106 protein-coding genes (3 of these 106 cut by a window edge) are annotated in these 113,584 nt (G+C 63.6%); 65 read left to right on the top strand and 41 right to left on the bottom strand.

All coding sequences use genetic code 11. The features are described 5' to 3' along the window. Positions 1 to 1,076 carry the 5' portion of an efflux transporter outer membrane subunit gene (locus tag PLO63_12830; GenBank protein HOI75021.1) on the bottom strand. The gene continues 400 nt to the left of window position 1, outside the view, so the window shows 1,076 of its 1,476 coding nt (coding positions 1-1,076); it begins with the start codon at positions 1,074 to 1,076; its stop codon lies off the left edge, out of view. 176 nt (positions 1,077 to 1,252) lie between these two features. On the opposite strand from PLO63_12830, the gene PLO63_12825 reads away from it, so the two are divergent. Next, positions 1,253 to 2,665 (top strand): ATP-binding protein, encoded by a 1,413-nt coding sequence (locus PLO63_12825; GenBank protein ID HOI75020.1) that lies wholly within the window; start codon positions 1,253 to 1,255, stop codon positions 2,663 to 2,665. Continuing rightward, positions 2,662 to 3,336: a response regulator gene (locus tag PLO63_12820; GenBank protein HOI75019.1), complete on the top strand. Its 675-nt coding sequence runs from the start codon at positions 2,662 to 2,664 to the stop codon at positions 3,334 to 3,336. Before PLO63_12825 ends, PLO63_12820 begins: the two co-directional genes overlap by 4 nt. A gap of 102 nt (positions 3,337 to 3,438) precedes the next feature. Here the strand turns inward: PLO63_12820 and PLO63_12815 are convergent, their stop codons facing one another. Beyond that, entirely contained in the window at positions 3,439 to 5,007 is a 1,569-nt protein-coding gene (locus tag PLO63_12815; GenBank protein HOI75018.1) for an acyl-CoA carboxylase subunit beta, read from the bottom strand. A 225-nt stretch (positions 5,008 to 5,232) separates the two neighbouring features. Between PLO63_12815 and PLO63_12810 the strand changes: the two genes are divergently transcribed. The 15 genes from PLO63_12810 (at position 5,233) to PLO63_12740 (ending at position 24,166) form a co-directional block, all read left to right on the top strand. Then, positions 5,233 to 6,432, top strand: coding sequence for a phosphoglycerate kinase (locus PLO63_12810; protein HOI75017.1), 1,200 nt, complete (start codon positions 5,233 to 5,235; stop codon positions 6,430 to 6,432). Positions 6,433 to 6,512: 80 nt separating this feature from the next. Further along, positions 6,513 to 7,238, top strand: a complete 726-nt coding sequence (gene truA, locus PLO63_12805; GenBank protein HOI75016.1) for a tRNA pseudouridine(38-40) synthase TruA — start codon at positions 6,513 to 6,515, stop codon at positions 7,236 to 7,238. Then, entirely contained in the window at positions 7,235 to 8,110 is an 876-nt protein-coding gene (gene rfbD, locus PLO63_12800; protein HOI75015.1) for a dTDP-4-dehydrorhamnose reductase, read from the top strand. Before truA ends, rfbD begins: the two co-directional genes overlap by 4 nt. Before the next feature lie 349 nt (positions 8,111 to 8,459). Beyond that, positions 8,460 to 9,227: an MBL fold metallo-hydrolase gene (locus PLO63_12795; GenBank protein HOI75014.1), complete on the top strand. Its 768-nt coding sequence runs from the start codon at positions 8,460 to 8,462 to the stop codon at positions 9,225 to 9,227. 103 nt (positions 9,228 to 9,330) lie between these two features. Further along, on the top strand, positions 9,331 to 12,102 hold the full coding sequence (locus PLO63_12790; protein HOI75013.1) for a DUF799 family lipoprotein: 2,772 nt from the start codon (positions 9,331 to 9,333) through the stop codon (positions 12,100 to 12,102). Between the two features lie 106 nt (positions 12,103 to 12,208). Continuing rightward, entirely contained in the window at positions 12,209 to 13,126 is a 918-nt protein-coding gene (locus PLO63_12785) for an LPP20 family lipoprotein (GenBank protein ID HOI75012.1), read from the top strand. 248 nt (positions 13,127 to 13,374) lie between these two features. Continuing rightward, positions 13,375 to 15,168 (top strand): DNA mismatch repair endonuclease MutL, encoded by a 1,794-nt coding sequence (gene mutL, locus PLO63_12780; GenBank protein ID HOI75011.1) that lies wholly within the window; start codon positions 13,375 to 13,377, stop codon positions 15,166 to 15,168. Between the two features lie 10 nt (positions 15,169 to 15,178). Beyond that, positions 15,179 to 16,114 (top strand): tRNA (adenosine(37)-N6)-dimethylallyltransferase MiaA, encoded by a 936-nt coding sequence (gene miaA, locus PLO63_12775; protein ID HOI75010.1) that lies wholly within the window; start codon positions 15,179 to 15,181, stop codon positions 16,112 to 16,114. A 123-nt stretch (positions 16,115 to 16,237) separates the two neighbouring features. Further along, a complete protein-coding gene (locus tag PLO63_12770; protein ID HOI75009.1) occupies positions 16,238 to 17,392 on the top strand; it encodes a hypothetical protein in 1,155 nt (384 codons plus the stop codon). A 250-nt stretch (positions 17,393 to 17,642) separates the two neighbouring features. Then, positions 17,643 to 20,300 (top strand): valine--tRNA ligase, encoded by a 2,658-nt coding sequence (locus tag PLO63_12765; GenBank protein HOI75008.1) that lies wholly within the window; start codon positions 17,643 to 17,645, stop codon positions 20,298 to 20,300. Positions 20,301 to 20,421: 121 nt separating this feature from the next. Next, positions 20,422 to 21,258 (top strand): carboxylating nicotinate-nucleotide diphosphorylase, encoded by an 837-nt coding sequence (nadC, locus tag PLO63_12760; GenBank protein ID HOI75007.1) that lies wholly within the window; start codon positions 20,422 to 20,424, stop codon positions 21,256 to 21,258. Between the two features lie 13 nt (positions 21,259 to 21,271). Continuing rightward, the gene (locus PLO63_12755; protein ID HOI75006.1) at positions 21,272 to 22,069 is read left to right on the top strand and encodes a biotin--[acetyl-CoA-carboxylase] ligase; all 798 of its coding nucleotides are present in this window, start codon (positions 21,272 to 21,274) and stop codon (positions 22,067 to 22,069) included. A 1-nt stretch (position 22,070) separates the two neighbouring features. Beyond that, complete coding sequence (locus PLO63_12750; protein ID HOI75005.1) at positions 22,071 to 22,835, top strand: type III pantothenate kinase; 765 nt, start codon at positions 22,071 to 22,073, stop codon at positions 22,833 to 22,835. A 35-nt stretch (positions 22,836 to 22,870) separates the two neighbouring features. Next, complete coding sequence (gene coaE, locus PLO63_12745; GenBank protein ID HOI75004.1) at positions 22,871 to 23,500, top strand: dephospho-CoA kinase; 630 nt, start codon at positions 22,871 to 22,873, stop codon at positions 23,498 to 23,500. Positions 23,501 to 23,551: 51 nt separating this feature from the next. After that, on the top strand, positions 23,552 to 24,166 hold the full coding sequence (locus PLO63_12740) for a carbonic anhydrase (GenBank protein ID HOI75003.1): 615 nt from the start codon (positions 23,552 to 23,554) through the stop codon (positions 24,164 to 24,166). Between the two features lie 108 nt (positions 24,167 to 24,274). Here the strand turns inward: PLO63_12740 and PLO63_12735 are convergent, their stop codons facing one another. Next, entirely contained in the window at positions 24,275 to 24,625 is a 351-nt protein-coding gene (locus tag PLO63_12735) for a zf-TFIIB domain-containing protein (protein ID HOI75002.1), read from the bottom strand. Between the two features lie 240 nt (positions 24,626 to 24,865). Between PLO63_12735 and bioB the strand changes: the two genes are divergently transcribed. From bioB to PLO63_12705, 6 genes are read left to right on the top strand one after another with little or no spacing between them, the layout of a single operon-like run. Further along, positions 24,866 to 25,948 carry a biotin synthase BioB gene (bioB, locus tag PLO63_12730; protein ID HOI75001.1) on the top strand — a complete coding sequence of 361 codons (1,083 nt, stop codon included), beginning with the start codon at positions 24,866 to 24,868 and terminating at the stop codon, positions 25,946 to 25,948. After that, the gene (locus PLO63_12725) at positions 25,945 to 26,964 is read left to right on the top strand and encodes a biotin--[acetyl-CoA-carboxylase] ligase (GenBank protein HOI75000.1); all 1,020 of its coding nucleotides are present in this window, start codon (positions 25,945 to 25,947) and stop codon (positions 26,962 to 26,964) included. Before bioB ends, PLO63_12725 begins: the two co-directional genes overlap by 4 nt. Before the next feature lie 7 nt (positions 26,965 to 26,971). Beyond that, positions 26,972 to 27,529: a biotin transporter BioY gene (locus tag PLO63_12720; GenBank protein ID HOI74999.1), complete on the top strand. Its 558-nt coding sequence runs from the start codon at positions 26,972 to 26,974 to the stop codon at positions 27,527 to 27,529. Continuing rightward, a complete protein-coding gene (locus PLO63_12715) occupies positions 27,526 to 28,368 on the top strand; it encodes an ATP-binding cassette domain-containing protein (protein ID HOI74998.1) in 843 nt (280 codons plus the stop codon). The genes PLO63_12720 and PLO63_12715 overlap by 4 nt, the downstream gene beginning before the upstream one ends. Beyond that, a complete protein-coding gene (locus tag PLO63_12710; GenBank protein ID HOI74997.1) occupies positions 28,368 to 29,162 on the top strand; it encodes an energy-coupling factor transporter transmembrane component T in 795 nt (264 codons plus the stop codon). Before PLO63_12715 ends, PLO63_12710 begins: the two co-directional genes overlap by 1 nt. Before the next feature lie 59 nt (positions 29,163 to 29,221). After that, positions 29,222 to 29,731 carry a hypothetical protein gene (locus PLO63_12705; protein ID HOI74996.1) on the top strand — a complete coding sequence of 170 codons (510 nt, stop codon included), beginning with the start codon at positions 29,222 to 29,224 and terminating at the stop codon, positions 29,729 to 29,731. Positions 29,732 to 29,780: 49 nt separating this feature from the next. Here the strand turns inward: PLO63_12705 and rdgC are convergent, their stop codons facing one another. Next, positions 29,781 to 30,854, bottom strand: a complete 1,074-nt coding sequence (rdgC, locus tag PLO63_12700; GenBank protein ID HOI74995.1) for a recombination-associated protein RdgC — start codon at positions 30,852 to 30,854, stop codon at positions 29,781 to 29,783. A gap of 205 nt (positions 30,855 to 31,059) precedes the next feature. Between rdgC and PLO63_12695 the strand changes: the two genes are divergently transcribed. From PLO63_12695 to PLO63_12675, 5 genes are all read left to right on the top strand, one after another. Continuing rightward, positions 31,060 to 31,947: an NAD(+)/NADH kinase gene (locus tag PLO63_12695; protein ID HOI74994.1), complete on the top strand. Its 888-nt coding sequence runs from the start codon at positions 31,060 to 31,062 to the stop codon at positions 31,945 to 31,947. A gap of 23 nt (positions 31,948 to 31,970) precedes the next feature. Continuing rightward, on the top strand, positions 31,971 to 33,659 hold the full coding sequence (gene recN / locus PLO63_12690; GenBank protein HOI74993.1) for a DNA repair protein RecN: 1,689 nt from the start codon (positions 31,971 to 31,973) through the stop codon (positions 33,657 to 33,659). A gap of 103 nt (positions 33,660 to 33,762) precedes the next feature. Beyond that, a complete protein-coding gene (locus tag PLO63_12685; GenBank protein HOI74992.1) occupies positions 33,763 to 33,894 on the top strand; it encodes a hypothetical protein in 132 nt (43 codons plus the stop codon). A gap of 37 nt (positions 33,895 to 33,931) precedes the next feature. After that, complete coding sequence (locus tag PLO63_12680) at positions 33,932 to 34,390, top strand: N-acetyltransferase (protein HOI74991.1); 459 nt, start codon at positions 33,932 to 33,934, stop codon at positions 34,388 to 34,390. After that, on the top strand, positions 34,380 to 35,597 hold the full coding sequence (locus PLO63_12675; protein ID HOI74990.1) for an MltA domain-containing protein: 1,218 nt from the start codon (positions 34,380 to 34,382) through the stop codon (positions 35,595 to 35,597). The genes PLO63_12680 and PLO63_12675 overlap by 11 nt, the downstream gene beginning before the upstream one ends. An 18-nt stretch (positions 35,598 to 35,615) precedes the next feature. On the opposite strand, the gene PLO63_12670 is transcribed toward PLO63_12675, so the two are convergent. Continuing rightward, positions 35,616 to 36,431, bottom strand: a complete 816-nt coding sequence (locus tag PLO63_12670; protein ID HOI74989.1) for an SDR family oxidoreductase — start codon at positions 36,429 to 36,431, stop codon at positions 35,616 to 35,618. 37 nt (positions 36,432 to 36,468) lie between these two features. Then, positions 36,469 to 38,274, bottom strand: a complete 1,806-nt coding sequence (locus PLO63_12665) for a long-chain fatty acid--CoA ligase (GenBank protein HOI74988.1) — start codon at positions 38,272 to 38,274, stop codon at positions 36,469 to 36,471. Between the two features lie 440 nt (positions 38,275 to 38,714). On the opposite strand from PLO63_12665, the gene PLO63_12660 reads away from it, so the two are divergent. After that, on the top strand, positions 38,715 to 39,734 hold the full coding sequence (locus tag PLO63_12660; GenBank protein HOI74987.1) for a heterodisulfide reductase-related iron-sulfur binding cluster: 1,020 nt from the start codon (positions 38,715 to 38,717) through the stop codon (positions 39,732 to 39,734). A 22-nt stretch (positions 39,735 to 39,756) separates the two neighbouring features. Continuing rightward, positions 39,757 to 40,458, top strand: coding sequence for an NAD-dependent deacylase (locus PLO63_12655; GenBank protein ID HOI74986.1), 702 nt, complete (start codon positions 39,757 to 39,759; stop codon positions 40,456 to 40,458). Positions 40,459 to 40,474: 16 nt separating this feature from the next. On the opposite strand, the gene PLO63_12650 is transcribed toward PLO63_12655, so the two are convergent. After that, positions 40,475 to 40,993, bottom strand: coding sequence for a GNAT family N-acetyltransferase (locus PLO63_12650; protein ID HOI74985.1), 519 nt, complete (start codon positions 40,991 to 40,993; stop codon positions 40,475 to 40,477). Positions 40,994 to 41,151: 158 nt separating this feature from the next. Between PLO63_12650 and PLO63_12645 the strand changes: the two genes are divergently transcribed. The 3 genes from PLO63_12645 (at position 41,152) to PLO63_12635 (ending at position 44,549) form a co-directional block, all read left to right on the top strand. Continuing rightward, entirely contained in the window at positions 41,152 to 42,333 is a 1,182-nt protein-coding gene (locus tag PLO63_12645; protein HOI74984.1) for a cysteine desulfurase family protein, read from the top strand. Positions 42,334 to 42,468: 135 nt separating this feature from the next. Then, positions 42,469 to 43,734 (top strand): Nramp family divalent metal transporter, encoded by a 1,266-nt coding sequence (locus PLO63_12640; protein HOI74983.1) that lies wholly within the window; start codon positions 42,469 to 42,471, stop codon positions 43,732 to 43,734. Positions 43,735 to 43,808: 74 nt separating this feature from the next. After that, positions 43,809 to 44,549: a J domain-containing protein gene (locus PLO63_12635; protein ID HOI74982.1), complete on the top strand. Its 741-nt coding sequence runs from the start codon at positions 43,809 to 43,811 to the stop codon at positions 44,547 to 44,549. 129 nt (positions 44,550 to 44,678) lie between these two features. Here the strand turns inward: PLO63_12635 and PLO63_12630 are convergent, their stop codons facing one another. The 3 genes from PLO63_12630 to PLO63_12620 form a co-directional block, all read right to left on the bottom strand. Further along, entirely contained in the window at positions 44,679 to 44,960 is a 282-nt protein-coding gene (locus PLO63_12630) for a hypothetical protein (protein ID HOI74981.1), read from the bottom strand. A 266-nt stretch (positions 44,961 to 45,226) separates the two neighbouring features. Continuing rightward, entirely contained in the window at positions 45,227 to 45,409 is a 183-nt protein-coding gene (locus PLO63_12625; protein ID HOI74980.1) for a hypothetical protein, read from the bottom strand. Between the two features lie 42 nt (positions 45,410 to 45,451). Beyond that, positions 45,452 to 45,709, bottom strand: a complete 258-nt coding sequence (locus PLO63_12620; GenBank protein HOI74979.1) for a hypothetical protein — start codon at positions 45,707 to 45,709, stop codon at positions 45,452 to 45,454. 548 nt (positions 45,710 to 46,257) lie between these two features. Between PLO63_12620 and PLO63_12615 the strand changes: the two genes are divergently transcribed. Together PLO63_12615 and PLO63_12610 are read left to right on the top strand one after the other, a co-directional pair. Next, positions 46,258 to 48,444 carry a DUF3141 domain-containing protein gene (locus PLO63_12615; GenBank protein HOI74978.1) on the top strand — a complete coding sequence of 729 codons (2,187 nt, stop codon included), beginning with the start codon at positions 46,258 to 46,260 and terminating at the stop codon, positions 48,442 to 48,444. Positions 48,445 to 48,622: 178 nt separating this feature from the next. Continuing rightward, positions 48,623 to 50,032, top strand: coding sequence for a DUF2254 family protein (locus tag PLO63_12610; protein ID HOI74977.1), 1,410 nt, complete (start codon positions 48,623 to 48,625; stop codon positions 50,030 to 50,032). Positions 50,033 to 50,131: 99 nt separating this feature from the next. On the opposite strand, the gene PLO63_12605 is transcribed toward PLO63_12610, so the two are convergent. The 7 genes from PLO63_12605 to PLO63_12575 form a co-directional block, all read right to left on the bottom strand. Continuing rightward, positions 50,132 to 51,208: a response regulator gene (locus PLO63_12605; protein ID HOI74976.1), complete on the bottom strand. Its 1,077-nt coding sequence runs from the start codon at positions 51,206 to 51,208 to the stop codon at positions 50,132 to 50,134. Next, positions 51,198 to 53,135, bottom strand: coding sequence for a sensor histidine kinase (locus PLO63_12600; protein ID HOI74975.1), 1,938 nt, complete (start codon positions 53,133 to 53,135; stop codon positions 51,198 to 51,200). The genes PLO63_12605 and PLO63_12600 overlap by 11 nt, the downstream gene beginning before the upstream one ends. Positions 53,136 to 53,173: 38 nt before the next feature. Beyond that, complete coding sequence (locus tag PLO63_12595; protein ID HOI74974.1) at positions 53,174 to 54,196, bottom strand: sugar ABC transporter substrate-binding protein; 1,023 nt, start codon at positions 54,194 to 54,196, stop codon at positions 53,174 to 53,176. 589 nt (positions 54,197 to 54,785) lie between these two features. Further along, entirely contained in the window at positions 54,786 to 57,476 is a 2,691-nt protein-coding gene (locus PLO63_12590) for a PKD domain-containing protein (protein HOI74973.1), read from the bottom strand. A 242-nt stretch (positions 57,477 to 57,718) separates the two neighbouring features. Further along, entirely contained in the window at positions 57,719 to 59,077 is a 1,359-nt protein-coding gene (locus PLO63_12585) for a biotin carboxylase N-terminal domain-containing protein (protein ID HOI74972.1), read from the bottom strand. Positions 59,078 to 59,335: 258 nt separating this feature from the next. Next, on the bottom strand, positions 59,336 to 59,953 hold the full coding sequence (locus PLO63_12580; protein HOI74971.1) for a metallophosphoesterase family protein: 618 nt from the start codon (positions 59,951 to 59,953) through the stop codon (positions 59,336 to 59,338). A 2-nt stretch (positions 59,954 to 59,955) separates the two neighbouring features. Continuing rightward, positions 59,956 to 61,527 carry an L-lactate permease gene (locus tag PLO63_12575; GenBank protein HOI74970.1) on the bottom strand — a complete coding sequence of 524 codons (1,572 nt, stop codon included), beginning with the start codon at positions 61,525 to 61,527 and terminating at the stop codon, positions 59,956 to 59,958. 339 nt (positions 61,528 to 61,866) lie between these two features. Between PLO63_12575 and PLO63_12570 the strand changes: the two genes are divergently transcribed. The 10 genes from PLO63_12570 (at position 61,867) to PLO63_12525 (ending at position 73,389) form a co-directional block, all read left to right on the top strand. Continuing rightward, positions 61,867 to 62,019 (top strand): hypothetical protein, encoded by a 153-nt coding sequence (locus PLO63_12570; GenBank protein HOI74969.1) that lies wholly within the window; start codon positions 61,867 to 61,869, stop codon positions 62,017 to 62,019. Between the two features lie 401 nt (positions 62,020 to 62,420). Next, a complete protein-coding gene (gene otsB, locus PLO63_12565) occupies positions 62,421 to 63,203 on the top strand; it encodes a trehalose-phosphatase (protein ID HOI74968.1) in 783 nt (260 codons plus the stop codon). Between the two features lie 14 nt (positions 63,204 to 63,217). Continuing rightward, entirely contained in the window at positions 63,218 to 63,877 is a 660-nt protein-coding gene (locus PLO63_12560) for a DUF5752 family protein (protein ID HOI74967.1), read from the top strand. Beyond that, positions 63,874 to 65,109: a glycosyltransferase gene (locus PLO63_12555; protein HOI74966.1), complete on the top strand. Its 1,236-nt coding sequence runs from the start codon at positions 63,874 to 63,876 to the stop codon at positions 65,107 to 65,109. The genes PLO63_12560 and PLO63_12555 overlap by 4 nt, the downstream gene beginning before the upstream one ends. Positions 65,110 to 65,529: 420 nt before the next feature. Beyond that, positions 65,530 to 67,029, top strand: a complete 1,500-nt coding sequence (locus tag PLO63_12550) for a trehalose-6-phosphate synthase (protein ID HOI74965.1) — start codon at positions 65,530 to 65,532, stop codon at positions 67,027 to 67,029. A gap of 81 nt (positions 67,030 to 67,110) precedes the next feature. After that, a complete protein-coding gene (locus PLO63_12545; GenBank protein ID HOI74964.1) occupies positions 67,111 to 68,148 on the top strand; it encodes a mechanosensitive ion channel family protein in 1,038 nt (345 codons plus the stop codon). 108 nt (positions 68,149 to 68,256) lie between these two features. Next, positions 68,257 to 68,706: a universal stress protein gene (locus tag PLO63_12540; GenBank protein ID HOI74963.1), complete on the top strand. Its 450-nt coding sequence runs from the start codon at positions 68,257 to 68,259 to the stop codon at positions 68,704 to 68,706. Positions 68,707 to 68,990: 284 nt separating this feature from the next. Beyond that, positions 68,991 to 69,737, top strand: coding sequence for an ABC transporter ATP-binding protein (locus PLO63_12535; GenBank protein HOI74962.1), 747 nt, complete (start codon positions 68,991 to 68,993; stop codon positions 69,735 to 69,737). Positions 69,738 to 69,741: 4 nt separating this feature from the next. After that, on the top strand, positions 69,742 to 72,105 hold the full coding sequence (locus PLO63_12530; protein ID HOI74961.1) for an ABC transporter permease: 2,364 nt from the start codon (positions 69,742 to 69,744) through the stop codon (positions 72,103 to 72,105). Positions 72,106 to 72,186: 81 nt separating this feature from the next. Next, positions 72,187 to 73,389, top strand: coding sequence for an HlyD family efflux transporter periplasmic adaptor subunit (locus PLO63_12525; protein HOI74960.1), 1,203 nt, complete (start codon positions 72,187 to 72,189; stop codon positions 73,387 to 73,389). Between the two features lie 141 nt (positions 73,390 to 73,530). Here PLO63_12525 and PLO63_12520 read toward each other — a convergent pair whose 3' ends face one another. Continuing rightward, complete coding sequence (locus PLO63_12520; GenBank protein HOI74959.1) at positions 73,531 to 74,460, bottom strand: AraC family transcriptional regulator; 930 nt, start codon at positions 74,458 to 74,460, stop codon at positions 73,531 to 73,533. Beyond that, complete coding sequence (locus PLO63_12515) at positions 74,457 to 75,569, bottom strand: GGDEF domain-containing protein (protein HOI74958.1); 1,113 nt, start codon at positions 75,567 to 75,569, stop codon at positions 74,457 to 74,459. Before PLO63_12515 ends, PLO63_12520 begins: the two co-directional genes overlap by 4 nt. A gap of 213 nt (positions 75,570 to 75,782) precedes the next feature. On the opposite strand from PLO63_12515, the gene PLO63_12510 reads away from it, so the two are divergent. Then, on the top strand, positions 75,783 to 75,980 hold the full coding sequence (locus PLO63_12510) for a YwbE family protein (GenBank protein ID HOI74957.1): 198 nt from the start codon (positions 75,783 to 75,785) through the stop codon (positions 75,978 to 75,980). Further along, on the top strand, positions 75,977 to 76,438 hold the full coding sequence (locus PLO63_12505) for a YaiI/YqxD family protein (GenBank protein ID HOI74956.1): 462 nt from the start codon (positions 75,977 to 75,979) through the stop codon (positions 76,436 to 76,438). Before PLO63_12510 ends, PLO63_12505 begins: the two co-directional genes overlap by 4 nt. A 138-nt stretch (positions 76,439 to 76,576) precedes the next feature. Here PLO63_12505 and PLO63_12500 read toward each other — a convergent pair whose 3' ends face one another. The 7 genes from PLO63_12500 to PLO63_12470 form a co-directional block, all read right to left on the bottom strand. After that, complete coding sequence (locus tag PLO63_12500) at positions 76,577 to 76,960, bottom strand: hypothetical protein (protein ID HOI74955.1); 384 nt, start codon at positions 76,958 to 76,960, stop codon at positions 76,577 to 76,579. Between the two features lie 164 nt (positions 76,961 to 77,124). After that, the gene (locus PLO63_12495) at positions 77,125 to 78,702 is read right to left on the bottom strand and encodes a diguanylate cyclase (protein HOI74954.1); all 1,578 of its coding nucleotides are present in this window, start codon (positions 78,700 to 78,702) and stop codon (positions 77,125 to 77,127) included. A 116-nt stretch (positions 78,703 to 78,818) separates the two neighbouring features. After that, positions 78,819 to 79,649, bottom strand: a complete 831-nt coding sequence (locus tag PLO63_12490; protein HOI74953.1) for a hypothetical protein — start codon at positions 79,647 to 79,649, stop codon at positions 78,819 to 78,821. Positions 79,650 to 79,736: 87 nt separating this feature from the next. Further along, positions 79,737 to 80,447, bottom strand: a complete 711-nt coding sequence (locus PLO63_12485; protein HOI74952.1) for a hypothetical protein — start codon at positions 80,445 to 80,447, stop codon at positions 79,737 to 79,739. Between the two features lie 51 nt (positions 80,448 to 80,498). Beyond that, the gene (locus PLO63_12480; GenBank protein ID HOI74951.1) at positions 80,499 to 80,945 is read right to left on the bottom strand and encodes a hypothetical protein; all 447 of its coding nucleotides are present in this window, start codon (positions 80,943 to 80,945) and stop codon (positions 80,499 to 80,501) included. Between the two features lie 35 nt (positions 80,946 to 80,980). Then, positions 80,981 to 81,646 carry a hypothetical protein gene (locus PLO63_12475; protein ID HOI74950.1) on the bottom strand — a complete coding sequence of 222 codons (666 nt, stop codon included), beginning with the start codon at positions 81,644 to 81,646 and terminating at the stop codon, positions 80,981 to 80,983. Between the two features lie 23 nt (positions 81,647 to 81,669). Continuing rightward, a complete protein-coding gene (locus PLO63_12470) occupies positions 81,670 to 82,098 on the bottom strand; it encodes a hypothetical protein (protein HOI74949.1) in 429 nt (142 codons plus the stop codon). Between the two features lie 484 nt (positions 82,099 to 82,582). On the opposite strand from PLO63_12470, the gene PLO63_12465 reads away from it, so the two are divergent. Both PLO63_12465 and PLO63_12460 read left to right on the top strand, forming a co-directional pair. After that, positions 82,583 to 83,497, top strand: a complete 915-nt coding sequence (locus tag PLO63_12465) for a hypothetical protein (protein ID HOI74948.1) — start codon at positions 82,583 to 82,585, stop codon at positions 83,495 to 83,497. 77 nt (positions 83,498 to 83,574) lie between these two features. Next, entirely contained in the window at positions 83,575 to 84,045 is a 471-nt protein-coding gene (locus tag PLO63_12460; protein HOI74947.1) for a hypothetical protein, read from the top strand. A 97-nt stretch (positions 84,046 to 84,142) separates the two neighbouring features. Here the strand turns inward: PLO63_12460 and PLO63_12455 are convergent, their stop codons facing one another. Genes PLO63_12455 through PLO63_12440 form a run of 4 tightly spaced genes read right to left on the bottom strand, consistent with a single transcriptional unit; the run spans position 84,143 to position 87,421 of the window. After that, entirely contained in the window at positions 84,143 to 84,832 is a 690-nt protein-coding gene (locus PLO63_12455) for an ATP-binding cassette domain-containing protein (GenBank protein HOI74946.1), read from the bottom strand. A gap of 20 nt (positions 84,833 to 84,852) precedes the next feature. Continuing rightward, a complete protein-coding gene (gene pstA / locus PLO63_12450) occupies positions 84,853 to 85,734 on the bottom strand; it encodes a phosphate ABC transporter permease PstA (protein ID HOI74945.1) in 882 nt (293 codons plus the stop codon). Continuing rightward, positions 85,731 to 86,594, bottom strand: a complete 864-nt coding sequence (locus PLO63_12445) for an ABC transporter permease subunit (GenBank protein ID HOI74944.1) — start codon at positions 86,592 to 86,594, stop codon at positions 85,731 to 85,733. Before PLO63_12445 ends, pstA (PLO63_12450) begins: the two co-directional genes overlap by 4 nt. Then, the gene (locus tag PLO63_12440; protein HOI74943.1) at positions 86,591 to 87,421 is read right to left on the bottom strand and encodes a phosphate ABC transporter substrate-binding protein; all 831 of its coding nucleotides are present in this window, start codon (positions 87,419 to 87,421) and stop codon (positions 86,591 to 86,593) included. The genes PLO63_12445 and PLO63_12440 overlap by 4 nt, the downstream gene beginning before the upstream one ends. Positions 87,422 to 87,719: 298 nt before the next feature. On the opposite strand from PLO63_12440, the gene PLO63_12435 reads away from it, so the two are divergent. Both PLO63_12435 and PLO63_12430 read left to right on the top strand, forming a co-directional pair. Next, entirely contained in the window at positions 87,720 to 88,340 is a 621-nt protein-coding gene (locus tag PLO63_12435; GenBank protein ID HOI74942.1) for a CGNR zinc finger domain-containing protein, read from the top strand. A 32-nt stretch (positions 88,341 to 88,372) separates the two neighbouring features. Next, on the top strand, positions 88,373 to 89,071 hold the full coding sequence (locus PLO63_12430) for a haloacid dehalogenase type II (GenBank protein HOI74941.1): 699 nt from the start codon (positions 88,373 to 88,375) through the stop codon (positions 89,069 to 89,071). Positions 89,072 to 89,102: 31 nt separating this feature from the next. Here PLO63_12430 and PLO63_12425 read toward each other — a convergent pair whose 3' ends face one another. From PLO63_12425 to PLO63_12385, 9 genes are all read right to left on the bottom strand, one after another. Beyond that, positions 89,103 to 89,396 (bottom strand): GYD domain-containing protein, encoded by a 294-nt coding sequence (locus tag PLO63_12425; GenBank protein ID HOI74940.1) that lies wholly within the window; start codon positions 89,394 to 89,396, stop codon positions 89,103 to 89,105. A 381-nt stretch (positions 89,397 to 89,777) separates the two neighbouring features. Continuing rightward, positions 89,778 to 90,779 (bottom strand): hypothetical protein, encoded by a 1,002-nt coding sequence (locus PLO63_12420; GenBank protein ID HOI74939.1) that lies wholly within the window; start codon positions 90,777 to 90,779, stop codon positions 89,778 to 89,780. A gap of 169 nt (positions 90,780 to 90,948) precedes the next feature. Beyond that, positions 90,949 to 92,700 (bottom strand): ATP-binding protein, encoded by a 1,752-nt coding sequence (locus PLO63_12415; protein HOI74938.1) that lies wholly within the window; start codon positions 92,698 to 92,700, stop codon positions 90,949 to 90,951. Next, a complete protein-coding gene (gene phoU / locus PLO63_12410) occupies positions 92,700 to 93,395 on the bottom strand; it encodes a phosphate signaling complex protein PhoU (GenBank protein HOI74937.1) in 696 nt (231 codons plus the stop codon). Before phoU ends, PLO63_12415 begins: the two co-directional genes overlap by 1 nt. A 16-nt stretch (positions 93,396 to 93,411) precedes the next feature. Beyond that, positions 93,412 to 94,182 (bottom strand): phosphate ABC transporter ATP-binding protein PstB, encoded by a 771-nt coding sequence (gene pstB, locus PLO63_12405; GenBank protein ID HOI74936.1) that lies wholly within the window; start codon positions 94,180 to 94,182, stop codon positions 93,412 to 93,414. Beyond that, entirely contained in the window at positions 94,176 to 95,045 is an 870-nt protein-coding gene (gene pstA, locus PLO63_12400; protein ID HOI74935.1) for a phosphate ABC transporter permease PstA, read from the bottom strand. Before pstA (PLO63_12400) ends, pstB begins: the two co-directional genes overlap by 7 nt. Beyond that, complete coding sequence (gene pstC / locus PLO63_12395; protein HOI74934.1) at positions 95,042 to 95,929, bottom strand: phosphate ABC transporter permease subunit PstC; 888 nt, start codon at positions 95,927 to 95,929, stop codon at positions 95,042 to 95,044. Before pstC ends, pstA (PLO63_12400) begins: the two co-directional genes overlap by 4 nt. Before the next feature lie 15 nt (positions 95,930 to 95,944). Then, entirely contained in the window at positions 95,945 to 96,793 is an 849-nt protein-coding gene (locus PLO63_12390; GenBank protein ID HOI74933.1) for a phosphate ABC transporter substrate-binding protein, read from the bottom strand. Between the two features lie 91 nt (positions 96,794 to 96,884). Next, on the bottom strand, positions 96,885 to 97,589 hold the full coding sequence (locus tag PLO63_12385) for a winged helix-turn-helix domain-containing protein (protein ID HOI74932.1): 705 nt from the start codon (positions 97,587 to 97,589) through the stop codon (positions 96,885 to 96,887). Positions 97,590 to 97,942: 353 nt separating this feature from the next. Between PLO63_12385 and phnC the strand changes: the two genes are divergently transcribed. The 12 genes from phnC to PLO63_12325 all read left to right on the top strand — a co-directional run bounded on the left by phnC (position 97,943) and on the right by PLO63_12325 (position 107,752). Further along, positions 97,943 to 98,761 (top strand): phosphonate ABC transporter ATP-binding protein, encoded by an 819-nt coding sequence (gene phnC / locus PLO63_12380; protein HOI74931.1) that lies wholly within the window; start codon positions 97,943 to 97,945, stop codon positions 98,759 to 98,761. A gap of 33 nt (positions 98,762 to 98,794) precedes the next feature. After that, entirely contained in the window at positions 98,795 to 99,664 is an 870-nt protein-coding gene (phnD, locus tag PLO63_12375; protein ID HOI74930.1) for a phosphonate ABC transporter substrate-binding protein, read from the top strand. A gap of 67 nt (positions 99,665 to 99,731) precedes the next feature. After that, entirely contained in the window at positions 99,732 to 100,589 is an 858-nt protein-coding gene (gene phnE / locus PLO63_12370) for a phosphonate ABC transporter, permease protein PhnE (protein HOI74929.1), read from the top strand. Positions 100,590 to 100,591: 2 nt separating this feature from the next. After that, the gene (locus tag PLO63_12365; protein ID HOI74928.1) at positions 100,592 to 101,056 is read left to right on the top strand and encodes a GNAT family N-acetyltransferase; all 465 of its coding nucleotides are present in this window, start codon (positions 100,592 to 100,594) and stop codon (positions 101,054 to 101,056) included. A 44-nt stretch (positions 101,057 to 101,100) separates the two neighbouring features. Next, positions 101,101 to 101,493 (top strand): phosphonate C-P lyase system protein PhnG, encoded by a 393-nt coding sequence (gene phnG / locus PLO63_12360; protein HOI74927.1) that lies wholly within the window; start codon positions 101,101 to 101,103, stop codon positions 101,491 to 101,493. A gap of 1 nt (position 101,494) precedes the next feature. Then, positions 101,495 to 102,091 carry a phosphonate C-P lyase system protein PhnH gene (phnH, locus tag PLO63_12355; GenBank protein ID HOI74926.1) on the top strand — a complete coding sequence of 199 codons (597 nt, stop codon included), beginning with the start codon at positions 101,495 to 101,497 and terminating at the stop codon, positions 102,089 to 102,091. Between the two features lies 1 nt (position 102,092). After that, positions 102,093 to 103,193, top strand: a complete 1,101-nt coding sequence (locus PLO63_12350; GenBank protein HOI74925.1) for a carbon-phosphorus lyase complex subunit PhnI — start codon at positions 102,093 to 102,095, stop codon at positions 103,191 to 103,193. Further along, complete coding sequence (locus PLO63_12345) at positions 103,165 to 104,046, top strand: alpha-D-ribose 1-methylphosphonate 5-phosphate C-P-lyase PhnJ (protein ID HOI74924.1); 882 nt, start codon at positions 103,165 to 103,167, stop codon at positions 104,044 to 104,046. The genes PLO63_12350 and PLO63_12345 overlap by 29 nt, the downstream gene beginning before the upstream one ends. Next, positions 104,043 to 104,879 carry an ATP-binding cassette domain-containing protein gene (locus PLO63_12340; protein HOI74923.1) on the top strand — a complete coding sequence of 279 codons (837 nt, stop codon included), beginning with the start codon at positions 104,043 to 104,045 and terminating at the stop codon, positions 104,877 to 104,879. The genes PLO63_12345 and PLO63_12340 overlap by 4 nt, the downstream gene beginning before the upstream one ends. Positions 104,880 to 104,893: 14 nt before the next feature. Beyond that, on the top strand, positions 104,894 to 105,682 hold the full coding sequence (gene phnL, locus PLO63_12335) for a phosphonate C-P lyase system protein PhnL (protein ID HOI74922.1): 789 nt from the start codon (positions 104,894 to 104,896) through the stop codon (positions 105,680 to 105,682). Next, entirely contained in the window at positions 105,679 to 106,836 is a 1,158-nt protein-coding gene (locus PLO63_12330; protein ID HOI74921.1) for an alpha-D-ribose 1-methylphosphonate 5-triphosphate diphosphatase, read from the top strand. Before phnL ends, PLO63_12330 begins: the two co-directional genes overlap by 4 nt. Then, on the top strand, positions 106,829 to 107,752 hold the full coding sequence (locus PLO63_12325) for a sugar phosphate isomerase/epimerase (protein HOI74920.1): 924 nt from the start codon (positions 106,829 to 106,831) through the stop codon (positions 107,750 to 107,752). Before PLO63_12330 ends, PLO63_12325 begins: the two co-directional genes overlap by 8 nt. Positions 107,753 to 107,896: 144 nt before the next feature. On the opposite strand, the gene PLO63_12320 is transcribed toward PLO63_12325, so the two are convergent. Together PLO63_12320 and PLO63_12315 are read right to left on the bottom strand one after the other, a co-directional pair. Beyond that, positions 107,897 to 109,201, bottom strand: coding sequence for a PhoH family protein (locus PLO63_12320; protein HOI74919.1), 1,305 nt, complete (start codon positions 109,199 to 109,201; stop codon positions 107,897 to 107,899). A 183-nt stretch (positions 109,202 to 109,384) separates the two neighbouring features. After that, positions 109,385 to 110,869: a hypothetical protein gene (locus tag PLO63_12315; protein ID HOI74918.1), complete on the bottom strand. Its 1,485-nt coding sequence runs from the start codon at positions 110,867 to 110,869 to the stop codon at positions 109,385 to 109,387. Positions 110,870 to 111,145: 276 nt separating this feature from the next. Between PLO63_12315 and PLO63_12310 the strand changes: the two genes are divergently transcribed. Next, on the top strand, positions 111,146 to 113,584 hold the 5' portion of the coding sequence (locus tag PLO63_12310; GenBank protein ID HOI74917.1) for a hypothetical protein. Its footprint extends 21 nt past the window's final position; only the first 2,439 of its 2,460 coding nucleotides appear in the window; the start codon lies at positions 111,146 to 111,148; the stop codon falls past the right edge of the window. Then, positions 113,529 to 113,584, top strand: the 5' end (the start) of a protein-coding gene (locus PLO63_12305; protein ID HOI74916.1) for a phosphatidylserine decarboxylase. The gene runs 1,030 nt beyond the window's last position; only the first 56 of its 1,086 coding nucleotides appear in the window; the start codon lies at positions 113,529 to 113,531; its stop codon lies off the right edge, out of view. Before PLO63_12310 ends, PLO63_12305 begins: the two co-directional genes overlap by 77 nt.

The raw sequence follows: 113,584 nt of genomic DNA, 5'->3' as shown, positions 1-113,584 counted from the left end.
AAGATTGTCCAGGTGATCTGCGGGCCGAAGCTCCAGCTGTAGGTGCCCGAGGTGAACAGCCGGCCGATGAGCGTAGAATCCACGCCGATGGAGCCATTCAGCCTGAACCTGGGGTAGAGGTCGGCCGTGGCCACCCCGATCTTTGCCGTCTGGGCCGCCAGTTCGCGCTCGGCTTTCCGGACGTCGGGACGGTTCCGCAGGGCCTCGGCGGGCACGCCCAGGGCGATCCCGGCGGAGGCGACGGGGATGGGCTTCCGCTCGCTCAGCTCTCCATGCACTTTCCCCGGCTGCTCCCCCAGGAGTACGGCGATGCGGTTCTGCGCCTCCTCCAGGCCGGTGCGGAGGACCGGGAGCTGGGAGCGGGTATTTTCGAGGTTGTAGCGGGCCTGCCGGACCGCCAGGTCGTCGCTGAGCCCCGCCTGCTGCCGCCAGGACGTCAATTGAAAGGTCTCTTCCTGGGTCTTCAGGTTGGCCTCCGCCGCGGCGATCCGGGCCTGCCAGGTCCGGACTTCCGTGTAGTTCAGGGCCACCTCGGCCAGCAGCGTGACGAGCACGTCGTGAAGGCTTTCCTGCGTTGCCTGCAGGGTCGCGTCCGACGCCTCCACGGAGCGCCGGACGCCGCCGAAGACGTCCAGCTCCCAGCCGGCGTCGAAGCCGGTGGAGTAAAGGACGCCGGTTTCCCCGGTACCGGTCTCTTCGCTGCTGCGGCTCCGGGTGGCCGTGCCCGTGGCGCCGAGGGTCGGGAAGTAGCCCGCCTGGGCGACGCCCCGCTGCGCCCGGGCCTCGCGGACCCGCGCCCGGGCTTTCCTGAGGTCGAGATTGCCCGCGACGGCCCGTTCCATCAGACTGGAGAGTGTCGCGTCGTTCAGGGTGTTCCACCACGGGTCCGCTGTCCCGGAACCGTTTTCCGCGGTGCCGTTTCCTTCCCGGACTTCATTGTTCCAGGCCGCAGGCGTGGACAGGTCGGGCGGCCTGTAGTCGGGCCCCACGGTAACGCAACCGGCCGTCATCGCGAGCACAAAGGCCAGGATGCCGGGGAGCGCCACCCGCCGGCCAAGATGTCTGATCCATTTCATTCGAAACATGGTTCCTCCGTCCCGGTTGCGCGAAATGCATCCCGGGACATCCGTCTTTGGAAGGCAACCTAACACACGAATGTGCAGGAAATGAGGAAATCCGGCCGGGAGTCGGTCTGATTCTTGACGGCCAGCCGCAATACCAATACAAGGACACGAAAGGAGGCGGAAAACGAATGAAGATCGGCATCACGCAGCGCCTTTTCTTTACGATTCTTGCCGCCACGGGCCTCGCCATCCTGATCCTGTACGGGATCATGCGCTGGAACATCGACCGGGGCTTCTACCAGTACCTCGGCACGCTGGACCAGGGCAGGGCGGAGCAGATGGCCGTCAGCCTGGGACAGGCCTATGCCGGGCACGGGAGCTGGGATTTCCTGAAGGACAGCCGGGGTGTCCGGGCGGGACTCACCCTGCACACCGCATCCGGGGACAGGATCACGCTGACCGAGGAGAAGATGAGGCCGTGGGGGAAGGAGGGGGAGGACAAAGACCCTTCCTCCGGCCCCCTCGTCATCCTGGACACCGAGCGGAAACCGGTCTTCGGATCGCCCGCCGGGGAGGGGGAGATCAGCTACCGGCCCGTCGCGCAAGACGGCCGGACCGTGGGCTATGTTGGCCTGCACGCCCCCCAGCGATTCCTGCACCCGATCCAGGCACGGTTTCTCAGCCGGCAGCGGCTGGCCCTGGCCCTCGCCGCGGCGGGCATCCTCTTCGCCGTCGCCCTGGTCGCCCTTCCCCTGGCGAGCCGCCTGGTCCGGCCGGTCCGGGCCATGGCCGCGGCCACCCATGACCTGGCCTCGGGCAACTATACCGCCCGGGTGCCCGTGTCTTCCTCGGACGAGCTGGGACGCCTTGCCGGCGACTTCAACGCCATGGCCCTGGCGCTCGATATGAACGAGAAGGCCCGCCGCCAGTGGCTGGCCGACATCTCCCACGAACTCAGGACCCCGCTGACGGTCCTGCAGGGGGAGATCGAAGCGCTCCTGGACGGAATCCGCACCGTCACCCCGGAGACGATCCGCTCCCTCCACGCGGAGACGCTGCGGCTGAACCGCCTCGTGAACGACCTGTACCAGCTTTCCCTCTCCGACCTCGGCACGCTCAGCTACCACAAGGAGGACCTGGACCCGGCCGCCGTCCTCAAAGATTCCGTTGATTCCTTCCGTTCGGAATTCAACCGCAAGTCCATCCTCATCGAGACGGATATCCCGGACCGGACGAACATGACCGTGTTCGCCGACCCGGAGCGCCTGGGCCAGCTCTTTGCCAACCTGCTGGACAACTCCCTGAAATACACCAACGAGGGGGGAACGCTGGCCGTCCGGCTGAGCGGTGGAAGCGGGGAGGCGATCCTCGAGTTCGAGGACTCCGCTCCGGGGGTTCCAGGGGAGGCCCTGGACCGCCTCTTCGACCGCCTCTACCGCGTGGAGGGCTCCCGGGCCCGGGAAACGGGCGGCGCCGGGCTGGGGCTGGCGATCTGCAAGAACATCGTGGAGGCCCACGCGGGAACGGTTGCGGCGCAGGCGTCCCCCCTGGGGGGGATCCTCATCCGGATCGTCCTGCCGGCCGCGGGGAGAGTCTCATGAGCGGGAGGATTCTCATCGTCGAGGATGAGCCGAAGCTGGCAAGCCTGCTGGCCGACTACCTCCGGGCGGCGGGTTTCGAGCCGTCCTGCCTCGGAAACGGCCTGGAGGTCGTGCCCCGGGTCAGGGAGCGGGAGCCGGACCTGATCCTCCTCGACCTGATGCTCCCGGGCCGCGGCGGCCTGGAGATCTGCCGGGAGATCCGCACGTTTTCCTCCGTGCCGGTCATCATGGTGACGGCCCGGGTCGAGGAGGTCGACCGACTGCTGGGGCTGGATCTCGGGGCGGACGACTATGTCTGCAAGCCCTTCAGTCCGAGGGAGGTTGTGGCGAGAGTCAAAGCGGTCCTCCGCCGCACCCGCGACGGGCAGGCTGATGAGGCGGCGGCAGGACTCGTCCTGGACGGCCTCCGCTGCCGGGCGGTCCTGAACGGCCGCGACCTGGATCTGACCGCCGTGGAGTTCAAGCTGCTGCAACTCCTGGCCGCCCACCCGGGGCGGATCTACCGGCGCGGGCAGCTCATGGACCGGATCTACCCCGACGAGCGCAGCGTCAGCGACCGGACCATCGACAGCCACGTCAAGAAGCTCCGGAGAAAGATCGAGGCGGCGGACCCGGAGGCCCGGATCATCCATTCGGTGTACGGCCTCGGCTACAAGTTCGAGGCCGAGTGAGGGCGGTCTCCGCAGACGGACGCCTCCGGATCAGAAAAGCAAAGGGCGGAGACCGACCGGCCTCCGCCCTTCGTTTGTCCTGCTTTCCCCGGATCTCGCGGATTACAGGGGAATGTTGTTGTGCTTCTTCTCCAGCCGGCTCTGGGTCTTGTCCTTGTAGGCATCCAGAAGCAGGGCCACGCGCTGCCGGGTCTCCCGGGGGGCGATGACCTCTTCGATGATCCCCATGCTGGCGGCGAAGTAGGGATTGTTGAACTGGGTTTCGTAGGCCTGGACGAGCTCCTTCCGCTTGGCCGCTGGATCCTCGGCTGCGGAGATCTCCCGGCGGTAAATGATGTTGCAGGCCCCCTCGGCGCCCATGACGGCGATCTCCGCGGAGGGCCAGGCCATGACGTAGTCGGCGCCCAGGAGCTTGCTGCACATGCCGATGTAGGCTCCGCCGTAGTCCTTCCGGGTCACGACGGTGAGCTTGGGCACCGTCGCTTCTGAATAGGCGTGGAGCAGCTTCGCCCCGTGGCTGATGATGCCGGCCCACTCCTGGTTCGTTCCGGGCATGTAGCCGGGGACGTCGGCGAAGGTCAGAAGCGGGATGTTGAAGGCGTCGCAGAAGCGGATGAACCGGGAGGCCTTGTCGGAGGCGTTGACGTCCAGCACGCCGGCGCCGAAGCCGGGGTTGTTGGCGATGACGCCGACGGGCCTGCCCATGATGCGGATGAAGGCGACGAGCATGTTTTTGGCCCACATCTCATGGGGCTCGAAGACGACGCCGTTGTCCGCCACGGCCTCGACGACCTTGCGCATGTTGTAGCCGCGGGTGGCCCGGTCGGGGACGATCGCGTCCAGTTCGGGGCAGAGGCGGTCCGGCGTGTCGGTGCAGGAAACCGTCGGCAGCGGGCTGTGGCAGCTGTCGGGGAGGAAGGACAGGAGGAACTTCACCTTGTCGATGCAGTCCTCGTCGTTCTCCGTGGCGAAATGGCAGACACCGCTCTTGGTGGCGTGTGCGACGGCGCCGCCCAGGTCGTCATGGCTGACTTCCTCGCCGATGACGGCCTTGATGACGTCAGGACCCGTAATGTACATGTAGCTCGACTTCTTGACCATGAAGACCCAGTCGGTGAGGGCCGGCGAATAGACGGCGCCGCCTGCCGTGGGGCCCATGATGGCCGTGATCTGGGGGATGTAGCCAGAGGCGATGGTGTTGCGGTAGAAGATTCCACCGTAGCCGTCCAGGGCGGGGACGCCTTCCTGGATCCGGGCGCCGCCTGAGTCGTTCAGAGCCACGAAGGGTTTCCGGGCGTCGACGGCCATGTCCATGACCTTCCAGATCTTCTTGGCGTGCATCTCCCCGAGGCTGCCGCCGGAGCTGGTGAAGTCCTGGGCGGCCACGAAAACGGTGCGGCCGTTCACCTGGCCCAGGCCGGTGACGACGCCGTCGGCATTGATCTCCTTCTTGTCCAGGCCGAACAGGGTGGAGCGGTGCTTTACGAAAAGCTGGACCTCCTGGAAGGTCCCCTTGTCGAAAAACCGGTCCAGCCGTTCCCGGGCCGTCAGTTTTCCCAGCTCGTGCTGCTTCTTGACAAGCGCCTCGCCGCCCATGGTCAGGAGGGCGCTGCGCCTGGCCTCGAAGGCCTCGATCTTCTGCTGCGTCAGGCTCTTCTTTTCTGTTGTCATTGCAGTCTCCTTCTCTCTCGTATTGGATCGGTGACAGACACCAATGTCCGTGCAGAGGGTCCGGGCGACTTCCGCCTTGACCTGGGGAGGGTTCGAGGTATATATATGTCCCGGTCAATCGGCGGGAGCGCGTCCAACTAGCTGATTTTTAATGGAGAATAAGCGATTCTCCGCGGAAGTCGGCTGTCTTTTATCACGTCTGCGTGAAATGGGCAAGGAGGAGCTGTGAAATTCATCGACACACTGGATCTCAAAGGGAAAAGGGTCCTCTTCCGGTTCGATTACAACGTACCCCTCGACGGGTCGGGCAACATCACCGACGACATCCGGATCCGGTCGACCCTTCCCACCATCAACTACGCCCTTGACGAGGGCGCGAAGGTTGTCATCATGTCCCACCTGGGACGCCCCAAGGGAAAGCATGCCCCCCAGTACAGCCTGGCCCCGGTGGCCAAGCGCCTGTCCCGGCTCCTGGAAAAGCAGGTGAAGATGGCCGGCGACTGCATCGGCGATGACGTCCGGCAGCTGGTTGCCGGCATGAACCCGGGAGACGTCATCCTCCTGGAAAACCTCCGCTTTCACCCGGAGGAGGAGAAGAACGACGAGGCCTTCGCCCGCGAGCTGGCCGCCCTGGCGGACGTCTACATCGACGACGCCTTCGGGAACGCCCACCGGAGCCATGCCTCCAACGTGGCCATCACGCGCTTCGTCCCCGAGTGCGGGGCCGGATTCCTCATCAAGAAGGAGATGAACTACTTCCAGAAGGTCATCGACAACCCGCCGCGGCCCTTCGTCTTCATCGTCGGCGGCTCCAAGGTCTCCGACAAACTGGCGGCGCTGAGCAACCTCGCAACGAAGGTCGACAAGATGATCGTCGGCGGCGGTATGGCCTTCACGTTCCTCAAGGCCCTCGGCTACCACGTCGGCAAGTCCATCGTGGAGGATGAGCTCATCCCGAAAGCCGAGGAGATCCTGGCCGCGGCGAAAGAGCGCGGCGTCAAGTTCTACCTGCCCATCGACGTCGTCATTGCCGAGGAGAAAAGCGCCGAGGCCGAGACGAAGATCGTTCCGGTGCAGGAGATGAACGCCCACTGGATGGGCCTCGACATCGGGCCGGCGACGATCACCCTCTTCTCGGAGGCCCTGGCCAATGCCAAGACAATCGTCTGGAACGGCCCCATGGGGGTCTTCGAGATCGACGCATTCGGCCGGGGAACGGCGGCACTGGCACACAGCGTGGCCAACTCCTACGCCCTGACCATCGTCGGCGGGGGCGACACCGACGTCGCCATCCACAAGGCCGGCGAGAGCGACAAGATCACGTATATTTCAACCGGCGGCGGGGCCTCCCTGGAGCTCCTGGAGGGGAAGGTCCTCCCGGGGATCGCAGCTCTGGAGGAGTGCGGGACGGCGGTCCGTTCATAGGAGGACCGGGAACCGTCGAATCAGAACCAGCAAGGGGAAGGAATCCTTCCCCTTTTTTTGTCCCCATGCGAAACATCCGGATGATCCTCGAATACGACGGAACGGCCTACGCCGGCTGGCAGCGCCAGAAGAACGGCCTGTCGATCCAGCAGGTCCTGGAGGAGAAGGTCGCCGTCATGACCGGCGAGACCGTGAAAGTGATCGGCTCCGGCCGGACCGACGCGGGTGTCCACGCCCTGGCCCAGGTGGCCCATTTCCGGACGGCCTCGGCGATCCCGGTGCGCAATTTTCTCCTGGGCCTCAACAGCCTTCTGCCCGGGGACATCGCGGTGATCCGGCTCGACGAGGCCCCGGATGATTTCCATGCCCGCCACAGCGCCACCGGCAAGGTCTACCTTTACCGGATCCTGAACCGTCCCGTCCGCTCCGCCCTGTACCGGAGCTACGCCTGGGAGATCTTTCAGCCCCTCGATGTGGCGGCCATGCAGGAGGCGGCGGCGCACCTGGTCGGCACCCACGACTTCACGTCCTTCAGCACGATTCACTCCGACGCCCCCCACCGGGTCCGCACGATCCGTGAAATCTCCGTTGCCCGGAACCGGGAGGATTTCATCGGCATCACCGTGGAGGCGGAAGGATTTCTGCGCTACATGGTCCGGATTATCGCCGGCACGCTGGTCGAGGTCGGCAAGGGACGCAGACAACCCGGCGACATCCCGGCCGTCCTGTCGGCAAGGGACCGGGCCGCCGCCGGCATCACCGCCCCCGCCCGGGGGCTGTTTCTCAAGGAGGTCCGGTACGAATGAACATCCTGGTCATCGGCCACAAGGGGATGCTCGGCAGCGACCTGATGAACCGCTTCACCATGGCGGGCCATGACGCGACCGGCAAGGACGTCGACGAACTGGACATCACGTCCCGGGAGGCCTGCCGCGAGGCCGTCGTGGAGGCGGCCCCGGATGCCGTCGTCAATGCCGCCGCCTATACCAACGTGGACGGATGCGAATCCGACCGGGAGGGCTGCTTTGCCGTCAACGCGCGGGGGATCGAGAACATCGCCCTGGCGTGCCGGGAACGGGGGATCCGGGTCGTCCACTTCAGCACGGACTACATTTTCGACGGCCGGAAAGGCTCGCCCTACGTGGAGGACGATCCCGGCGCACCCCTGAACGTTTACGGTGAATCCAAGCTCGAGGGGGAGCGCCTGCTGATGGAGACGACGGAAAACGCCCTTCTGATCCGGACCTCCTGGCTTTACGGGCGGCGCGGAAAGAACTTCGTCCGCACCATCCTGGAGAAGGCGGCCGTTACGAGCCAACTGGATGTGGTGGACGACCAGGTGGGCTGCCCGACCTATTCCTGGGACCTGGCCGGGGCGGTCAACCTGCTCTTGGAAGGGGGGTACCGGGGGGTCTTTCACGTAACGAACCGGGGGTCCGTGAGCTGGTATGGATTCGCCTGCAAGATCCTGGAGATGGCCGGGAAAACGGGGGTGTCCGTGTCGCCGGTGCCCACGGAGCGCTTTCCCCGGCCGGCGGTCCGTCCGCGGTACAGCATTCTCTCCGGCAGGAAATTCCTGGATGCGACGGGCAAGACCCTCCGCTTCTGGCACCTGGCCCTTGCGGAGTACCTGTCCCATACCGGCTATCCGGCCGATCCCAACGTGCCCCGGCACTGACCCGGCGGATCATCCTGCGATCCTGACCGGTGAGGACATTCGCCTTGACACCCCGGGGGAACCTTCGTATATTTTCGCCCTCGTCGGGTCATCCAATCCAAACCCAGCGCCATGGCTCTTTTCCCAAGGCACGGAGCGCATGCCATGAACCGTAAGGTCCGGGCGGTCCTGACGACCGCCCCTCTCGCATTTTATCCCGCATCCACCCTGTTTTGCCGGCGATCATTCCGTACCGGTCTCCCCGCCCCGCAGGAACCGCTTTCCCTGTGCCGCATGGAACGGGACCCCGCCGGACTCCGCCCTGTATCCATGAAGGCTGCGGTGAATCCAGAATCCCCGATGGAGTGACATGGTCCATTGCCTTCCCCCCTGCGGGTTCGCCCGCTGTTATGTCCTGTCGGACCGTGAAGGCCTGGCGGTGGTCGATGTCGGCAGCGTCGGCGCGGCGGACGACGCGGTCCGCTTCATCACCGATCTGCCGGGGGTGTCCCTGGCCCAGGTGCGCATGGTCCTGGCCACCCACTTTCATGTCGACCACATCGGGGGGGTGGCCCGTTTCCTGGAATTCTGTCCCCCCGGCACGAAGGTTTGTCTCCACCCCCTGGCGGTGCAGTACCTGAAGGGACAGCGGAAACTCTGCCGTCTTGGGGGATGGGGTACGGGGTTTCTCTCCGCCGCCGCCGGATCGCTGTCCTATGTACGCCGCACATCCCACCTGAACTTCGGTCCCCTGGCGGGGATCCCGCTGCCGTTCCTGCGGGACCACCACGACATCGGGGTGGATCCGGACAGGATTTTTCCGCTGGACGGGGCTGGGCGGAAGCGGTATCCACTCGGATTCGGAGGATGGGAGGTCCTGGAGACCCCGGGACACACGGAAGATTCCATCTGCCTGTACCACGAGGAGGAGAGGCGGCTGCTTACGGGCGACACGATCCTGCATCTCGACGGGGCACGGGGCCCCCGACTGAATCGCTTCTGCTGGCAGAGAGAGGAAATCGTGCGCTCTTTCCATTGGTTGAAAGCGGAATTGTCCCCAGGCGTCCTCTACCCGGGGCACGGGGAGGCATACCCGGGAAACGGGGGGAATGTCCTGTCCCTCGTCCGGGAGGAATGAAGGGAAGAGGGATTCTTCCGGCGCGGAAAGCGACATGGGGGCGGCACCGAATCCCCGGATGCAACAGGCCGGAGCCAAAGACACGGTTCTTCAAGGAGGAGACATGAATGCGAGGCATCCTGTACCGTGGAAGATCCTGACGGTCGCTCTGCTGTTGCTGGTCGGCCAGGGATGCGCCGTCGTCACCGAGAGCACGGTGATCACCCCGCCGATCCGGAGCCTGTTCGAGGGCACCTACAAGACCGATCCGTTCATGGCCAAAAACATGCCCAGGACGGTGGCCGTCCTTCCCTTCGTCAACGAGGCTGACAGCCAGAAGGGGTCCGAGGAGGTCCGCCGGGGGTTCTACAACCACTTCAGTTCCCTGCCGTTTGCAGACATGCAGATTCAGCGGGTCGACAGCCTCCTCCGCAAGGCGGACCTGATGGGAGACCCGAAGGAACTGGCGAAGAAGACCCCCCAGGAGCTGGGAAAGATCCTCGGCGTCGACGCGGTCGTCTACGGAACCGTCTCCAACTTCGACAAGCTTTTCCTGGCCCTCTACTCCCAGGTCTCCGTGGGGGCCGAGGTAAAGATGTACGACACGAAGACGGGGCATTTCCTCTGGAGCGGCAAGCATACCGCCCGGATCCATGAGGGCGGCATCTCCACGACCCCCGTGGGGATCGTGGCCGTCGTCATCGCCACGTCCCTCAACATGCGAGACATCCAGCTGCTTCGAGCCTGCGACGACCTCTTCCGCGACATGGTGAAGACCATCCCGGTGCCGAGCCTGGCGGAGGCGCTCCGGCCGCCCTCCATCACGCTCCTGACCCAGGACACGAAAAACCTGCCGAAGAAGGCGGGCGACGAGATCAAGGTGGTCCTCCAGGGAGCGCCGAAGATGCTGGCCTCCTTCTCCATCGGGGATTACCGGAAGCACATCGACATGCAGGAGACCGAGCCGGGGTGGTACCTGGGGACCTACCGGGTGGTTCCGGGGGACAATGTCCGACAGGCCATCATCACCGGAAGGCTGGCCCTGGCGAACGATCCGGGCAACTTCTCCGAGTGGGTCGACGCCGTCGGGACCGTGACCCTCAAGACGACGCCGCCCGATGCCCCGGCGAACGTGGTCGCCGTGGGGAAGGACCGCATCGTCCAGCTCCGCTGGAACAAGTCCGCCGATCCGGACCTGGCGGGGTACCGCGTCTACCGGAGCGCCACCCCCCTGAGCGGCTTCGTCGAGGTGGCGAAGACCGAGTTCACCGAGTTCACGGATCGGGATCCCTCCCTCCAGAACGGGACATCCTATTATTACCAGGTAACGGCCATGGACCTGGCGGGGAACGAGAGCCTGCGGAAGGACGCCGTCGCCGGGATGCCCGTGGCTCCGGGGCCCACGCCGGTCAAGGGGGTCATCGACGCCGACACGACCTGGCACGCCGGCGCCAGTCCCTACGTCATGACGGGGCCGGTGACGGTCCGGGACCAGGCGGTTCTGACCATCCAGCCCGGCACGGAGATCCGCTCCGAGGATGCGCCACTCCTCGTGGAGGGGCGGTTGTTGGCCCGGGGCGACTCGGAACGGATCATCGTCTTCGACTCCGCCCGGGAAGGGAATACCTGGCCTGGCATCCGCTTCCGGAACGTGAAGGACAAGGTGAATGACCTGGGTTACGTCCGGATCCGGAACGCCCGGCGGGCAATCGACTGCGAGGCGTCGTCGCCCGTTGTGGAGTCGTCGGAGCTGACGGAGAACACCACGGCCTTCCGGGCCTCCGGGGTCTTCTCCAAGCCGCGCCTGCTGAAATCCCGGATATCCCGGAACCTGCAGTCGGCCGTCGTCGCCATCGACGGAGCGGCCCCCCTGGTGGCGGACAACGCCATCGAGGACAACCTGAACGCGGGTATCCTCGTGGAGAGGGCGGCCCCGGCGATCCTGAGGAACAGCGTTTCCCGGAACCGCGGGTCCGGAATCGTCCTGGCGGGGGGAAATCCGGCCATCTCGGAAAACAACGTCACGGACAACCTGCCCTTCAATATCCAGGCTCCCGCCACGGGCGATTCCGTAAAGGCTCATGGCAACTGGTGGGGAAGCACCCGGGGACCGGACGTGCTGGCGGGGGTCCAGGGGAAAGTGGACGTTCAGAGCATCCTGAACGCCCCCTGGCCGGGTGGAAAATCCCTGGAGCTTCCGATCCTGTCCTCCCGGATCGGCGGGCGTATCACGGCGAATGGCTTCCTGATCCAGTCGAACAGCCCCTACACCGTCACCAGCGACGTGATCCTCGACGGGGGCGCCGTCCTGACCATCGAGCGGGGCGTCACGGTCCTGTTCGACCGGAACACGGCCATCGTGGCCGAGAACGGGGGAGTGATCGCCCGGGGGACCCGGGATCTGCCGATCCTGTTCACTGCTTCCGGGACGTCCCCTTCGCCGGGGTTCTATTCCAGCGCCTTCCGGCTGGCGAAATCCACGGCGGTCAACAGCACCTTCTCCTGGTGCATCGTGAAGTACGCCGAGACGGCCTTCGACATCCACTTCGGCAGTCCCGAGATCAGCCACTGCCACGTGGCCGACAGCAGCCAGTGCGGGGTCTTCTGCCGGAACGACGCCTCCCCGACCATTTCCTTCAGCACCTTCACGGGAAACCGGGGGGAGGGCGCCGTCAAGTGCGTCGGGACGTCGCGTCCCCTGATCCAGCGGAACAATTTTGAAAAGAACGAGGTGGCCATCCAGAGCTTCTCGTCCCTGTACATCGATGCCCGGAACAACTGGTGGGGAAAGAGCCCGCCGGACATGCGCATGATCTTCGGCGACCCGGAAAAGAACGTAAATATCAGCCCCTGGCTCGTAAAACCGGAGCCGGAGGCCTTCCGGGAGCGGAAATAGAGCGGGGGGAGGGTGCCTTTTTCCTCCTTGAATTGGGAAAAAGCTTTGTGTTACCCTCCCACCCCGACGTGAACAAAATCGATTTGACCATCATCAGGAGGTTGACATGAGATCGAAGGTTCTGGTTTTCGCGGGTGTCCTCGCGGCTGCGATGTTCGTACTGGCCGGTGCCGGTTTCTGCCAGCAGGGGCAGGCGGCGGGGGACGGCAAGGTAACCCTGGACAAGTGGAACAAGATCATCGAGGCCAAGGTGGCGGAAACCACGCCGGACGGGAAGGGGCTCATCAACTATGAGGAAGGCTACATCGAGGCCGTGGGGATCGGCGCTCCTCCCGAGAAATACTACGGCAAGCCGCAGGCGCGGCCGATGGCTCTCCGGGCCGCCCAGGTGGACGCCTACCGGAACCTCCTGGAGGTGACCAAGGGGGTCCAGATCGACTCTCAGACCACCGTGAAGGATTTCGTCACCGAGAGCGACGTCATTCAGGCGAGCGTCTCCGGCCTCGTGAAGAACGCCAAGGTGACCAACCGGGAGTACATGTCCGACGGGACCGTGGAAGTGACCGTTCGGATGTCCATGTCCGGTACCTTCGTCCGGACGATCCTGCCGAAGGCGATCACCGACGACAAGAAGACCGATCCGCCGCCCCCGCCCGTGAGGCCGAAACCCGGAAAGTCGGATGACATTTTCACGGGACTGGTCATTGACGCCCGGGGCCTCGGCGCCCGTCCCGCCATGTCCCCCAAGGTCTTCGACGAGAACGGGAAGGAAGTGTACGGGACCCTCGTGGTGAACAAGGAATTCGCCATTCAGCAGGGAATCAGCGGCTACGCCAGGGATCTCTCCGCCGCCCAGGGAAACCCCCGGGTGACGAACAATCCGCTCACCGTCAAGGCCCTGAGTGCCGAGGGGGCGGGCAAATCGGACCTGAAGATCGCCGGCGACGATGCGCAGAAGCTCCGCTCCGTCAAGGAGAACGTGGCGTTCATGCAGAAGTGCCGCGTCATGATCGTGCTGGATTGATCCCGGACCAGCCGAATCCCGAGGACGGGCTTGAGCATGCCCGAAAATCAATAGGATAAAAAAGGAAACCGCAGTCCGACTGGCTGCGGTTTCCTTTTGAGGGCAGGCGGTTGAAAAGGGGCTGTCTGCGGCGTTCCCCTCGTCCCTCACCGCTCGATGTACCCCAGAGTACACCTCGCGGTTCGGGACTTCGGGAGCCTTGCATCCAACCCCTTTTGAACCGCCTGCCGTCCAGATTCGAGGTCCTTGTGTCGGGGAAAATCCACCTGCTGCCGGAAGACCTTACGTCCCGCATTGCCGCGGGGGAGGTCGTCGAGCGTCCCGCTTCGATCGTCAAGGAACTCCTGGAGAATGCCCTGGATGCGGGGGCGACGGACGTGCTCGTGGTGCTGGAGGGGGGCGGAACCGTCTCCATCCGCGTGGTGGACAACGGAACCGGCATCGATCCCGGCGAGGCGCCGCTCGCCTTTCAGCGGTACGCCACCAGCAAGATCGACCGGTTCGAGGACCTCTGGTCGGTCCGCTCCTTCGGGTTCCGCGGCGAGGCCCTTCCCAGCATCGCCTCCATCGCCCGCGTCGAGATGACGACCCGGACGCGGTCGCAGCCCGCGGGAACCCGGATCGTTGTCCAGGACGGTGAAATTCTTGAGGTGTCCGAAGCGGGAGGGGCACCGGGAACGACCCTCTTCGTCAGCCGGATCTTCGAGGCTGTCCCCGTCCGGAAGAAGTTCCTCCGGTCGGAGAAGGCGGAGCAGGGGGCCTGTCTCGACGTGGTCCTCCGGATCGCCCTGGCCCATCCCAGGGTCCGGATCCGGGTGACGGCGTCGGGCAGGGATCTCCTGAACCTCCCCGCCACGGAGGACCCGGCGGAGCGAAGCGTCCTGGTCCTGGGTCCCGATTTCGCCGGGGAGTGCGTCGCCCTGTCGGGCGCGGCGGGCGGCCTGTCGCTCTCGGGATTCATCTCCCGTCCCGAGAGGACGCGGTCCTCGACCCGGCAGATGCTCTTCTTCGTCAACGGCCGATACGTGCGTGACGCCCTGATCCACCGGGCCGTCATGACGGCCTGCCGGCGCCGGATCGAGGCGCGCCGGTATCCTTCCTCCCTTCTCTTCCTGGAAATGGCTCCCGCCGAAGTAGACGTGAACGTCCATCCCGCCAAGATGGAAGTGCGCTTCCGCAGGCCCGGGGAGGTCTTCCAGCATGTCCATGACGCGGTCGAGCGGGCGCTGTCCGGTGATTCCCCAGTCATTTCATCCGGCTTTGCTCCGTCCGATGGAGCCGTTCGTCCTTTCCCCGGTTCCGGTCGCGTGGAGGAGGCCCTGCGACGCTACATGATCCGCACGGAGGAGGGTGATGCCCCGGAAGGGGGCACCCGGAGCGTTCCAGCAGCCGGTTCCCCGTACTACCGCCCGGCGGAATACGCCCCTCTCGTTCCGGAGGTCCCGGCCGGCCGGGAACCCGGGGCGGCATATGACTACCTCGGCCAGGCCGCGGGGACATACCTCCTGTTCGGAACGGCCGACGGCCTGATGATCATCGACCAGCACGCCGCCCACGAGCGGATCCTCTACGAGCGGCTCCGGCGCCGGGAGCGGGATCGTCCCCCGGAGAGCCAGCAGCTCCTGATCCCGGAGGTCGTCGCCCTGCCCCGGAAGGAGCTCCGGTTTCTCGTGGAAAACGCCTCCATCCTGGAAGAAACGGGTGTTTTCCTGGAGCCCTTCGGCGGCGATGCCCTGGTTGTCAAGTCTCTCCCGGCCTTCCTGGAGACCGGGGACATCCGGTCGTTCCTGCTGGACCTGGCGGAGGAGGTTGGCGGCGACGATCCTTCCGGTAAGGGGATTTCCGCCCTGCGGGACCGGATGCTGGTGTTCATGTCCTGCCGGGGAGCCGTCAAGGCCCGGCAGGACATGAGCCGCGAGGAGGCGCTCGCACTCCTTATGGCCCTGGGTGACGAGCCGCAGGCCGCCACCTGTCCCCATGGCCGTCCGGTGGTCGTCCGTTTCGGAGCGGCGGACCTGGAGAAGCTGTTCCACCGCCGTTGAGGACGGATCCATGCCCCCTCCCCCCTGCAAGCCGCGCGTGGTCGTCATCGTCGGTCCGACGGGCGTCGGAAAATCCGCCCTGGCCCTCCGCCTGGCCTCCCGCCGGGACGCCGAGATCGTCAGCGCCGATTCCATGCAGGTCTACCGCCACATGGACATCGGCACGGCCAAGCCCACCGCGGCGGACCGCGCCGCCGTTCCCCACCACCTGATCGACCTGGTCGATCCCGACGAGCCGTTCAATGCCGCCCTCTACCGGGAACGGGCCGCTGAGGTCATCGGGGACCTGCACCGCCGGGGGAAACCGGTCCTGGTGGTGGGCGGGACGGGCCTGTATGTGAAGGTCCTCCTGGGGGGGCTTGTGGATGGACCGGGGCCGGACGAGACGCTGCGGCGCCGTTACCGCGATCTGCTGGAGAGCCGGGGCCGGGAGCACCTTCATGAACTCCTGGTCCGGCGGGATCCCAGGGCCGCCGCCGCCATCCCTCCGTCCGACGCGGTCCGCACGATCCGCGCCCTGGAGGTCCTCGACCGGACGGGCCGGTCCATCGTGGATATCCGGGCCGGTCACCGGTTTGCCGACCGGCCCTACGATGCCCTCCTGATCGGCCTGACGATGGAGCGCGCCGAGCTCTTCACCGCCATCGACCGCCGCGTGGACGCCATGCTCGGGCAGGGGCTCGTGGAGGAGGTGGAGCGGCTCCTGGCGAGGGGATTCGGAGAGAACCTGAAGCCCATGCAGTCCCTGGGATACCGTCAGATCGTCGATTTCCTTCAGGGCCGTTCCGGCCTGGCGGAGGCCGTGGAGAAGATGAGGCGGGCGACGAAGGCCTTTGCCAAGAGACAGGGGACCTGGTTCCGGGCGGACGACGCCATCCGCTGGTTCACCCCCGGGCAGGAGGCTGCTGTCGAGACGGAAGTCTTGCGATTCTGGCATGTCCCGTAGGGTGCAGCCGCCATTCCCCTTGACTTCGGGCGGGGTTCTATGTAGAAACAACCCCTGTTTGTTCGGCCGTACCGGGGGTCCCCGGTCCATACGAATCCTTTGTGCTGGAAAGGAGCAGGAGTCATGAACCGCCTGAGTTTGGAAAGATGGATGACGGCCCTTTTGATCGTGCTGCTGGTGGCCGGAATCGCCGCCTGCGTTCCCAAGCCGGTCAAGCCGGTCAGTGAGATGGACACGCCGCAGCACCATTTTTTCCTTGGACAGAAAGCCCTGGACGAAGGGCGGATTCAGGATGCCGGAACCCATTTCGACCGCTCCCTCCAGTTGGACCCGAAATTTTCCAAGGCCCATGCCGGCAAGGGGATCGTGGCGGCTTATCTGAAAGACCCGAAGGGCGCCCTGGCGCATGTGGACACGGCCTGGAGACATGCCGGTACGAACGACGAGAAGGCTTATGCCGACATCGCCTACATCCGGGTCTATACGCTTAACCAGTCCCCGGTGAACTGGCTTGACCTGGCCCGGGAAAAGTTTGATTTTGCCCTGCAGTATGATCCCCGCTCCTCCGGCGCTTACTATTTCATGGGAATGGCCTACCGGCAGGCCCTGGAGTTCGAGAAGGCCCGGGGCATGTTCGCCAAAGTGGCCGAGCTGAAGGGCGACTATACGGCTCAGGCGTCGGCCCAGTGGGAGTTGATGGACAAGATCCAGCGGGCCATGCCGGGTACGGCGACGGGCAAGAAGATCGCCCTCCTGGAGCAGATCAGCCGGGCCGACGCGGCGGCCCTGTTCATGGAGGAGTTGAAGATCGACAAGCTCTATGAGCGGCGCACCGTCAAGACCTTCGACACCTCCTTCCGGGAACCCGGGAAGCGGGCGGCAAAGGGCTCCGTGGCCCCCAGGGACATCGCCAACCATCCCCTGAAGGCCGACGTCGACGGCCTCCTGAAATACGGCGTCCGCGGCCTTGAAGTGTATCCGGACGGGTCGTTCGATCCCGCTGGCCTCGTGAACCGGGCGGCCTATGCCATGATGATCGAGGACATCCTCATCAAGGTGACCGGGGACGAGAAACTGGCGACCAAATTCATCGGCAGCACGTCCACCTTCGGCGATCTGCGGTCCGATCTGCCCTATTTCAACGCCGTCATGGTGGTGACGAGCCGGGGGATCATGAAGGGCAACCTCGCAACGGGGCAGTTCAGTCCGGAAGGCGCTGTGTCCGGCGTGGATGCGCTCCTGATCATCAAGGAGTTCAAGGAACAGTTGAAGATATAGCCATCGGGGCCGTCGAAGAAAGCCGCCCGCGGAATCTTTCCGGGCGATGAACCAGGGGCCGGTGGCCGATCCGCCCCTGTGCCCTGCCTCACGGCGGACGATCTGGGGAGCTCGCCGTCAGGCGATTTCGACCTTCCCATAACCGTAATTGTTTCGGCAACCTGCGAAATTCCATTTCATAAAATGAGCAGGGGGCGGCGGGTTCGCAAAAGAACCGCCGCCCCCTCGCATTGCCTGGGAGAACGGAGCCATGGAAGAAAAAACCATCGGGAAGGTGTTTGAACCGCATGCCGCAGAAGAGAAATGGTACCGGCACTGGCTGGACCAGAATTACTTTCACGCCAAGGACGCGAGCGACCGGCCCCCGTTTTCCATCGTCATTCCCCCGCCCAACGTCACGGGCATGCTCCACATGGGGCACGCCCTGAACAACACCCTCCAGGACATCATGATCCGGTACCGCCGGATGCAGGGATACAACGCCATGTGGATGCCCGGAACGGACCATGCCGGCATCGCCACCCAGAACGTGGTCGAGCAGGAGCTGGCCCGGGAGGGGAAAAACCGCCACGACCTGGGGCGGGAAAAATTCATCGAGCGCGTCTGGGAGTGGAAGCACAAATACGGCGGCGTCATCACCAACCAGCTCAAGCGGATCGGCTGCTCCTGCGACTGGCCCCGGGAGCGGTTCACCATGGACGAGGGACTTTCCCGGGCGGTCCGGGAGGCCTTTGTCAGGCTCTACAACGACGGGCTCATCTACCAGGGGGACTACATCGTCAACTGGTGTCCCCGCTGCCACACGGCCATCTCCGACCTCGAAGTGGAATACAAGGAGGAACCGGGCCACCTCTGGCACATCCGCTATCCCTATGCCGACGGCAGCGGCGACATCGTCGTCGCCACCACCCGCCCGGAAACGATGCTGGGCGACACTGCCGTGGCGGTCAACCCCCAGGATACCCGTTACACCGACAAGGTCGGGAAAGAGGTCATCCTGCCCCTGGTAAACAAGAAGATCCCCGTCATCGCCGACGACTATGTGACGATGGACTTCGGCTCCGGCGCCGTGAAGATCACACCCGCCTGCGACCCTGCCGACTTTGCCATCGCCCAGCGGCATCCCATCGGGCTGGTCATGATCATGGACGGCAGCGCCGTCATGAACGAGAACTGCGGCGTCTACCAGGGACAGGACCGCTACGAGTGCCGGAAGAACGTCATCGCGGACCTGGAAAAGGGAGGCTACCTCCTGGAAACGGAGTCCTACACCCACAACGTGGGCAAGTGCTACCGGTGCAAGACGGACATCGAGCCCTACGTCTCGAAGCAGTGGTTCGTGAAGGTCAAGCCCCTCGCGAAGGCGGCGACGGCGGCGGTCATCAAGGGAAAAACCAGGATCATCCCCTCCATGTGGGAGGCCACCTACTTCGACTGGATGGACAACATCCGCGACTGGTGCATCTCCCGGCAGATCTGGTGGGGCCACCGGATCCCCGTCTGGTACTGCGACAACTGCTCGGGGATGATCGTCTCCACCGAGGATCCCACGTCCTGCCCCACCTGCAAAAACACGGGCCTCCGCCAGGAGGAGGACGTCCTCGACACCTGGTTCAGCTCCGCCCTCTGGCCCTTCTCGACCCTCGGCTGGCCCGACCAGACGCCGACGCTGAAGACCTTCTATCCCACGTCCCTGCTCATCACGGGGTTCGACATCCTGTTCTTCTGGGTGGCCCGCATGATGATGATGGGCATCTACATCATGAAGGACGTGCCGTTCAAGGACGTGTACCTGCACGCGCTGGTCCGGGACGAGCACGGCGACAAGATGAGCAAGTCCAAGGGCAACATCATCGACCCCCTGGAGATGGTGGACAAGTTCGGGGCCGACGCGTTCCGCTTCACCCTGGCGGCCTTCACGGCCCAGGGACGGGACGTGCGGATGTCGGAGGAGCGGATCCTGGGCTACAAGTTCTTTGTCAACAAGCTCTGGAACGCCGCCCGGTTCTCCCTGATGAATCTGGAGGACGCCCCCAATGGGGAGCAGCGGCGCAACCGGGCCGCCGAGTCGCTGGCGGACCGCTGGATCCAGGCGCGCCTGAACCGGGCCGTGGCGGAGGTCATCCGGACCCTCGACGAGTACAAGTTCAACGAGGCGGCGGCGGCCGTGTACCAGTTCGTCTGGCATGAGTTCTGCGACTGGTACCTGGAAATGGGCAAGCCCGTTCTCTACGGCAAGGACGCCCCGGAGAAGCGGCGCGAGGCCCAGAGGACGCTCTGCGCGGTGCTGAAGGCTTCGCTGCAGCTCCTGCACCCCTTCATGCCCTTCGTGACGGAAGAGCTCTGGCAGTCCTTCGTGGGCAACGGAAGCTCCATCATGGTGAGCCGCTTCCCGGAGACCAGTGCCACCCTGGAGGATCCCGAGGCGGAAGAGCAGATGGGACTGGTCATGGACATCATCGGTCGCATCCGGAACATCCGCGGCGAGATGAACGTCCCGCCTTCCAGGAAGCTCAAGGCCATCGTCTCCACCGCCGACGCGGCACAGCGGGCCGTGGTGGAGCGGGAGCAGAGCCTGATCGTCCACCTGGCCAACCTGGAGAGCCTCGAGACCGCCGGCGCCATGGACGAGCCGAAGGGAGCCGCCACGGGCGTGATCGGCGCCGTCCGGGTCTTTGTGCCCCTGGAAGGCGCGGTGGACTGGGCGGCGGAAAAGGCGCGCCTCGAGAAGGAGGCCGCCCGGGTTCAGAAGGATCTGGCGCAGGCGCAGCGCAAGCTCGCCAGCAGCGATTTCCGGGAGCGCGCCGCCGAGGCGGTTGTGCAGAAGGAAGAACAGAAGCAGAAGGACCTGTCGGAAAAACTGGCGGCGCTCGAGCGGGCCCTGAAGAAAATCCAGGCCCTGGTGTAAACACCGGCGTCCGGTCCCGGACCGGAGCGGCTGGAAACGCATCCGGCCGGGTGGGGCGGCCCCAAACCCCACCCGGTTTTTCGTCATCACTCGATCCATGCAGGAATCCCTCCCCGGCCACGTGCTGGAACCCCTCATCCGCGAGGCCCTTGCCGAGGACATCGGCCCGGGCGACCTGACGACATCCTCCATCCTCACCGGAGAGGAAAGGGGGGCGGGGTGCGCCCTGGCCAAATCGGACCTGGTCGTGGCGGGGATCGACGTCTTCATCGCGTCGTTCCGCTTCCTGGATCCGCAGGCCGAGCTCCGGGAGTCCCTGACGGATGGAACGGCGGTCGGGACGGGACAGGTGATCGCCGTCGTTGGCGGATCCCTTTCCGCCCTGCTCATGGCGGAGCGAACAGCCCTGAACTTCCTCCAGCGCATGAGTGGCATCGCCACGATGACCCGACAGTTCGTCGAAGCCGTCGCCGGGACGGGGGCGAGGATCCTCGACACACGCAAGACCGTTCCGGGGCTCCGGGTCCTCGACAAGTACGCCGTCCGGGCCGGGGGCGGCACGAACCACCGGTTTGCCCTCTACGACGGCGTCCTCGTCAAGGAGAACCATGTCGCCGCCGCCGGTGGTATCGGGAGCGCCGTTCGGCGGGTCCGCCAGCGAGCGCCCCACACCGTCCGCGTGGAGGTGGAGGTGCGGAACCTGGCGGAACTGGGAGAGGCCCTTGAGGCCGGCGCAGACATGGTCATGCTGGACAACATGGACGTGGAGGCGATGCGGGAGGCCGTCCGCAGGGTCGGCGGCCGGATCCCCCTGGAGGCCTCGGGAAACGTCTCGCTGGCCAATGTCCGGACCATCGCGGAAACGGGCGTGGACTACATCTCCGTGGGCTCCCTGACCCACTCGGTCCGGGCGGCGGACGTCTCTCTGCTCATCTCCCCGGAGCCGCCCGAAGGATGACAGGGTCCCGGTCATGATGCCGCTGAACGAAGGAACCAGCAAAAACCTGCAGGCCGGCGGAAGATTCGGCCGCCCGCTTCACCGGCTTGGGTCGGTGGCGTCCACGAACCTGGAGGCGCTGAAACTGGCGGCAGCGGGGGCCCCGGAAGGGACCGCCGTGATCGCCGAGGAGCAGACGGCGGGGCGGGGGCGTCTCAACCGGACCTGGCAGTCCCCCCCGGGCTGCAACCTGTACCTTTCGCTGGTCCTGAGGCCCAACGTGGATCCGGCGGAGGCCCCGCAGATCACAATGCTGGCGGGAGTGGCTGTGGCGAAGATTCTGGACCGCCGCTGTCCGGGTGCCGTCGGCATAAAATGGCCGAACGACGTGATGATCCGGGACCGCAAGGTCTGCGGCATCCTCACGGAGCTCAGGCTCTCCGGCGGAGGGATCTCCTCGGTGATCGTGGGAATCGGCATCAACGTGAACATCCGGCGGGAAGAGCTGGATCCGTCGTTCCGGGATACTGCCACGTCGCTCCTGGAGGAGACCGGCGCGGAATCGGACCGGACGGTCCTGGCCGTCGACCTCCTGGAAGAGTTGGAGATCCTCTACGATCTCTGGATCCGGGACGGATTCGAAGCGGTCCGGCCGCACTGGCTCCCCTATTCCATCCTGACGGGAAAGCGGATCCGGGTTGCATTCCAGGACGAGGTGGAGGAAGGCACGGCGGTGGGGCTGGACGAGGACGGAGCGCTGCTCCTGGAAGAGCCCGGGGGCGTTCGGAAGCGCATCCTGGCGGGAGATGCAACCATCTTGAAGGAGTCCTGACATGCTTTTGGTCATCGATGTTGGAAACACGAACACGGTACTGGGGGTCTTCGACGGCGACGAACTGGTCCACGACTGGCGGATCCGGACCGTGACGGACCATACGGTGGACGAGTACGGGATGCTGATCTACAACCTGTACAAGTCGAGCCGGATCAGCTCCAAGGCCATCTCGGCCATCATCATCTCCTGCGTGGTGCCCCCCATGCTGAACATCCTGGAGCCGCTGTGCCTGAAGTACTTCAACATCCGGCCCTTGATTGTCGGACCGGGAATCAAGACAGGGATGCCCATCTACTACGACAATCCCAAGGAGGTGGGGGCCGACCGGATCGTCAACGCCGTGGCGGCCTACGAGAAATACCGCCGCGACCTGATCATCGTCGACTTCGGCACGGCGACGACCTTTGACTACGTATCCAAAAAGGGCGAGTACATGGGCGGGTGCATCTCGCCGGGCCTCATGATCTCCAGCGAGGCCCTCTTCGAGCGGGCCGCCAAGCTCCCCCGGGTGGAGCTGAGCATGCCCCGGTCGGTCGTCGCGAAAGATACCGTCAGCAGCATGCAGGCGGGGATCGTGTACGGCTACGCGGGGCTTGTGGACGGCATCGTGAACCGCATGAAGGAGGAGGTGAAGTCGGATCCCTACGTCGTCGCCACGGGGGGGCTGGCCAAGGTCGTGTCCACGGAGGCGAAGTCCATCGACGAGGTGGACGACATGCTGACTCTCCAGGGACTCCGGCTCATCTTCGACCGGAACCGCTGAGGCGGGGCCGGGGCGGGGGAAAGGAACGTACGGACATGCTGAACGTTGGCCTGACGGGCGGAATCGGCTGCGGAAAGTCGACGGTGGCCCGGATGCTTGCCAGAAAAGGGGCCTTCGTGATCGACTTCGATCGGGTGGCCCACGAGGTCCAGGAGCCGGATGCCGTTGCCTGGAAGGCCGTGGTCGCCGAATTCGGCCCGGAGGTCCTCCGGCCGGACCGGACCCTCGACCGGGACAGGCTGGGTGCCATCGTCTTCAACGACGCGGCGAAACGGCACCGCCTCAACGAGATGGTCCATCCCGCCGTCTTTGAAGAGTGGAGGACCCGCCGGGATGCAATCTGCCGGGAAAAGCCCGACGCCGTGGTCATCGCCGACGTGCCCCTGCTGTTCGAGGTGGGGATGCAGGCGATGCTGGACCTGGTGCTTCTGGTCTACCTGGGTCCGGAGGGGCAGATCCGGCGCATCATGAAGCGCAACGGCTACTCCCGCGAGGAAGCGGTCCTCCGGCTGGCCTCCCAGATGCCCATCGACGAGAAGGTTCCTCTCGCCGATTTGGTCATCGACAACGAGGGAACCTTCGAGGAAACCGAGGCCCGGATTGAGGACATCTGGCGGAGGCTGACGGACACAGAAAGGGAAAAACGGCTGGGAAGCGCGGTATAGCGGCCGTTTCTGAACAGCCTGACAACCATCAACGGGGAGGAAGGATAAGGTATGATCGAGAAGAACGTGAAGACGGATTTCAGCGGCAAGGTGTCCGAGCCGGTCATCGACCCGACGGCATACGTGCATCCCCTGGCGGCCGTCATCGGGAACGTGACCCTGGGAAAGAACGTGATGGTCTCTCCCTGCGCGGCCGTCCGGGGCGATGAGGGACAGCCCCTGTACGTGGGCGATGATGCCAACGTTCAGGACGGCGTGGTCATTCACGCCCTTGAGACGGAGATGAACGGCCGGCCCGTCGAGAAGAACCTGGTCGAGGTGGATGGGAAAAAGTATGCCGTCTACGTCGGGAGCCGCGTGTCCCTGGCCCACCAGGTCCAGATCCACGGGCCCGCGGCGGTCCTGGAGGACACCTTCGTGGGGATGAAGACCCTGGTGTTCCGGGCGAAAGTCGGCCGGGGCTGCGTCGTCGAGCCCGGCTGCATCCTGATGGGTGTGACCGTTGCGGACCGGCGCGTGGTCCCCGCCGGATCCGTCGTTAAGACCCAGGCACAGGCGGACGCGCTGCCGGAGGTCACCGACGACTACCCCCTGAAGGACCTCAACAAGGGCGTGATCCACGTGAACAAGGGTCTGGCAAAGGGATATCTGGCGGCGAAGAAATAGCGGGCCGGGCAACAGGGAAAAAACGAAAGGCCGGCGGGAGAGGGGAACGGATCCTCTCTCCACCGGCCTTTTTCCATCTGTTTTGTGAAACGGTGCCGTCTATGTCCGTTATTTGAACAGCGAGGACAGGGCGCCGGTGATCTTGGAGAAGCCGCCGTCCTGCTTCTTCAGCTCCGCCTCGCAGGCCTCCAGCTCGCCCGGGTCCAGGTGTACGGCGCCGCAGCCCTCGTTGATGCAGACGTCGATGGTCACGCCTCCGCGCTTGATCTCCGCCAGGCTCTTCGTCCCGCAGCGGAAGCAGTGGCCCTTGTGGTCCTCCCGGTACTTGGCGTCGGCCTCCTTCGCCGCCTTCTCCCGCAGGGCCATGATCAGCTTCCTGTCGTTTTCCTTGAAGAACATGTCTTCCGAGTCCCCTTCCGGGGGAAGCAGTACCTTTACCTTTTCCTTGTCGTCCGCCATATCGTCCTCCTGATGGATTTCGGTTCGTATCGATGAGCCCCGAAGGGCACCCGTGCCTTATCATCTTTTTGACTGCTTTTCAACGGGATCGGATGGCCGGAGGATGCCCGCCGAGGGTGTGTTCCTGTCCGGACGGATCGGACTGCCGGGGCGATTATCAACCGGACGGAACGAATGGGTTGACAATAGGAGCGGATTCTCCTATGTAGCGGGCACATTCGCAATCGGAAGGAACCTCGCATGGACGTCATCGACAGGCTGCAGAAGCGGGCGATCGGAAAAGGGGACCTGGGGACCGAAGAGGGACTGGCCCTGTTCGAGGAGGGCATGGGGCGGCCTTTCCGCCTCATGGCGGCGGCCTCCGAGATCCGCCGGCACATCAAGGGCGACACCATCGGCCTCTGCGGCATCGTGAACGCAAAATCGGGCCGCTGTCCTGAAAACTGCGCCTTCTGCGCCCAGTCTTCCCATTATCCAACCGAGGCGGAGTCCTATCCGCTGAAGAAGGCGCCGGAGATCATCGCCGCGGCCGAGCAGGCCCGCCGGGCCGGAGCCGAGATGTTCGGCGTCGTCACGAGCGGCAAGCGGATCCAATCCGCCCGGGAGTGGGCAGAGATCCGGAAGGCCGTCGGCGGGATCCGCGATCTGGGCCTGATGCCCTGCGCGTCACTCGGCCTCCTCGATGCCGTGCAGGCAAACGCTCTCAGGGAGGCAGGGCTCTTCCGCTACCACCACAACCTGGAGACGTCCCGCAGTTTTTTCCCGCAGATCTGCACGACCCACGACTACGAAGAGGACGTGGAAACGATCCGGGAGGCGAAGCGCGCCGGCCTGTCCGTGTGCGCGGGCGGGCTGATCGGGCTGGGGGAGGGAATCACCCACCGGATCGAGCTGGCCCTCACCCTGCGGGAACTGGACGTGGATTCCGTCCCGATCAACATCCTCCACCCAATCAAGGGAACACCCCTCGGCGGCACTCGGCCGCTGCCGCCCCTGGAGATCCTGGTCTCCATCGCCGTGTTCCGATTCCTCCTGCCGGAACGGGACCTGAGGCTCTGCGGGGGGAAGGAGAGGAACCTCCGCCAGCTTCTCCCCATGGCCCTGGTGGCGGGCTGCAATGCGCTGATGACGGGAAACTACCTGACGACATCCGGCAGGGAGAGCTCCCTGGATCATGAGATGATCGCGGACCTCGGCCTTCTGCCGGTCCGGGAGCAGGATCTCTGCCGCTGCGGAATGGCGACGGCCGGCGGGATGCCCGGGTGCTGTGAAACCGATGTTCCCCGGCGGTCCCCGCAGAGGAAAAAGGAGCGGATCGCATGACGCCTGCCGATACAGGGTCCGCCCGGGGCCGGGAACTCTTGCTCCACCACCTCAAGGAGGGCCGGGGGGCCTGGGTTTCCGGACAGTTCCTGAGCGAGCGGATGGCCATGACCCGGTCCGCCGTCTGGAAACAGGTCGGCGCCCTGAAGGCGGACGGCTACGGGATCGAGTCGTCCACCCGCAAGGGGTACCGCCTTGTCGTCGTTCCCGACCTGCTCCGGATCGAGGAGGTGCGGGACGGGCTGCGGACGCGGGTCTTGGGACGGACGGAGGCCCGACATTACCGGGAGACCGATTCCACGAACTCCAGGGCCCGGGAACTGGCCGCCGGGGGAGCCCCGGAGGGGACGCTCGTGGTGGCCGAGGGGCAGAGACACGGGCGGGGGAGGAGGCAGCGGACCTGGTTTTCGCCCCCCTTCCTGGGGATTTACGTCTCCCTGGTCCTGCGGCCCGCCATTCCGCCCGGCGAGGCGCCCCGCATGGCCATCCTGGCGGCGGTGGCCGTGGCCGAGGCGATCCGCTCCGAGACGGGTCTCCCGGTGACCATCAAGTGGCCCAACGACATCCTGGCGGGGGGCCGGAAAATTGCCGGCATCCTCATGGAGCTGGCCACGGACATGGGGGCCGTGGACTACCTGGTGATCGGCGTGGGGATCAACGTCAACGTCCCATCCGGGTCGTTCCCTCCGGAGATCCGCCCCCTGGCGACGAGCGTTCTCGTCGAGACCGGGAGAGCGTTCCCGCGCGTCGGGCTGCTACGCTGCTGCCTCGAGTCCCTGGAATCCTGGTACGACCGATTCGCGGCCGAGGGGTTCGTCCCCGTCCTGGAGCGCTGGAAGACCATGAGCCGGATGATCGGGCAGCGGGTCGTCGTCCAGGTCCCCGGCCGGGACCTGGCGGGCATCGTGACCGATGTGGATCAGGACGGTTTTCTACTGCTCCGGGACGACGGCGGCCGGGACCACCGGATCTTTTCCGGCGATGTGAGCCTCCCGCCCGAGACGGAGAAAGGATAACGATTTCATGAAAAAACAGGAAACGTCACTTCGCGGCATGGCCTATGCCGCCATGTTCGGAGCCCTGACGGCCCTGGGGGCCTACATCATGGTCCCCGTTCCGCCTGTCCCGGTGACGATGCAGACCCTGTTCGTCTTTTTGGCGGGATCGCTCCTGGGGGGGTACCTGGGGGCCATGAGCCAGGTGGTCTACATCCTCCTCGGCGTCATCGGCCTGCCCGTCTTCGCCGGGGGCAAGGCCGGGGCGGGGGTCCTCCTCGGTCCGACGGGAGGATACCTGATCGGGTTCGTGATCGGAGCGTACGTCCTGGGCCGCCTGGCGGATCCCCGGGGCAAGCCGGGGTTCTTCGTCCTGCTGGTCTGCATGTTCACGAGCCTGGTGGTGATCTATGCGTGCGGTGTCGCCCAGTTGATGTACGTGGCGAAGCTCAGTCTGCGCAAGGCCCTGATTGTCGGTGTCCTGCCGCCCCTGCCGGGAGACGCCGTGAAGATGGTCGTGGCGGCCCTGATCTGCATCAAGGTCCGGGACCGCCTGAAGCTTGTGAAGGGTCCGGGAAGGCGATGATCGTTCTCGATGGTGTGTCATTCCGCTACGGCGAGGAGGGGCCGGACGTCCTCCGGGGGGTCGATCTCCGCCTCCGGGAGGGGGAATACGTCGCCCTGGCCGGGCACAACGGCTGCGGCAAGAGCACGCTCCTGAAACACCTCAATGCCCTCCTCGTCCCGACCGCGGGGACGGTGACCGTGGACGGCCTCGACACGCAGGATCCTTCCACGCAGCGGCAGATCCGCCGGGCCGTGGGCATGGTGTTCCAGAATCCGGACCACCAGATCGTGGGCATGACCGTGGAGGAGGACGTGGCCTTCGGACCGGGCAACATGGCCCTGCCGCCCCGGGAGATCCGGGAGTGCGTGCGGGAGGCCCTGACCCGGGTGGGCCTCGAAGGGTACGAATCGCGTGCCCCCCACACCCTGTCCGGGGGGGAGAAGCGGCTCGTCTCCATCGCCGGGGTCCTGGCCATGAAGCCCCGGTTCATCGCCCTCGACGAGCCGACGGCCTATCTCGACCCCGTATCGCGGCGGCGTGTCCTCGACCTGATCGCCGGGCTGCACCGCCAGGGGATGGGCATCCTGCACGTCACCCATAGCATCGGCAACGTCGTGGACGCGGATCGGCTCGTGGTCATGGAGGGCGGAGCGATCGCCCTGGACGACCGGCCGGAGACAGCCTGTGCCGCCCTGGCCTCGGGGCGCTTCCCGGGGTTGGAGATCCCTCCCGTGGCGGCCCTGATGGCCGAACTGAGCAGTCTCGGATGGGGCGTGAACCCGAACATCCTGTCCGTCCGGGACGCCTGCCGGGAGATCGACGCCTGTCTGAACCGCCTTCCGGGAGGACGCCCGTGATGAAGTCGTTCCGGTTCGGCCTCTTCGTGGCCGGAGACTCGCCCCTCCACCGGCTCGACCCGCGGGTCAAGATCCTCTCCGTCGTTGTCCTCGGCGTTCTCACGTTCCAGGCTTCCGCGGAGGCGGCGATCCTGATCAGCCTCCTGCTCGCGGCCCTGACGGCGCTTTCCCGCCTGCGGCCACGCAGGCTCTGGGAGGCCCTGAAGCCCCTGTCGGTATTTGCCGCGCTTCTGTTCCTCATCCACCTCTTCTCCACGGACGGCCAGGCCATGGCGTCCCTTTCCGCGGGACCGCTGCGGGTCACCCGGGAAGGGTTGTCTCAGGGCGGATTCGTCGTCTGGCAGTTCTTCGCCCTGGTCTCCCTGGGTGTTCTCCTGACCATGACCACCGGGCCGACCGACCTGGTCGCCGCCCTGGAGAAGCTCCTGGGTCCGCTGAGGGTCCTCCGCGTTCCCGCCCAGGACCTGGCGGTCATGGTCTCCCTGGCCCTGCGCTTCCTACCGACTTTCCAGGAGGAGCTGGAGAAGCTGAAGACGGCCCGCCTCGCCCGGGGGGCAGACTGGCGGCGGGACGGCGCCATCCACAGGCTGAAGGCCGCATCGTCCCTGGTGGTGCCTCTTCTCTTGGGAACCGTACGGAGGGCCGACGATCTCGCCGAGGCCATGGAGGCCCGGGGGTACGCCCGGGGGCCCCGGACGGGTCTCCGAGAGCTGCGCCTGGCCCGGGCGGATTACGCCGCCCTGGCGTTCGTGACGGCGTTCACGGGCGTGGTCCTGGCGGCGGGAATGCTCTGAATCCCCGCCGACGGCGGGTAACACAACGGGATCACACGGGAGAGAAGGGAGGGTACAACATGAAAACGCTGAGGCTTTGCATGGGGATCGCCGCGGCAATCCTTTTTGCCCTCTGCGGCGCAACGGTTCTGGCGGAGGGCGAACTGTCGCAGAAATCACGGCCGGCCCTGGGCCCGGACATGCCGGGAACGTGGGAGATGGTCTACCAGAGACACGGAAAGGTGCCGGCAGCGGATTCCCTGTTCTTCGCCCGGCACCAGCGGTTTCAGTTCACCGCCGACGGCCGGGTCCGGAACCTGGCCTCGGCCAGGCCTTTCGACGCCGTCATCCTGTCCGTCTGGGAGAAGGCGCCCCTGTCGACGCGTTACCGGTTTGCCAAACCGGGTGTCATGAATGTCGTCCGCTCCCCCCGGGACCAGGACTGGATCGTCATCTCCGTCATCACGGCGGACCTGAAGAAAGCGCTGGTCCCCGATGCGCCGCTCCTGAAAAAGGGGGACCTGATCCTGGCCTACATGACGCCGGAAAAGCGGGTGTACATGCATCGATACCTGAGGCGCATCCCGTAGCGGGATGCCCGGGCCGGACGGGCGGTGCCGAACGGGCCGTGTACGATTCCTATTCCGGCTTCAACCAGCGGGTCATCCGGGGAATCTCCTCGGCCGTCCAGGCAGGGGTTTTCCGGATGGCGAAGAACAGGGCGAACAGCCGCTCCATGACGGACACGGCCCGCTCCGCCAGGTGGATCCGCTCCAGGAGCCGCCCCGCCTCGTCTTTCTCATTCGCGTCCTCATCCGCGTCCGCGGGCAGCTTCATGGACTGAAAGCGGAACCGGTCGGCCTTGAAGGTGAACTCCCAGGCATCCGCGTCCTGCTTGAGGGACAGACGGGCCTCGCGGATCTTCTTCCCCCGCCGGAGGGCCTCCCGCCCCTCCTTCAGCTCCGCGTTCAGGCCGTGGCAGACCACCGTTTCCGCGTAGTCTCCCTGGCCGCCTTCAAGGACGACGCGCCGGATGAACGCCAGCTCCACCTCCTCCTTCCGGTCGAGCGTGATCGATCCGGCCCGCTCCTCGCTCTTGAACCACAGCCACGTCAGGAATTCCCGGCCCAGGGTGAAGGGGGCCGGCCCCTCGGGGCCGAGGGCGGCCGCGGCCTCGTCCCAGGGGCTGTAGGGCTCGAGGACCGTGGAGAAGGTGTCCCGGAAGAGCAGGGTGAAGTCGTCGCAGATCTTGTCGGTGTGGGTACAGAAGAGGACACGCTTCTCCGGGAGAAACCAGCAGGCCTCGTAGAGGGCGGGAACCGCCGGGGCGCCGGCCAGGAGTTCCTCCCGGACCGTCTCCTTGAGCAGGCCCTGCTGATGACGGCTGAGGCGCTCCTGCAGCTTTTCTTCCCTGAATCGCCGCTGGGCTTCGAGGGTCCGGAAGCGGAGCAGGGCCGGGGAGACCTGTTTCCGGTCGATCCGCAGGCAGAAGAGGGCCAGGTGCCCCCGCATGGGCGGGTACCGGCTGAAATCCCGGTCCAGGATGTCCTCCAGGCCGGTCCAGCCGATCGTCTTTTCCTCCGAGCGGGAGAGGGCCTCCCGGAAGGAGAAGGACCGCAGCCGGTCCGTCAGGACCTCCGGGTCCGGGGGCGCCGGGGCCTCGCGGGCCGGCCGGAACAGGGAAAAGGTGAGGGGACCTTTCTGGATGGGCATGGAGACCTCCGGTGCGGATTGATCGGGACGCATGCGGGAAGGCCAGGTCGTCCCGTCGGCCGGACGGACCGGCCGGCCGCCTCTGTAGCGCACCCGCCGGGGCCTGTCAAGGCGCGGGCGGCCGGTGAATTGCCCGTGGACAACCGCACGCTTTTGTGATAGCCATTCATCCAATCTTTCCGATAGGATCGGAGTTCAGACCCCCATGTCCATCCGTAAAATCGGCATCATCGCCAACACCGACAAGGAACGCTCCCCCGAGTATGTCTCCGGGCTTCGGGACTGGCTCCGGGAGCGGGGTCTCGATGTGCTCCTGGACGAGGGCATCGCCGAAAAGATCAGCGGCGTGAGCGGCTTTTCGCGCAAGGAACTGGCCGCCCGGGCGGACCTCCTCGTGGTGTTCGGCGGTGACGGGACCATGCTGCGGACGGCCCGCTCGGTGGCGGAGTTCGACATCCCCATCGTCGGTATCAACACGGGCGGGCTGGGCTACTTGACGGAGGTGAACCTCAACGAGATGACCGAGGCCCTGGATAGGATCCTCCGGGGCGATTTCTCCACGGAGAAGCGGATGATGCTCGACGCCCTCATCCGCCGCCAGGGGCGGGATCCCGTCCGGGAAAGCCACATCCTCAACGACGTGGTCATCAACCGGGCCGACCTGTCCCGCATCATCGAGCTGGAGACGGCGGTGGACGACCGGTTTCTCACGACCTTCAAGGCCGACGGCCTCATCATCGCCACGCCGACGGGCTCCACGGCCTATTCCCTCTCGGCGGGAGGGCCCATCGTCTTCCCCGAGCAGGACTCGATCATCCTCAACCCGATCTGCCCGCACACCCTGTCCAACCGTCCCATCGTCCTTCCCGACTCGGCGGTGATGAAGGTCACCCTGTGGTCGAAGGAGGCCGGGGCCACCGTCAGCCTGGACGGCCAGACCACGTTCACCCTGAGGGCCGGGGATTCCATCACGGTCCAGAAGTCGCCCTTCGTGACGACCCTTGTCGCCTCCCCCCACCGGGATTACCTGGAGATCCTCCGGACAAAGCTGGGGTGGGGGGTGGGGCCGGGGCGCGAAAAACCCCTTCCATAGCCGGGAGAGCCCGAAACGGGATCATGCTTGCCGAGCTCTGCATCCAGAACTTCGCCATCATCGATACGCTGAAGATCTCCTTTCACCCGGGCCTGAACGTCCTGTCCGGCGAGACCGGGGCCGGGAAATCCATCATCGTGGGGGCTCTAAGCCTTCTCCTGGGGGACCGGGCCTCCTCCGAGATGATCCGGACCTCCGCGGAGGAGGCCGTCGTGGAGGCGGTCTTCCATGTCACCGGCAACGGGGATCTGGCAACGCGGATGGCCGGGATGGGGATGGAAACGACGGACGAGCTGGTGATCCGGCGGAGCGTCTCCCGCGGGGGGAAGAACCGCATCCACATCAACGGCCACCCGGTGAACCTGTCCATGCTGGCGGCCCTGGGCGAGTGCCTGGTGGACATCTGCAGCCAGCACGAGCACCAGGTGCTCCTGAACCCGGAGCGTCACCTGGATCTGCTGGACGCCTACGCCGGCCTGGCGCAGGAGCGGGAGGCCTTCGGGTTCCTGTACGACGAGCACCAGGCCGTCCTGGCGCGGCTCCGGGAGATCGAGGGGATCCGCCGGCGGCGGCGGGAGCGGGAGGAGTGGCTCCGCTTTTCGATCCGGGAGATCCGGGAGGCGGCGCCGCTGCCGGGGGAGGAGGACGTCCTCCGGAACGAGCGGCAGGTCCTCGGAAACGTCCGGAAGCTGCAGGAGCTGGCGGGGCGGGCCCACGAGACCCTGCACGGGCGGGACGGAGCCGTTCTCGATTCCCTCCGCGGGATCATGGCGGACATCCGGGAGATCCGCCGGATCGACGGGACCTTCGGCCTCTCCGGGGCGGACCTGGAGGAGCTGTACTACGGGCTTGAGGATGCGGCGGCAACCCTCCGGTCCTACCGCGACGGCCTGTCCGTCGATCCGGGGCGCCTCGAGGCCCTGGAGGAGCGCCTGGAGCTGCTCCGCAGGCTCAAGCGCAAGTACGACGGGGACGAGACGGCAGTCCTGGCCCGCGTGGAGGAGATGGAGCGGGAGCTGGAAGGCATCTCCCGGATCGAGGAGGACGCGGAGCAGAAGGCCCGCGAGGAGGAGCGCCTGCGCGGGGCCCTGGATGAGCGGGCCCGGGTGCTCTCGGAGCGTCGCCTCCGGGCGGCCCCCGGCCTCCGGGAGTGCTTGGAAGAGGAGATCCGCGCCCTGCGGATGGAACCCGCACGGTTCGAGATCCTGTTCCGGGGACCGGAAAATCCAGAGGAGCGGACCGTCGGCCGGCGGGGCTGGGACGACGTGGAGTTCCTCCTGTCCACGAATGTCGGGGAGGAGCCGAAGCCGCTCCACCGGATCGCGTCGGGCGGGGAGTTGTCCCGCATCATCCTGGCGATGAAGAAGGTCCTGGTCCGCGGCGGGTCCGTGGGGACGATCGTCTTCGACGAGGTGGACAGCGGCATCGGCGGGGCGACGGCGGAGGTGGTGGGGGAGCGGATCCGCGATGTCTCCGGGGTCCACCAGGTTGTCTGCATCACCCACCTTCCCCAGATCGCCTGCTTCGCCCAGCGCCATTTCCGGGTCTCCAAGGCCCTGGCGGAGGAGCGGACGGCCTCCCGGGTGGAGGTCCTTTCCGAGGAGGAACGCCTCGAGGAGGTGGCTCGGATGCTGGGCGGCGTCCGGATCACCGAGAAGACCCGGGCCCATGCCCGCGAAATGCTGGGCCGTGCGGCCGGAAAGGCCGGATGAGGGGCCGCGGTCGGAGGTTTACAACGGCGGTCCCGCGTGGTAGAAGGGCACACAAAATTTTCCGCTCCGGCAGGCCGGGGCGGTCCTTTCGAGAGGGGAATCCATGGGAAGACACAAGAAGAGCGAGCGCAAGAAAGAGCTGGACCGGCAGCGGAAACGGCGAAAAGAGAACCTGAGGCTCCGCCGCAAGGAGGCGCTCAAGAACCAGGACGGAACCCTGAAAAAGACGAAATAGCGGCCCCCGTTCGCACCGCCGGGCCGGGAGGGCGGACATGTTGAGAAAGGCCCGCATCAGCGACGTCCGGACGATTCACCGCATGATCAACACCTCGTCCGGCCAGGGAGAAATGCTCCCCCGGTCGCTCATGGACATCTACGGGAACATCCGGGATTTCTTCGTCTATGTCGATGACGACGGGGAGACCCTGGCGGGCATCTGCGCCATGAACATCATCTGGGAGAACCTGGCGGAGATCCGTTCCCTCTACGTGGAAGAGCCGCTCCGCAAGCGCGGCATCGGGCGGATGCTGGTGGAGGCGTGCATCTCCGAGGCCATCACCCTCGAGCTTTTCCGCATCTTCACCCTGACCTACAGGCCGGGATTCTTCCGAACCCTCGGTTTCCGGGAAGTCGATCGGATGAGCCTCTCCGAGAAGATCTGGTCGGACTGCTTCCGCTGTCCGAAATACCCGGACTACTGCGACGAAGTGGCGATGATCATTGAACTCTGATCGCCGCCGGGGCGCCCGGCCCGTCCTTTTGATCCTGCTTCTCTGCATTGCCCTTACCGCCTGCAGCGTCCGCAGGGAAGCGCAGGCGCTTTCCCCCCCGGCGTTCGTTCCACCCCCGCCCGCCCAGGCCTGCGCCTCCCCGGCGCTGGAGCCGGTATCCTGGGACTTCATCCCCATCCTCGAAGACGACCTGGATCTTCCTTCCCTGAAGCTTGCCATCGAGAGAAGCCAGGCCTATTACGGCCGCACCGGCATCGGCCCCGTCCGCATCGGCGCGGAAAGCCGCTCCCCCGCGGATATGGGGGAAGCCCTGCGGGAGCTGCTCTCGATTCTGGAAGGGAGTGGATCTCCGGAGGAGAAGCGTGGCCGGATCGCCGAACGATTCGACCTGTACCGGGCGGCCGGCTCGGACGGCCGCGGGGCCGTCCTTTTCACGGGCTACTATGTTCCTATGATGGAGGGGTCCCTTGAGCCGACGGAGCGTTTCCGGTATCCCGTTTACGGGGTGCCGCCGGAGTCCAGGGCGGCCGCATCCGCCGCCGGGAAAAACGGCAGCCGGAAGGCGTTCCCGCTCTGGAGCCGGAAGGAGATCGACGGCGACGGCGTGCTGAAGGGGCGGGGGCTCGAGATCGCCTGGGTCGACGACCCCACGGAGCTCTTCTTCCTCCACATCCAGGGCTCCGGCCGGATCCGTCTTCCCGACGGCGCCATCGTGACGGTGGGATACGCCGGGTCCAACGGACGGCCCTTCCGGAGCATCGCCCCGTACATGGCCGAGCAGGGCATCATGCCCACGGGAAGCCTTTCCTACTGGAGCATCCGGGAGTATCTGAACAGCCACCCGGAGGAGCGGCAGGGAGTTCTCAACTGGAACGAGCGGTACATTTTCTTTCGGATCCTGGAGGGAGAGCCGGTGGGGTCCCTGGGGGTGCCCGTCACGGCGGGCCGGTCCATTGCCGTGGACCCGGGGTGCTTTCCTTCCGGGGCGGCGGCGTTCATCCGCGCCCGCAAGCCCGTGGCGGACGAGACGGGGAAAACGCGATGGACGCCCTTTTCCCGGTTCGTCCTCGCCCAGGACGCCGGGGCGGCCATCAAGGGTCCCGGGAGGCTGGACCTTTTCTGCGGGGCCGGGTACGAGGCGGAGCGGAAGGCGGGGAGCCTCAAGGAGAAGGGCGAGCTGTATTTCCTCTTTCCCCGGCCGCGCTGAACAAGGACTGCCCGGTCCTCAGCGCCGGGAACGCCCTGTCCAGGTGTCGTTGGCGTCGGCCATCCCCAGCGCCGCGTTCAGCCAGTCCATGGCCTTGATCGGCAGAAGCACCTTCATCAGCGGCGTCACGAACTTCACCGGTACGGAAGGGACAGCCACCATGGCCCGGTTCCGCCGGATCGCCTCCACCACCCGGGACGTCACGTCTCCGGGCTTCAGCATCTGCGTTCCCGCCACCATCTTCGAACCCTCGAACATACCCGTGTTGACCGTGTTCGGGCAGACCACCGTGACGCCCACGTTGGCCCGCAGCTTCCGCATCTCCTGCCGCAGGCTGTCGGTGAAGCCGATGACGCCGAACTTGCTGGCGCAGTAGGCCGAGAGGTTCGGGATCGCCAGGATGCCCCCGGCCGAGGCGAAATTGACGATATGCCCCTCGCCCCGGCGGAGCATGGCCGGCAGGAAGGCCTTGCAGGTCCAGAACAGCGCCGTCAGGTTGACCCGGATCATCCGCTCGATGGCGGTATCGTCCAGGCTCATGAGCGGCGCGGCCGTGACGATCCCGGCGTTGTTCACCAGGATGGCCGGGGGCTCCATGTCCGCCCCGATCTTTTCGGCCAGTTCGTAGACCGCGGCCCGGTCGGAGATGTCGCAGACGTAGCCCCGGCAGGGTCCGATCCGGCGGAGCTCCTCCTCCGCGGCCTGCAGGCTTTCGGGTTTGACATCCACCAGGGCCACGGAGCAGCCCTCCCGGAGGAGCTTCTCCGAAAGGTCCCGGCCCATGCCCATGCCGGCGCCCGTCACGACGGCGGTCTTTCCCTTCAGGTTCTTCATGGCAGCCTCCCTGTGCTCCCCCGGATCGAGGCCCGAATCACTCGGCCTCGGCGGGATACATTGCTTCGATCACGTCCCGGTACTTCTCCTGGATCACCTTCCGCTTGATCTTGAGCGAGGGCGTCAACTCGCCCGTCTGTTCCGAGAAGGAGGTGCGGAGGATGCGGTAATACTTGATCGTCTCGACCCTTGCCAGGTGCTTGTTCACCTCCTGGACGTGGCGGTCCACGATCGGGCCGAATTCCGCCTTTTCGTACAGGTCCTCCGGATGGGTGAAGGCCACCCCCTCTTCTTTCGCCAGGCGGGCCGCCTCGGCCAGGTTGAGCGTGATCAGGGCCGTCAGGTATTTCCGGCGGTCGCCGATGGTCACGACGTGCTCGAAGAGGGGGTCCTTCATGAAGAGCCCCTCGATGTTCTGCGGGGCGATGTTCTTTCCGCCGGCGGTAATGATCAGGTCCTTTTTCCGGTCCGTGATGACGAGGAACCCGTCCTCGTCGAGCCGGCCGATGTCCCCGGTCATGAGCCAGCCGTCTTCCGTGAAGGCCTCGCTGGTCTGTTTCGGCATCCGCCAGTATCCCCGGATGATGTTTCCGCCCTTCGCCAGGATCTCGCCGTCCGCGGCGATCTTGACCTGGTTGCAGGGAAGGGGGCGGCCCGTTGTGCCGTGGCGGTAGCTGCCGATAACGTTCAGGCTGATGGGCGCAGTGCTCTCCGTCATGCCGTATCCCTCGATGACGAAGATGCCGGCGGAGTTGAAGAAATCGGCGATCTCCCGGGACAGGGGCGCGCCGGCGGCGGTCATCCAGCGGACCCGGCCGCCCAGCCGCTCGTTCAGGTTCCGGTAGACGAGCCGGTAGGCGAGGCGATACTGGAGGTCCAGGGCCTTGGGAATGGGCTTTTCGCGCTCTTTCAGGACACTGACCTGCCCGCCGACCTTCGTCGCCCACTGGAACACCTTCTGCTTCCAGGGGGGCTGTTCGTTGACCTGGGCCAGGATCCGGGCGTAGATCTTCTCGCAGACCCGGGGCACCGCCAGGACGATGGTGGGGCGCTTGGCGGCGATGTCGTCGATGATCGTGTCGAAGCTCTGGGCATAGTGGGTCGTGATCCCCACCTTCATGCCGTAAAAGTGGCCGGCGATCCTCTCGAAGACGTGGGACAGGGGAAGGAACGGGACCGTTTCGTCCGTGTCGTAGGCCGGGACGCAGGTGTCCAGGGCGTCGAAGACCGCCAGGATGTTGCTGTGGCTGATCATGGCCCCCTTGGGATGCCCCGTCGTTCCGGACGTGTAGACGATGGTCGCCAGGTCCTCGACCTCGATGGCGTCGTTGAGCCGGTCGAAGAGATCCGGCTCGCGGCGGGCCAGGTCGCGGCCCTGCTCCTGGAGATCGCGGAAGGTCATGAGCAGGGGGTTGGACAGGTCGCACCCCTCCGGGTCGATGACGACGATCTTCTCCAGGGAGGGCAGATTCGGAACCTCCGGGAGGGTTTTGGCCACGACGGTCCCGTTTTCTGCGATGAAGATCCGGGACTCGGAATTGCCGATGATGTAGGCGATCTCGGGACCCGGAACGGTCGTGTAGAGGGGGACCATGCAGGCCCCGATGCCGAGGCTGCCCATGTCGGAGGCAACCCACTCGAGGCGGTTCTCGCTCAGGATAGCCACGCGGTCCCCCTTGCGGATCCCCAGGGAGTAGAGGCCGAGACCCACGGCCCGGGCGTTCTCGTAATACTCCTGCCAGCTCCACCCCTCCCACCGGCCGTTCCTGCGCTTCTCCATGGCAAGGCGGTCTCCGTATCGTTTTGCCTGGTTTCTGAAGATCTGGGCCAGATTGGCCTTCATGGCGCTCCTCCCTCCTTATTGTCTGCCGCCTGGGACGGCAATGGGTTCAGGGAAGTCCCGGGCATGCATCCGTTTCGGAAGGTACGGATCCGGCGGGACCATGGAAAAAGGTACGGCGATGGTGAATGTAAACTTGAGGCAAGAAATTGCCAGACGCTGATTGATTTGTCAATCAACATCTTCAACCGCGTGAAAATATCTTGAAGACGCCGCGAAACTCAATGAAAAAGCGCTTTTTGAACCGTCCGGGCAAGGACGTCGCCTCGCCGCGGCGGGGATAGGAATTGACGTTTCCGGCTGGAATGGGGTAGTTCAGGGGGCAGCATGGGGGCCGGCCTCGCGGCAGGTCCGAAGAAGCCTTCCGGGACGCTGGTCCCGGGGAGCCGTTTCCGCTCCGTTTTCCCGCGGGAAGGCGGAGTGCAAAAAAGAAGGGAGACAAGATGTTCGATCCTGCAAAATGCGACTTCTGTGGAGAGTGCCTCGGGCGTTGCGCCTACATCGACTTCGACGGCAAAGAGGGTGCCCGCCAGTTCGAGAAGCTGGTGAAGGGGGAGCCCGTGGACTGGCTCCGGAAATGCGTGACCTGCTTTGCCTGCAACGAATTCTGTCCCCGGGATGCCCGCCCCTTCGACCTGATCCTCCAGCGGATGGAGGCCCTGGGGGATTACGTGGACCCGAACCTGTTCCAGGCGATTCGGGACAAGTTCACCGCGCCGGCGGGCTTCGAGCCGCCGAAGGTAAAGTCGCCCGTGCTGTCGGTGTGCACCATCGAGCCCGTCGCTCCCTGGGCCTTCAAGGGCTCCCTCTTCCGCGGCCTGGATGTCCTCAAGGGCCGCTTCTGGTTCTGCAACGTCCTGTTCCCCCACCTGGGCAACGAGACCGTGCTGGTTGAGGGCATCAAGCCGCTTCTCGACCGCTATGCCTCCCTGGGGGTGGACGAGGTGATCTTCGCCCACGACGACTGCTATGCCCTGATGGCCGACTGGGTTCCCCAGCTGGGCCTGAGCCTTCCGTTCAAGGCAACCCACCTCTTCGAATACCTTGCCCGTACCCTGAAGGAGCGCCGGTCCGAGATCCGGCCGCTGGGGATGAAGGTCGCCTACCAGCGGCCCTGCGCCTCCCGGGGCACGCCCGGCAAGGAGGCCTTCCTGGACGATATCTTCGAGCTCATCGGCGTCGAGCGGGTCGACCGGAAGTACGACCGGGAAGAGGCGCTGTGCTGCGGGCAGTCGATGAAGGGATTCATGCAGAGGGGGGAGAAGTACCCCGCCTACCAGACCCTGAACATCGAGGATGCCAAGGCCCACGGGGCCTCGGCCATGGCTTTCCTGTGCCCCATGTGCCTCGATGCGCTGAAGAAGACCTGCCGGGAGGGAGGGCTCGACATGTACATGGTGAGCGACCTCTGCCACCTGGCCCTGGGGGAGGACCTGCGGAAGGAATTCCAGAAGGCGGGCTGACGCAGACCGGGGGAGGTTTTTCATGCCGAAGATTCGTCCGGAAGATTATCCACGGATCCTCTTCTTCACGGGGGCGGGGATGTCCGCGGAGAGCGGCGTCCCCACCTATCGCGGCGCCGGGGGCGTCTGGAGCTCCTACCGGTGGGAGGAATACGCCTGCCAGGAGGCCTTCGACGCCGACCCGGAGAAGGTGCTGCGCTTCCATGAGCTGCGCCGGAAATCGGTCCTGGCCTGTCCTCCCCATGCCGGCCACGAGGCCATCGCGCGCCTGGAGGGGGAGCATCCCCGCGTGACGGTGGTGACGCAGAACATCGACGGGATGCACCAGCGGGCGGGGAGCCGCAGCGTCCTGGAGCTGCACGGGAGCCTCTGGCGCCTGCGCTGTTCCGGGCACGGCGTCCGGGAAGACGTGGGGGAAGCTTACCAGCGATATCGCTGCGAGGAGTGCGGCGGCTGGCTTCGGCCGGACATCACCTGGTTCGGCGACATGCTCGATTCCTTCGTCATGTCCCGGGCCGCCCAGGCGATCCGGGCCTGCGATCTGTTCGTCAGCATCGGCACCTCCGGTGTCGTCTGGCCCGCCGCGGGCTTTCCCAAGGCCGCCCGGGACGCCGGGGCCCGGTGCATCGAGATCAACCCGGAAGCGAACGAGATGTCGTCCCTGTACCACGAGTCGATCCGGGGAAAGGCGGGAGACGTGCTGCCGGACCTGTTCGGGTCCTGAGAGGGAAAGAGGCGCGCTACAGGGGCTTCCTCCAGACCGGCGTCCGGGAGCCCTCCTCGAAGAAGTCCTCCAGAATCCCCACAGGGTCGCCCGCCAGGGCGGAGTAGAAACTCCAGGCCGTGGTCCGGTAGCGGGGATTGCTCGACCAGAGCATCTCCGTCCACCCGGCCTGCCCCGCGGCCCGGAAGAGGGCCTGAAGGAGCTCTTTCCCGAGGCCCCTGCCGCGGGCGTCCGGCGACAGGAAGGCCGTCTTCAGGCCCACCGCCCGGGCCTCCGGAGACGACCGGAAGGGGAGAAAACGGTCGTCGGGCGTTCCGCATCCCATGACCCCCGCCGGCCTGCTGTCGGGAGCCCGGGCCACCAGGTACAAATCTCCGTTCCCGGCGGCCGCCGCCTGCAGGACCGCCATGGTCCGCTCGATTTCCTCGTCGATGGTGCGGCCGTCCCTCCGGATCCAGGCCTCGACGATCCCCCGCAGGCCCGGGACGTCCCCGACCGTCAGGCGAGCAATCTGAAACGACGGTGCGTCTTCCATGCCCCCGACCTCCTGTCCTCCGAAGGACGGTCCATGCCGTCCGATGCCGTCGGAACGTGCCACAGGCCGGCCCGCCCGTCAAGACGGAGCTTTTTGGTGGATAAAAGGACTTCGATCCGTCTATAATCCTGGCCCTCATTTCCATGGAAGGAGACGTCATGGAACCTGTCTACCTGGACCACAGCGCCACCACCCCCGTCGATGCGGAAGTGCTGGCGGCGATGATGCGATTCTTTGCCAACCATTTCGGAAACCCGTCAAGCATCCACCGGTTCGGACGGGAGGCGCGGGAGGCCGTGGAGGACGCCCGGGGAAGGGTGGCCCGGCTGCTGGGCTCCGAACCCGGCGAGATCGTGTTTACCGGAGGGGGTACGGAGGCGGACAACCTCGCCATCATGGGAGCGGCATGGGCGAGGACGGACGGAAAAAATGAGATCGTCACCTCCGCCGTCGAGCACCCCGCCGTCCTGAACGCCTGCCGCTTTCTCGAGAGCCGGGGTTTCCGTGTGACATACGTTCCCGCGGACGGGCAGGGCCTCGTCGACCCGGACGAAGTGGGAAAGGCCATCACGGACCGGACCTTCCTCGTCTCCGTCATGCACGGCAACAACGAGACCGGTACGCTGGCGCCCATCGCCACAATCGGCGCCATGGCCCGGGAGCGGGGCATTCTCATGCACACCGACGCCGTCCAGACGGTCGGGAAGATCCCCTTCGACGTGGAGGATCTGGCCGTGGACCTTCTCTCCGTTGCCGGCCACAAGATCCACGCGCCCAAGGGAGTCGGTGCCCTCTACGTCCGTGACGGAACGCCCCTCCATGCCGTCCAGTTCGGCGGCCACCAGGAGGGGGAGCGCCGGGCGGGGACGGAGAACGTCCCGGGGATCGTGGGGCTCGGAAAGGCCTGCGAAATCGCCCTCCGCGACATGGCCGTCCACCTGGAGAGCCTGGGCACCCTGCGGGACCGGCTGGAACAGGCGGTCCTGAACTCCGTGGAGGACGTCCGCGTCAACACCCACCCGGTGCATCGGCTTCCGCACATCCTCAACGTCTCCTTCCGGGGGATCAAGGGGGATGAACTCGTCCGGGAGCTGGACGGCCGGGGAATCGCCGTCTCCGCGGGGGCTGCCTGCGGCGCCGGAACCGTGAAGATCTCCCATGTCATCGAAGCCCTCGGCATTCCGAGGGAGTGGGCGACCGGGACGGTCCGGTTCAGCCTGGGGAAGGGCAACACCGCCGAAGAGATCGACCGCGCTGCGGCGGCCGTTGTCGAAAGCGTCGACAAGCTCCGCCGGATCGCCGAGCTGGAGGCGAGCCTCGGCGGCCGGGGCTGCCGGTAGAACCGGGCAGCCATCGGGGCGGCGGCGTGCGAGGGGCTTCCCGTCCGGACCATGGCCGTCCCTGCATGCAGAGAGCGCCGGGCCGCAGCGGGCGGAAAGGGAAAAACTGGGAGCATAGACGCCGAGGAAGCCGCCATGTGGAAACGCCTCCAGACCCTTTTCCGCCGGGACCTTCACCGGCCGCGCCAGGGCGGGCTGGAGATCCTGAAGTACATCGGACCGGGCCTCCTGGTCACGGTGGGGTTCATCGATCCGGGCAACTGGGCATCCAATATCGCCGCCGGGGCGACGTACGGCTACACCCTCCTGTGGATGGTGACCCTCTCCACGGGGATGCTCATCCTCCTCCAGCACAATGCCGCTCACCTGGGGATCGCCACGGGCCTGTGCCTCTCGGAGGCGGCGACCCTCCACCTGAAGCCGGCCTGGTCCCGGGGCATCCTGGCCACGGCGGTTGCGGCGGCGGTATCCACGGCTCTGGCGGAGATTCTCGGCGGGGCCATTGCCCTGAACATGCTTTTCGGCCTCCCGATGCGGGCCGGCGCGGTTCTGACCTGCCTGGTCGTGGCCGTGCTCCTCTTCACGAACACCTACCGGCGCCTGGAGCGGATCATCATCGGATTCGTCTCCCTCATCGGGATTTCCTTCGTGTATGAGCTGACCCTCGTCCCGATCGAATGGGGAAAGGCCGCCGTGGGCTGGATCCGGCCGGAGATCCCCGACGGGTCCATGCTTATCGTCATGAGCGTCCTCGGGGCCGTCGTCATGCCCCACAATCTCTTCCTGCACTCCGAGGTGATCCAGAGCCGCCAGTGGAACCTGGAGGACGAGGCCGTCATCCGCCGCCAGCTCGACTACGAGTACTACGACACCCTCTTTTCAATGATCGTGGGATGGGCCATCAACAGCGCCATGATCCTCCTGGCGGCGGCCACGTTCTTCGGCCAGCGGACCCCCGTGGAGGAGCTGCAGCAGGCCAGATCGATGCTGGAGCCCCTGCTCGGCTCCGGAGCAGCGGTCGTTTTCGCCCTGGCCCTCCTCTTCGCCGGCGTAGCCTCGACCATCACCGCCGGCATGGCCGGCGGATCCATCGTGGCGGGGATCTCCGGGGAGCCCTACGACATCGGCGACAACCACTCCCGCCTGGGGGTCGGAATCACCCTCCTGGCGGCGCTCGTGCTCATCTTCTTCATCGGCGATGCCTTCCGGGGGCTGATCGTCTCGCAGGCGGTGCTCAGTGTCCAGCTTCCCTTCACGATTTTCCTCCTGATCCGCCTGACCGCCTCCCGGAAGGTCATGGGGACCCATGCGAACTCCTGGAAGACGACGCTGGGGTTGACGGCTGTCGGGCTCCTTGTGACGTATCTGAATGTGCGCCTTCTGATGTCCCTGTTTTCCTGATGGAAAAAATCCGTTCCGACGGGACTTTCCCCTGTGGAAAGGTTATGCTATAGGGGCGCCCGGAGAATCAAACCATGAATGCCCTGGTGCCGGTCAAAAAGAAGCCGAGCGAAAAGAAAATCAACCGCTGCCTGTCCTGCGGAACGACGGAAAACATGGGGCGGAAGCGGTACTGCTCCGCCGACTGCCGGCTGCGCCTGCGCCTGAAGCTGGACATGAGGACCGGCCTCATCCAGGCCCTGAACACCCGCTACGCGACGTTTTATTTTTCCGACCACCTCATCATCATGGACCTTCTGCCCTTCGGCTCCAACGAAGTCTTCAGCTTTTTCCACCCCCGGACGCCGGGGCAGAATCCCGCCGACGCCTTCAGCCGCATGGCGAACCTGCTGGGAGATGTCTGGTGGGCCGAGAAGCGACGGACAAACAAGCGCTACATGGCATCACGGATGGTTCTCGAACAGGCCATCCGCAACGACTGGACGGGGACGTTCCGGCCGGAGGAGATCCGGATCCCCGCCGTCCGCGGCATCTCCCTGATCCACCTGAGGCTGGACCGCTCCAGCCTCGAATCCGCCGACGTCCTGGACGTGATCAAGAGCGCCTATCGCAGGCAGGCCAAGACCCACCATCCCGACATGGGCGGGGACGCCGAGACCTTCCGCCGGATCCATGCGGCCTACGAGGAGTTGCTTACCTGGACGGAGAACCCGACCTTCCTGAAGAAACGGGGATTCCCGGACAAGTGGTTCTACGACGGCTACCGGAACAAGTGGCTCCAGCCTTCCCGGCTCCAGCGCACACGGGTGCTCTGAGGCGCAAATCATCCCCCTTTTCATTCATGATGTTGATCGATTTCCAGCAGCCGGGTGCGGAAGGCGGCCCGGGTCTGCTTCGATGAAGATTGCGATCTCCCGGGAGTGCGGCGGAGGATTGCAGGTCCGTCAGGAGCGGCGCCGGATCATCAGGACGGGAATCCACACGGCCAGCCAGGCCGCAAGGATCAACCCGGCAAAGCCGTAGGCAGCCATGTTGACCGGTTCGAAAGGGGACCACTGAAAGGCCAGGTACTCGCCGAAACCGCAGGCCCGGGCGCCTTCCTGTCCGCGGCAGACGCCATCATACCCGACGACGATCTTGAACAGGAAAGCGGCCATGACGAACAGCGGCGGACCGGCGACGAACCATGGCAAGTGGCGGGAAAATAAACGGTCGAAGTATGTCATGGCGATTCTCCTGCAATCGTGAATGTTCGATAAGAGATCCGGATCAATGCCGGGAGCGGTTCCGTCGATCCCGGAGAAGGCAATGGAACCCTCATACTGGAATCGGGCGGGCGGATCAAATATTTCGTGGATGGGACCGGATTCCGTCCGGTCGGGGGGAAGGATGTGCGGCCGGAGAAAAGTGAGGGAAGCAGCCGAGGCCGCTTCCCTCGTGTCTCGATTTGCGGGGTGGAGTTCTGGCGTTCTGCTCCCCATCCCCGCCCGCTTCAGGCCCCCGCGGCTTTCAGCCGGGTGATCATGTCCTTCATGAAGGCCTCTCTCGCTTTCAGTGCCCGTCGGAACTCCCGGTCGTCGGTGTTTACAACCTCGATCCGGAGGGACGGGTAGTAGCGTTCCAGAACTTCAAGAAGAAGTTTCGCCTCTTCCGGCGTCAATTCCACATTCGTCATGGCGCATTCCTCCTTTCCGGAGCGACGGGGTCTGCGACCGCCTTACCCGGACAGCCTCCCTTTTGTCTCCCCGATGGGATAAACGGGGAACGTCTCGAACTGGAGCAGATCGATCCATGCCGCCCGGGCGGCGATGAGCCCCTTGGCGTCCGTGTCGACCACATAGATCGTCCGCAGGCCCTGGAGATCATAAAACTCGTAGATGACCTTGACATCCGGAGGCCATTCCCAGGTGGCCCTCCTTGTCCGGACTTCCCGTTCATCCTGGGGATCCCAGGTACAGATCATCATGAAAAGCATGGTCTCACCCCCTTGGTTTCATGGAATGGATTCGGATGGAAAGGCGGATGCCTCCCTGCTGTTCACGCGTTGCGGGGTATGCCCGGGAAGGCGCACTCCCCCGGTTTCCCCCGGGGATGGATCCTCTCCCCCGGGGTCCGGCGAGGGCAGTTTCCGGTACCATCGGTTCATGGAAGGACTCCCGCGTTGACCCCGGCCGGTGGAATCGGGAGGACTTCCCCGGGCGGGTTCCAAACCGAAAGAGGAGAATCTTGCGTTTGCAGGGTGTCAGGAGGGACGAAAAACGGTTGCCGATAAAAGGGAAAAGACGGGAAACACCTTAACAGCATTCATCTTTAAAGGTAATGTAGCAAACGTACGATAGATAGTCAATGAATGCCTTGAACGGAATGCCGATCCATCTTTTTTCTCGCGGGCAGGTGGTTTCTTCTTTTTTTTCTTTACCGGGTAGTCCGATTCGTTGTTGTATAGGATATAGGAAGAGGAGAAAACGGAGTTCAACGGCGGGTTTACCCAAATCGTAAAGAAAGGTGCTGAAAGGTACATATATGGAAAAGTCATACCATCCCGAGGCCTTCACAGGCCAGACCGGTGCATTCAAGGATGCCTGGGAATATTGGACGGATGCATGGCAGCGGTCGGTCCTTTTCCTGGACGCGATGCGAAAGCGCGGCAACGCCTATGTCGACCACCTCAAGGAGGGGCAGCCGCCGGTTCTCACCTTCCGGTACGAGATGATCCTGGACGGCCGCTACTTCAAGAGGCCGGTGAATTATGCCCTGGTGCGCATCGTCGACCGGCGGGCGGAGGAACTGCAGCGAAAGCGAAGGGATGAGCGGCGGTCCGGAACGTATGTCAAAACCCTCCCCAAGCGGCCCATCATCATCATCGACCCCCGGGCCGGTCATGGGCCTGGAATCGGCGGATCCAAGAGGGATTCGGAGATCGGCATGGCCCTCACCAACGGCCACCCGGTGTACTTCATCCTGTTCTTCACGGAGCCGATGCCCGGACAGACGCTGGTCGATGTGGAGGACGCGGAGGTCAAATTCGTCGAGGAGGTGCTGGCGCGCCATCCGAACCTCGACAAGCCGGCCATCATGGGCAACTGCCAGGCGGGATGGGCGGCGGCGCTCCTGTGCGCCGACCGGCCGGACCTGGTGGGGCCTCTCGTTCTCAACGGCGCGCCCCTGTCCTACTGGGCCGGCGTCGAGGGGGCCAATCCCATGCGCTACCGGGGAGGTCTCGGCGGCGGGGTCTGGATGAATACCTTCCTCAGCGACCTGGGGAACGGCAAGTTTGACGGGGCCAACCTTGTGTCCAACTTCGAGTCCCTCAATCCGGCGAACACATACTGGAGCAAGCAGTACAACCTCTACTCCCAGATCGACACGGAGGAGGAGCGGTACCTCAAGTTCGAGCGCTGGTGGGGCGGCTTCTTCATGATGAACAGCGAGGAGATCCACTTCATCGTCAACAACCTCTTTGTGGGAAACAAACTGGAGCGAGGCGACCTGGAACTCCGGGAGGGGCAGAAGCTGAGCCTGAAACACATTCGCAGTCCCATCCTGGTCTTTGCCTCCCGGGGGGACAACATCACCCCGCCCCAGCAGGCACTGGGCTGGATCACGCGGGTGTATGAATCGGCGGACGACATCCGGCGGCACGGCCAGGTGATCGTCTACATCGTCCATTCCGACATTGGCCACCTGGGCATCTTCGTCTCCGGTGCCGTCGCCCAGAAGGAGCATAAGGAGATCATCGGGAACTTCGACATGATCGAATACCTCGCCCCGGGGCTGTACGAGATGGTCATCGACGAGGCCAGCGGCCCCATGGGCAATACGGACTTCAAGCCCCGGTTCGAGGAGCGGACGTTCGAGGATATTTACGCCCTGGGAACGGAAGGCGCCCAGGAGGAGGAAGACTTTCAGGTCGTCAAGGCCGTTTCCGAGTGGAATGACACCCTGTACCGGATGTGGGTCCGGCCGTGGCTCCAGATGACCGTCAACGACCTGTCCGCGGAAATCTTCAAGCAGATGCATCCGCTGCGGCTTCAGAGGTACGTCTTTTCGGACCTGAACCCGGCCGTCCGGCCCGTGAAGGCCCTTGCCGACATGGCCCGAAAGACGCGGCGCCCCGTTTCCGCCGAAAACCCGCTGGTGGACCTCGAAAAACAGATGAACAAGGTCATCGTGGATACCCTCAACCTCTACCGGGACACCCGGGACCGTCACCAGGAGACGCTCTTCCGCTCGATCTTCGGTCGGGAGATCCTCCACCGGGCGTTTGTTGAGGGGCGGAAAGAGATCTGTGATTCCGGAGGGGACCTTCCGGCGTCCTGCGTGCCCGAGGAGATCGAGAAGGCCTTCGAGAGCGGGGGCCAGGCCGAGGGGCTGATCCGGGTGATGATGGCCGTCACGATGGCCGACCGGATCTTCGATCGGTCCGAGTACGCCGCCGCTGAGAGGGTTGCCCTGTCCCATCCGATCTTCAGCGAAATCCGGCCGGCCGTATTCAAGGACATCGTGAAGCAGCAGGCCATGGTGATTCAAGCCGATGAAAAGAGGGCCCTCAAGGCCTTGGGAAAACTGATCCGGAAGCAGGAGGATCGACGGGAAGCCCTGGCGCTGGGCCGGCAGATCGCCGACGCGGACGGTCATTTTTCAGAAACGGAGAAGGTGGTCCTGGAAAAAATCCGGAAGGGACTGGGCATTTCCGAAAAAGAGGCATGACGCCGAAACAGCCGGCATCGCATCCCCCGGGATCGTCCGGGGTGGGACTCCCGAATGCAGCAGCGGCCGGGTTCCCGCCGGGATGGCCGATCGGATGGGGGTACACCGGCCTTGCCCGGTTTCCGCATGATCTCACGAGGCGCCTCCATCGATTCGCCGGGGGGCGGTCCGGGGAGCGATGATCGTCGATTACGCCTTTCTCTTCGAGAACCTGGGGAACCTCTCCCAGGTGTCCACAACCGCGCTCGCGGTGTCCATCACCGTGGTGGCCATCATCGTCGAGCTGGCCGCCACGCGCTACTCCCCCAAGATCAGCGACCTGTTCCTGAGAAACGGCGTGAACATCGCCGTCATGAGCTTCTTCATTTTCATCATCGTCTTCAACGTCTGGATCATGGTACCGAAACTGGTCCCGGCCTCAACGGCCATCAAGGCCGTTGTCTGGATCTACCTGGTCCTGCTCACCGTCAGCTTCGTCATCATCATTCCCTATCTGTTCTTCGTCTTCGATTTCCTGCGACCCGAAAGCATCATCCGCTCCCTGGAGAAATCCGCCCTCGGTCACCTTCGGGCCGCCCGGCGGAATCCGCTGCACCTGGCCGAGGCCCGGCGAAAGTTTCTGGGCACGGTGGAGCAGATCGGCGACATCGGCGTCAAGTCCATCGCCAGCATGGACCGCTCCCTGGGACTGTCCTGCATCAGTGCACTCCAGAGGATCCTGACCCACTACCTGAGCGTCAAGCGGGAGTACCCGCCCTACTGGCACGTCATCGAATCGGGAAGCTTTTATGGATTCTGCCACGATTCCATCGCCCGGATCGAGGCCACGAAGACCTGGACGGAGATGGCCGTCCTGAAACAGTATGAGTTCATCCTGACCACCGCGGTGGGATCCATCCGGGAAATGGTCCAGGAGGTCTCCAACGCCATGGGGGAGATCGCCGCATCCGCTGCGGTGGAGAACCTGGAGGAATCCGTCGAGCTGATCGTGGCCTATTTCAACACCTTTCTCCGCATCGGCCACAACGCCAGGGACCAGTACGGGATCTTCAACATTCTGAACCAGTACCGCCTGTTCGCCGAGCGCCTGATGGAGCGGGACGTGAAGCGCACCCTGGAGATCGCCGCCTACTTCCGCTATTACGGCCTTCTCGCGGTGACGGCGGGCCTTCCGTTCATCATGGTCACGGCCTCCAGCGATCTCCGGGTGCTCAATGAGAAGGCCTACGAGAGGGGATTTGCCGGCCGGCGTGAGCTTCTCGACATCTTCCTCACCCTGGACAAGGAGCCCGAAACGGCCGTTGACGAGATCGCGTTCCTGGGCGTCCGGAAGAGCCAGGCCATCCTGGCTGGTTTCTACCTGGGGCAAGGGGAAGAGGAACAGGCGAGGCATATCTGGCGGGACATGCTGAACGAGCCGCCGGAAAGGCTGGCGGCCATCCGGGACGAGATCCTCGCCCTGGAGAGGGAGCGCTACTGGGAAGTTACGGATCGCTGGGTCAATTTCGACTACGTTCCGCCGGACCAGAAGGACAAGATCCGTGAGTTTTTCAACTGGTTCGAGGATTCCGGATCCGTGACGACATGAGACCGGGACGTCGCCGGGCATGACGGGCGGGTTGATGGTTGCGCTTCGGCGGGCAAAGCCATACGGCTCCCGGGAATCGGGAATCGCCGGAGAGGACCCTTAGATCAGTTGATACCCGTTTTCCCGGAAAACCCGCAGGCAGGCATCGACAGCATAAGGATCGAAGCGGGACCCCCGGTACCGCGAGATCTCTTCCAGGGCCCGCTCGACGCCCAACGCCGGCCGGTAGGGGCGGTGGGAGGCGATGGCGTCGACCACGTCCGCCACGGCGATGATACGCGCCTCCAGCATGATGCCGTCTCCGGTCAATCCCCGGGGATACCCTGAGCCGTCCAGGCGCTCGTGGTGCTGGAGGATGATCTCGGCGATGGGCCAGGGGAAGTCGATTTCCTTCAGGATACAGTGGCCCGCCTCCGAATGGGTCTGGATCAGGCGCAGTTCGAGCTCGGACAGACCGGCGGGCTTGCTGAGGATTTCCGCCGGGACCGAGATCTTGCCGATGTCATGGACGACGCCGGCCATATGAATGCCGTCGATCCTGTCCGGATCAAGTCCCATTTCCCCCGCAATGGCGCGGGACAGGTTCGCCACCTTTCTCTGGTGTCCCGCCGTATAGGGATCCCTCGATTCAACCACCAGGGTCATCGCCTGGATGACCGCCTCCATTGCCTTTTTCAGCTTCTTCAGGCTGGCGTCCAGGGCCTCGCTTGCTTTCTGGAGTTCCGTTGTCCGGTCGTGGACGAGCTCCTCCAGCATCTCCTTTTTTTCCTTACCCATCCTCTCCAGGAAAATATTGTGGGCGCTGCGGTCGATGGCCGAGTAGAGGTGCTCCTTGGCGATGGGTTTCATCACGTACTGGGTGATGTTGAGGTCGATGGCGTCCAGGAGGAATCTCGTATCATCGTGTGCCGATGTGACAATGATTTCCGTGCGGGGAGACAGGGAGCGGATTTCCCTGGCCATCTCCAGGCCGCTCATGACAGGCATGCGAATGTCCGTAACAACGATATCGGGATGCCGCTCCTTGAAGAAGTGCAGGCCCTCCCTTCCATTTTTTGCGAGGTTGATTTCGGTGACCTTGTTCTTGAGGAGTTCGCCTACCGCTTCCAGGGTGTATTCCTCGTCTTCCACGTAAAGGAGGGAGATGTCGTTCAACGCTTTCTTCTCAGGATTCATAAGGCACCTCGATTCTGAATTCCGCCCCGTCAGGGGTGTTGTGGGCGGAGAGTTTCCCCGCCATGCTTTGTTCGATGATCGTCTTTGACATGTACAGGCCGATGCCGGTTCCTTTGCCTTCTTCCTTGGTCGAAAAATAGGGATCGAAGACCCGGTCCAGGTCTTCCTCGGCGATGCCGCCGCCGTTGTCACCGATGACGACCACGGCCTTCCCGTTCTCTGTAAAAGCGGAGACGGTGACCTCCGGATGTTCGATTTCCCGCTCAATCAGCACGTCCAGGGCATTCTGCAGGATGTTCAGGATGACCTGGGCGTATTCGTTCGGGAATCCGTACAGGGATGGATCATCCTGGACCTTTAGATTCAGGATGACTCCCCGGTTTTTTAAACTGCCTTCAAGGAAGGATATCGCGCTCGCGATGACCTCCTGCAGGCGGAAGGACTGCTTCTCCTTGCGGGGCCGGAAAAAGTTGCGAAAATCGTCGATCGTCCGGGACATGAACTGGATCAGGTCCATCGCCTTTTTGGTCTGAAAATCCAGGTAACGCGACGTGAGGGTCCCGTGGCTCATGGCCTCCGGCAGGAGCTGAATCAGCGCTCCCACGGCGTTGAGGGGCTGCCGCCACTGGTGGGCGATGTTTCCGATCATTTGTCCCATGGCGGCCTGCCTGGACTGGGTGATGAGGAGGGCATCCTTCTCCCGGTTTTTCTGCAACTCCTCCTGGACGCGCTCTTCGAGGGTCCGGTTGAGCTCCTCCAGCTCCTTCTGCTGAAGCTTCAGTTTCCGGTCGGCCTCTTTTTTCTCTTCCAGATTGCGGAGGAAGGTGTTGAACCAGAGGACGAGGTCGCCGATCTCATCACGGGACATTTCTTCCAGCCGGACACCAGGCCGGATCGTTCCGTCCTGAATTTTCCGGAACAGATCGGTCATCTTTTTCACGGGACGGACGATGTTTCGGTACAGCAGCAGGGAGAAGGCAAGGCACAGAACGAGGCAGGCCGCCGCGATGGCCAGGGTATTGTGGCGGATTCCGGCCAGCGCCGATGCGATTTCCCTTTGCGGCGTCAGGCTCAGGAGGAGCCAGCCGCTCTTTCCGGAGCGGCCGTACATGGCGGAGTAATCCTGGTCGCCGATGCGGTTGCGGAACGGGATCATCGGCTTCTGGATCAGGAGGTTCGCCGTGAAGTCCGGGTTCACAGTGGTCCCGATGAAGGACCGGTCGGGGTGGAACACGATCCGGGACTGACTGTCAATCACCATGTAGGTCTGGGAGCGCGGCGTATCCTGCATGAAGGTGTCATGGAAGTAACGGGCGTCGTAATTTACAATCAGGAGCCCCAGCGGTTCTTCAACGAGGCTCTGCATGTTCATGGTCTTCAGGATCCGGACCGCCGTGATGACGCGGGGATGGGCCGAATGGGCGTTCACGTTTTCCTCGATGCCCGCCCAGTATACCGGCCGGCTGGAGGCGCGGGCGGCTTCGAAGAGGGACTCCTTCCGATCCAGTTTCGTGTTTTCGACGTTCAGCGTGTCGCCGACGTGATAGTGCGTTCCGGACATGGAGAAGATATCAATGGAGACAAGGCCCCGGAGATTCAGGTAGCCGCTCAGGATGTAGCCGATTTTTGCCTGCGTGGAGAGCTTCTTGAACGGCGATTTTTCCTCCCGGTCCTCCTTCAGGACGGCCGTGATGTCGTCGTGGCCGGCCACGTTGGCCATCAGGCTCTCCACCTCGTCCATGACCAGCTCCAGGAAATTCATTTTTGCGCTCAACGTCATCCGGGTGAGATCATGAATGGACTCATTCATGGCATGAAGAGAAACGTTGTAGGAGATGATCCCGAACAGGATGAGCGGAATGATGCCGGTCAGGGTCAGGTAGGCGAAAACCTTGAGCAGAATGCAGGATGGAATGCAGCGCTTCATGCCGGATGTCCTTTTCAGATGTCGGGGACGACGGGGATTCAGATGTCTTTCCCCGTGATCAGCCGCACATCGACCAGTGTCTCCGCGGGAACGTCCTTTTTCCGGAGGAGGTCCACGGCGGCCCTGACCCCTTCGTAGCCCTGCACCGCCGCCTGCTGGTCGATCGTTACCCGCAGTTTTCCGGCCCGGAGAGCGTCCTGTACCTCGGACAGGTTGTCGAAGCCCGCGACAAGGACGTCTCTCCGCTTCTTTTCGTCCAGGTATTCGATCACCCCGAGGGCCATCATGTCATTGGAGCAGAAGACCACACCGATCCGGGGATGACTCCGGAAAATCTGCCCCGCCACTTTATAGGCCTCGTCAATCTTCCAGTTGGCTGTTTCGATGGCGACGACGGAGAGATTCGGATTTTCGCGGAATGCCCTCAAGGCGCCCTTCTTCCGCTGTACGGCGTTGTCCGCTTCCCGGATCCCTTCGAGAATCGCCGCCTCTGTCGGCCTTGTTATCTGATCACTCACATGCTTCGCCGAGATGTAGGCTCCTCGCTGGTTGTCCACGCTGATGAATGGAATGTTGTTCAGGCCGGCCTTGCGGGCATGCTCCCGGTCGAGGCGGTTGTCGATGTTGACGATAACGACACCTTTTCCCCAGGCCTTGCGGAGGGCGGGGATCAACCTGGTGGAATCGGCGGGGGCGATGACGATCGCTTCGATTTTCTGCTCCGTCAGCTCCTCGATGATGGCAATCTGCTGATCGACGGAAGTCTCCTTGGCACCGGTCTTGACGATCAGCTCGATATCCAGATCCTGCTCCGCCCGCCGGGCGCCCTTTTCCATCTCGATAAAGAAGGGATTCGTCAGGGTCTTCATCACCAGTGCGACCCGTGTCCGATGAGCGGACGGGGAAGGCTGTCCCTGCGGATCCTGAGCCTGCCTGCCGGCCATGTACAGGCGGTCCTGATGAGGGCCGGCGGATCGATCGTCATTGCACGCTTCAAAAGCGGCCAGGATGACCAGTATGGTCAGCAGGCACGTAGCGACGGTGATGGCGATTTTCTTCATGATTGTATTTCTCCTGCTTGATGGATCCGGGAATCGGGCTCCCGGGGATCGTTCCCGTCCCGGAGCCCCCGCCTCCAGTTCGGGGTTTCTCTGCCTGTCAACTCATAGAGCGGCCGTCGCGGTGTGATGGATCCGGCAATGTTCATTTGTGCCGGTGATCATTGAAACGTTGACGGCCGGTATTTCAGGAAAAGCCTTGTAACTTCGAGGATTGGATAGGATGGAACAGAGGGATAGACAATGCCGGTTGTGCTTATACGTAATGCATAAGCATGTTAGGTGTATTGAGTCGATGCTGTGAAATGATTGGAATTATGCAGCGTAAAAGCGGGCAGATCGAAGTCCGTCCCTTGTGCACGATTTCTGAATCCGCAGATCAGGCGGATTGAAATGAATGGATTGGGAAATGCAATCCCGCCCGGCTGCCCGGATCGCAGGGGGTTCCGGGTCTGCCTTGTGTTGCCGTGCCGGGCAAGGTCCATTGTCCGGTCAGGCCGGGGACGCACGGAGAGTCGGCGGGAAAAGGGATTTGCGCCCGGTCCATCGACAACCCTGCGTGCCCCTGCGTCCTGACCGGACGTATTTTTGATCAGCGCTTCTTGTGGTACGTCACGTTCCCTTTTTCGTCCCACTTGGTCTCTTCGACCGACCGCCCCTTCACGTAGACCTGCTCCCACTTCTTCCTGCCGTTTTCGTGGAACTGGGTGGAGAGCCCGTCCATCTGGCCGTTCTTGAAGTGATCCACCGACCAGACGGTCCCTTTCTCCGTCCAGCGGGTGATGACCCCGTCGACGTTTCCCGCCTTGAAGGGTGATTCACTGCTTTTCCGGCCGTTCTTGTGCCAGAAGGTCTCCGTCCCTTCCAGCTTGCCGTTCGAATAGGTGGCACGGGTGTAGATCTGCCCCGTGTCGTAGTAGCGCTCCAGCGTCCCGACCTGCTTGTCCTTCAGCCAGCTGGAGACATCCTTGAGCTTCCCGTTGTCGTAGTAGGACCAGTAGGTCCGGGCGGTGGTGTCGTGGTTTTCCACGTAGGTGGGATTGCCCTGCTCGTTCCAGCCTTTCCAGGTCCCGACCTTCTTCCCGTCCTGGTTGTAGGAACCCTGGTCGAGCACCCGGCCGTTCTGCGACCAGAAGGTCCGGAGGCCCGTCGTGATCTCGTTGATTGCATTGGCAGGCTTGCGGAACGAGTACTCCAGGGATCGCTTCCCATCTTCATAATATTCCTTGATGGTCCCGCTCTGGGACTTGTCCGCGGCGTACGTGACGGTCTTCACCATCCGGGGAGTCATGTCGCCCGGGTGATAGGACGTCTCCGTCCAGGTCCCGCCCCGGTAGCCTTCTTTGTACGTCCCGTCGTAGGTGATCCTGTCCTTCTGGTTGAAGGCCCGGTAGGTGCCCTGCTGGATCTTGCGGCCGTTCTTCTCGTAGTAGGTGTATTCGATCTTGACCCGGGTTTTGCCGGAATCCCAGTATTCCCGGTGCCACAGGAGGGCCTCCCCGGTTTCGATCTTCGCGGTGGCCGACGCCTCGTCCACGAGTTTTCCGCTCTTCCCGTCGTACAGCCGCACGGTCACCCGGTAGGAGCCGGTCTTTTCGTAGGCGTGGCTTGCCCGCGGGACGGCGGCCGTGGATGCGGCCTTGCCGTCGCCGAAGGTCCAGTCGTATCGCTGGACCGCCGGCGGGTGGCTCGATTTCGCGGCAAAGGAAAGGGCGGTCCCCGGGCTGCCGACGGCGATCGACGGATCCAGGAAAATCCCCGCCACCGTGACGGATGCTTCCCCGACAAGTTTCGGATCCTTCTTCGATCGGGCCGTCACGGCAAACGTCCCTCCGCCTTCGGGGGGCGAGTAGAGTCCCGCCTCCGTGATCGTTCCCCCTGCCGCGCCCTGCCGGATGCCCCAGAGGACGTCCCGGGTTTCCTTCCCCATGAGATACGCCTTGAAGATCTGCCGGTCTTTCTTCGTCAGCGAAGCACGAGCGGGGGTGATCGTCAGGGCCGGCTTCGGCTCCAGCGCCTTCTCGACCCTGGCATACAGAAGGTCGGGCGCGGCCGATGCCGCGGCGGCTTCCAGTTTCAGGCTGCAGGGTTTCTCCGTCGTCTTGACCTTCCATTCCGCCGCCGCCGATCGGGTCCCGGCGGCCAGGGTTCCCAGGGATTTGATCGCCTCGCCCGAATCCAGTCTGCAGTCCTGCGGGGTGAGGCGGAGCTCGACCTGCTCCAGTGCCCATCCTCCCCGGTTCCGGACCGATCCCTTGACGAGGAGAAGGCCCCCCTCTTCTTTCGTTTCGAGTGCCGGCTCCAGGGCGGAGAAGGACGCCCGCCACAGGGTGTAGACGCTTCGGACGGCCTGATTGATGGCGGGCTCGGGAATGTTGAAGAAATACTCCAGCTGTGACCGGGTGAGGCCCGCCGCCCACGCGGCGAGCTTTGCCGTGCCCTCGGCCCGGGCATCCACAGCACGGTCAAGGGTTTTCGTCCCCGCCGGCCATCCCGGGGCGTGTCCGGAAAGGTTATACGTGCCCGGGTTGACGGTCGATTCCCAGGCTATGTGGCTGGAGGTCTCGGACATCAGGGTCTCCGAGTCCCCGTTGTAGTACCAGGGATCGAACCAGTCTTCGCTCGTCTTGAGAAAGCGGGTCAGCTCCGTGCGGAAGTTGTTGCTGAGGGATTTTACGGGGGAGAGGTAGCTGAGGGTTACCCGTCCCTTGACATCGTCGCCCAGGGTAACGGGGGAGTCCCCGCCCCTGCTCCTGTCCGCCTCGGCCAGGATCTGCTCCGCCGTGGCGCGCGAGACGCCGTTGACGTGGTATGGGCAGTGCATGTCCGCCAGGAAGTGGGCGCCCCAGGCCGCCGACTTCGGGAGGGCCTCCCGTTTCCCCGTGAGCATGCCCTCCGCCAGGTAACGGAAGTAGCGCTTCACGGCGGCGGGTCCGCCTCCCTCGCCCCGGGCGGGATTGTAGTAGTGCATGGAAAACGGGGAGTTCCCCTTGCTGTCGGGGCCGGGGCCGGCGATCTTGCTCACGTCCAGGCCGGTCGTGCCCGCTCCGGTGAATTCCACATTGACCCACGAGACGCCCTCGTAGGCGAGGATCTGTTCGAGGGTGGGAAATGTCTTCGGATCGAAGGCGGGATCCGCCGCCAGGAGCCGGTAGGCCTCCCGGAGGATGTGCTGGTGGGTCTGGGCCGGGGCGAGGACGCCCCAGGCGAAGGCGCTGCGGGCGGCGAGCAGGACGAAAAGGCCCGCCAGGACAAGCAGAAATCCCAGGGAATGCCGCTTCATGAGGTTTATGCTCCTTGCAGGGGATCGATTGCGGGCCGGATGGATCCATCCGCCCGGACAATCGGGGGGCTGGAAAGGCCGCGTCTTCGGGCATCTTATAACCCATGGCGGGACCGGAATCCAGCGTGGAGTTTCATGGAGCGACGGTTCCGGATGTCCGGACCGAACGGAAGGAAAGGGGGACCCGCATCCGACTTCCGGGCGGAAATGGTTACGCGTCCCCGTTTGATGTAGAGGTCTGTCTATGCCGTCAGGCGCTTCACGAACCGGGTCGTGTAGGTTCCTTCAATGAATTTTTCGCTTTCCAGGGCATTCAGGTGGAAGGGAATCGTCGTGCGGACGCCTTCGACGACGGTTTCCCGGAGGGCGCGCTTCATGCGCATGACCGCCTCGTCGCGGGTTCGTCCCCATGTCAGGAGCTTGAACAGCATCGGGTCATAGAGGATCGACACCTCCGATCCCTCTACGATCCCTTCGTCGATGCGGACCCCCATCCCGTGGGGGAGATGAAGGCGGGTCACACGTCCCGGACTGGGGAGGAAACGGTTTGCCGGGTCTTCCGCCGTGATCCGGCATTCGATGGCGTGCTGCCGGGAGCGGATTTCCTCCTGCGAGAAGGGCAGCGATTCGCCCGCGGCGATGCGGATCTGCTCCTTCACGATGTCGATGCCCGTCGCCAGTTCCGTGATGCCGTGCTCCACCTGGAGGCGGCAGTTGACCTCGTTGAAAAAGAATTCCCGTGTGTCCTGGCAATAGAGAAACTCGACGGTCATCAGGCTGTCGCTTTGGAGGGCCATGGCGATCTCCACGGCGGCGACGCCCATCTTGGTTCGAAGGAGGCAGGGAAGGGCCGGGCAGGGCGTTTCCTCGATGAGCTTCTGGAATCTCCGCTGGATCGAGCAGTCCCGGTGGCCGATGTTGACGACGTGTCCCATCCGGTCGGCCAGGACCTGGAACTCCAGGTGTTTCACTCCCGGGAGGAACTTTTCGATGTAGAAGGAAGAGATGCCGAAGGCCCGCGTTCCCCGCACACAGGCATGACGAATGCACTTGAGAAGCTCTTCCCGGTCCCTGGCGATCCGCATGCCGATTCCGCCGCCGCCGCCGGAAGGCTTGACGATGACGGGATAACCGATCCCCTCGGCGGTCTCGATGGCCTTGTCCAGGTCATCGCCATCGGTGCAGCGGATGGCCTCCTCGGAGCCCGGGACAACGGGGATTCCGATCATCTTCATCAGGCTTCGCGCCTTGTTCTTGGGCTTGGCGTTCCCCATGGAGGCGCAGGACGGTCCGATGAAGGACAGGCCGCTCTCCTCGCACAGGCCGACGAACTGCGGGTTTTCGGCCAGGAAGCCGTATCCCGGATGGATCGCGTTCGCTCGGGCTTCTTTTGCGATGGTGACGATCTCCTGCATCTGGAGGTACCCCTGGCCGGGGCCCCCCGATTCGATCCGGCGGACCTCGTCGGCCAGCCGGACGTGCAGTGATCCTGCGTCGTCGTCCGTATAGACGGCGACCGTCCGTATCCCCATTTCCCGGCAGGTTCTCAAGACCCGCACGGCGATCTCTCCTCTGTTGGCAACCAGGATCTTGTCGAACAAGGTCCGCTCCTTTCGAAACCGTGATCCGTTGTGAACCGGCCCGGGGAATGCAGGATGCATGCCCCTATGGCCATTGGCAGGTTAGACCATGCCAATATATTGCAATATCGGCGTTTCTCCATAAACGGACCGGACGATTGCTGATGTTTCGGATAGGAATCTGTGAAGAGTTGTACGCAGGAAAGGGGAAGACTTCTACGCACTCCAAAAAACAGATCGGTTTTTACGTCGCAAAAGAAATCCGATCCGACCTGTTTTTCAAGAGAGCGGGATTCTCCGGTAGATGCGCCGCTCCGTGTCCAGCAGGGCGCACTCCCCCTCGGCGACGGAGCCGGCGACGATGATGTAGCGCTCATCCGGCAGGAAGGGAAGATCCTCCTCCGGTGGGACGGGTTCCCGGATCACCTTGCCCTGCTTCAGGCGAAAGAGAACGGGACTGTGGGAATGGCCGCAGAAGAGGGCGGTGAAGGTTGTTCGGGCGAAGACCTCCGCCGCCCTGTCCACGCCGCCGTCATCGATGGGGTCGTAAACGGAGCGGACCGTTCCGTCCGGCATGGAGTGGGCGAACAGCAGGTCGTCCACGGCCACCCGCAGGGGAAGGTTTTTCAGGAAGTCCCTTGACGCGTTCTCCTCCGGGCTGCGGGACGGATTCTCGTCCAGCAGCCTCTCCACCGCCAGGTCGTTGTTTCCCTTGATGACCGTGATTCCGTGGCGCCGGGCCAGCGCAAGCATCCCCTCCGCCAGCTTTCCCTCCATGGATTCGCAGAGATCCCCCAGGTGGATCAGGCAGGTTGCGCCCCGCTCCAGGAGCGCCTTCACGGCCCGCTCCGTGGACTCCTCGTTGCCGTGGCTGTCTGCAAGGATTCCGATCCACATGGTCAGGCCATCCAGAATGCCATGGCGGCGGCTACGAAGGTGATCGTGAGGGAGATGACGAATGCCGTCCGGATGACCCGGCTCTCGATCCCCAGGGCGTCGATGGTGGCGGCGGCGTTCTGGAGCTTCGCCGGCGAGATGACGCTGGCCAGCCCGCCGCCGATGGCCGTGGCTGCCGTGACGATCAGGGCGTTCATGTCGAGCAGTTTGGATGTGAGGAGGTGGTATTTCGTGAACATGGCGATGGTGGATGCCTCGCTGCCGCTGATAAAGCCGCCGAAAAGGCCCAGGTAGCCGCTGATGAAGGGATAGAGCGTCCCGAAGGCCGCCGCCGATCCCTGGGCCAGGACCCAGATCATGTTGTTCGTGTGGTCGGTCACGAGCTTCCCGGCTCCGTTCACCCATTCGATGGAGGCACCCGTGTTGTTCATGACGAAGGCGATGGCAAAGAAGATCGCCGCCGACAGGGCGGGCCGGGGGCTTCGCTTCATCCATTTCAGCAGGGTTTCCCGCAGGGCCGGCACGGAGGGCCTGAGAAAAGGGAGCGCCAGGACCGTGCTGATGAGCACCCAGGTATAGGCATTCCAGAGCATCCGGGTCTTGATGGACTGGCCGGGGAGGATCGAGACGGCCATCTCGATCTTCCGGTAGAGGAGATCGAACGCGGGGGCGTAGAAATTGACGGCGAACGACGCCGCCACCAGGATGATCCAGGGGGACAGGGCCTTCCAGAGGGGCATGTCCCGCGCGATCCGCCGATCCTCGTCGGTCAGGAGGGCGCGGTCCATCACAGGCTCACCCCGGAGGACCAGGAAGAGCACCATGACGGCGATCGTGCAGGCCCCGGAGATGACTCCCGTCAGGACGACGCCGGCCGCTAAAAACGGCGTGTAGGCTACCGCGACGGCCACGCCGCCGTTGGTCAGCCCCGCCAGGACGCACGGGATGAATCCCTTCCGCATGAGTTTTCCCCTCCCGACAATCCAGAGCATCCCGAAGCCGATGAGCACGGAGATCACCGGCAGGAAGCGGGCGAAGACCTGGGCGGACTGGACCAGGGGTGTGCCGGTGAGGTCGGAGTACACCACCAGCGGCGCCCCCAGGAGGGCGAAGGTGCAGAGGCCGTCGTAGCCGATGGCCGGCAGGGCGACGGCGACGAATGTGGAGTAGCCCAGGGCGATCATGATCGGCGGCAGGATGGAAACCGGGGTTGCCCCCACGGCGACCAGAAGGGTGCCGGCCCCGACGTTGATCATCATGATCTGGACGGCCCGGTTTCCGGGAGCGAGGGTCTTCACGAAGACGGCGATGCGGCGGAGGGCCCCCGTCGCCTCCATGAAGGTGATCTGGAGGATCGACGTGACCACCATCAGGGACACGGGGAAGGAGGAGATGATGCCGGCAATCGTGGCGCGGATGCCCATCTCCGGAGACGTTCCGAAAAAGGCCACGGCGATGACGACGGTCAGGAGCCAGCCGATGACTCCGCTCGTGTCGGCGGCGAACCTCCGGCCGATCATGAGATAGATGATGAGCGCAATGGGCAGCAGTGTCAGGAGAACCAGACCGAGCATGGATCAATACCCTTTCCGGAGGCAGAAAGTCCGGGAATGGCCGTAAACGGCGGCGGCAGGGCTTCCACCAGGCGCATGAGCGTATAGACGAGGGGCCCGGCGGCGTCAAGGGAAAAGGCCTCCCCGGACGCTGCCCGGCAGGGATATGGAATTCAGTCTGTCCCCCCGGGCGACGGACTCCGATGGGAAATCGGCCGCTTTTCCCGGGGTCGAGTTCCGGATTCCGGGGGGCGGATTTCCTCATTCTTCCTCTGAAATTCGGAACAACCCGAATGGCGGAAAGCATCGGCATCGTTCAACCTGCAACCGGAGACAAGCGAAGAAAGGAGGTACCGGATCATGATGATGGAAACCGGGATCGTCGGCGTGAAGACCAGGGGCCGGGAAGAATTCAGCCCCCGGCAGAGCCTGCTGTGCATGAACGTCCGCAGGCCGGTGCGCGTTCCGGGGCTCCTGGAGCGTCTTCCGGTGGTTGCTCCCCTGAAATCCTGAACCGGGCCTGCCGGCGCGAACGCGACGCCGCTCTGCATCATCCTTTCGCATCCTTCCCGCCGCCGTTCGGCCCGACCCGGCCGAACCTCCGGATCCCTTTGCATTTTCAGTCAATCTGTAGTATTAAAAATCACGCTCTTTTCACGCGTCATTCCTGGCAACCAGGGAACGTGCACTTCGCACGGTGAAGGGGTCCGCGGATTTTTCGAGTCCGCGGAGGAGTTCTGCAAATGGTCGGGCCGCCATCTGATAACGAAGGATGGCGGCTTTCTTTTTTCTCATTCCCCGCGGAGCATCGTGAGAAGATTCACGAATACGCGGGAACCGGAAGCCGCGACCGTATAAACGAACATCTGAATCCGGTGGATTGTCCGCCGGTTGTCGAGGGGTGAACGTTGAACATGGCGCCGGAACCTTCCCTGAAAAATCTGCACACGATCAAGCGGCCCCGCTCGGAGCGGTGGCTCTGGATATTCGATTTCGACGGAACCCTTTCGCCCATCGTCCCCGACCGCAGTGCGGCCGTGATGGATCCGTCCTGCCGCCGGCTTCTCTCGGACCTGCTCCGGGCCCGGCAGCAGGTGGCCGTCCTGTCGAGCCGCAGCCTGGACGACCTGTATCCCCGGATTGGGATCCCCGGAGTCTATGCGGGGGGCGGCATGGGGGTGGAATGGATGCTCCCGACGGGGGAGCGGCGCAGTTACGCGGAAGCCTTTGCCGACGATGTCGATGGCAAACGGGCGGCGGTATTCGCCCGGATGGCAGCCATTGGGGACGCTCTCGGCGTGGATATGGAGGACAAATACTGGACGGTTTCCTTCCACGTCCGCAGCCTCGGAGAGGAGAGGAAGGAGGAGGTCAGGCGGGAGCTGGAGACCCTGGCCGGTCTTCACGGGCTGAAGATCCGCGCCGCACCGGAGGCGTTCGAGGTGCTTTTTTCTCCTACGCTGGACAAATCCTTCGGTGTCTCCGTTCTCTGCCGGATCGTGAGCCGGGACGCGGAAAAGGGCCGGATCGTTTACGCCGGCGACGACGAGAACGATGCCGTGGCGATGGACCTGGTGTCTCACCTTGGTGGGGTGACGATCTCGGTCGCCCGTTTTCCCACCAGCCGGGAGTCCATTCCGGTTCCCGATCCCCCCCGGCTGGCTTTGCTGTGCCGCCGCATTGCGGGCCTGGCGTAGCGACAGGAGGTTTCATGGAGCCTTTTCTCGTTAAGGACTGCATGCTCCTGATCCGGATGAGCGGTCTCAGCCCCGCCTTCAATCTTCGCGAACTAAGGGACCGGATCGCCTGCTGTTCCCCCGACGTGATCTACCACCATTTCTGCGAGACGCTCCTGGCGCCTACCTTCGACTACCCCGACTTCCGCAACGACTTCGCCGTCTGGGTGAAGCGCCAGCTCGAGGAAAACGTCCTGGCGGAGCGACTCGGCGTGATCGACCCGTACGGATACTCCTCCATGGAAAAGCTTCGGACGGACGTTCTGGACATCCTGGACGAGCGGATCAACGAAATGACCTTTCTCCCGTCGGTGTCTCCCGGTCATGAATTCCACTTCCGGGAGGCCGTCACGCTCGTCTTCGAAACGGGCGCCCGTATCCTCTATCCCGAGGACATGCCCGGTGCCATCGAGAAAATGACGAAGGGAAGCATCTATTTCCATTTCCTGGAGGCCCGACGGCGCACCCTGGGAAGGGTGGACGATTTCTCCCTTTGGCTGGAGGAGTTCGGGGAGCCGTGGGTACCGGCCATCATGGAGATGCGCTCCTTCGATTTCCTCTTCCAGTCCCTGAACGAACTCAAGAACGACCTGATCCGGGTCATGAATCCGTTCTGTATGGAGAAACGCCGATGATCCCGACTCTCGAGACATATGCTCCCGTTGTCGGGAACTCCGTGATCGATCAGCTCCGCCGGCTTGGCGACCGGCTGAAGGGAGTTCGTGTGGTTCACGTCAATTCCACGCGGGAGGGGGGAGGCGTCGCGGAAATCATGCACTGGATGGTTCCGCTGATGACGGAGCTGGGCTTGGACGCAAGCTGGGAAGTGATCGAGGGGACGAATGCATTCTTCGGGATCACGAAGGGCATCCACAACGGGCTGCAGGGATTTCCGGTGATCCTGAAGAAGCAGGACTGGGAGGCATATGAAGAGGTCAACCGCCGGAACCTGGAGCGCCTGCGGCCGCTCCTCGAGGAGGCGGACATCGTCGTCATTCACGATCCGCAGCCGGCGGCTCTTCTGGGCATGATGCCGAACCGGAGGGGTAAATGGATCTGGCGGGCCCACATCGACGTCAGCAGGCCTTTCCGCCCGGTCTGGCAAGCCCTCCGCGACTACCTGCCGGGCTATGACGCGAGCATCTTTTCTCTGGCGCAGTTCGCCCAGCCGCTGCCGCACCCGCAGTTCATCATTTCCCCCAGCATCGATCCCCTGAGCGAAAAGAACCGGGACCTTATGGAACTCGACCTGGACGCCGTCGCCCGTGAGCACCGTATCGACCGCTCCCGGCCCGTCATCGTGCAGGTTTCCCGATTCGACCGATTCAAGGATCCCCTCGGGGTCATCCAGGCCTATCAGCTCGTCCGGCAGGTGCTTCCGATCCAGCTCGTGCTGGCCGGGGGCACCGCGACGGACGACCCCGAGGGCCAGGAGATCCTGGAGGAAGTCCTGGCGGCGGCGGAAGGTGACCGCGACATCCATGTCCTCCTGCTTCCTCCCGACGCGCACCACACCGTAAACGCCCTGCAGCGCCTCGCCGACATCATCCTGCAGAAATCGACCAGGGAGGGCTTCGGACTCACGGTCACGGAGGGGCTCTGGAAGGGGAAGCCCGTGATCGGCGGCGACGTGGGAGGCATCAGACTGCAGGTGATCAGCCACTACACGGGATACCTTGTCAACAGCCCCGAGGGCGCGGCCCATCGGATCCGCTTCCTCCTCCATCACCGGGACAAGTACGAGGAAATGGGCCGGACGGCCCGGGAGTTCGTCCGGGAGAACTTTCTTCTGAACCGTCACCTGCGGGAGTACCTGACCCTGTTCCTGTACCTCCAGCGGGGTGGCGGTAACCGACTTGTCTGCTGAAGGGAGATCCCCGGCCGGACACCGGGGCCGGACACCGGGGGTTGACAGGCAAGGAGTATTCTGCTATATCTACGCGAAAGAATTCAGATTCGAATTGTTTTCGTTCCACATTCTGAGGGTCCCATTAACGTCAGCAAGGAGGTATGGTCAAGGCAGTATCGTCGTAAACACGTCCCAAGCCATGTGCGATAAAGGACGCCCCAAAGGCTTTGTTTGAATCCCTCGGTTTGATTATCTTCGCAGCAATCCATTGTCCATTCCTCAACACTGACAGAAACCGCGCATCCCGGGCAAACAGCGAGATCGTTCGCTGAAATTCTGCAGTCCCTGGAAACCAGGGTAACCGATGCCGCCGGTGGCCGCCGGTGAAGGGTGTTGCACCCTTCTTCCCATCCCGGGTACGGCAGGGGGAAAGGACTCGTGAAGACTCTAATCGATTCAAAGTACCTGGGCAATTACATCTCCCGCACCACCCGCGGGTCCCGGGTTGTCGTGGTTTCGAACCGCGAGCCCTGCCTGCACGAGCGCACCGCAAGCGGGATCGAGATGGTCCGGCCGGCCAGCGGCCTCGTCACCGCGCTGGAGCCCATCGTCAAGGCGACCCGCGGCATCTGGGTCGCCCACGGCTCCGGCTCCGCGGACCGTCTCGTGACGGACGGGAAGGGAAGGATCACCATCACGCCGGAGGACCCCCAGTACACCCTGCGGCGCGTCTGGATGACCAAAAAGGAGGAGAACGGGTACTACTACAGCATCTCCAACCGCGCCCTGTGGCCCCTGTGCCATATCGCCTACACCCGGCCCTTCTTCTCCCGGGACGATTGGGAGCTTTACAGGACCGTGAACCGGAGGTTCTGCGACGCGATTCTCGACGAGGTCCGGGGAGAGCCCGCCGTCGTGTTCATCCAGGATTACCACCTCGCCCTCCTGCCCCGGATGCTCCGGAACGAGAGGCCGGACCTGAAGCTTGTCCACTTCTGGCACATCCCCTGGCCCAACCGCGAGGCCTTCCGGATCCTCCCCTGGGGGGAGGAGCTGCTCGACGGGCTCCTGGGAAACGACATCCTCGGCTTCCACATCCAGTATCACTGCAACAACTTCATGGACACCGTGGACCGGGGAATCGAGGCCATGGTGGATTACGAGCATTTCCGGATCCAGCGGGGCGGACACCATACGCACATCCGGGCCTTTCCCATCAGCGTCGACTTCCGGCAGATCGGCAGGGATATAGCGAGCCAGCGGGTCGCGGAAAACCGGCAGCGCTTCATCCGCGAGCTGGGGGAGGAGGTCCTGCAGACGAAGCTCTACGTCGGCGTGGACCGCCTGGACTATACGAAGGGAATCGCGGAGCGGATTCAGGGCTTCGACATCATGCTGAAGCGGTATCCGGATCTGGTCGGGAAGGTGACTCTCCTGCAACTGGCGGCGCCGACCCGGATGCACCTGGAGGAATACCGGACCGTGAGCGACGAGATCGAACAGCGCGTCGACGAGATCAACTGGCGCCACCAGACGGACGGCTGGGTGCCCATCCGGTTTCTCCGGGCCCACCACGATTATTACTCGGTTCTGGCCGCTTACGGGATGGCCGACGTGCTCATGGTGACATCACTCCACGACGGCATGAACCTCGTGGCCAAGGAGTTCCTCTCGGCCAGGACGGACGAGGACGGCGTGCTTCTTCTCTCCCGCTACACAGGGGCTTCGCGGGAGCTTCCGGACGCCCTGCTGGTCAATCCGTTCGACGTCGATGAAGTCGCCGACGCGATGTACGAGGCTTTCCACATGACGGAGAAGGAGCGGAAGACGAGGATGAGGCGGCTGCGCCGCAACGTCCGTCGGAATACAATCTATGACTGGGGGTTGAGGATATTCGAAGAACTGGAGACGGTCATGCCCGTCGAGGAACAGATCTGAGTAAAGTGCGGGGAGTACAGCCGGCGTAGCCGCCGTCTTCCCGGAAACGAGGAATCGAAAAAACGAAAAGGAGTATGGTCCATGTTTTCCAAGCTGATTGCCGATTATCCCTGGATCATTCCCATCCTGTTCCTTGCCGCGGGCCTGGCCGCCGGCATCGTCGCCGAAGTGGCGGTTCTCCGCAGGCTGAGGTCCCTGGCGGCCCGGACAGCGTGGGACGTGGACGATATCCTGGCCGAGTCGCTGCGGCGCATGCCCCTGATCTGGTTCACCCTGGCGGGTGTTTACGGGGCCGTGCACGCCTCGTCGCTCTCTTCTGCCGCGGAAGGAAACGCCGACAAGGCGATCGTCGTCCTCGCGATCCTGACGGTTACGATTGTGCTGGCCCGGATGGCGAAGGGCTTCATGAACAGCTACGGGAAGCGGGCGGAGGGTGCTTTTTTCGCCAACACGATCTTTACCAACATCACCCGGATTGTCGTCTTCATCATCGGATTCCTGGTCATCCTCCAAACCCTCGGGATCTCCATCACGCCGATCCTGACGGCCTTGGGCGTCGGGGGCCTGGCCGTCGCCCTGGCCCTTCAGGACACGCTGTCCAACCTCTTCGCCGGGATCCAGGTGATCGCCTCGCGGCAGATCGGCCAGGGCGATTATATCCGCCTGGGCAGCGGGGAGGAGGGGTTTGTGACGGACATCAACTGGCGGTACACGACGATCCGCGCGCTCGCCAACAACCTGATCATCGTCCCGAACTCCAAGATCGCCTCGGCCATCGTGACCAACTACGACCACCCGCAGAAAGAGATGTCCGTCCTGGTCGAAGTCGGCGTCAGCTATGACAGCGACCTGGAGATCGTGGAGCGCGTCACGATAGAAACGGCTGCGCGGGTTCTGGCGGAGGCCCAGGGCGGGGTCGCCGCCTTCGAGCCCTTTATCCGGTATCATACGTTCAATGATTTCAGCATCGATTTCACGGTGATCCTCCGGGTCGGAGAGTTCGTGGACCAGTATTTCGTGAAGCACGAGTTCGTCAAGAGACTCAAGCGGGCGTACGACGAGCACGGAATCGAGATTCCCTTCCCGATCCGTACCGTCTACATGGAGTCGGCGGCTTAGGCCGGCCGGAGACGGGGTTTCAGGAGAGACGAACCGCGCCCCGCGCGCTGCCGGAGGACCCGGTCGCGACGGGGAGCCGATGGATGGCAAGGAAAGGAGGTGTGCATCATGTACAAGAATGTCCTTGTGCCATTGGATGGATCCTCCATTGCCGAATGCGCCCTCGACGAGCTGAGGAAGATGGCGCAGGAGGGATGGGGATGCGTCGGATCCGTGACCCTTCTCTATGTCGTGGAGGTTCCGGCCCACTGGGTGGCGGAGGGGGCAAACGTCCTGGACGTCGTGCAGTTCGAGTTCGGTCGCGGGCAGGAGTACATGAACCGGATCGAGGAGTCGCTGGCGGCGGAAAATGTGGCGGTAAAGTCCGTCATCCTGGAGGGGCGGGCGGCGGAAACGATCGTACAGTATGCGAAGGAAAACGAAATGGACCTGATCGTCATTGCCTCCCACGGCTACTCGGGCCTCAAGAAGTGGGTCTTCGGCAGTGTCGCGCTCCGGGTCCTTCACGACTCCAAGGTCCCGGTCCTGCTTGTCAGGCCCAAGCAGCCCGGGACGTAACGCTCGCGCCCGGCACCGGCGGATGACCGGGACCGCAAATCGGAGAAAAGCGGCACCGATGTGCCGCCGCAACACCCTTTCCCCGTCGCCGTTGTTTCGTGTTCCATCCGGTCCGGTCCGGGCGTTCTTCCCGACGAGCCGGGCGGCCCCCGCCGCCCGGCTTTTTTGTGCTCCTCCGAAAAGATCCTTGTGCAATCCCCCTGAAACATGGAATGATGCGCGCCGCGGACGTCCGGAATCAGCAGCAACGGGCATCCGCCCACGCTTGAACGGGGAACGGCGCAATGGCCAAGGGAAACGCTGCATCGCCACGGAATCAAACTGACAACAACGTCGTCTTCCAGGTCCGGGGGCTCACCAAGGTCTACCGGATGGGCGAGCTGGAGGTCCACGCCCTGCGCGGGGTGGACATGGAGCTCTACTCGGGCGAGCTGGTCGTCCTCCTGGGTCCGTCGGGAAGCGGAAAATCAACGCTCCTCAACATCCTGGGCGGCCTCGACACAGCATCCGGAGGCGAGGTCTCCTACCTCGGCATCAGCCTGACGAAGGCCGGCGACAAGGAGCTGACGGAGTACCGCCGGGTCCACGTCGGGTTCGTCTTCCAGTTCTACAACCTCATTCCCAGCCTGACGGCCCGGGAAAACGTCGAGGTCGTCACCGAGATCGCCTCGGAGCCGATGCGGGCCGAGGAGGCCCTGCGCCTGGTCGGCCTGGCGGAGCGGCTCGACCACTTTCCCGCCCAGCTCTCCGGCGGCGAGCAGCAGCGCGTCGCCATCGCCCGGGCGATCTCCAAGAACCCCAAGGTTCTCCTCTGCGACGAGCCGACGGGGGCCCTCGACTCCGGGACGGGCATCGTTGTCCTCGAGGCCCTGGACCGGGTCAACCGCGAGCTGGGAACGGCCACGGTCATCATCACCCACAACGTGGACATCGCCGCCATGGCGGACCGCGTCATCAACCTGAGCGACGGGAGGATCTCCCAGGTGACGGTGAACACCGAGAAGAAGGCGCCGCAGGACCTTCACTGGTGAGGCCATGAAGGCACTGAACCGGAAAGTCTTCAGGGACCTGCGGATCATGAGGGGGCAGGCCCTGGCCATCGCGATCGTCATCACGAGCGGCATGGCGGCCTTCGTCATGTTCATCGGCGCCATGGAGTCCCTCACGGCGACGCGGGACCGCTTCTACCGGGACTACGCCTTCGCCGACGTCTTCGTGTCCCTGAAGCGGGCCCCGGAGAGCCTGCGGAGCCGCATTGCCGCGATCCCCGGCGTCACCGTCGCGGAGACCCGCGTGGTGGCCCCGGTCAAGCTGGACATCGAGGGCTTCCCCGAGCCGGTGACGGCCCAGATGATCTCGGTCCCGGAGCACGGCAGCCCGCTGCTCAACCGGCTCTATATCCGGAGCGGCCGGATGCCGGATCCGGCCCGGGACGACGAGACGGTCGTCAGCGAGACCTTCGCCCAGGCCCACGGATTCAAGCCCGGCGACCGGATCGGGGCGATCATCAACGGCCGGAAGAAAAATCTCGTCATCACCGGCGTCGGCCTCTCGCCGGAGTTCGTCCTCATCATGCGGCCCGAGGCCCTCAGCCCCGATTTCAAGCGGTTCGGCATCCTTTGGATGGGCCGCAAGGCCCTGGGCAAGTCCTACAACATGGACGGCGCCTTCAACGACGTCGTCCTGGCCGTGCAGCCCGGGGCCGACACGGGCCGGATCCTCACCGAGCTGGACATGATCCTGGAGAAGTACGGCGGCCTCGGCGCCTATGCCCGGAAGGACCAGATGTCGAACCGCATGCTCTCCGAGGAGTTCCGGATGCTCCGGCGGAGCGCCGAGATCTACCCGACCATCTTCATCCTGGTCGCCGCTTTCCTCCTCAACGTGGTCATCAGCCGGACCGTCAGCATCCAGCGCGAGCAGATCGCCGCCCTGAAGGCCTTCGGCTATGAGAACGCGGACATCGCCATCCATTACGCCAAGCTGGTCATCCTGATCGTGCTGCTCGGGCTGGCCGGCGGCTCGGTGCTCGGCATCTGGCTGGAGCAGAGGATGGGCCAGCTCTACATGGATGTCTACCGGTTCCCCAGCCTGGTCCTCCGGATCAACCTGCTGACGATGCTGGCGGCGACAGGCATCAGTGTGCTTTCGGCCCTGGCGGGGACGCTGCACGCGGTCTGGCGGGCGGCCCGGGAGACGCCGGCGGAGGCCATGAGGCCCGAGCCCCCGGCAAAGTACCGGGTCTCCTATCTCGAGCAGATCGGCATCGGGCGGTGGCTCTCCCAGCCCTCGCGGATTATCCTCCGGAACGTGGAGCGGAAGCCCGTCCGGACGTTCCTGTCGATCCTCGGGATCGCCGTGGCCTGCGCCACCATGCTGACGAGCGGCTTCTTCTCGGACGCCGTCAATTACCTGGTCCAGGTCCAGTTCCGGGTCTCCCAGAAGGAGGACATGACGGTGGCCTTCGTGGAGCCAACATCCCGCCGGGTCGTCTACGACCTGGCCGGCCTGGAAGGCGTCCACCGGGTGGAGGGCTTCCGCCAGGTGCCCGTGCGATTCCGCTTCGGCCACAGGAGCTACAAGACCGTCATCGACGGGGTCGAGCCGGACGGCCGCCTTCACAGCCAGTTGAACGACAAGGGGAAGCCCGTTCCGATCCCCTCCTCGGGACTTCTCCTCGGCGACTACCTGGGGGAGCTCCTCGGCGTGAAGCCCGGCGACACGGTCACGGTGGAGGTCCTGGAGGGGAACCGGGAGGTCCTGCAGATCCCCGTCACCGCCATGAGCAAGCAGTTCATCGGGACGACCGGGACGATGGATCTCTCGGCGCTGAACCGGCTCCTGAAGCAGGGGGACGCCGTTTCCGGGGCCTACCTGACAGCGGACACGAACAAGTGGGAGGAGCTGTACCGCCAGTTCATCCGGATGCCCCGGGTCTCGGGAATCACGCTCCGGACGAACGAGATCCGCAACTTCTACGACGTCCAGGCCAAGGGCATGCTGTTCTTCACCTTCGTGGCGACCCTGATGGCCTGCTCCATCGCCGTGGGCGTCGTCTACAACAGCGCCCGGATCGCGCTGTCCGAGCGGAGCCGGGAGCTGTCGAGCCTCCGCGTGCTCGGCTACACCCGGGGTGAGGTGTCCTACATCCTCCTGGGGGAGCTGGGGCTCCTGGTCCTGACGGCCATCCCGCTCGGATTTCTCATCGGCTACAGCCTCTGCCTGCTCATCGCCTGGGCGCTGGCGAACGACCTGTTCCGGATCCCCATGGTGCTGGATCCGCCCACGTACTCGATGGCGGCGGCCGTTGTCCTGATCTCGGCGGTCGTGTCGGCGCTCATCGTGCGCCGCAAGCTTGATCGGCTGGACCTTGTTGAGGTATTGAAAACGCGCGAGTAGCCGCGGCGCCGCAGGCAAGGGGAGGGGATTCCCCACCCGCCTGGCGCGCCGGGCTCCGCGGAAACCAATCGGAGAAAACCCATGACACCCGTTCTGCGCAGAAGGATCTTCGTCATCACCGTCATCGCCCTCGCCGCCGCCGGTACGATCTACGGCTTTCTGCCGAAGGCCGTGGAGGTGGAGCTGGCCGCGGCCAGGAAGGACACGCTGCAGGTGACGATCGAGGAGGAGGGCCGGACCCGCCTCAAGGACCGCTTCACCGTTTCCTCCCCGGTGCCAGGCTTCCTCCGGCGGATCGACCTGAAGGTGGGCGACGCGATCCAGAAGGGGCAGGCCGTGGCGCAACTGGAGCCCCTGCGGTCCGCCGCCCTGGATCCCCGCAGCCACGGCGAGGCGAAGGCCGCCGTCTCGGCCGCTGAATCCTCGCTCAAGGCCGCCCAGGAGCGGGAGCAGGCCGCCCGGGCGGATGCCGACTATGCCGGGCAGCGCCACGAGCGCATGAAGAATCTGTTCCAGAGGGGCACCATCGCCCGCGACACGCTGGACCAGGCCGAGGCCGACGCCAGGCGGGCCGGCGCGAACCTTTCCTCCGCCACAGCCGCCGTGGGTGTCGCCCGTTCCGACCTGGAGCGGGCCCGGACCGCCGGGCAGGACTACTCGACCGGCCGGCCGGGAGGCCGGGGCGTCGCTTCCGTCATCTCCCCCGTCTCCGGACGGGTCTTCCGGATCTACCGGGAGAGCGAGGGCGCCGTGCAGCAGGGCGAGCCCCTGCTCGACCTGGGAAACCAGGCGGACCTGGAAGTGCGCGTGGAGGTCCTGTCGTCCGACGCGGTGCAGCTCCGCAAGGGGATGCGCGTGGAGTTCAAGCGGTGGGGCGGCGAGCAGCCGCTCCTGGGGACCATCCGGATCGTCGAGCCGGCGGGCTTCACGAAGATCTCCAGCCTGGGCGTGGAGGAGCAGCGGACCCTTGTCCTCGTGGACATCACCTCAGCGCCCGAGCAGTGGAAGGCCCTCGGGGACGGCTTCCGCCTCGATACGACCTTCATCGTCTGGGAGGGGAAGGATGTGCTCCAGGTGCCCGCCAGCGCGCTCTTCCGCTCCGGCCAGGACTGGGCCGTCTTCGTCGCCGACACCGGGAAGGCCGTGAAGCGCATCGTCCAGGTGGGCAAGCGCAGCGGCCTCACCGCGGAGATCCTCTCCGGCCTCAAGGAGGGCGAGAAGGTCATCGCCCGCCCCGACGACACCGTGAAGGAGGGGGGGAAGGTGAAGGGGGCGGGGAGGTGAGGGGATAACGATACAGGAAAGTGGAAAAATCGGTAGGCATTGAAGTTAGGACCTGACGTTGACAAGGAAATGAACGACGCGGATTCCTGCCCGCGCCGCTCGGTGGTCAATATCCGGTCCGAAATTCCATGGAGACGACGGCTACCGGCGCTTCAGGGGGACGCAGATGTCGAAGATCCACTTGCCCTCGGGGTGTTCTTCGGCGTTGTTGTGGTACAGCTCGTAGCAGGGAAGGTCTTCGCATTCACACCCACTGCTGACGATCCAGGCAAAGGCGCTCTCCCAGGCTTCCTGAAAGCCGTCCGGGGCGATCTCGAAACGGCAGACGGCGTAATATCCGCCGCGGATGGTCTGCATGCCGATCTGGCCTTCCGCTGTCGTTCCCCGGGGAACGCTCACACAGGCGTCGATGCGGCACTTCTCCGGCGGGGTCACTTCGGGATTGTCCCAGTAGACCATCATGGTCTCACCGGATTGCAGAAAGCCGCGCGGACCTGCCCACCGCATCAGTTCATTGAACGCCCCCTCGCATGTTTCCTTGCCGTATGGCCCGATCCTTCGCACGTAGGCGACATGGTACTCCGGCATCTGTTTGACTTCTGCGTTCATGGCTCTCATCCTTTCGCTTTTTTCCGGGTCCGCTTCGAACCCGGTGCCGGAACCGTACCCGATCCAAAGCGACAGGGCGTTTTCCTGCTTGCTGACTTTGTTTCCCTGCTTGCTTTTTCGATAGGCCGAGGGCGTCATCCCGAAAGACTGGCGAAACGCTTTGGCGAAGTTCTGGGAGCTCGAGAATCCGCAGTCCATGGCGATCGAGGTGATGCTGTCATGCCGGTCGGAGAGTAGCCGGTTGGCGGCCAGCTCCAGGCGGAGCCTCCGGGTGAACTCCGCGACGGTCTCGCCCACCACGGCCTTGAAGATCCGGTGGAAGTGAAACATCGAGAAATTTGCCGATCCGGCGATCTCTTCCAGGGAAAGATCCCGGTCGAGGTTGTGGCTGATGAAGTTCATGGCGCGGCAGATGCGTCTCCGGTACTCCATGGCCGTGTGCCGCAGGACGGGGTTTTTCATGGGCCGGACTCCACCTCGATCCTGTTCCGGCCGGCGTTTTTGGCCCGGTAGAGGGCCTGGTCGGCGCGGGTAATCATGGCGGCCACGGAATCGCCCGGGACGGATGACGTGACGCCGAAACTGCACGTGATCCCGGGAACGCCGGTGAATCGGCTTGTCTCGATGACCCGGCGCAGCTTCTCCGCCGTGACCGCCGCCGCCTCGATGCCGACGGCCGGTACGACAATCAGGAATTCCTCTCCGCCCCAGCGCCCGACGGTGTCGGTTTTTCTCAGGCTGTCCTTCACCGTTGAGGCAAACTCTTTCAAAACCGCGTCGCCCGCCTGATGGCCATGGGTGTCGTTGATCGATTTGAAGTAATCGATATCCAGGATCAGGATGGAGAACTCCTGCCCGCTTCGTCCTGTCCGGGCCAGCTCCTGCTCGAGAATTTCATCGATCTTCACGCGGTTCGGCAGTTGGGTCAGTTTGTCCGTGACGGCCAGGCGCTCCAGCTCGAGATTCGACTCCTGCAGTTTCTGCTCCGACAGGATCAGCCGCTCCATGGAATCCTGGAGTTTTGCCCTCTCTTCGGCCAGTTCCTGGTTGGTCCGGTCATAGGCGCGGGAAAACTGAAGGATAATCAGGAAGATCGCCACAATCTGCAGCGGAACCTGGATCATGCGGTCGATGAGCTGCGCCCGGGCCGGCTGCTGATGGACCAGGTGGGGGAGGTGGTACTCGACAAGGAGCAGCAGGACAAAAACGGCAATCAGCGCGGCGATCAGAGCCAGCCGTGTCCGTTCCTTGAACAGGTAGGTAACGGCGACCAGGATCAGGAATGTGTAGCCGAGGGCGTTGTTGTTGCTTCCACCCGAATCGAGAAAGGCAAAGGGAAGGAACATCAGGATGACGAAGGCGAAGAACAGGGACCGGGCCTCTTCGACGCGCTGTCCCTTTTTTTCAATGATGTAGGCAAACAGGGCAACCAGGATGAGGGCTCCCCATTTCACGCTGATGGCGAGGGGAAAACGGGAGATGAAATTGCCGGCGATGCTGATCGCCGACAGAATAATGCAGAAATACAGGATGATGACGTAAAGCCTGCTCTCGATGGAGATGGAATTCATGGTCTTTTCCTTTGCCGTTGGCGGCATGACGGGATGGATCGGGCTTTTCCCGATGTCGATCCCGGGTAACCCGGGATGCTCCCTGTCGTCAAGACGGCAAATCGGCTTGCTTGCGGTACAGATCCACAGACGGGATCCGGAAGACGTGCTTCATGAAGAAATGGCGGCGAATCTTCTTGTTTTCTCTATGCTTTTATGGGAAAGGTCCCGACCATGAACGGAAACAGTCGATCGAATATCAGGCCCGGGCTGCGCGTGAAGGTCGTCCGGAAACAGGATCAGTCGAGCGGCAGGCTGACCGAGGGCATTGTCGAAGACATCCTCACCAGATCGCCCAGCCATCCCCACGGCATCAAGGTGCGCCTGCAGAGCGGCGTCGTCGGCCGCGTCAAAGAGATCCTGGATTCATGAGCATCCGGATCTATGTCGATGCGGACGGATTTCCGAATGCGGCCAAGGACCTGCTGCTCAGGGCCGCCGTGCGCCTCCGGGTGCCCGTGGTTTTCGTGGCCAATAAGCCTGTTCGATACGAACCTTCGGCCATGGTCTCAAGCATGCTCGTACCGGAAGGACCCGACGTTGCCGATGACCGCATCGTGGAAATGGCGCAGCCGGGAGACTTGGTGATCACCGCGGATATTCCGCTTGCCGACCGGGTGGTCGCCAAGGGCGCCTTTGCGCTCGACTACCGGGGAAGGCTTTACACGGAGGACAACATCAAGGACAGGCTGGCCACGCGTGACCTGCTGAGCGAGCTGAGGGAAGGCGGCATGATGACGGGCGGCCCGCCGGTGTTCGGCAAGAAAGACTGCCAGGCCTTTGTCAATCAACTGGACCGCTTTCTGACCAGGCGGTTGAAAGAAGTGTGATATCCTCAACGACAAGAGGAGAGGCAGGGTCGATTGCCCCTGCCTTTCTTTGGCCGTATGTCTAAGAACAGGATTTTTCATGAGCAAGCCACTGCTTTGACCCTGTTCGGGCGGCGATGACGGCGGCCGGCATTCTTGTCAGGAATTGTTCGATGGCTCCTTGAAGCTGAAGTAGAACGTCTTTTCCTCGCCGTCGTCATAGAAGGCGATCTCGTCTCCGTTCACCTCGCCGCTGAAATGGCACGGGGCCAGATCGTCATACCCTTTGAACTTGTTTCCGGATATTTCCAGCTCGATGGAATGGCCGTGGCCGAAATCGTACAGATCGAAGCAGTTCGCCTCTCCCGGACCGGCGGTGTAGCACCCCCGGTCGTCGTTGAATACCTTGACGTATCGGGGGCCCAGGGTCGCCTCGAAACGTACGGCCTTGGACTGGAAGTGATCGTAGATGGACAGCGCGTCCAGGCCCGTGATGATGCGTCCGGCGATGTAGGCCACGGTGGTGCGGAGTTTCGGCTGCATGGCACTTGTACCTCCTTGGATGTTGTCTGATGCCGGCCTGCGCGCCATGTCCGTTTCCCGCTTTTTCGGCCGCCCGCTTGAAGGCCGGCAGGACGTCGCTGTACACGCAAGACGGTACAGGTGCGGAAAAAGGGCGCCAGGGCGCAGAGGGGAGTCGCCGGACGTCACCGAGCGCCGACGGCGGGCTGATTCTCTCTCACGGGCAGGCACTTTCGGCACTGCTTCTGCTCGTACATCGCCTTGTCCGCCGAGACGATGAGCTCGTCGATGGTACAGGGATGGGATGGATCGTAGCAGGAGCAGCCGACACTGATGGAAAGAGCGAATTTCCGGTTCTCCTGGCGGTTCTTGGCATCGATCAGGGCCTGCAGTCGGGCGGTGATGATCCGGGCATCCGCCTCGGTCGTATCGACGGCGAGGGCTGCGAACTCGTCTCCTCCGAGGCGGGCGACGATGTCGGAGGTCCGGAACGATTCCCTCAGGACGGCTGACGCCTCGGTGAGAGCCTTGTCGCCCTCTTCGTGGCCGAGGGTGTCGTTGATCCATTTCAGGCCGTCCAGGTCCGCGAAAAGGAGCAGCATCTCGCTCTTGTCCCGTTCCGCGACTTTCAGCTGCTGGGTCGCGAGAGACAGGAAGCCCCTCCTGTTGTGCAGGCCCGTGAGCGGATCCGTGATGGAGAGGGCCAGGATCTCCGACTCCATTTTCTTCTTCTCCGTCAGGTCCCGGGCCACGGCCTGAAAGCCCGCCGGCTGGCCGTCCTTCAGGATCAACTGGGTATTCTGGCCGAGCCAGACCTTGTTGCCCTGCTTGGTTCTCAGGGGATATTCGAGATAGGTGTTGTGCAGCTTCTTGACGAACTGGCGGCCGAAGAACCGGTTGACGGCCTCCCGCTCGTCGGGATGGACGAAGTCCAGGTACTGTTTTCCGATCAATTCCTTCTCTTCATATCCCATAACCGAAAATACGGCCGGATTCAGGAAGGATATGTTTCCATTGCCGTCCGTCCGGATGATGATCTCGCTCGCCTGCTCCACGAGCGACCGGTAACGCTCCTCGCTTTCCCGAAGCGCCTCCTGGGCCTGCTCGCGTTCGGCGATTTCATACAGCAAATCCTTGTTTGACTGGGTGATCCGGTGCTGGTTCAGGAATGTGCTGAATCGGAACCGCTCGAACAGGAATGCCGCCAGGGCGGCAAACACGTACGCGATGACAAGGTTGTTCATGGAATAATGGACTGCCCAGGAGCTGATATCCGGTCCGTGGCTCAGGATGGCGCCAACAAAGATCATGATGGAGAGAGTGTAATACCCGTACAGGACAATCAGCCGCGAGGGCAGGAACGTGGCGATGGCGATGACGAGCATGAAGCCGGAGGTGTAGCTCGGGTCGTCGGCGATCCTGCCCGTAAAATAGGCGCAACTGAAGAGCAGGTAGGCCAGCAGCACGTAGAGGAGGCCGAGACCTCTGCCCCGGGTGCTCTTGAAGAAGGTGGCGGCGAAGACGATCAGGCCGACGGCACTCAGTCCCATCCGGAAATAAAACAATTCGGGGAATTCGGGATGAATTTCAGGATCCAGGAAAAAGGCGAAGTGGATCCAGGAGACCATGGCCAGCAGGGCAGCGGGGCGCTGCAATCCCCTTGCCTGCCTGTGCAGGTACTCCATGTATTCTTTGCGGTAGGTGGATCGTTCCGGATTGCCCTTGATGAAGTCTCTTATCTTTTCGAGCAGCCGTGAGATCATGGGTGCCGGTCCGGTCAGCGTTTATTTTGTTCCGATGGAGGAAGGGCGGCTCTTATTAGCATATTGAGAGAAAAATGAACAGCCTGCCGTAAGGTTACAAAATAACGCGGGATTGCTCAGGATCTGCCTTCGGTCTGCCGCATCACCGATTCCCTGAAATCGCCGATGTATTTGTTAAAGCCGGTACCGAAAATCCTCGCGAACACCTTGTCGTGATCGCCGCCGTCCAGGAGCTCTTTCATGTACGCCAGGAATTTTTCCCGGCCGTATGTTGTCACCAGGGAATCGACGATGCAGGCAAACTCGGAATAGATAAAGGCGGTTCTGGATCCGGCGGTGATCCGGACCTGCTCTTCCTTGCCGGTTCCGTAGAATTCGGGCGGCATGAAATCGCCGTTTCGAATATGGCCGTACACCTGCTCCTTCGTGGGATACCAGGATGTGCCCATCTGGCCGGCACTGTAGACGGCGATGCCCTCCAGGAGCCATTTCGGATACCGGAAGGCATTGAGGAGGCCCGCGTTCTGGTAGATCAGGGCGTGGGACAGTTCATGCCTCAGGTAAATCTCCATGGAAATCAGGCCTTCCGAGGCTTCCTTCTGGGCCCATGGAGAAACGACGATGTCGCCGTTGTAAAGGGCGCAGAACCTGGCCTGCGACGGAGAGCGGTGGGCATAGGTCTTCCGGTCGCCGAAGAAGAAGATTCTCGGTTTTTTCCGGAATGAAAGGGTGTGAAACTCCTCCACCCGGCGGATGTGGGAGTCGATCTCCCCGAACCGGTCGAAGAGCGCGCCCCGCTCCACATGGATGACCGCCCGCTCGGTCTCGTGCCGCTCGAAGCCGACGACCACCGGGGAATACGGGAACAGCTTCCCGAACAGGAAGAGATATCCGAGCGCCGCCATGGCGGCGGCGACCATCAGGAACAGGATGGCTTTCTTCTTCATATCAAGCACCTGGGGAGCCGACCGGAACAAACGACAGCCCCTGCGCTTTCCCGCAGGGGCCGTCGTTCGGGTACTCACGGGCCCGGCTTATCTCCGGCCGTCTCTGTCACGGTTCCGATCGTCATCGCGGTCGCGGTTCCGGTCGTCCTTCTGGGGACCCTTTCCTCTGCCGCGGCCTCTGCCTCGATCGTCGTCCATGTCCCTGTCCCGGCGGTCCTGGCCCGGCCTGACCTGCCCCTGCGGCGGGGCGGCCTGCTTCACCGGCGGACCCGGGCGGTCGTCCCTGAACTGCTGCTGCCGGCTGCGCACAGGCGCCTGTGTCCGGGGCTGTTTTCCCTTCACGCCCCAATAGTTCGTCCTTTCCCAGTGCTTCTGGTTCTGCCAGCCGCGCCAGTTTCTCTCCATGTCGCCATGCGGGATGCGGCGCTGGTCCCAGTCGTACCCCTTCCAGCGGCGGTCGCGGAAATCCTTGCGCCACCCCGGAGGGACGCGCTTGTAGAAGGCGGGCGCCCGGTTGTAGTAAACCCAGTCCCTGTCGTAATACCGCGAGCGGTACCAGCGCCCCTCCCAGGGACGCCACCACCAGCCGTTGTAGAAGAAAATGTCCACATCGACGTCCGGAACGGCGTAGACATAGGTCTCGGGAATCACGATGACCTCCGGCGGAGCCGGGAACACGATGGGCGGCGGCAGCGGGATGCCGATGTTGATATTCACATCCACGTCCGCCGTGGCAAGGGACGGCGCTAGGATCAGCCATGCCGCCATGATCAGTATACACCCTGTCTTTTTCATCATTGGACCTCCTTCCTCCGCAAGCCTTCCCTCCCGCTCATGTTCCGCGGGGGCTTATTGTCCGGAACGGGCTTCCCGGTATTTCCGGTTAGCCGCTTCCTTTGCCTGCTGCCACTCTGCCTTCGCTTTTCGCTGGGCCAGCCTCAGATTCACCTTCGCCTCCCGGATCTGATCGAGACCGGCCTGCCTGACTTCCCTGGCCTTGCCGGTGGCGGATTCCTTGACGGATTTCATGTCCTCATTCGCCTGCCGGACGGCCTTCCGATAATCTTCCTTCGCCTTTTGAATCGCGTCGTTGAAGGCGACCCTCGCTTTTCTCATCTCCTCGTTGAACGTGCTCTTCGCGTCGGCGACGGTCTCTTTTGCCGATTTTACGGCCGTCTCCGCCGCCGAGGCGATGGGGAGAAAAAGAGCAGCCGACAGGATAATCATCGACACGGCGAGCCCCAGGATGATTCCGGCCGCCATGCCGTCCCTGGAACGGCTACGTTTTACACCCATGCAACGCATGCAGACACCTCCCTCCGTTGTGTCCTTCATTCCAGCCGCAGTGTCACTTTGGCCACGTAAAACGCCTCCGCCGCAAAAGCCTTGTAGTCCTTCTCCGACGTGTTCAGCTGCACCAGGTAGAGGATGTCCTTCTTTGCCCGCGGACCGGCTCCCGACTCGTCTTTGACCTTGAACCCCGTGATCCGGGACCAGTATGCCTTATCCTTTGGAACCTTGTAGGTGATCAGCATGTCCTTCAGCGTCGTCCTGGAGAGTTTGTATTCCCTGGATTGCAGAACGCTGAAACGGTGCCCTTTCAACAGGTGTTCCGCGGCCTTGTCCACGGCCTGCACATCGGACCAGTCCGCGGGAACGCGCACCGCGGTGATATAGATCGCGGCGAGAATATCGCTCTTGGGATTATTCGGCGTCCGGAAGCGGTGAAAGGCGCCGATCTCGACGAAGGTGCCGTCGTCCGGGAGCTCCGCGGGCTCCTTGATATTGATGGCCTTCCAGTCCTTCGGAAAGACCATCTCGAAACGGAAAAGCGGATTTTTCCTGTCCTTGAAGGCATGCTTTACGTATCTCTTGGCGAGATCCTCCTGTTTCAGATCGGGGAAATCGAAGGGGACCGTTTTGTCCTTTCCCGCCGCCTCCGCGCATGCCGTTGAGAGAACGAAGCAAAAGACCAGGAACCATGTGCATTTCTTCATCGCAACCTCCCTTCGTCAAAGGTCTAAACGACAACCATCCTCTGCGGATCGTCCGGATCGTAGCGGACGCTGATCACGTCGCCCGGCCGGGGGATGGCCACGCGGGAAACCAGGACGTTCGCCTTCACCTGGAAGGAACTGCCGTACGCGGGTTTGACCTTCACGGTCAGGGCGACCATGGGATCCATGTTCATGGTCAGGCCGGTGTCCTCGATGGCGAGGACCTCCGCCCGGGCCGAGGTTCCCTCGGTCAGGATCTTTTCCTGCCGGGGATTCGGTTTCATCATGAAGCGGGCATTCAGGTAGAAGACCAGCAGGGACACCAGCACGACGCCCAGGACGATCAGGGTGTGGGGCAGCGGCGGCTCTCCCAGGGGTACGAAGGCCATGACCAGCACGGCGCCGGCCATGAGGACGATCATGACGACAAACGGCATGAGGAAACGGAGCATGGAGTCCTCCTTTCGGTCAGGGCGGACCGATTCCACTGATCGGGATCGGGTGTTCGAGTGGAGCGATGCTGGATCGACGGGTCATGATTCGATGAATCTCCCAATCGAGTCCGGATGGCGATTCCCGGGGTCTTCATGTCGGGGCGGGGCATGAAGGCCGTCGGACGGTCTGTTCGGCGGCTCCCGGGCCTCGATGCGGTCTGCACGCCAAACGCATGATGGAAGAACTGCCTGACGACGCCACTCTTTTAGCGCATTTCCGGGTTGCCCGCAATGGGCGATGCTCCGCGGGGCTGGAGATGCGGCAGTCCCGCGGCCGGCCCCCTGGAGATGACATCCCGGGCAAACCGTCCCTTTCTCTTCCCCGGCCTCTTGTGCTACGTAAACCGCAAACCGGAGTAAGGAGTCAGACCTCTTTTCTTCGGCTTGTGGCAGGGGTGCCGGGCGCCGGCCAGGCCCTCAAATCTCGGTGGGAGGAGTCTTCATGTCCGTCAACGGTACTCAGGAAGTTTCCGGGAAAACGAATCCGCTGCGCGACGCGGCCACGGTCATCGTCGTGCGCAACGGCAGCAGGGGGCAGTACGAGATTTTCATGATGCGCAGGCACAGCAACCAGTCCTTCATGGGAGGCGCCTACGTGTTCCCCGGCGGCCGGCTCGACGAGGCGGACTGCGATCCGGCATTTTATCCCTTTATCGATGGCCTGGACGAGGGTGAGGCGGGCCGTTTTCTTCAGGAGCCGGACATCCCCGGTAAGACGGCCCTGGGACTTTGTGTGGCGGCGATTCGTGAGACCTTTGAAGAAGCGGGGGTGCTGCTCGCCTGCGGCAGCCGCGGCGAGGCGATTGATTTCAGCGACCCGGAAACGGCGGAGCGTTACCGTGTCCACCGACGGGCGCTCAACGAGAGAAAAACGACCTTCGCCGAGATCGTCCGGCGGGAAGACATCCGCCTCACCATGGATCGTCTGGTCCCCTTTTCCCACTGGATCACGCCGGACATCGAATCGAAACGGTTCGACACCCGCTTTTTCCTGGCCTGGCTGCCGGACTGCCAGGTGCCGGTGCACGACAACCGGGAACTTGTGGAATCGAGATGGCTCATGCCCGGGGAGGCCCTGGAGCTTCACGAGCGAAGAGAGATCGTCCTCATGCCGCCCACCCTCAAGAGCATGGAAGACCTGAATGGCTGGCGGACCGCCGGCGAGCTTATTGCGGCGGCCGGGCGGCGTGAGATTCGCACCATTCTGCCACAGGCCTTCACCGTTGCGGGAGGCTTCGGCGTGAAGTTGCCCCACGACAGCGAGTATACCATTCCGGGCTACAAGCAGCCCCACCGGCCCGGCGAGTCGTCCCGCATCGTCGTTCACGAGGGCATCTGGAAGACCGAGTGCGTCTGAGGGCCTTTCTTGACGACGGGTGGATGCCGGTCCGATCCTTCCGGTCGTGAATGCTATGCTCAGGGAGGGATTTTTCCTTGTTGGAACTGGATATTCCCGGCTTCGGGAAGCGGAAGCTTGTGCACCTGGTTCTCGACTTCAACGGAACCATCGCCCGTGACGGCCGCCTCATCCGCGGCGTCGGTGAAATTCTGGCGGATCTCGCAAGGGACTTCTCCGTCCACGTCCTCACGGCCGACACGTTCGGTGGTGTGCAGCGGGAGCTGGAGGGCGTTCCCTGCAGCGTGGCGATCCTCGAAAAAGAGGACCAGGCGCGGGCGAAGGCGGAATACGTCCGGGGACTTGTGCCCGGGGAAGCCGTCTGCATCGGAAACGGCCGCAACGACGCCCTGATGCTCCGGGAGGCGGCCCTGGGGATTGCCGTGATCCAGGAAGAGGGAGCCGCCGGGGAGACCCTTCTTGCGGCGGATGTCGTGGTGAGGGATATCCTGGACGCCCTCGATCTCCTGCGCCGGCCGCTGAGGCTTACCGCGACGCTCCGGTCCTGATTCGGCCGCGGCGGACAGGACTTCTTCCGTTTTCCCATGCGGTGCAGAGAAACCGGACGCGATGCCGGAGCGGAACCTTCCGCTCGCGCTCCTTTCCCTATGCGGGAACGATGGAGCCGTCCGAAAACGCCACAACCCGGTCGGCCACCCGCTCGACCTGTTCGAGGTAGTGGGAGACCACCAGGACCGTGTAGCGCTTCTTGAGCTCCAGGAGCAGATCCTCGATGACTTCCTTGGCCGTTCGATCCAGCGACGACGTGGGCTCGTCCATCAGCAGCACCTCCGGCTCGAGGACAAGCGACCGGGCGATGCAGAGACGCTGCTGCTGGCCCCCGGAAAGCTTGCGGGCGTCGTCGTTCAGCCGGTGCTTCACCTCATCCCACAGGTAGGCCATCTCCAGTGCCTCCCGTGCCTTCTCACGCATTGCCTCCCGGTCCCGGTTTCCTGCCAGCTTGAGGGGAAACGTGACGTTCCGGAGAATGCTCATGGGCAGGGGATTCGGGGTTTGAAAGACCATGGCCACGCGGCGGCGCAGATCCGTCACGGAGACGTCCCGCCGGTGGATATCGGTCCAGGCGCCACGAAGATGGATTTCCACCCGCCCGGTCAGGCGGGCGTCGGGATAACTCTCCCACAGCCGGTTCAGCGTGATGAGGAAGGTGGATTTGCCGGCACCGGAAGGACCCACGAGGGCGGTGACGGCGTTCTCTTCGAAGCGAACGGTCAGGTCCTTCAGGATGTGCCGGGTTCCATAGTGGAAATCGAGGTGCTCGACGTTTATTTTCATCGGTTCTGTCCCTTCACGGTTCAAGGACGGTAGAAGGCCAGGTAGGTCAGGCGCTTCTTGATCACGAACGCCAGCGCGAAGAGGAGGAGGCACAGGAGGAGCAGAATCAGGGCCGCCCCGTACCCTCGCATCAGCTCGTCGGGGTTGGAGTACTGCGAGGAGATGTAATAGATATAGAATGGAAGCGCTTCGTACGGCGAAAGCAGGGATTTCGGAACGCCCGCCGTGACCACCACCCCCGTCAGCATGATCACCGCCGTGTCCTCGGCGCAGCGGCCGATGGCGAGAATGACGCCGCTTACGATTCCGGAGAGGGACTTGGGAATCAGGACGTAGAAAAGGTTCTGCAGCTTCGTGGCGCCCAGGGAGAGGGCCGTCAGGCGGACGTCGGGCGAAAGGCCTTCCAGGGCCTCCTGCGTGGTCCGGATGATGTAGGGAAGAACGAGAAACGCCAGGGCCAGGCTCGACACGAGCAGGCACGGCTGGATGCTCCTGGAATAATGCTTGTGCAGGAAGAGAGCCAGGGCGAACCCGAAGAGGCCGACCAGGATGGAGGGAATGCCCGCAAGGATGTCGAAGACCAGGTTGAAAAAATTCTTCACACGGGGACGGGCGTACTCCGCCAGGTAGATGCCGGTGGCGATGCCGACGGGAACCGCCGCGGCGACGGAGAGGCACACCAGAAGGAGCGTGCCGGCCACGGCGGGGAAGAGGCCGTCGAAAACGGTCTGCTGAAGGAGAATCGCCTTCAGCGGCGGGGTCTCGCCGAAGATGAGTTTCAGGTTGACCGTCCCGGCTCCCTGGAAGACGACGTACGCCAGCAGGGAAAATACGGCGGCAAACAGGAGCATCCCCGAGAACCAGGAATACCAGACGACCAGCCTCTCCATTGTTCGGGTCATGCTGCGGTCTCCTTTTCTCCCAGGGTCAGATGCCGGACGGCGACGATGATGACCGTGATGAAGAGGTAGAGCACCAGGCCGCAGGCGAAGATGGACCGGAACTCGGGGCTCTCGTAGTCGGCGGCGATGACCAGGGCGATGTGGGCCGTCAGCGTCCGCACGGAGTCGAGCAGGGACCCCGGCACCTGGGCGGCGTTTCCGGCGATCATCAGCGAAATGAGCGTGTCGCCGGCCGCGCGGCCGAAGGCCAGGATGACCCCGATCAGGATCCCCTTCTTCGCGGAGGGGAGAACCACGTAGAGCAGCTTCTGCGCGGGATCCGCCCCGACGGAATCCGCGGCCAGGAGGTAGGCTCCGGGAACCCGGTCGAATCCGTCGCAGAAGAAGAGGATCATCGTCGGCGAGATCAGGATGCCCAGCATCATCGCCCCCGTCAGGAGGCACATTCCCGAGCCGGTCTGGAAGAACTCCCGGACAAGCGGCACCAGCAGGAAGATGCCGACGAAGCCGTAGATGACCGTGGGAATGCCTGTCATGAGCTGGACCATCCGCCGGAAGAAGACATTCGACGATCTCCGGCCGGTCAGGTGGATCAGGCAGGCGCACCCGAGGCTGAGGGGGAAGGCGAACAGCAGGCTCAAGCAGGAGATCCCCACGGTCGTGACGAGCATGGGGTAAATGCCGAAGATGCCTTGCCGCGGAACCCAGGGTTGGGTCAGCAGGCTGATGACACCGCCGCTTTTCAGCAGCGGGAAGGCCATGACCACCATGAAGCCGAGGATGAGCAGGGTGGCTGTGGCGCTGATCAAGGCGGAGAAGGCGAACGCCCTCTCCGCCAGGGTTTCCTTCCAGCCGCTCATGGATACGGGATGAAACCGTGCTTCTGGATCAGTTTCTGGCCTTCCGGCGTGTAGAGGTAATCGATGAACTTTTTCGTCAGGCCCCCGGCCTTGCCCCTGGTGTTGCTGTAAAGACCCCTTGCGATCTTGTACTGGCCCTGCTTGACGGTCTGGATGGTCGGAATCACACCGTCGAGCGACACGGGAGCCACCGTGCGGTCGATGTGGCCGACCGACACGTACCCGATGCCGTATGGATCCTGCGATACCGCCGACTTCATGGCCCCGTTGGAGACCACGACGTTGGAGCTGGGCGCGATTTTTCCCTTGTTCAGCGCCTTCTCCCAGAAGACCTCCCGGGTGCCGCTCGCTTCGTCGCGCGTGTACAGGTTGATCGGGCGGTCCTCGCCTCCCACGGCCTTCCAGCTTGTGATCCTGCCTGCGAAGATGTCCCCAACCTGGGACTTGCTCAGGGCCTTGACCCGATTCTTCGGGTTGACGACCACACCCACGCCGTCGACGGCCCACTGGTGCATCTGGAGCTGGTAGCGGGCAATCTCGTCATCGGTCGGCTTGCGGCCGCTGTTCCCGATGTTGACCAGGCCTTCTCCCACCTGCTTGATGCCCACCCCGGAGCCTCCGGCGGCGATGCTGATCCGGATCTCCGGAAAGGCGCTCATGATCCTCTGGGCTGCCTCTTTCATCACGGGAATGTGGGCCGTTCCCCCGGATATCTTCAGGGTCCCCTTTTCCCCTTTGAAGGCGTCGAGCTCTCCCGAAAGGACGGGCGCGGACAGGAAAAAGACGGAACAGACCACCGCGAAACAGATCGCCATGCTTCTTCTCATGCTTGATTCCTCCTTGATTCGTCGTTTGAGACGTTGTCTCCAGCAGTTGGTGCGTTCCTATATATAGGGATAATTCACAAGTCAAATCAGTATAATGCATAATATAGGGCGGATTATGCCATATGCTGATAGGGCCATCGGCCCGGGGAGCGGCACAGGATTTCCCCCGGCGGCCGCAGGAGATCCCGTGCCGCGGAATGGCAAGCGGCGCGCAGGCCATGCCGCCGTGCAGATCGTAAAAATGAGAATTTGACAGGAAGTATGTAACCATATATACGGTTACAAAAGGCGGGGAGTCATGCTCAAGAAAACGGATAAACGGTACAGTCGCTTCCGGTTCGATGCCGGCAGTGTGTCGCTCCATTTCGTGGCGACGGTCCGGCATCGCGGCTCGCATCCGCGTGACCTCCTGCCGTCTCCCGACTCACTGTCAAAATGGCTTGAACTCGCCGGTCTCGTCGCAACACCCATACGCTGCTCTGCGGATGATCACCGGGAAGCCCGCATTCTTCGGGAGGCCATTTACGACACGATCAGCGCCGTCATCCTGGGCCGGGCGCCGGCCGATGAGGACATCGACCGGATGAATCGGGCGGCCCGGTTTCCGATCCTGATACCCCAGCTTGGCAGGGGGGCGGACGAGGTCTCCTGGGAGGCCCCCGACCTGGAGAAGGCATGCCTGGGAATCATCGCCCGGGATGCGATCGCCCTGCTGGGAGAGGGAACAAGGGAGCGTCTCAAGCTCTGCTCGGGCGAGAGCTGCCGGATGCTCTACCTGGATACATCCCCGGGGAATCGTCGCCGGTGGTGTGCCATGTCGCTCTGCGGCAACCGGATGAAGGTGGCGGAACACAGGAGGCGCCGGCGGGATGGGAGCCGACGGGAAGCCGAAGATGAGCCGTGTGGACAGGATTCCTGATCCGGATCAACCGAAGAGAGGAGGTCTCTACCATGTGCCAGCAGTCGTTATTTACCGGTGTGAAAGCGTGTGTGTTCGATGCCTACGGAACCCTGTTCGATTTCAATTCTGCCGTCGGCAGGCACCGCGGGCGCCTTGGGGGCGCCGCCGATCAGGTGTCCGCCCTCTGGAGAACCAAGCAGCTGGAATATACGTGGCTGCGAAGCCTGATGGGCAGGCACGCGGACTTCTGGCAGGTCACCGGGGATGCACTGGATTATGCCCTGGACGCTGGTGGCATTGCCGATCGGGACCTGAGAAATGCGATCGTCGGCACCTACCTGGAGCTGGACTGCTACCCCGACGTCAAGCCGACCCTGGAGGCGCTGAAGGCCGGCGGCTGGAAGCTCGTCATCCTGTCCAACGGAACGCCGGACATGCTGTCTGCGGCCGTGAAGAGCAGCGGGCTCGACGATCTGGTCGATCCCATTCTCTCCGTCGAGGAGGTCGGAATCTACAAGCCGGATCCGCGAGTCTACGGGCTGGCTGTAGAACGGCTGGGCCTCCCGGCCAGGCAGATCGTCTTCCTTTCCGCAAATTCATGGGACGCTGTGGGGGCGGCGAACGCAGGTCTGCGGACGGCCTGGGTCAACCGGTTCAGCCAGCGCCGGGAGCGTCTCCCTGCACAGCCGGATGTGGAGATCAGCTCCCTGGCCTACCTGCTGCCGCTTCTTGGTTGCGAAGAAAAATAACCGAATGGTTCCAGGTTGGGGCGTAACAGGTTTACATATCTTTGATTTCAGATACCAACCTGTCAAACTGCTCCACATCGACCACCGGTGATGTGACAAAAGAGATCCCCGTCAGCTCCTTCAGCGCGATGGAGGCGGACAGCGCTTTTTCTATATCGGGGAAATCCAGCGTTAGAACAAGGTCGTGTTCTCCCAATACGGCATACATGGAGATGACTTTTCCGCCGTTCTTATTGATGATTCGGATGGCCTTTTTTGTACGTTCCGGTGAAGCCTTCTTGATTGCATCCGTCGAATATTTCCCAAACAACATAAATATCGGCATGTTGCAATCCCTCCTTTCTGTCGGCGTGGAAAGGTCTCCCACAAAAGAGGTCGTCTTCGTCACCGTCTCGTCTTTTTCATCCCTTTTTCTTTTCCCGCTTTGCCTGTTTCTTTTCTTTTGCCGTTTTCAGTGGTTTTTTCTTCTCCGCTTTCTGTGCATCCTGTGACTTTGCCATGTCGGTATCCTCCTTGGACATTTCATATGACGCTGCTGCGCCATGTTTCCTTCTCACGGTCGAACCTGCAGGGTTATGGAGCCGGAATTTGAATGTTTTCGATTATATCGGGGACGCAAACGGTGTGTCAATGGATATGTTGTCCGTCGTCCGGCGCGGCGTGCATCTGTTTAAAATGGAAGCCCTGCATATTCCCGGTCGCCCGGCTATGCGCTGATCTCGATACCGTGTCCCGTGTCGTCGGTGAGGATCTCGAAGGCCGCCCGGTTCAAGGTGGCCAGGGTTTCCGTGGCTGCGGCCCCCTTGCGCGTGACACGGATCTCGCAGGCGGCGATCTTGGTGTTCAGGCAGTGCTTGCCGCCGCCGGGCGGGTTGTAATAGTTCAGGCCGATGAAGGCCTCCCGGGGCGCGGAGAGGGTGCCTTCCAGGCGGACGGCGTCCGTCTCCGAACGGAAGGTCCAGGTGAAGTAATCAAACCTGCCGCGGGCACGGAACATCTGCAAAAATCCGTTGAGGGCGATTTCCTCCCCCCTGTGGCGGAGGACCAGCGGCGTCAGGTACGGCGTCCAGAACGGGCCGATCCGGACACGCGCGGTGGCGATCTCCAGGAAGCTGTCCGGGTGGGTATCGAAGCCCGCCACCTGGCCCCAGGCGTATTGGTCCGTGTGTTTGCTGCCCCAGTTGTGATTCTGGCTGCCGACCCAGTCGGTAACGGCGACCTCTCGCCCGTCCACGGCGAGCACCCCGCTGTAGACGGCCATGGGCATCCCCACCAGGCTTTTCGCCTTTGGGAAGCCGGCCTCGTAGGAGTTCAGCGGCAGCAGGAAGAGAGGATCCATCCGCCCTGAAAACCGGAGATCCCAGGAAATCCGGTGACCGCCGGAGGCCGCATCGCCCTTCAAGCCGGCTTCGTCCAGAACGGCGTCCGCCACCCTGGCCGACAAGACCTCTTCGCTGAAGGCGCACTCACGGAAGGGAACCTCCTTCTTGACTGCCGTGTGGCTGCCCGTCTCACCGTCGAACCAGACGGCCCAGAGCTCGCCGATGGCGTCCCCGGGGCGGTCCTGGGGGCTGAAGATGGTGTAGCGGATCCAGAAGGCCAGGGGGCGCGTCGGGTGGTTCGCCCGCTGGAAGAAGCTCTCGTAGTGTCCTTTCCGTTGGCCCGGCCGGTAGCGGGTCCGGTTGGCGCGGCTCCGGTCCATCTCCATGGTCGATGTCCCCCTTCCGGTGAAAAAGCAAATTGGATTTCAGACGTGTCCGGAAAAACCGGATCCTGTAATTTATAACGGGACGGTCGGAACGCGAAATGCCCTGTATCGACAGCCGGCGGAATCTGTTTGCGGATGATTTTGGCCAATCATGATCTCACCTGCTTTTTTAGAGGGGGAGGGAAGGGGGGAAGCGAAGGGAGACCGTCGTGCCGTGCCCCAGGCGGCTGTCGATGAGCATGGAGCCGCCGTGGGCGGCCACAATGTGCTTGACGATGGAAAGACCCAGGCCTGTGCCGCCCATCTCCCGGGAGCGGGTCCGGTCCACCCGGTAGAACCGCTCGCCGATCCGGCTGATTTCACCCTCGGGGATGCCGATCCCGGTGTCGCTGATCCGGACGATCGTCCATCCGGTGGCGTCGGTCTCCGCGGAAATACGGATCTTTCCCTCCTCCGGCGTGAACTTCACGGCGTTGTCCAGGACGTTGAGGAGGGCTTGAACCAGCCGGTCCCGGTCGGCCCGCAGGGGAGACATCTCCGGCGGGATTTCCCGATTCAGGGTGAGCCGCTTCTGCCGGATCCGCTCTTCCAGCATCGGCAGGATCTGGTCCAGGGCCTCGCCGAGGGGAACCTCCTCGAAGGAAAACCGTGTCTCCCCGAGTTCGATGTTGGACAGCGTCATCAGGTCGTCCAGGAGACGATTCAGCCGCCGGGCCTGCTCCTCGATGATTGCCAGGAATCTTGCGGCCTGCTCCGGGTCTTCCACGTCGCCGCTCCGGAGCGTCTCCACGAATCCCAGGATGGCCGTCAGGGGCGTGCGGATCTCGTGGGCCATGTTGGCGACGAAGTCGATCCGCATCTGCTCCAGCCGCTTCATCCGCGTCACGTCGTGGAAGACGAAGACCGTCTTTTCCTCCCCGGGATCTCCCTGCACCGGGTCGATGCTGACATCCAGGACGAGGGAATGCTGCGTCCCCAGGATCAGCTCCCCTGTCTGCGGCTCGTTTGTCTTCCGGAACTCCTCGAACAGGTTTTGCAGATCGATGTTCCGGAAGGCCTCCATCAGGGTCTTGCCGGTCACGTCCCCGTAGCGTTCCGCGATCATGGAACGGAACGCCCGGTTATAGCCCTCAATCCGTCCGCCTGCATCCAGGAGCATGACCCCTTCGCTCATTCCGGCGAAGGTGGCAATGAGCTTCGCCCGCTCATCGCGCAGCTCCGCGACCTGCCCCCGCAGCTCCTCCACCAGGTGGTTGATGTTTTCCCCCAGGAGCTTCATCTCGTCGGATCCCCGGACAATCAGGTTGCCGGAGAGCTCGCCATGCCGCAGCCGTTCGGTGAAGAGCTCCATCTCCCGGATCGGGGCCGCAAAACGCCAGGAGAAGAAAGCCGCCAGGAAGAGGGACGCCGCCAGGGCCAGCAGGCCCGTGGCGAGCAGGGATTCCTGGAGGTTTTTGAGGGATGTGCGGACCTCCGTGAGGGGCAGGGCGAGGCGGATGAAACCGGTCTCCCCTGCGCCGGCCCTGATCGGGAAAGCCACGTAGAGCATGTCCACGCCCAAGGTCTGGCTGTAGCGGACGGCCCGCCCCTTGCCGCGCAGGCGCGCTTCCTGGATCTCCGGACGGTCCAGGTGGGTCTGCATGATTCCATCGTGCCTCGCCGAGTCCGCCAGGACCTTTCCCGAGGCGTCCACGACGGTGACCCGCGCACCGGTGATGCGGGCCAGGTCGTCCACCTGGAGGACGACCTGGGACAGTGTGCCCAGGTCGATGATGTGCGCGTAGGCCGTCAGTGTCACCTCGTTCCGCTCCAGGGAGGTCTCCCGGATCTGCCGGCTCAGCAGGGCGTAAATCATCCCGAACGTCAACAGGACGATGACGACGTACGATGCAAGCGTGCGGAAGAACAGCCTGTTTTTCATTATCCGTTTCGGTCCGGGCATTGGGGGATCTGGTGGCGGACGCTCTGGCCTGTCACCATGTAGATGACCATGTCGGCGACGCCCTTGGCGTGGTCGGCGATCCGCTCCAAGTTCTTGGAGATCTGCATGATCAGGAGCGCCCGGTGGATCGTCCGGGGGTCCTCCATCATGAAGGTCAGGAGCTCGCGGAAGATCTGGTCGTTCAGGCAGTCCACCGCGCTTTCCTCCTGGCGGACCTCTTCCGCCAGGGGGCAGTCTTCCCGGACGAGTGCGTCCAGGCTTTTCTGGATCATCCTCCGGGTGATCTCGGCCATCCGGGGCAGGTCGATGTAGGGCTTGAGCTGGGGCTCGTCGTTGAGAATGATGGCCTTCTGGGCGATGTTGACGGCCATGTCGCCGATCCGCTCCAGGTGGCCGTTGATCTTGATGGACGTCGTGATGAAGCGCAGGTCCTTGGCGGCGGGCTGGCGGAGGGCGAGGAGGCGGATGCATTTCTCCTCCAGCTCCATGTCCAGGGCGTCGATCCGGTCATCCTCGGCGATGACCCGGCGGGCCAGCAGGGAATCCCTCTCCAGGAGCGCCCCCATGGCCTGCTCGATGGCCTTCTCCGTGAGGGCCCCGATGTAAAGCAGGCCTTCCTTGACCTCCCGGAGCTCCCGCTCGTAATGGGTGCTGGTGTGCCTCTTCTCCTCCATGGCCACGCTCCTCCTCTCAGCCGAACCGGCCGGTGATGTAGTCTTCCGTCTGCTTCACGTCGGGTTTCGTGAAGATCGTTTCCGTCGCGTTGAACTCGATCAGCTTTCCCAGGTAGAAGAACCCCGTGAAGTCCGAGACGCGGGCCGCCTGCTGCATGTTGTGCGTGACGATGATGATGGTATACGTCTTTTTCAGCTCTTCGATCAACTCCTCGATTCTCGCCGTCGAGATGGGGTCGAGGGCCGAGGTCGGCTCGTCCATGAGGAGGATGTCCGGCTTCATTGCCAGGGCCCGGGCGATGCAGAGGCGTTGCTGCTGGCCGCCGGAGAGCATCATGGCCGACTGGCCGAGGATGTCCTTCACTTCGTCCCAGAGCACCGCCTGCCGGAGGCTATGCTCCACCAGGGCCTCCAGATCCCCCTTGCCGCTGACCCCCGCCAGGCGGGGACCATAGGTGATGTTGTTGAAGATCGACTTCGGGAAGGGGTTGGGCTTCTGGAAGACCATGCCGATCCGGCGGCGGACCTCCACGGGATCCACGTCCGGGTCGTAGATGTTCCGGCCCTCGAAGAGGATCCGGCCCTCCACCCGGGACCCGTCGATGAGGTCGTTCATCCGGTTGAGGAGCCGGAGCAGCGTGGACTTCCCGCATCCGGAGGGGCCGATAAGGGCCGTGACCCGGTTCGTTTCGAAGGCCATGCTGACGTCCGTCAGGGCCTTGAAGGACCCGTAGTAGAAGTTGATGTCCTCCGCCCGGATGATGATCCGGTCTGCCTGATTTACCATTTTTTTCTCCTTCGGATGGCCGCCCGGATCAGGATGGCCACGAGGTCGATCCCGAGGACAAGGAGGATGAGGACGAGCACGGTCCCGTACTGGAGGGGCCGCGTCTCCTCGATGTGGGTCCCCGCCGTCGCCAGCACGTAGATGTGGTAGGGAAGCGCCATGACCTCGTCGAAGATCGAGGAGGGCAGCTTGGCGGTAAAGAAGGCCGCCGCCGTGAACATGATGGGCGCCGTCTCGCCGGCCGCCCGGCCGAGGCCGAGGATGGACCCCGTCAGGATACCCGGCAGGGCCGACGGCAGGACGATGCGCCAGATGGTCTGCCACTTCGACACGCCCAGTGCCAGCGACGCCTCCCGGAACGTCTGGGGGACCGACTTCAGGGCCTCCTCCGAGGCGCCGATGATCGTCGGCAGGATCAGGAATCCCAGGGTCAGCGAGCCTGCCAGGATGGAGGACCCGAACTTGAGGGAGACCACGAAGAGGCCGAGGCCGAAGAGGCCGAAGACGACCGACGGCACTCCCGCGAGGCAGTTGATGCCGATGCGGATGATCCGGATGACCGGCCCCTGCTTGGCGTATTCGGTCAGGTACACCGCCGAGACGATCCCCAGCGGAAGCCCCACCAGGATGGCGCCGACGGTGAGGTAGAAGGTCCCGACGATGGCCGGCATGATCCCGCCCTTCGTCATGGCGTCCCGGGGGGGCTGGGTGATGAACTCCCAGCTCAGCGCCCCGATCCCGTGAACGACGATGTAGGCCAGGATGCCGCACAGGGCGAGGGCGAGGACGAAGGCCGACAGGCGGACGAGCCCGAAAAAGACATGCTGCTTGACGTATCGATACCGGAGGGAGGACGTGGTCATAGCGTTCCCGATCCGACCTCCTTGAATTTGTTGGATATGTAATCCGCCACCAGGTTGAAGGCCAGGGTGATGAAGAAGAGCACGATGCCCGTGGCGAACAGGGCCTGGTAGTGGGCGCTCCGGAACGGCGCCTCGCCCATCTCCGCGGCGATGCTGGCGGGCATCGGCCGGACCGAATCGAAGAGGCTCTCCGGGATGGCGGCGGCGCCACCGGCGACCATCAGCACTACCATGGTCTCCCCGATGGCCCGGGACATCCCGAGGATGACCGCCGTTGAGATCCCCGAGAGGGCCGACGGGATGACCACCCGGAGGATGGTCTCATGGGTCGTCGCCCCGAGGGCGTAGGAAGCCTCCTTGTATTCACGGGGGACGGCGTACAGGGCGTCCTCGGAGATGCTCGCGATGGTGGGGACCGCCATCAGGGCGAGGATCATGGAAGCATTGATGATGTTGAGCCCCGTGGGCAGGTCGAAGGTGTCCTGGAGCCAGGGCGCCACCACGACCATGCCGAAGAAGCCCAGGACCACCGAGGGAAGCCCCGCCAGAAGCTCGATGATGGACTTGAAGACGTCCTTGACGAGGCCGGGCGCCACCTCGGCGATGTATACGGCCGTCAGGATCCCCACGGGAATGGCGATGATCGTCGCCAGGACCGTCACGATGACGGAACCGACGATCAGCGGCCAGATCCCGAAGGAGGGCGGATCGTACGTCGGATACCACTCCATTCCGAAGAGGAAGTCCTTCACGGACACCTGCTTGAAGATGGGCAGTCCCTCCCGGAAGAGGGACACGACGATCAGTCCCAGGATCAGGATCGATATGAGGGCGAAGGAAAAGAAGACCGCCCGGATGGCGGCCTCCTTCTGTTTCCGGTTCATCGTTTCTTTCCTGCTCTATTTCTTTTTGCCCTTCCCGGCCGGGGCGGCTCCCTGGATCGGCACGAAACCCTCGCCAGCCACGATCTTCTGGCCCGTCGGGCTCTTGATGAAGGCAATGAACTTTGCCGTCTCACCCGCAGGCTCGCCGTTGGTGTACATGTAGAGCTCCCTGGACATGGGGTACTGCCTTGAGAGGGCCGTCTCCGGGGTTGCCTGGACGCCCGCCACCGCGAGGGCCTTCACCCCCTTCTTCACGTAGCCCATCCCGAGGTAGCCGATGCTGTAACGGTTCTTCGAGACGGCGGTGTAGACGGCGCCGTTGGAGGCCAGCATCTGGGCCCGGGGGGAGACCTTGGCCTTCTTCATGACGAAATGATCCCAGGACTCGAAGGTTCCCGACGAGGAGTCGCGGGAGATGGCGACGATCCGCATGTCCTTGCCGCCCACTTCCTTCCAGTTGGTGATCTTTCCCTGGTAGATCAGGCTTAGCTGCTCGACGGTCAGGCCCTGGACCGGGTTTGACGGGTGAACGACAGGCACGAGGGCGTCGAAGGCGACCACGTGGGCGACGGGCTGGACGCCCTTCTTTGCGGCCAGGGCGATCTCCTCCTTCTTGATCTCCCGGGAGGAGTTCCCGATGTCCGCCGTCTTGTCGACGATGGCCTTGATGCCTTCCCCGGAGCCGCCGCCCGACAGGGAGATCTGTACCCCGGGATGGGCCTTCATGTAGGTTTCCAGAGCCCTCTGAGCGATGGGCAGGACCGTGGTGGATCCCTTGATGACGATGTTCTCCGCGGCGAGTACGGGTGCTGCCGCGACCAGGCAGCACACGATCGCCAGGGCTGCCGCTTTCCGGATGTTCATGATGTCCTCCTTCATGGTTGATGGGGGCAATCTATGGGAACATTGTTACAGGAGGATGACAGCGCGATGAAAGATAGGTGACGTCTGGATCCTATTCCGGGACACCGTCGGCCAGGCGGTATCCGATCCCCCGGACCGTCTGGATCAGCCGCGGCTTTTCCGGATTTTCCTCGATGCGGGCGCGCAGGCGCTTGATGTGGACGTCCACGGTGCGGGGCTCGACGTAGACCTCGTCTCCCCAGACCTGGTCCAGGATCTGTTCCCGGGTGTAGACCCGGCCGGGCCGGCGGGCGAGGAAGGCGAGAAGCCGGAGTTCCTTGGCGCTCAGCTCCACCCGGCGGCCGCCGACAAAAACCTCGCAGGTGGACAGGTTGACTCGGAGCGGGCCGCCTTCGATGATCTCTTCCGGCGTTTTTTCCTGATCCGTCCGCCGGCGGAGGACGGCCCGGACCCGGGCGGCGAGCTCCCGGACGCTGAAGGGTTTCGTCACGTAGTCGTCGGCCCCCATCTCCAGGCCCAGCACCCGGTCCATTTCCTCGCCCTTGGCGGTGACCATGATGATGGGAAGGGATGCCGTGCGGGGGTCTTTTCGAAGGATCCGGCAGAGATCGAGCCCCGGAATGCCCGGCAGCATCAGGTCCAGGAGAAGCAGGTCCGGCCTTCCGCTCCGGGCGAGCTCCAGGGCGGTCTCGCCGTCGTAGGCTTTCAGGACCGGAAACCCCTCCTTCTCCAGGTTGAAGGCGATCAGTTCCACGATGTCTTTTTCATCATCGGCGATGAGGATCCGTGCCGCCATGAAGTGCGCTCTCCCTTTATCGAATGATTCGACCTTGGGTCGGGCTGCATTATACAGAAGAGGAACGATTCTCTCAATCGGGTCCTTCCGGTTCGGGCGGGACGGATCGACCGTCACCGAACACAGCCCTACCGGGGTCCTGGAGAGAATTTTGTTCCTGTCGACCTCTTTATGGACGGTCATATTTCATGGAAATGACATCCCGCTTTCATGGAAATGACACATCCGGATCTTCTTTCACGAAATTGTAACGGCCGCATCATCACCCCGTAACATGGATCTCCTACAAGGGGAGCCGCAGCGGATCGGACAGGACCGGCCCGTACCGCAAATTTCCCCGAGAGAGGTGCTCCATGGTTCAGATCGAAGCGCGCGCCCTGGCCCTGGGTTACGGAAAACGCGTGGTCCTCCCCGACGTCGACCTGCAGATCCGCAAGGGGGAGTTCATCAGCATCATCGGGCCGTCCGGGGCGGGCAAATCAACCCTGCTCATGTCCATCAACGCGGGCGTCTCCATCTTCGGCGGAGAGCTTCACGTCCTGGGCGAGCCGGTCCACCGGGTCGCCGGCGCCTCCCTGAAGCGCCTCCGCGCCCGGATCGGGATCATTTTCCAGGGGTTCAACCTGGTCAAGCGCCTGACGGTGGTGGACAACATCGCCGGTGGCATGCTCGGGCGGATGTATCTCCTGCCCGCAATGATCAAATACTACACCTCGGGACAATACGAAAGGATCTGGGAGTGCATGCGCATCGTCGGCATTGAGGACGCGGCGCTCCAGCGCTGTGACCGGCTTTCGGGCGGGCAGATGCAGCGGGTGGCCATCGCCCGGGCGCTGGCCCAGGAGCCGGAGATCATCCTGGCCGACGAGCCCATCTCCTCCCTCGATCCCCTGAGCGCCGGCAGGGTCATGGACACGCTCCGCGCCATCAACGAGAAATACGGCATCACCGTCGTTTCCAACCTCCACCAGCTCGATTATGCCCGAGCGTGCTGTACGCGGATCCTCGGCCTCAGGGACGGAAGGATCGTTTTCGACGGTCCCCCGGCCCGCCTGACGGAGGACGCTCTTCAGGAAATCTATAGCGGCTCGGAGCGTGACGCATTCGAAGAGCGAAGCGGGAGGGGACTGCCCTTCCGGCCGTTCGTCCCGGAGGCGGCACTGAACGCCTGAATCGGAACCAAAAAAAGAAAGAAGGAGAAACCCATGAAGAGACTGATCCCGTTCCTGACCGCCGTAATTCTTACCGTCTGCCTTTTCAGTGCACCTGCCTTCGCCGCGCCCGCCGACTGGCCGAAGAAGCTCGTCTTCGGCATCATCCCCACGGATTCGACGGCCAACATCACGGAGCGCTTCGACAGCCTCGTGAAGCACCTGGAGAGGAAGCTCGGCCTGCCCATCGAGGTCAAGGTGGCCACCGATTACGCCGGCGTGATCACGGGCATGCAGTTCAAGCACGTGGACTTCGCCTATTTCGGACCCAAGTCCTACGTCGAGGCGTCCAGGCGCGCCGGTGCCGAGGCGTTCGTCATCGAGGTAAGCAAAGACGGGGCGAAGGGGTACCACGGCCTGATCATCACGAAGAAAGGGTCGGGCCTGAAGACCATGGCCGACCTGAAGGGGAAGGTATGGGCCTTCGTGGATCCCAATTCCACGAGCGGAACCCTTGTTCCCATGGTCCACTTCGTCAACGATCTGAAGATCGACCCGGCGGCGTATTTCTCCAAGGTCATCTACTCCGGCAGCCACGAGGCCTCCATGATTTCCGTGAAGGCGGGGAAGATCGACGCCGCCTCGACCAACGATCTCGACATGGCCCGCGGCAACGGCAAGCAGTGGAACGCGGAGAAGGACTTCGAGATCATCTGGAAATCGCCGCTGATCCCCGGCTCGCCCATGGCCTACCGGAAGGACCTGCCGGAATCCCTGAAGAAGGCCCTGGCGAAGGCTTTCCTGGGCTACAGCGACAAGGCTGGCCTCGAGATGCTGAAGGTCAAGGGCTACGCCCCCGTCACGGACAGGACGTACGATCCGATCCGGGCCCTGATGGATGTTCAGAAAAGAATGAAAAAATAACCGGGACCCCTCTCGTACCTGCTGCAGGGGGCGGGCTGTGTCCCGCCCCCTACCCCCCGGATGAATTATGCCCCTGACCGACATCAAGAGAAAGACGAACCCGTTCAGCGCGTTCAACCTGGCCATGATTTTCCTGGGCCTGGCCGTGGTCACCTGGAGCTGGAGCTCCACCCAGATGAGCGTCACCGCCCTGCTCGACGGCTGGAACAACATGATCGTCTACATCCGGGGAAACCCGGAGATCGCCGAGAGCGGATTCTTCCCGCCGAGCCTGAAGAGCGCGGGTCTGAACCGGTATTTTCTTTCCATGCTGGAGACGGTGCAGATGGCCGTCCTGGCCCTTATCCTCTCCGTGCTGATCGCCTTTCCGCTGGCCTTCGGAGCCTCTCGCAACACACTGGAGATCCTGATCCCCGGCAGGCGCATCGCGTCGATCCTGCTCCGGAAGATCCTGTACACAGCGATCCGCTTTTTCGCGAACCTGTCGCGCTCCATCAACGAGCTGGTCTGGGCGCTGATCTTCGTATCCGCCGTCGGGCTCGGACCCATGCCGGGCATCCTGGCGCTGGGGATCCACACCTCGGGGGTGCTCATCAAGCTGTTTTCCGAGGGCATCGAAAACGTGCAGCCGGAGCCGGTCACGGCGCTCATGGCCACGGGGGCCGGCCCTCTCAAGGTGATCCGCTATGCCGTGATCCCGCAGATAACGCCCTACTTCGTCTCCATGACCCTCTACCGGTTCGAGTCGGACGTGCGCTCGGCGACCATCCTTGGCTTCACCGGCGCCGGGGGGATCGGCGTCTACCTTTACGACAAGCTGAGGAGCTACGAAAACCAGGACGTGACCACGATCCTGATCGTCATCGTCATCACCGTGGCGCTCGTGGATCGTCTGAGCGCCGTGATCCGAAGGAGGTACACCTGACCGTGGACGAGGGAATCATCCGGAATCTCATGATCCGGGAGGCCGGGGAAGCCGACCTGCCCCGCGTCCTGCCGCTTTTCGCCGGGCTCGGCCTGGACAACGGGCGCGTGCTCGATGCCGACGCTGCGCGCCGGCTCTTCGAACGGATGCGCAGCTATCCGGACTACCGGCTTTACCTGGCCGTCCTGGAGGGAGAGGTCCTCGGCGCCTTTGCTCTGCTCGTCATGGACAACCTGGGCCACCTCGGGGCGCCGTCAGGTGTCGTGGAGGACGTCGTGGTTCTCGAAGGCTGGAGAGGAAGGGGGATCGGGAGGGAGATGATGCGCTTCGCCATGAACCGCTGCCGGGAGAAGCATTGCTACAAGATGGTGCTCTCGAGCAATCGCCGCCGCGTGGATGCCCACCGGTTCTACCGCTCGCTGGGATTCCGCGAACACGGCTTGAGCTTTGAAGTGGACGTGACATGAAACAGACACCGGCTGCCCCGGGAAAACCTCTTCCGGAGTGCATCATGCAGATGTCCGTGCGGGCCGTCCGGAAGCTCCTCGGCCTGGTTCCGGCCGAGGAAATCTCCATTGTGCGCGGTCCCCGGACGGGCCTGGTGATGATGGCGGCCCTGGATTCCTCCGAGGATGAGTTTTACCTGGGCGAGGTCTTTGTCACGGAGGTCGAAGTGGAATACGCAGGCTGCCGCGGTTATGGAATGGTGATCGGCGACGACGCCGAGCGGGCGATGGCCCGGGCTTCGGTGGATGCCGTCCTGGCATCTTCGAACAATGCCCTCCGGGAGCGGCTGAACCGCTTCCTGAACATGGAGGCCAGGAAACAGGAGACCCGGCGGAAGAGGGAGAGTTCCCTGATCGCCCGGACGCGGGTGGATTTCGAGACGATGAAAAGGACCTGAGATGCGGATCTCAAGCGACGAAATAACGGCGCAGCGGGTCTTCCGGCAGATTCTTCAGGCCATGAGCCGGCCGGGACGGATCTGCACGCTGCCGGTGTCGCCGCCGGCCCTTCGCAAGCCCTGGGGAGTGCTGCTTCTGCTTCTGGAGAGCCTGCTCGATCACGAGGTCAGCATTGCCGTCATCGGGGGCGGGGAGGCTGAGAGACTGCCGGCGCGGATCACGGAACGGACGCAGTGCCGCGTGGCGGACGTCGGCCAGGCGGACTTCGTCATCGTTGCCGACGGCGAAAGCCGGGGAGAGGTCCTCCGGGCGAAGCGGGGGACGCTGCAATACCCCGATGCGTCCGCCACCATTGTCTTCCGTGTTCGTTCGCTGGTCTCCACCGACAGGGCAAGATCCCGGGCGATCCTGAAAGGACCGGGCATTCGGGATGAACTGATGCTGGGAGCCATCCGGGGACTGGCCGCCCGCGAGCTCGACTGGCTGAGGGAAGCGAACGCCGATTTTCCCCTCGGTGTGGACGCCGTTTTTGTCGACGATGCGGGCCGTATCCTGGGCATTCCGCGGTCCACGGACATCCTGATGATGGAGAGTTGATATGGGATACGTTGCGGTTAAAGGCGGCGCCGAGGCCATCGAAAACGCCTGCCGGGCCTTTCTTTTCGAGGGCCTGAAAGGGGACGCGGCGCCCCTGAGCATCGAACAGATCCGGGACCAGCTCTTCCTGCTCGTCGACCGCGTCATGGGAGAAGGGTCCCTCTATGCCCCGGAGCTGGCCGCCATGGCCATCCGGCAGGCCGCGGGGGACACCCTGGAGGCGGCTTTTCTCCTGAGGGCCTACCGGACCACGCAGCCGCGCCTGGGCTATTCGATCGCCCGGCCCTCCAGCCGGATGCGGGTCGTCCGAAGGATCTCGGCGGCCTTCAAGGACGTCCCGGGCGGCCAGATCCTGGGCCCGACGAACGACTACACCCTGAGGCTCCTGAATTTTGAAACGGGCGAGCGGTCGAAGATCCACCGGATGAAGCTCGTCAACGAGATCTTGGGCGGCGCGAAATCGGCGGAGCCCCTGCCGGAGGAGTTTCCGAAGGTGATCGAGATCCTGCGCAGGGAGAACCTGATTGCCGAGGCAAATCGGTCCGCCAGGGACAAAACGCCCTGCGACGTGACGAAAGACTCGCTCCTCTTCCCCGTGCCCCGGAGCGCCGCCCTGCAGGCGATGGCGCGCGGGGAGACGGGGGGCCTGCTCCTGTTGGCCTACTCCAACATGCGCGGCTACGGGAACATTCATCCGACCATCGGGGAGCTTCGCGTGGGGTACATGCCGCTCTGCGTCCGGCATCCCGTCAGCGGAGAGCCGTACACGGCCGGGGAGGTGATGGTGACGGAGGCGGAGATCCTGGCCCGGTTCACGGAGAAGACGGACGGGCCCCGCTTCACTATCGGATACGGCCTCTGCTTCGGCCACAACGAGGTCAAGGCCATCTCCATGGCCATCCTGGACCGGTCTATCCAGGCCGGAGGCGGAGCGTCCCCGTCGGAGGACGGCGAGTTCGTGCTGTCCCACATCGACGGGATCGAATCCATGGGCTTCTGCAATCACTGGAAGCTTCCCCATTACGTGGACTTCCAGTCGGACCTGGACCGTCTTCGGAGAGCGAAGGAAATCCATGAATCTCGGCGAGTGGATCAGCGTTAACAGCAGGAGCGGCCGCCGGGGCCGTCTCGACTACAATTTCGCCTTTCTCGACGATGTGTCGAAACGGGAGGTCCGGCGGAAGATCCTCAAAGCCGTCGCCATCCCAGGCTACCAGGTGCCCTTCGCCTCGAGGGAGCTACCGGTGGCCCGGGGCTGGGGGACCGGCGGCCTCCAGGTGACGCTGTCCATCATCCTCCCGGAGGACGTGCTCAAGGTCATCGACCAGGGCTGCGACGGGAGCGTGAACGCCGTCAACATCAAGCGCTTCGTCAACACCGTGACGGGCGTGAAGACGACGACGGACGCCCGCGAGGCGACCCTCATCCAGACGCGCCACCGCATTCCCGAGGAGCCCATGACGGAAGACCAGATCCTGGTGCTCCAGGTCCCCTATCCCGAGGCGCTGCGCGAGGTGGAGCCGTCGGAAGCGGTGACGCGGCGCATGCATGCCGAGGCGGACTACAGCCGCATGTGGCTCTTCCTGTACGAGGACATCGTGAAGTTCGACGAGATCACTATCGGCTACCGCTATCCCGTCACGGTGAACGGCCACTACGTCATGGACCCGAGCCCGATTCCCCGCTGGGACATCCCCAAGCTCCACATGGCCGAGACGCTGTTTCTCTTCGGGGCGGGCCGCGAAAAGCGGATCTACGCCGTTCCGCCCCATACGCCCGTCGAGCCCCTGGAATTCGAGGACTACCGGTTCCGGGTCGAGGACTTCCGCGGGAAGGCCTGCGAGCGGTGCGGTGCCACGGACACGTACCTCGACGAGATCATCGACGACATCTCGGGAAAACGCCTCTATTTCTGCTCCGATACGGGCTATTGCGACAAGAGGTGCCGGCGATGAAGCCGCTGCTCGAGGTGCGCGGGCTTACGAAGCTGTTCGGGGACGGCTGCGGGCACTGCCTGCCCGGGGGCGTTTCCGCGGACGAGGGGAACCGCTGTTCCCGCTGCGGAGCCGTCGTGGGCTGCTGCAACGTCTCCCTGGAGATCCATCCCGGCGAGGTGCTGGGCATCGTGGGGGAGAGCGGTTCAGGCAAGAGCACCCTGGTCCGGCTCATCCATTTCGAGTACGAGGCGACGGCCGGGGAGATCTATCTGCACAACGGACAGGACGCCGCGGCGGGAAACCTTCTGCGGCAGAGCCCGTTCCACCGGCGTCAGGTCCGGAGCCGCCACATGGGGATCGTCTACCAGAATCCCTATCTGGGCCTCCGGATGCAGGTCAGCTCCGGCGGCAACATCGCCGAAAAGCTCCTGGCCGCGGGCTGGCGGAGCATCTCGAAGATCCGCGGACGCGCCGCGGACCTGCTGGCACGCACGGAAATACCCCTGGAGCGGATGGACGAGCCGCCGGCGAACTTCAGCGGCGGGATGCAACAGCGCGTGCAGATCGCCAAGGCGCTGTCCAACAGCCCTCAGGTGCTGCTGCTGGACGAGGTGACGACGGGCCTTGACTTGTCCGTGCAGGCCCGCGTCCTGGACCTGATCCGCAGCCTTCAGCGGGAGCTCGGCATCGCCATGATCGTGGTGTCCCACGATCTGGGCGTGATCCGCCTCCTGTGCCAGCGCACCCTGGTCATGCGTTACGGGCGGGTCGTCGAATCGGGCCTGACGGACCGGATCTTCGAGGACCCGCAGCACGGATACACGCAGCTGCTGGTCAGCTCACAGCTTTGAAGAAAGGCGGATCCATGAAGCGCCCGGAAAAGGAAGAGGCCCCGGCGGGAGGGAGGGATCCCCGGCCCGCCGCTCCGGCTTTGACGTCCGGTTCAGAAGGCGTCCTGAGAATGCTGGAAGTCGTCAACCTGTCCAAGACGTTTATGCTCCACATTCTCGGCGGGAAGGTCATCGACGGATTCGGCGGCGTGTCTTTCCGGCTGTCGCCGGGGGAGTTTCTCGGCCTGGCCGGCCGAAGCGGGTCGGGAAAGAGCTCCGTTCTCAAGTGCATCTACGGGACCTACCTGCCCACGTCGGGCGACGTGTGGTTCGCCTCCGACCGCCACGGACGGGTCAATCTGGCCGGCGGGTGCGAACAGACCCTGCTCCGGATCCGCAGCCGCGAGATGGGGTACGTTTCCCAGTTTCTCCGGGTCGTCCCGCGGGTCGCCGCCGTAGACGTCGTCGCCGAGCCTCTGCTCAATCTGGGGAAAGACGCCGGAGAGGCCCGGCGCCGGGCCTCGGTTCTGCTGGAGCGGCTGTCCATTCCCGCGGAGCTCCACGACGCCTATCCGGCCACATTCAGCGGGGGGGAGCAGCAGCGGATCAACATTGCCCGGGCCGTCATCTGGGAGCCCAGGCTGCTTCTGCTCGACGAGCCCACGGCGTCGCTGGACCGGCGTTCCCGGACGGTCGTCATCGAACTGCTGAAGGAGCTGAAAGGGAAGGGAACCGCCATGGTCGGCGTCTTCCACGACCGATCCTCCATGAATGCCGTCGCCGATCGGGTCCTCGACCTCGGCAATGGAAAGGGCGGAAAATGAAAGAACCGGTCGATTTCATCATTGAAAACGCCCGCATCGTAACGCCGGAGGGAACCCTGGACGGCGCCTCCGCTTCCATCCGCCAGGGACGACTCTATAAGATCCGCGACGGATTCATCGGCAACGGAGGAGCGCGCATCGACGCAGACGGCAGCTGGCTGCTGCCGGGTCTGATCGACATGCACAGCGACGCGCTGGAAAAGGACATCGAGCCCCGGCCCAACGCCTTCTTCCCCCTGGACATCGTCCTGTACGAGCTCGACAAGAAGCTGGCCGCCTGCGGGGTGACGACGATCTACCATTCCATCTCCTTCGCAGAGGACGAGATCGGGGTCCGGTCCAACCGCATGGCCGCCGGCATCATCTCGACGATCCGGGATCGGGCGGAGCGGCTTCATGTTCGGACCCGGGTCCATGCCCGGTTCGAGATCACCGACGGCGCGGCGATGCCGGAACTGGAGTCGCTGCTGGAGAACGGGAAGATCCAGCTCCTGTCCCTCATGGACCATTCGCCGGGACAGGGGCAGTTTCGCGAAGTGGTGTCTTTCCGGAATTACTATCAGGCCGTCTACGGAAAGACGGACGAGGAGATCCGCGCCATCATCGACCGCAAGCGGAAGGCCCGCAGCCACGTGAAGGCGAACATCGAGCGGATCGTCCAGTCCTGCCGCCGGTTCGGCGTTCCGATGGCCTCCCACGACGACGACTGCCGGGACAAAATCGAGTGGCTCTGTGAACAGGGCATCGGGATTACCGAGTTTCCCGTCAATCTCGATGCCCTCCGCGCCGCCCGCGAGAAGGGCCTCTACGTCTGCCTGGGGGCGCCCAACATCGTCCGGGGCAATTCCCAGGCGCGGAACCTGAGCGCCCGGGACGCGATCATGGAGGGCTGCGGCGACATCCTCTGCTCCGACTACGCGCCCATGAGCATACTGCACGCCGTCTTCATGCTGGACGGACTGGGCATCCTTCCCCTGCACCGGGCCGTGAACATGGCCAGCCTTCTGCCGGCGCGGTCCCTCGGGATCGCCGGCGAGACGGGTTCGCTCGAGGAGGGCAAGGCGGCGGACCTGGTCCTGGTCCGGAACGACGGCGGGATTCACCGCGTCCAAAAGACATACATCGGGGGAAGGGAGATTTTCCGACATGCTTGAAACGGGAAGCAAGATTGACGAGATTCGGGTCGACGGGCAACCGGAGAAGCTCCGCCGCGACCTCGACGAATTTGCCGCTCTGGGGCTGGAGGCGGTGGAGTTGCCCGTTCACGGACTTGACGCCGTCGTTCACGGGCGCCTCCATCGCGGGCGGCTCGAGGAAATGAAGGCAATCCTATGGGATTACGGGTTTGCATACAGCGTTCACACGCCCAATCCGCTCAACCTGATGGACGAAGACAACCGGGATCTCCATGAACGGGTGTTCCGGTCCAGCCTGGAGTTTGCCTCGGAGATCGGCGCCGGTGTGGCGGTCTATCATGCCGGCCGGTACGTGTCCGAGGAGCAGTTCGCCATTCCCGGCTGCCGGATGCTGTCGGAGGAGGAAAGACGGGATCTGCTCGAACGGGAGGCCCGGACCCTCCGGGATCTCGCCGACGAATTTCCCGCCGTCTGCATCTGCATCGAGAACGCGCGGCCCTACCTGTACCATTCCCCGTACTGCTACGCCGAGCAGCCCCGGGTGCTCCTGGATCAGGTCGTCCGCGTCGCCAGGCCGAATGTCCGCATCACCCTGGACGTCGGCCATCTCTTCCTGGCGGCGGCGCACTACGGTTTCGATCCCGTCGAAGAGACGGCGGCGATCCGGGAATTCATCGGCCACGTGCACATCCACGACAATTTCGGCCATCCCGTCTACTACACGGAAAAGCAGCAGACCCATCTCGTCCCCTTCGGACGCGGCGACCTCCATATGCCCGTGGGCTGGGGCGGAATCCCCTTCGAGGCGATCCTGAAGACCTTTGCCGGCTCGTACGACGGCCTCCTGATCTCGGAGCTGCGAAGCCGCTATTTCGAATACACGGGAGAGTCCGTGGACAACCTGAAGGCAATCCTGCAAAACCTGTGCGCATGACCGGACTCCGGAGCGGCGTCGTCGGGCCGCCGGGGGCGAGGCTGGAACTCCCCAAGCCGGTTCGGGTTCCGCGGACGGCCGGCGGCACAGGTTCCGGACACGGCCCGCCGGGCGTTTCCCTCCTCCCGTCCCCTGCCGCCTCCCCTACAGGAGCCGTGCCCCCATCTCCGCCACCTGGGAGCGCTCCCCCTTGACGAGGGTGACATGGCCGGCGATCTCCTCGTCCTTTAAGTGCTCCACGAGATAACTCAGGCCGTTGCTGCTGGAGTCGAGATAGGGGTGGTCGATCTGTTCCGGGTCGCCCGTGAAGACGATCTTCGTGCCTTCGCCCACACGGGTGATCAGCGTTTTGATCATGTGCGGGGTCAGGTTCTGCGCTTCGTCGCAGATGATGAACTGCCTGGGGATGCTCCGCCCCCGGATATAGGCCAGGGCCTCCATCTCGAGGAGGCCGCGGTCCATGATGTGCTCGATGATCCGGTGCGGCTCCTGGTTGTTGCTGAAGATGAACTCCAGGTTGTCGTAGATGGGCTGCATCCAGGGCCTGAGCTTCTCTTCCTTGGAGCCCGGGAGAAATCCCAGGTCGTTGCCGAGCGGAATGACGGGACGGGTGATCAGCAGGCGCGCATAGGCCTTCTGTTCCATGACCTTCTCAAGGCCGACGGCGATGGCCAGGAGCGTCTTTCCCGTTCCGGCGAGTCCCACGAGGGTCGCCACCCGGACCTGGTCGTTGAGCAGCAGCTCCAGGGCGAACCGCTGTTCCTTGTTGCGCGCCTTGATGCCCTGGTTCGTGCTTTCCCCGTGGACCAGCGGCCGCAGCTCTCCGCGGAAAAAGCGCGACAGCGCCGACCGGGAAGGGGAGACGGGGTCTTTCAGCACGAAGAACTGGTTGGGCCGGCCGGGACCGCGGCCGTTCATTTCGAGGTGTCCTTCCCGGAAGAAGGTATCGAGCTCTTCCGACGTCACATCCGCCATGCCCCATCCCGTATAGAGCTCATGGTAGTTGATCTTGTCGCCGTAGAAATCCTGGGCCGGGATGCCCAGGACGTCGGATTTGACGCGCAGGTTGAGGTCCTTCGAGACCAGGAAGACCCGCCCCGGGAAGTCCCGGTTCAGGCTCCAGGCCACGGAAAGAATCCGGTTGTCCGTCTTGCGGGGGTCGAAACCGGGTGGGAATTCTTCGCAGCATTCCTGGTGGTTGAGTTCGATGCGCAGCCGTCCTCCCCGGGGAAGCGGAATGCCTGTGGAAAGGCATCCCGACCCGCGCATTTTGTCAAGCTCCTGGGACACGACGCGGGCGTTGCGCCCGATTTCATCCTGCCTGCGCTTCTGGTTGTCGATCTCCTCGATGACCGCGATGGGGATGACGACCTCATTGTCCTCGAAGGAAAAGAGGGATCCCGGGTTGTGGAGCAGCACGTTCGTGTCGAGAACAAACAATTTTACCATGGAATCATGTTCCTCCTCGGTTGAAGGGATGAAGCGGACAGACCCGCAGGACCGTCCGCGCGGGAAGTCGTCCCGGGATGCCCGGGGTGGATGAGATCCGGAGAAACGGCCGGAAGGTCGGTCGGGGCGGCGCCGGAAGGCGGGTTTCGACGGAAGGATCCGTTTGCAGGATGGACCTCGCGCTCAGAAGGCCGGAATCTCCGGTGCATGGACGATGGAATATTCAAAATGCCTCTGCCCGGGTCCGGGGCCCCGTCCGTAGTAGTGCCATTTCGGGAAGTTGAAGTCCGATGTGACCGACCGGGGGAGCAGCACGACGGCCTTGAGGAATGCTTCGAGGTCGGGCACATTGTAGATGTTCAATTCGTAGCCCCACTTCTCCAGCCTGTCGATGATGTCGTGCTTCTCGGACGCCCTCCAGTTGACGGAGAAACGGTTGATGCCCCAGCCGTGAAGGGTGTCCAGGACGGACAGTGCCCGGGTCGGGGCGCCAATGATGAGGGGAACGAGAAAATCGACGGGGCACTGGATGACGGATCCCGGGAACGCCTCCGAAAGCTTGCGGAAACCTTCTTTCTGCAGCATCTCGACGGTCCCGTTGAACCAAACGCGGTGCGTCGGCATGCCCGTGTTTCTCAGGATCGTGAGGACGCGGTCAAGCAGGTGCCCGTTTTCCTTCAGGTCCAGTTTGAGGGATTTCCCTCCTTCCCGGCATTTTTCGAGGATATTCTCGAGTCGGATGAACGTCTCGTCGGGATCGGACGGCGTTTCCCGGAAGGAGTCGTTGCGCAGGATAACCCGCTCGCCGTCCGGATCGAAACGCACGTCGCATTCGGCCCACTCGATGCCGGAGGCCATGAACTGCCTCAGGTTGGCCTCGTCGTTCACGCCGTGCCAGACGAACTGAACGTGCCTCGGAAGCGATTTTTCCGGTACCAGATCCGTGATGTCGTAAGCCCGGCCCTCCACTGTCCGCAACGGGAGCTGATCGCGCCGGGAGCGGAAGATTGTGCGGGCGTGCAGGAGCAGGATCTCGTCGTTGCCCAATTCTGCGACCGCCTGCAGATTTTCCGGTTCGTTGTCCACAAACGCGATCACGCGGTATCCTTTTCCCTGGAAATGGCGAATGCCCTCCGCCTTTTCCTCCAGGATCCCCTCGTTCCAGCCGCGCCGGTTCATGAATAGGTGTTCGCTCAGGAACCTCACCTTGTATTCCCTGCCGATATTGTTGAGCGAAAGCAGCGTTTCCTGCCTGATCTGCTCGGGGCGGCCGGTGTTGAGACCTACGTGGGTCCGGGGCTGGATCTCGAACCAGCGGATGACGTCCATGACCCCTGCAAAAGGGCGATGGGATCGCAGGATATTGTCCTGTGTCCAGCACCGCTCCGTGTACCAGGCCAGGATGCCCTCCTGCAAAGCACTGTGGATGCCCATCGATTCCAGAAGCTGCTCCACCTGGCTCTCGCTGGCCGTAACATCCTCGACGGCAAGATCCGCAAACCAGTCCGTGCCGTTCACCCGGTCGTAGGACTGGAGGGTGTGGTGAATCATATAGCGGGAGTCGAGGATCGTGCCGTCGATGTCGAAGAGGATCATGACCTCGTCATCAGGGTGGCGGCCGCGCATCCGCTCGTAATGCCGGGACAGTCTCTGCATCCAGGAACTCATTTCGAAATGGTTCTCCTTTTCCTTGTTCTGCACGGGTTCGCACGGATGTCGTCGAGACTCCCAGGGAGTCACGGTCCGTTCGTCCGTTGCGTCCGGCGAGGTAATGACGGGATCCAGTGTATGGAAGAATTGTCTCGTGAGGATGACAGGGGGATGAAAGGTTGGTGACGTGTGCGGCCACGCGGCAACCCATAGATTTCACAGGAAAGACGCCTGGCCTTCATCGACCTGTCACATTTCTTCTGTAGGGTTCCCGCAACCGATGCAGGAGGAGTCATGAGCCGTTTTCAGAACAGCACGGGCGTCAAGGTTTTTCAAATCGACCAGGAACCGAGCGGCATCCCGTCGCAGGCCCGCATGACGGCCATGCTGGGCGTCCGCACCGGTGTGAACGGAACGGACGTCGAGACACTTCCGTTCGCCCGCTACGATGCAACGGCGGGAAGCGAGACGGAGCTCCAGGCCGCCGTGGTCGGCCAGAGAAGCAACGTGGATCTGCCGCTGACCATCGAGGCCTCCAATTATTTCACCAACATGCTCCGCCGGGCCGCCGCCGGGGACACGAAGAAGAGGGTGGTCACGGACCTGGAGAGCTACCTGGATTCCGGGACGGATCAGTTGTGGGAAAACAGCTGGGTCGGCTTCCCCGCCGACTCCCTCGGGCCGTTCGCCTGGAGGGTCTGGCAGCGGGATCTCCTGGCGGACAAGGAGAATCCCTCCCTGGGAAACCGAAGCGACGCGGACCGGTTTGTCTGTGTGCACCGGAACCGGCAGGAACTCCGGGTGCCCGTGAGCTACCTGCTGAAGCTGGCGCTGGCGGAGGCGATGGATTCGGGAAGGGACCTGCCCGGACCGGTCCGTGAGACCGGGCTGGCGCTCCTGGATCATTTCCTGAACGACAACACGTCGCCGGAGACCTTTTCCTTTTCCATCACCGCCCTGCGGCCGGAAGAGGGCATGGGCCGGGCCGTTGCCGCGGAAATGGCCGTCCGGTACCTCTTCACGCAGCTTCTCGTCCAGTTCGCCAACGAGAGGTTCGGCCTGACCTCCGGCGGGCAGAAGGCCATGCTGTTCTATTCGCCGCATCCGCCGATCCGCCAGAAAAGGCTGAACGACTGCATCTCCGACGCCTTCTACCGCGAGCTGTTCATGAGTCCCTGCCTTTCCGGATGGAGCAGGGGAGAGGAAAAGCACCAGTACATGCACCTGTGCCACCGGGTGCTCAGCCGCAGCCAGCTCAACGCGGTGGGAAAGCTTCGCGAGGCGGGCGTCGTGACCAGCAATCTCGTGACGCTCCCCAACACCTCAAACGTAAGCCTCGCCAACAACGGTACCCATGTCAGCATGGGAAGCCGACGGATCGGCGCCGCCATGGCGGATCCATCCTCCGGCTTCCATGCCGCCTGTGAAAAGTACCTGGGGGACCTCGCCGTCAAAATCGTCGAGCACTTTCTTCCTCTGTTCGTAGGAACATACAGCGCCGCTCCCTACCGGATGGATTTTCTTGATTTTCACCCCGAAAAGGCCCTGGGATTCCTTCCCCACGAGCTCGACTACACCCATCTGCGGATGCTCTGGCGGCGTTGGCAGAAGAAGGCCGGCATCCGGGTGTTAGGCCGTCCCGTCACCCCCTTCGGCCCCCTGTGGCTGGACCGTTTCCTGCGCGGGCTCTTCTCCCTGAAGGGAGACTTCATTCCAGACTACCGCCTGATCGATTACCTGGTGGTGATCCTGAGCACCGAGCGGAGCCCCGCCCTGGACGGGCGGCTTCACAATGGCGAGCGCCTGAAGCGCGACCTCCAGGACCTGGGCGTCTTTGACACGAAGATGTCCCTCTACCTTCTGGAAAAGCTCCGTGAGTTCAATGTGATGGGGTTTTCCGGGTTCGAGGCCCGGCATTACAGCCTCTTCGAGAGCTTCGAGGAGGACGCCGCCCGGGCGATCAATCTCCAGAACCTGCTGTATTGTCTCGCCTTTAAATACATCGCCGGGGGAATGGTTACCCACGACCGGATTCCCGATTCGCCCGTCATCGAGAGTGAACGCCGGCAGATCCTATTCGGCGCCGCCATCGGCATTCCGACGTTCTTCGTTCGCCAGGACAGCGCCAACCGGTTTCTCATGGCGATTCTCGCCCGCACGGAGAGGACCCGCCCCAGCCGGCGGTATCCGGGATACATCCGGGTCCACAACCTGGAGTACCGGAGAGCCCTGGTGAACGTCCTCCGGGAGGAAGCGGCGGACCTGATCGAAATGCTGGGATTCGAGGAAACCATCCTTGACCTGGAGCGACGCCTGGAGGACCCGGAGCGGCTGGGGGCGGCGGGAAAGATCACCCGGGCCGTCCTCAAGGGGAAGCAGGCCCCCCATCCGCTGGCCATGCCGGCGGGCGATTTCAATCGGGCCGCGGAGGCCTATTACCGGCAGGACCTGCGGGGCCGCCACATGACGGAGGCCTTCCGGTTCCTGGAGGAGAAGGTCGCGGCGCTGGGCGCGGCCGACCGGCCTCTCAGGCCCGGATCCGGGGAGGCCCTGCGGGCCGTCCTGGGAAACGGGGATCCGCTGGAATATCTGGATCTGGCGCGGCGGAGCGTTCTGGAAGAGAAGGCCCCGGAACCCGTTCTGCTGAAACTCTTATTCTTAATGATGGTTGTGATCCATGAAGACAAACTGCATGACCAGCCCCTGGTGGACCCTTTCGACCCCGAGTCCGTC

This window comes from Syntrophales bacterium (genome assembly GCA_035363115.1).
In the GTDB taxonomy this organism is placed as follows: Bacteria; Desulfobacterota; Syntrophia; order Syntrophales; family PHBD01; genus PHBD01.
The sequence above is the reverse complement of the archived record's forward strand: the minus strand, read 5'-3'. Positions and strand labels throughout refer to the sequence as shown.

What these genes read in the sequence shown, in the direction of transcription:
- PLO63_12525 (HOI74960.1), top strand. Translation starts at nt 72,187, where the DNA reads ATGACACCCGTTCTGCGCAGAAGGATCTTCGTCATCACCGTCATCGCC.
- PLO63_12645 (HOI74984.1), top strand. Translation starts at nt 41,152, where the DNA reads ATGGAACCTGTCTACCTGGACCACAGCGCCACCACCCCCGTCGATGCG.
- PLO63_12470 (HOI74949.1), bottom strand. Translation starts at nt 82,098, where the DNA reads ATGCTCCGTTTCCTCATGCCGTTTGTCGTCATGATCGTCCTCATGGCC.
- PLO63_12765 (HOI75008.1), top strand. Translation starts at nt 17,643, where the DNA reads ATGGAAGAAAAAACCATCGGGAAGGTGTTTGAACCGCATGCCGCAGAA.
- phnE (HOI74929.1), top strand. Translation starts at nt 99,732, where the DNA reads ATGCCCCTGACCGACATCAAGAGAAAGACGAACCCGTTCAGCGCGTTC.
- PLO63_12660 (HOI74987.1), top strand. Translation starts at nt 38,715, where the DNA reads ATGTTCGATCCTGCAAAATGCGACTTCTGTGGAGAGTGCCTCGGGCGT.
- PLO63_12620 (HOI74979.1), bottom strand. Translation starts at nt 45,709, where the DNA reads ATGCTTTTCATGATGATCTGTACCTGGGATCCCCAGGATGAACGGGAA.
- rdgC (HOI74995.1), bottom strand. Translation starts at nt 30,854, where the DNA reads ATGCCCATCCAGAAAGGTCCCCTCACCTTTTCCCTGTTCCGGCCGGCC.
- PLO63_12640 (HOI74983.1), top strand. Translation starts at nt 42,469, where the DNA reads ATGTGGAAACGCCTCCAGACCCTTTTCCGCCGGGACCTTCACCGGCCG.
- PLO63_12350 (HOI74925.1), top strand. Translation starts at nt 102,093, where the DNA reads ATGGGATACGTTGCGGTTAAAGGCGGCGCCGAGGCCATCGAAAACGCC.
- PLO63_12455 (HOI74946.1), bottom strand. Translation starts at nt 84,832, where the DNA reads ATGAAAATAAACGTCGAGCACCTCGATTTCCACTATGGAACCCGGCAC.
- pstA (HOI74935.1), bottom strand. Translation starts at nt 95,045, where the DNA reads ATGACCACGTCCTCCCTCCGGTATCGATACGTCAAGCAGCATGTCTTT.
- PLO63_12430 (HOI74941.1), top strand. Translation starts at nt 88,373, where the DNA reads ATGTGCCAGCAGTCGTTATTTACCGGTGTGAAAGCGTGTGTGTTCGAT.
- PLO63_12625 (HOI74980.1), bottom strand. Translation starts at nt 45,409, where the DNA reads ATGACGAATGTGGAATTGACGCCGGAAGAGGCGAAACTTCTTCTTGAA.
- PLO63_12735 (HOI75002.1), bottom strand. Translation starts at nt 24,625, where the DNA reads ATGGCGGACGACAAGGAAAAGGTAAAGGTACTGCTTCCCCCGGAAGGG.
- pstC (HOI74934.1), bottom strand. Translation starts at nt 95,929, where the DNA reads ATGAACCGGAAACAGAAGGAGGCCGCCATCCGGGCGGTCTTCTTTTCC.
- PLO63_12615 (HOI74978.1), top strand. Translation starts at nt 46,258, where the DNA reads ATGGAAAAGTCATACCATCCCGAGGCCTTCACAGGCCAGACCGGTGCA.
- PLO63_12655 (HOI74986.1), top strand. Translation starts at nt 39,757, where the DNA reads ATGCCGAAGATTCGTCCGGAAGATTATCCACGGATCCTCTTCTTCACG.
- PLO63_12490 (HOI74953.1), bottom strand. Translation starts at nt 79,649, where the DNA reads ATGAAGAAGAAAGCCATCCTGTTCCTGATGGTCGCCGCCGCCATGGCG.
- PLO63_12555 (HOI74966.1), top strand. Translation starts at nt 63,874, where the DNA reads ATGATCCCGACTCTCGAGACATATGCTCCCGTTGTCGGGAACTCCGTG.
- PLO63_12465 (HOI74948.1), top strand. Translation starts at nt 82,583, where the DNA reads ATGTCCGTCAACGGTACTCAGGAAGTTTCCGGGAAAACGAATCCGCTG.
- phnG (HOI74927.1), top strand. Translation starts at nt 101,101, where the DNA reads ATGCAGATGTCCGTGCGGGCCGTCCGGAAGCTCCTCGGCCTGGTTCCG.
- PLO63_12330 (HOI74921.1), top strand. Translation starts at nt 105,679, where the DNA reads ATGAAAGAACCGGTCGATTTCATCATTGAAAACGCCCGCATCGTAACG.
- pstB (HOI74936.1), bottom strand. Translation starts at nt 94,182, where the DNA reads ATGGTAAATCAGGCAGACCGGATCATCATCCGGGCGGAGGACATCAAC.
- phnL (HOI74922.1), top strand. Translation starts at nt 104,894, where the DNA reads ATGAAGCGCCCGGAAAAGGAAGAGGCCCCGGCGGGAGGGAGGGATCCC.
- PLO63_12495 (HOI74954.1), bottom strand. Translation starts at nt 78,702, where the DNA reads ATGATCTCACGGCTGCTCGAAAAGATAAGAGACTTCATCAAGGGCAAT.
- PLO63_12820 (HOI75019.1), top strand. Translation starts at nt 2,662, where the DNA reads ATGAGCGGGAGGATTCTCATCGTCGAGGATGAGCCGAAGCTGGCAAGC.
- PLO63_12705 (HOI74996.1), top strand. Translation starts at nt 29,222, where the DNA reads ATGAAAACGCTGAGGCTTTGCATGGGGATCGCCGCGGCAATCCTTTTT.
- truA (HOI75016.1), top strand. Translation starts at nt 6,513, where the DNA reads ATGATCCTCGAATACGACGGAACGGCCTACGCCGGCTGGCAGCGCCAG.
- PLO63_12485 (HOI74952.1), bottom strand. Translation starts at nt 80,447, where the DNA reads ATGATGAAAAAGACAGGGTGTATACTGATCATGGCGGCATGGCTGATC.
- PLO63_12505 (HOI74956.1), top strand. Translation starts at nt 75,977, where the DNA reads ATGAGCATCCGGATCTATGTCGATGCGGACGGATTTCCGAATGCGGCC.
- PLO63_12445 (HOI74944.1), bottom strand. Translation starts at nt 86,594, where the DNA reads ATGAGCGGCTGGAAGGAAACCCTGGCGGAGAGGGCGTTCGCCTTCTCC.
- PLO63_12740 (HOI75003.1), top strand. Translation starts at nt 23,552, where the DNA reads ATGATCGAGAAGAACGTGAAGACGGATTTCAGCGGCAAGGTGTCCGAG.
- phoU (HOI74937.1), bottom strand. Translation starts at nt 93,395, where the DNA reads ATGGAGGAGAAGAGGCACACCAGCACCCATTACGAGCGGGAGCTCCGG.
- PLO63_12610 (HOI74977.1), top strand. Translation starts at nt 48,623, where the DNA reads ATGATCGTCGATTACGCCTTTCTCTTCGAGAACCTGGGGAACCTCTCC.
- recN (HOI74993.1), top strand. Translation starts at nt 31,971, where the DNA reads ATGCTTGCCGAGCTCTGCATCCAGAACTTCGCCATCATCGATACGCTG.
- PLO63_12785 (HOI75012.1), top strand. Translation starts at nt 12,209, where the DNA reads ATGAGATCGAAGGTTCTGGTTTTCGCGGGTGTCCTCGCGGCTGCGATG.
- phnH (HOI74926.1), top strand. Translation starts at nt 101,495, where the DNA reads ATGCGGATCTCAAGCGACGAAATAACGGCGCAGCGGGTCTTCCGGCAG.
- PLO63_12710 (HOI74997.1), top strand. Translation starts at nt 28,368, where the DNA reads ATGAAGTCGTTCCGGTTCGGCCTCTTCGTGGCCGGAGACTCGCCCCTC.
- PLO63_12770 (HOI75009.1), top strand. Translation starts at nt 16,238, where the DNA reads ATGAACCGCCTGAGTTTGGAAAGATGGATGACGGCCCTTTTGATCGTG.
- pstA (HOI74945.1), bottom strand. Translation starts at nt 85,734, where the DNA reads ATGACCCGAACAATGGAGAGGCTGGTCGTCTGGTATTCCTGGTTCTCG.
- PLO63_12530 (HOI74961.1), top strand. Translation starts at nt 69,742, where the DNA reads ATGAAGGCACTGAACCGGAAAGTCTTCAGGGACCTGCGGATCATGAGG.
- PLO63_12425 (HOI74940.1), bottom strand. Translation starts at nt 89,396, where the DNA reads ATGCCGATATTTATGTTGTTTGGGAAATATTCGACGGATGCAATCAAG.
- PLO63_12595 (HOI74974.1), bottom strand. Translation starts at nt 54,196, where the DNA reads ATGAAGAAAATCGCCATCACCGTCGCTACGTGCCTGCTGACCATACTG.
- PLO63_12440 (HOI74943.1), bottom strand. Translation starts at nt 87,421, where the DNA reads ATGAGAAGAAGCATGGCGATCTGTTTCGCGGTGGTCTGTTCCGTCTTT.
- PLO63_12635 (HOI74982.1), top strand. Translation starts at nt 43,809, where the DNA reads ATGAATGCCCTGGTGCCGGTCAAAAAGAAGCCGAGCGAAAAGAAAATC.
- PLO63_12790 (HOI75013.1), top strand. Translation starts at nt 9,331, where the DNA reads ATGAATGCGAGGCATCCTGTACCGTGGAAGATCCTGACGGTCGCTCTG.
- PLO63_12665 (HOI74988.1), bottom strand. Translation starts at nt 38,274, where the DNA reads ATGAAGGCCAATCTGGCCCAGATCTTCAGAAACCAGGCAAAACGATAC.
- miaA (HOI75010.1), top strand. Translation starts at nt 15,179, where the DNA reads ATGCCCCCTCCCCCCTGCAAGCCGCGCGTGGTCGTCATCGTCGGTCCG.
- PLO63_12545 (HOI74964.1), top strand. Translation starts at nt 67,111, where the DNA reads ATGTTTTCCAAGCTGATTGCCGATTATCCCTGGATCATTCCCATCCTG.
- PLO63_12520 (HOI74959.1), bottom strand. Translation starts at nt 74,460, where the DNA reads ATGAAAAACCCCGTCCTGCGGCACACGGCCATGGAGTACCGGAGACGC.
- PLO63_12420 (HOI74939.1), bottom strand. Translation starts at nt 90,779, where the DNA reads ATGGAGATGGACCGGAGCCGCGCCAACCGGACCCGCTACCGGCCGGGC.
- PLO63_12320 (HOI74919.1), bottom strand. Translation starts at nt 109,201, where the DNA reads ATGGTAAAATTGTTTGTTCTCGACACGAACGTGCTGCTCCACAACCCG.
- PLO63_12590 (HOI74973.1), bottom strand. Translation starts at nt 57,476, where the DNA reads ATGAAGCGGCATTCCCTGGGATTTCTGCTTGTCCTGGCGGGCCTTTTC.
- phnD (HOI74930.1), top strand. Translation starts at nt 98,795, where the DNA reads ATGAAGAGACTGATCCCGTTCCTGACCGCCGTAATTCTTACCGTCTGC.
- PLO63_12315 (HOI74918.1), bottom strand. Translation starts at nt 110,869, where the DNA reads ATGAGTTCCTGGATGCAGAGACTGTCCCGGCATTACGAGCGGATGCGC.
- rfbD (HOI75015.1), top strand. Translation starts at nt 7,235, where the DNA reads ATGAACATCCTGGTCATCGGCCACAAGGGGATGCTCGGCAGCGACCTG.
- otsB (HOI74968.1), top strand. Translation starts at nt 62,421, where the DNA reads ATGGCGCCGGAACCTTCCCTGAAAAATCTGCACACGATCAAGCGGCCC.
- PLO63_12815 (HOI75018.1), bottom strand. Translation starts at nt 5,007, where the DNA reads ATGACAACAGAAAAGAAGAGCCTGACGCAGCAGAAGATCGAGGCCTTC.
- PLO63_12670 (HOI74989.1), bottom strand. Translation starts at nt 36,431, where the DNA reads ATGAAGAACCTGAAGGGAAAGACCGCCGTCGTGACGGGCGCCGGCATG.
- PLO63_12630 (HOI74981.1), bottom strand. Translation starts at nt 44,960, where the DNA reads ATGACATACTTCGACCGTTTATTTTCCCGCCACTTGCCATGGTTCGTC.
- PLO63_12560 (HOI74967.1), top strand. Translation starts at nt 63,218, where the DNA reads ATGGAGCCTTTTCTCGTTAAGGACTGCATGCTCCTGATCCGGATGAGC.
- PLO63_12695 (HOI74994.1), top strand. Translation starts at nt 31,060, where the DNA reads ATGTCCATCCGTAAAATCGGCATCATCGCCAACACCGACAAGGAACGC.
- PLO63_12435 (HOI74942.1), top strand. Translation starts at nt 87,720, where the DNA reads ATGCTCAAGAAAACGGATAAACGGTACAGTCGCTTCCGGTTCGATGCC.
- PLO63_12685 (HOI74992.1), top strand. Translation starts at nt 33,763, where the DNA reads ATGGGAAGACACAAGAAGAGCGAGCGCAAGAAAGAGCTGGACCGGCAG.
- PLO63_12390 (HOI74933.1), bottom strand. Translation starts at nt 96,793, where the DNA reads ATGAACATCCGGAAAGCGGCAGCCCTGGCGATCGTGTGCTGCCTGGTC.
- coaE (HOI75004.1), top strand. Translation starts at nt 22,871, where the DNA reads ATGCTGAACGTTGGCCTGACGGGCGGAATCGGCTGCGGAAAGTCGACG.
- bioB (HOI75001.1), top strand. Translation starts at nt 24,866, where the DNA reads ATGGACGTCATCGACAGGCTGCAGAAGCGGGCGATCGGAAAAGGGGAC.
- PLO63_12415 (HOI74938.1), bottom strand. Translation starts at nt 92,700, where the DNA reads ATGAAAAACAGGCTGTTCTTCCGCACGCTTGCATCGTACGTCGTCATC.
- PLO63_12480 (HOI74951.1), bottom strand. Translation starts at nt 80,945, where the DNA reads ATGGGTGTAAAACGTAGCCGTTCCAGGGACGGCATGGCGGCCGGAATC.
- PLO63_12755 (HOI75006.1), top strand. Translation starts at nt 21,272, where the DNA reads ATGATGCCGCTGAACGAAGGAACCAGCAAAAACCTGCAGGCCGGCGGA.
- PLO63_12825 (HOI75020.1), top strand. Translation starts at nt 1,253, where the DNA reads ATGAAGATCGGCATCACGCAGCGCCTTTTCTTTACGATTCTTGCCGCC.
- PLO63_12540 (HOI74963.1), top strand. Translation starts at nt 68,257, where the DNA reads ATGTACAAGAATGTCCTTGTGCCATTGGATGGATCCTCCATTGCCGAA.
- PLO63_12605 (HOI74976.1), bottom strand. Translation starts at nt 51,208, where the DNA reads ATGAATCCTGAGAAGAAAGCGTTGAACGACATCTCCCTCCTTTACGTG.
- PLO63_12725 (HOI75000.1), top strand. Translation starts at nt 25,945, where the DNA reads ATGACGCCTGCCGATACAGGGTCCGCCCGGGGCCGGGAACTCTTGCTC.
- PLO63_12580 (HOI74971.1), bottom strand. Translation starts at nt 59,953, where the DNA reads ATGTGGATCGGAATCCTTGCAGACAGCCACGGCAACGAGGAGTCCACG.
- PLO63_12510 (HOI74957.1), top strand. Translation starts at nt 75,783, where the DNA reads ATGAACGGAAACAGTCGATCGAATATCAGGCCCGGGCTGCGCGTGAAG.
- PLO63_12385 (HOI74932.1), bottom strand. Translation starts at nt 97,589, where the DNA reads ATGGCGGCACGGATCCTCATCGCCGATGATGAAAAAGACATCGTGGAA.
- PLO63_12750 (HOI75005.1), top strand. Translation starts at nt 22,071, where the DNA reads ATGCTTTTGGTCATCGATGTTGGAAACACGAACACGGTACTGGGGGTC.
- PLO63_12795 (HOI75014.1), top strand. Translation starts at nt 8,460, where the DNA reads ATGGTCCATTGCCTTCCCCCCTGCGGGTTCGCCCGCTGTTATGTCCTG.
- PLO63_12345 (HOI74924.1), top strand. Translation starts at nt 103,165, where the DNA reads ATGAATCTCGGCGAGTGGATCAGCGTTAACAGCAGGAGCGGCCGCCGG.
- PLO63_12500 (HOI74955.1), bottom strand. Translation starts at nt 76,960, where the DNA reads ATGCAGCCGAAACTCCGCACCACCGTGGCCTACATCGCCGGACGCATC.
- PLO63_12475 (HOI74950.1), bottom strand. Translation starts at nt 81,646, where the DNA reads ATGAAGAAATGCACATGGTTCCTGGTCTTTTGCTTCGTTCTCTCAACG.
- PLO63_12600 (HOI74975.1), bottom strand. Translation starts at nt 53,135, where the DNA reads ATGAAGCGCTGCATTCCATCCTGCATTCTGCTCAAGGTTTTCGCCTAC.
- PLO63_12715 (HOI74998.1), top strand. Translation starts at nt 27,526, where the DNA reads ATGATCGTTCTCGATGGTGTGTCATTCCGCTACGGCGAGGAGGGGCCG.
- phnC (HOI74931.1), top strand. Translation starts at nt 97,943, where the DNA reads ATGGTTCAGATCGAAGCGCGCGCCCTGGCCCTGGGTTACGGAAAACGC.
- PLO63_12720 (HOI74999.1), top strand. Translation starts at nt 26,972, where the DNA reads ATGAAAAAACAGGAAACGTCACTTCGCGGCATGGCCTATGCCGCCATG.
- PLO63_12680 (HOI74991.1), top strand. Translation starts at nt 33,932, where the DNA reads ATGTTGAGAAAGGCCCGCATCAGCGACGTCCGGACGATTCACCGCATG.
- PLO63_12650 (HOI74985.1), bottom strand. Translation starts at nt 40,993, where the DNA reads ATGGAAGACGCACCGTCGTTTCAGATTGCTCGCCTGACGGTCGGGGAC.
- PLO63_12325 (HOI74920.1), top strand. Translation starts at nt 106,829, where the DNA reads ATGCTTGAAACGGGAAGCAAGATTGACGAGATTCGGGTCGACGGGCAA.
- PLO63_12535 (HOI74962.1), top strand. Translation starts at nt 68,991, where the DNA reads ATGGCCAAGGGAAACGCTGCATCGCCACGGAATCAAACTGACAACAAC.
- PLO63_12515 (HOI74958.1), bottom strand. Translation starts at nt 75,569, where the DNA reads ATGAATTCCATCTCCATCGAGAGCAGGCTTTACGTCATCATCCTGTAT.
- PLO63_12570 (HOI74969.1), top strand. Translation starts at nt 61,867, where the DNA reads ATGATGATGGAAACCGGGATCGTCGGCGTGAAGACCAGGGGCCGGGAA.
- PLO63_12340 (HOI74923.1), top strand. Translation starts at nt 104,043, where the DNA reads ATGAAGCCGCTGCTCGAGGTGCGCGGGCTTACGAAGCTGTTCGGGGAC.
- PLO63_12575 (HOI74970.1), bottom strand. Translation starts at nt 61,527, where the DNA reads ATGCTCGGTCTGGTTCTCCTGACACTGCTGCCCATTGCGCTCATCATC.